This window comes from Halogeometricum sp. S3BR5-2, assembly GCF_031624635.1.
GTDB classification, from domain to species: Archaea; Halobacteriota; Halobacteria; order Halobacteriales; family Haloferacaceae; genus Halogeometricum; species Halogeometricum luteum.
Genome location: NZ_JAMQOQ010000009.1, coordinates 1 through 101,586, shown reverse-complemented (window position 1 = coordinate 101,586; position 101,586 = coordinate 1). Strand labels below are relative to the sequence as shown.

Annotated in this window: 87 protein-coding genes, 1 tRNA gene and 5 pseudogenes; 35 read left to right on the top strand and 58 right to left on the bottom strand. The window is 55.4% G+C overall.

Features of this window, described 5'->3' with window-relative positions; translation table 11 throughout:
* Positions 1-227 precede the first annotated feature (227 nt).
* Positions 228-1,124, top strand: coding sequence for a PrsW family intramembrane metalloprotease (locus NDI79_RS22625; RefSeq protein WP_310930872.1), 897 nt, complete (start codon positions 228-230; stop codon positions 1,122-1,124).
* A 125-nt stretch (positions 1,125-1,249) separates the two neighbouring features.
* Here the strand turns inward: NDI79_RS22625 and NDI79_RS22620 are convergent, their stop codons facing one another.
* From NDI79_RS22620 to NDI79_RS22610, 3 genes are all read right to left on the bottom strand, one after another.
* Positions 1,250-1,903 (bottom strand): S24/S26 family peptidase, encoded by a 654-nt coding sequence (locus NDI79_RS22620; RefSeq protein ID WP_310930871.1) that lies wholly within the window; start codon positions 1,901-1,903, stop codon positions 1,250-1,252.
* A gap of 20 nt (positions 1,904-1,923) precedes the next feature.
* The gene (locus NDI79_RS22615) at positions 1,924-3,708 is read right to left on the bottom strand and encodes a flippase activity-associated protein Agl23 (protein WP_310930876.1); all 1,785 of its coding nucleotides are present in this window, start codon (positions 3,706-3,708) and stop codon (positions 1,924-1,926) included.
* Positions 3,709-4,281: 573 nt separating this feature from the next.
* Positions 4,282-4,923: a DUF420 domain-containing protein gene (locus tag NDI79_RS22610; protein ID WP_310930870.1), complete on the bottom strand. Its 642-nt coding sequence runs from the start codon at positions 4,921-4,923 to the stop codon at positions 4,282-4,284.
* Positions 4,924-5,139: 216 nt separating this feature from the next.
* On the opposite strand from NDI79_RS22610, the gene NDI79_RS22605 reads away from it, so the two are divergent.
* On the top strand, positions 5,140-5,862 hold the full coding sequence (locus NDI79_RS22605) for a CPBP family intramembrane glutamic endopeptidase (protein ID WP_310930869.1): 723 nt from the start codon (positions 5,140-5,142) through the stop codon (positions 5,860-5,862).
* Between the two features lie 270 nt (positions 5,863-6,132).
* On the opposite strand, the gene NDI79_RS22600 is transcribed toward NDI79_RS22605, so the two are convergent.
* Complete coding sequence (locus NDI79_RS22600; RefSeq protein ID WP_310930868.1) at positions 6,133-6,801, bottom strand: DUF7546 family protein; 669 nt, start codon at positions 6,799-6,801, stop codon at positions 6,133-6,135.
* 128 nt (positions 6,802-6,929) lie between these two features.
* Between NDI79_RS22600 and NDI79_RS23725 the strand changes: the two are divergent.
* Positions 6,930-7,457: pseudogene (locus NDI79_RS23725) on the top strand (hypothetical protein); the annotation flags it as partial.
* Positions 7,458-7,816: 359 nt separating this feature from the next.
* Here the strand turns inward: NDI79_RS23725 and NDI79_RS22590 are convergent.
* Both NDI79_RS22590 and NDI79_RS22585 read right to left on the bottom strand, forming a co-directional pair.
* Entirely contained in the window at positions 7,817-8,641 is an 825-nt protein-coding gene (locus tag NDI79_RS22590; protein ID WP_049984680.1) for a M48 family metalloprotease, read from the bottom strand.
* A 167-nt stretch (positions 8,642-8,808) separates the two neighbouring features.
* Entirely contained in the window at positions 8,809-9,723 is a 915-nt protein-coding gene (locus NDI79_RS22585) for a cation diffusion facilitator family transporter (RefSeq protein ID WP_425499658.1), read from the bottom strand.
* Between the two features lie 276 nt (positions 9,724-9,999).
* Here NDI79_RS22585 and NDI79_RS22575 point away from each other — a divergent pair, with 276 nt between their 5' ends.
* The 4 genes from NDI79_RS22575 (at position 10,000) to NDI79_RS22560 (ending at position 13,041) form a co-directional block, all read left to right on the top strand.
* On the top strand, positions 10,000-11,004 hold the full coding sequence (locus tag NDI79_RS22575) for a DUF63 family protein (RefSeq protein ID WP_310930866.1): 1,005 nt from the start codon (positions 10,000-10,002) through the stop codon (positions 11,002-11,004).
* A gap of 2 nt (positions 11,005-11,006) precedes the next feature.
* Positions 11,007-11,477: a hypothetical protein gene (locus NDI79_RS22570; RefSeq protein ID WP_310930865.1), complete on the top strand. Its 471-nt coding sequence runs from the start codon at positions 11,007-11,009 to the stop codon at positions 11,475-11,477.
* A gap of 12 nt (positions 11,478-11,489) precedes the next feature.
* Positions 11,490-12,188 (top strand): DUF1405 domain-containing protein, encoded by a 699-nt coding sequence (locus tag NDI79_RS22565; protein WP_310930864.1) that lies wholly within the window; start codon positions 11,490-11,492, stop codon positions 12,186-12,188.
* A gap of 292 nt (positions 12,189-12,480) precedes the next feature.
* Positions 12,481-13,041 carry a DUF420 domain-containing protein gene (locus NDI79_RS22560; RefSeq protein ID WP_310930863.1) on the top strand — a complete coding sequence of 187 codons (561 nt, stop codon included), beginning with the start codon at positions 12,481-12,483 and terminating at the stop codon, positions 13,039-13,041.
* 393 nt (positions 13,042-13,434) lie between these two features.
* On the opposite strand, the gene NDI79_RS22555 is transcribed toward NDI79_RS22560, so the two are convergent.
* Positions 13,435-13,833: a type IV pilin N-terminal domain-containing protein gene (locus NDI79_RS22555; protein WP_081926968.1), complete on the bottom strand. Its 399-nt coding sequence runs from the start codon at positions 13,831-13,833 to the stop codon at positions 13,435-13,437.
* Positions 13,834-13,916: 83 nt separating this feature from the next.
* Here NDI79_RS22555 and NDI79_RS22550 point away from each other — a divergent pair, with 83 nt between their 5' ends.
* Positions 13,917-14,111, top strand: coding sequence for a hypothetical protein (locus NDI79_RS22550; RefSeq protein WP_049984673.1), 195 nt, complete (start codon positions 13,917-13,919; stop codon positions 14,109-14,111).
* 65 nt (positions 14,112-14,176) lie between these two features.
* Here NDI79_RS22550 and NDI79_RS22545 read toward each other — a convergent pair whose 3' ends face one another.
* The 6 genes from NDI79_RS22545 to NDI79_RS22520 form a co-directional block, all read right to left on the bottom strand.
* Positions 14,177-15,100 carry a rhomboid family intramembrane serine protease gene (locus tag NDI79_RS22545; RefSeq protein WP_310930862.1) on the bottom strand — a complete coding sequence of 308 codons (924 nt, stop codon included), beginning with the start codon at positions 15,098-15,100 and terminating at the stop codon, positions 14,177-14,179.
* A 186-nt stretch (positions 15,101-15,286) separates the two neighbouring features.
* Entirely contained in the window at positions 15,287-15,877 is a 591-nt protein-coding gene (locus NDI79_RS22540) for a plastocyanin/azurin family copper-binding protein (protein WP_081926966.1), read from the bottom strand.
* 202 nt (positions 15,878-16,079) lie between these two features.
* Positions 16,080-18,734: a heavy metal translocating P-type ATPase gene (locus tag NDI79_RS22535; RefSeq protein WP_310930861.1), complete on the bottom strand. Its 2,655-nt coding sequence runs from the start codon at positions 18,732-18,734 to the stop codon at positions 16,080-16,082.
* A gap of 710 nt (positions 18,735-19,444) precedes the next feature.
* Positions 19,445-19,711: a DUF7996 family protein gene (locus NDI79_RS22530; RefSeq protein ID WP_310930860.1), complete on the bottom strand. Its 267-nt coding sequence runs from the start codon at positions 19,709-19,711 to the stop codon at positions 19,445-19,447.
* The gene (locus tag NDI79_RS22525) at positions 19,711-19,902 is read right to left on the bottom strand and encodes a DUF7333 family protein (RefSeq protein ID WP_310930859.1); all 192 of its coding nucleotides are present in this window, start codon (positions 19,900-19,902) and stop codon (positions 19,711-19,713) included. Before NDI79_RS22525 ends, NDI79_RS22530 begins: the two co-directional genes overlap by 1 nt.
* A gap of 16 nt (positions 19,903-19,918) precedes the next feature.
* Entirely contained in the window at positions 19,919-20,323 is a 405-nt protein-coding gene (locus NDI79_RS22520) for a DUF7541 family protein (protein WP_310930858.1), read from the bottom strand.
* A gap of 375 nt (positions 20,324-20,698) precedes the next feature.
* Here NDI79_RS22520 and NDI79_RS22515 point away from each other — a divergent pair, with 375 nt between their 5' ends.
* The 3 genes from NDI79_RS22515 to NDI79_RS22510 all read left to right on the top strand — a co-directional run bounded on the left by NDI79_RS22515 (position 20,699) and on the right by NDI79_RS22510 (position 24,429).
* Complete coding sequence (locus tag NDI79_RS22515) at positions 20,699-21,982, top strand: RNA-guided endonuclease InsQ/TnpB family protein (protein ID WP_310930857.1); 1,284 nt, start codon at positions 20,699-20,701, stop codon at positions 21,980-21,982.
* On the top strand, positions 21,967-22,329 hold the full coding sequence (locus NDI79_RS23720; RefSeq protein WP_425499657.1) for a DUF7520 family protein: 363 nt from the start codon (positions 21,967-21,969) through the stop codon (positions 22,327-22,329). Before NDI79_RS22515 ends, NDI79_RS23720 begins: the two co-directional genes overlap by 16 nt.
* Before the next feature lie 669 nt (positions 22,330-22,998).
* A complete protein-coding gene (locus tag NDI79_RS22510) occupies positions 22,999-24,429 on the top strand; it encodes a hypothetical protein (protein WP_425499660.1) in 1,431 nt (476 codons plus the stop codon).
* A gap of 86 nt (positions 24,430-24,515) precedes the next feature.
* On the opposite strand, the gene NDI79_RS22505 is transcribed toward NDI79_RS22510, so the two are convergent.
* From NDI79_RS22505 to NDI79_RS22490, 4 genes are all read right to left on the bottom strand, one after another.
* Positions 24,516-25,583: an iron transporter gene (locus NDI79_RS22505; protein WP_425499656.1), complete on the bottom strand. Its 1,068-nt coding sequence runs from the start codon at positions 25,581-25,583 to the stop codon at positions 24,516-24,518.
* Between the two features lie 462 nt (positions 25,584-26,045).
* Complete coding sequence (locus tag NDI79_RS22500) at positions 26,046-26,327, bottom strand: DUF7410 domain-containing protein (RefSeq protein WP_310930854.1); 282 nt, start codon at positions 26,325-26,327, stop codon at positions 26,046-26,048.
* Entirely contained in the window at positions 26,324-26,494 is a 171-nt protein-coding gene (locus NDI79_RS22495) for a hypothetical protein (RefSeq protein ID WP_310930853.1), read from the bottom strand. The genes NDI79_RS22500 and NDI79_RS22495 overlap by 4 nt, the downstream gene beginning before the upstream one ends.
* A protein-coding gene (locus tag NDI79_RS22490; protein ID WP_310930852.1) for an IS630 family transposase occupies positions 26,494-27,494 on the bottom strand; the annotation gives its coding sequence in 2 pieces (ribosomal slippage) (positions 26,494-27,002 and positions 27,002-27,494; 1,002 coding nt in all). Before NDI79_RS22490 ends, NDI79_RS22495 begins: the two co-directional genes overlap by 1 nt.
* Positions 27,495-27,654: 160 nt before the next feature.
* On the opposite strand from NDI79_RS22490, the gene NDI79_RS22485 reads away from it, so the two are divergent.
* The 4 genes and pseudogenes from NDI79_RS22485 (at position 27,655) to NDI79_RS22475 (ending at position 29,545) form a co-directional block, all read left to right on the top strand.
* Positions 27,655-27,945 (top strand): hypothetical protein, encoded by a 291-nt coding sequence (locus NDI79_RS22485; RefSeq protein ID WP_310930851.1) that lies wholly within the window; start codon positions 27,655-27,657, stop codon positions 27,943-27,945.
* A 42-nt stretch (positions 27,946-27,987) separates the two neighbouring features.
* On the top strand, positions 27,988-28,212 hold the full coding sequence (locus NDI79_RS23715; RefSeq protein ID WP_425499659.1) for a DUF8139 family protein: 225 nt from the start codon (positions 27,988-27,990) through the stop codon (positions 28,210-28,212).
* 125 nt (positions 28,213-28,337) lie between these two features.
* Positions 28,338-28,439: pseudogene (locus tag NDI79_RS23710) on the top strand (DNA polymerase domain-containing protein); the annotation flags it as partial.
* Positions 28,440-28,669: 230 nt separating this feature from the next.
* Positions 28,670-29,545 (top strand): DUF8172 family protein, encoded by an 876-nt coding sequence (locus NDI79_RS22475; RefSeq protein WP_310930849.1) that lies wholly within the window; start codon positions 28,670-28,672, stop codon positions 29,543-29,545.
* 685 nt (positions 29,546-30,230) lie between these two features.
* Here NDI79_RS22475 and NDI79_RS22470 read toward each other — a convergent pair.
* The 5 genes from NDI79_RS22470 to NDI79_RS22450 all read right to left on the bottom strand — a co-directional run bounded on the left by NDI79_RS22470 (position 30,231) and on the right by NDI79_RS22450 (position 35,303).
* Positions 30,231-31,514, bottom strand: coding sequence for a Cdc6/Cdc18 family protein (locus NDI79_RS22470; protein ID WP_310930848.1), 1,284 nt, complete (start codon positions 31,512-31,514; stop codon positions 30,231-30,233).
* Between the two features lie 467 nt (positions 31,515-31,981).
* Complete coding sequence (locus NDI79_RS22465; protein ID WP_049917019.1) at positions 31,982-32,296, bottom strand: hypothetical protein; 315 nt, start codon at positions 32,294-32,296, stop codon at positions 31,982-31,984.
* Between the two features lie 24 nt (positions 32,297-32,320).
* A complete protein-coding gene (locus NDI79_RS22460; RefSeq protein ID WP_310930847.1) occupies positions 32,321-33,250 on the bottom strand; it encodes a hypothetical protein in 930 nt (309 codons plus the stop codon).
* Between the two features lie 228 nt (positions 33,251-33,478).
* Positions 33,479-33,802 carry a DUF6788 family protein gene (locus NDI79_RS22455; protein ID WP_310930846.1) on the bottom strand — a complete coding sequence of 108 codons (324 nt, stop codon included), beginning with the start codon at positions 33,800-33,802 and terminating at the stop codon, positions 33,479-33,481.
* Between the two features lie 232 nt (positions 33,803-34,034).
* A complete protein-coding gene (locus tag NDI79_RS22450) occupies positions 34,035-35,303 on the bottom strand; it encodes an RNA-guided endonuclease InsQ/TnpB family protein (protein WP_310930844.1) in 1,269 nt (422 codons plus the stop codon).
* Positions 35,304-35,486: 183 nt separating this feature from the next.
* Here NDI79_RS22450 and NDI79_RS22445 point away from each other — a divergent pair, with 183 nt between their 5' ends.
* From NDI79_RS22445 to NDI79_RS22435, 3 genes are all read left to right on the top strand, one after another.
* Positions 35,487-38,072, top strand: coding sequence for a PD-(D/E)XK nuclease family protein (locus NDI79_RS22445; RefSeq protein WP_310930843.1), 2,586 nt, complete (start codon positions 35,487-35,489; stop codon positions 38,070-38,072).
* 248 nt (positions 38,073-38,320) lie between these two features.
* Positions 38,321-39,583: an RNA-guided endonuclease InsQ/TnpB family protein gene (locus NDI79_RS22440; RefSeq protein WP_310930842.1), complete on the top strand. Its 1,263-nt coding sequence runs from the start codon at positions 38,321-38,323 to the stop codon at positions 39,581-39,583.
* 31 nt (positions 39,584-39,614) lie between these two features.
* Complete coding sequence (locus NDI79_RS22435) at positions 39,615-42,545, top strand: UvrD-helicase domain-containing protein (protein ID WP_310930841.1); 2,931 nt, start codon at positions 39,615-39,617, stop codon at positions 42,543-42,545.
* A gap of 872 nt (positions 42,546-43,417) precedes the next feature.
* Here the strand turns inward: NDI79_RS22435 and NDI79_RS22430 are convergent.
* The 6 genes from NDI79_RS22430 to NDI79_RS22405 all read right to left on the bottom strand — a co-directional run bounded on the left by NDI79_RS22430 (position 43,418) and on the right by NDI79_RS22405 (position 49,143).
* The gene (locus tag NDI79_RS22430; RefSeq protein ID WP_310930840.1) at positions 43,418-43,912 is read right to left on the bottom strand and encodes a DUF8154 family protein; all 495 of its coding nucleotides are present in this window, start codon (positions 43,910-43,912) and stop codon (positions 43,418-43,420) included.
* Positions 43,902-44,582, bottom strand: a complete 681-nt coding sequence (locus NDI79_RS22425) for a nucleotidyltransferase domain-containing protein (protein WP_089872569.1) — start codon at positions 44,580-44,582, stop codon at positions 43,902-43,904. The genes NDI79_RS22430 and NDI79_RS22425 overlap by 11 nt, the downstream gene beginning before the upstream one ends.
* A gap of 340 nt (positions 44,583-44,922) precedes the next feature.
* Positions 44,923-45,309: a hypothetical protein gene (locus tag NDI79_RS22420; RefSeq protein WP_089872570.1), complete on the bottom strand. Its 387-nt coding sequence runs from the start codon at positions 45,307-45,309 to the stop codon at positions 44,923-44,925.
* Positions 45,310-45,556: 247 nt separating this feature from the next.
* Positions 45,557-46,681, bottom strand: coding sequence for a tyrosine-type recombinase/integrase (locus NDI79_RS22415; RefSeq protein ID WP_089872572.1), 1,125 nt, complete (start codon positions 46,679-46,681; stop codon positions 45,557-45,559).
* Between the two features lie 363 nt (positions 46,682-47,044).
* Positions 47,045-48,634: a transposase gene (locus tag NDI79_RS22410; protein WP_310930839.1), complete on the bottom strand. Its 1,590-nt coding sequence runs from the start codon at positions 48,632-48,634 to the stop codon at positions 47,045-47,047.
* 188 nt (positions 48,635-48,822) lie between these two features.
* Entirely contained in the window at positions 48,823-49,143 is a 321-nt protein-coding gene (locus NDI79_RS22405; protein WP_126661072.1) for an antibiotic biosynthesis monooxygenase family protein, read from the bottom strand.
* A gap of 209 nt (positions 49,144-49,352) precedes the next feature.
* Between NDI79_RS22405 and NDI79_RS22400 the strand changes: the two genes are divergently transcribed.
* The 3 genes from NDI79_RS22400 to NDI79_RS22390 all read left to right on the top strand — a co-directional run bounded on the left by NDI79_RS22400 (position 49,353) and on the right by NDI79_RS22390 (position 52,686).
* On the top strand, positions 49,353-50,537 hold the full coding sequence (locus tag NDI79_RS22400) for a trans-sulfuration enzyme family protein (RefSeq protein WP_310930838.1): 1,185 nt from the start codon (positions 49,353-49,355) through the stop codon (positions 50,535-50,537).
* A gap of 211 nt (positions 50,538-50,748) precedes the next feature.
* Positions 50,749-51,888 carry an acyl-CoA dehydrogenase family protein gene (locus NDI79_RS22395; protein ID WP_310930837.1) on the top strand — a complete coding sequence of 380 codons (1,140 nt, stop codon included), beginning with the start codon at positions 50,749-50,751 and terminating at the stop codon, positions 51,886-51,888.
* Between the two features lie 81 nt (positions 51,889-51,969).
* Positions 51,970-52,686, top strand: coding sequence for a helix-turn-helix domain-containing protein (locus NDI79_RS22390; protein WP_310930836.1), 717 nt, complete (start codon positions 51,970-51,972; stop codon positions 52,684-52,686).
* A gap of 116 nt (positions 52,687-52,802) precedes the next feature.
* Here the strand turns inward: NDI79_RS22390 and NDI79_RS22385 are convergent, their stop codons facing one another.
* The 3 genes from NDI79_RS22385 to NDI79_RS22375 form a co-directional block, all read right to left on the bottom strand.
* Positions 52,803-53,294 carry an MOSC domain-containing protein gene (locus tag NDI79_RS22385; protein ID WP_310930835.1) on the bottom strand — a complete coding sequence of 164 codons (492 nt, stop codon included), beginning with the start codon at positions 53,292-53,294 and terminating at the stop codon, positions 52,803-52,805.
* Between the two features lie 991 nt (positions 53,295-54,285).
* On the bottom strand, positions 54,286-55,713 hold the full coding sequence (locus tag NDI79_RS22380; RefSeq protein ID WP_310930834.1) for an argonaute/piwi family protein: 1,428 nt from the start codon (positions 55,711-55,713) through the stop codon (positions 54,286-54,288).
* Positions 55,713-57,167 carry a hypothetical protein gene (locus tag NDI79_RS22375; protein ID WP_310930833.1) on the bottom strand — a complete coding sequence of 485 codons (1,455 nt, stop codon included), beginning with the start codon at positions 57,165-57,167 and terminating at the stop codon, positions 55,713-55,715. Before NDI79_RS22375 ends, NDI79_RS22380 begins: the two co-directional genes overlap by 1 nt.
* A gap of 114 nt (positions 57,168-57,281) precedes the next feature.
* Here NDI79_RS22375 and NDI79_RS22370 point away from each other — a divergent pair, with 114 nt between their 5' ends.
* Both NDI79_RS22370 and NDI79_RS22365 read left to right on the top strand, forming a co-directional pair.
* Entirely contained in the window at positions 57,282-58,124 is an 843-nt protein-coding gene (locus tag NDI79_RS22370) for a hypothetical protein (protein ID WP_310930832.1), read from the top strand.
* A 44-nt stretch (positions 58,125-58,168) separates the two neighbouring features.
* On the top strand, positions 58,169-58,894 hold the full coding sequence (locus tag NDI79_RS22365) for a hypothetical protein (protein ID WP_310930831.1): 726 nt from the start codon (positions 58,169-58,171) through the stop codon (positions 58,892-58,894).
* 39 nt (positions 58,895-58,933) lie between these two features.
* On the opposite strand, the gene NDI79_RS22360 is transcribed toward NDI79_RS22365, so the two are convergent.
* From NDI79_RS22360 to NDI79_RS22345, 4 genes and pseudogenes are all read right to left on the bottom strand, one after another.
* The gene (locus tag NDI79_RS22360; protein WP_310930830.1) at positions 58,934-59,974 is read right to left on the bottom strand and encodes a sister chromatid cohesion protein PDS5; all 1,041 of its coding nucleotides are present in this window, start codon (positions 59,972-59,974) and stop codon (positions 58,934-58,936) included.
* 145 nt (positions 59,975-60,119) lie between these two features.
* A complete protein-coding gene (locus tag NDI79_RS22355; protein ID WP_310930875.1) occupies positions 60,120-60,800 on the bottom strand; it encodes a metallophosphoesterase family protein in 681 nt (226 codons plus the stop codon).
* On the bottom strand, positions 60,755-61,723 hold the full coding sequence (locus NDI79_RS22350) for a hypothetical protein (protein ID WP_310930829.1): 969 nt from the start codon (positions 61,721-61,723) through the stop codon (positions 60,755-60,757). Before NDI79_RS22350 ends, NDI79_RS22355 begins: the two co-directional genes overlap by 46 nt.
* A gap of 473 nt (positions 61,724-62,196) precedes the next feature.
* Positions 62,197-62,377: pseudogene (locus NDI79_RS22345) on the bottom strand (IS1595 family transposase); the annotation flags it as partial.
* On the opposite strand from NDI79_RS22345, the pseudogene NDI79_RS22340 reads away from it, so the two are divergent.
* Positions 62,368-62,676: pseudogene (locus NDI79_RS22340) on the top strand (transposase); the annotation flags it as partial. The pseudogenes NDI79_RS22345 and NDI79_RS22340 overlap by 10 nt on opposite strands.
* A gap of 230 nt (positions 62,677-62,906) precedes the next feature.
* Here NDI79_RS22340 and NDI79_RS22335 read toward each other — a convergent pair.
* From NDI79_RS22335 to NDI79_RS22290, 10 genes and pseudogenes are all read right to left on the bottom strand, one after another.
* Positions 62,907-63,215: a hypothetical protein gene (locus NDI79_RS22335; RefSeq protein WP_310930828.1), complete on the bottom strand. Its 309-nt coding sequence runs from the start codon at positions 63,213-63,215 to the stop codon at positions 62,907-62,909.
* Between the two features lie 709 nt (positions 63,216-63,924).
* Complete coding sequence (locus NDI79_RS22330) at positions 63,925-64,299, bottom strand: hypothetical protein (RefSeq protein ID WP_310930827.1); 375 nt, start codon at positions 64,297-64,299, stop codon at positions 63,925-63,927.
* Between the two features lie 13 nt (positions 64,300-64,312).
* A complete protein-coding gene (locus NDI79_RS22325) occupies positions 64,313-66,196 on the bottom strand; it encodes an archaea-specific SMC-related protein (RefSeq protein ID WP_310930826.1) in 1,884 nt (627 codons plus the stop codon).
* A 149-nt stretch (positions 66,197-66,345) separates the two neighbouring features.
* Positions 66,346-66,945 carry a rod-determining factor RdfA gene (rdfA, locus tag NDI79_RS22320; RefSeq protein WP_310930825.1) on the bottom strand — a complete coding sequence of 200 codons (600 nt, stop codon included), beginning with the start codon at positions 66,943-66,945 and terminating at the stop codon, positions 66,346-66,348.
* Positions 66,946-67,621: 676 nt separating this feature from the next.
* A pseudogene (locus tag NDI79_RS22315) lies at positions 67,622-68,740 on the bottom strand (ISH3 family transposase).
* 196 nt (positions 68,741-68,936) lie between these two features.
* Entirely contained in the window at positions 68,937-69,164 is a 228-nt protein-coding gene (locus NDI79_RS22310) for a hypothetical protein (RefSeq protein WP_310930824.1), read from the bottom strand.
* Between the two features lie 383 nt (positions 69,165-69,547).
* Positions 69,548-69,622, bottom strand: a tRNA-Glu gene (locus tag NDI79_RS22305).
* A gap of 120 nt (positions 69,623-69,742) precedes the next feature.
* On the bottom strand, positions 69,743-71,500 hold the full coding sequence (locus NDI79_RS22300; RefSeq protein WP_310930823.1) for a Na(+)/H(+) antiporter subunit D: 1,758 nt from the start codon (positions 71,498-71,500) through the stop codon (positions 69,743-69,745).
* A 425-nt stretch (positions 71,501-71,925) separates the two neighbouring features.
* Positions 71,926-72,930: a cytochrome d ubiquinol oxidase subunit II gene (cydB, locus tag NDI79_RS22295; RefSeq protein ID WP_310930822.1), complete on the bottom strand. Its 1,005-nt coding sequence runs from the start codon at positions 72,928-72,930 to the stop codon at positions 71,926-71,928.
* Positions 72,923-74,347: a cytochrome ubiquinol oxidase subunit I gene (locus NDI79_RS22290; protein ID WP_310930821.1), complete on the bottom strand. Its 1,425-nt coding sequence runs from the start codon at positions 74,345-74,347 to the stop codon at positions 72,923-72,925. Before NDI79_RS22290 ends, cydB begins: the two co-directional genes overlap by 8 nt.
* A 187-nt stretch (positions 74,348-74,534) precedes the next feature.
* Here NDI79_RS22290 and NDI79_RS22285 point away from each other — a divergent pair, with 187 nt between their 5' ends.
* Positions 74,535-75,125: a plastocyanin/azurin family copper-binding protein gene (locus NDI79_RS22285; RefSeq protein ID WP_310930820.1), complete on the top strand. Its 591-nt coding sequence runs from the start codon at positions 74,535-74,537 to the stop codon at positions 75,123-75,125.
* Between the two features lie 103 nt (positions 75,126-75,228).
* Positions 75,229-76,005 carry a DUF7260 family protein gene (locus tag NDI79_RS22280; protein WP_310930819.1) on the top strand — a complete coding sequence of 259 codons (777 nt, stop codon included), beginning with the start codon at positions 75,229-75,231 and terminating at the stop codon, positions 76,003-76,005.
* Here NDI79_RS22280 and NDI79_RS22275 read toward each other — a convergent pair.
* From NDI79_RS22275 to NDI79_RS22255, 5 genes are all read right to left on the bottom strand, one after another.
* A complete protein-coding gene (locus NDI79_RS22275; protein ID WP_310930818.1) occupies positions 76,002-78,299 on the bottom strand; it encodes a nitric-oxide reductase large subunit in 2,298 nt (765 codons plus the stop codon). The genes NDI79_RS22280 and NDI79_RS22275 overlap by 4 nt on opposite strands.
* Positions 78,300-78,346: 47 nt before the next feature.
* Entirely contained in the window at positions 78,347-79,501 is a 1,155-nt protein-coding gene (locus tag NDI79_RS22270; protein ID WP_310930817.1) for a multicopper oxidase domain-containing protein, read from the bottom strand.
* Between the two features lie 168 nt (positions 79,502-79,669).
* A complete protein-coding gene (locus NDI79_RS22265; RefSeq protein WP_310930816.1) occupies positions 79,670-80,317 on the bottom strand; it encodes a CPBP family intramembrane glutamic endopeptidase in 648 nt (215 codons plus the stop codon).
* A gap of 176 nt (positions 80,318-80,493) precedes the next feature.
* On the bottom strand, positions 80,494-80,937 hold the full coding sequence (locus tag NDI79_RS22260) for a disulfide bond formation protein B (protein WP_310930815.1): 444 nt from the start codon (positions 80,935-80,937) through the stop codon (positions 80,494-80,496).
* Positions 80,918-81,904, bottom strand: coding sequence for a DsbA family protein (locus NDI79_RS22255; RefSeq protein WP_310930814.1), 987 nt, complete (start codon positions 81,902-81,904; stop codon positions 80,918-80,920). Before NDI79_RS22255 ends, NDI79_RS22260 begins: the two co-directional genes overlap by 20 nt.
* Before the next feature lie 818 nt (positions 81,905-82,722).
* On the opposite strand from NDI79_RS22255, the gene NDI79_RS23705 reads away from it, so the two are divergent.
* Entirely contained in the window at positions 82,723-82,947 is a 225-nt protein-coding gene (locus NDI79_RS23705; protein ID WP_425499655.1) for a DUF8142 family protein, read from the top strand.
* A 336-nt stretch (positions 82,948-83,283) separates the two neighbouring features.
* Here the strand turns inward: NDI79_RS23705 and NDI79_RS22250 are convergent, their stop codons facing one another.
* The 5 genes from NDI79_RS22250 to NDI79_RS22230 all read right to left on the bottom strand — a co-directional run bounded on the left by NDI79_RS22250 (position 83,284) and on the right by NDI79_RS22230 (position 87,610).
* Positions 83,284-83,502, bottom strand: coding sequence for a DUF6684 family protein (locus tag NDI79_RS22250; protein ID WP_310930813.1), 219 nt, complete (start codon positions 83,500-83,502; stop codon positions 83,284-83,286).
* Positions 83,503-83,607: 105 nt separating this feature from the next.
* Positions 83,608-84,168, bottom strand: coding sequence for a TATA-box-binding protein (locus tag NDI79_RS22245; RefSeq protein ID WP_310930874.1), 561 nt, complete (start codon positions 84,166-84,168; stop codon positions 83,608-83,610).
* A gap of 63 nt (positions 84,169-84,231) precedes the next feature.
* The gene (locus tag NDI79_RS22240) at positions 84,232-85,089 is read right to left on the bottom strand and encodes a cytochrome c oxidase subunit 3 (protein WP_310930812.1); all 858 of its coding nucleotides are present in this window, start codon (positions 85,087-85,089) and stop codon (positions 84,232-84,234) included.
* A gap of 5 nt (positions 85,090-85,094) precedes the next feature.
* Complete coding sequence (gene coxB / locus NDI79_RS22235) at positions 85,095-85,814, bottom strand: cytochrome c oxidase subunit II (RefSeq protein ID WP_310930811.1); 720 nt, start codon at positions 85,812-85,814, stop codon at positions 85,095-85,097.
* Positions 85,811-87,610 (bottom strand): cbb3-type cytochrome c oxidase subunit I, encoded by a 1,800-nt coding sequence (locus tag NDI79_RS22230; RefSeq protein WP_425499654.1) that lies wholly within the window; start codon positions 87,608-87,610, stop codon positions 85,811-85,813. Before NDI79_RS22230 ends, coxB begins: the two co-directional genes overlap by 4 nt.
* Positions 87,611-87,811: 201 nt before the next feature.
* Between NDI79_RS22230 and NDI79_RS22225 the strand changes: the two genes are divergently transcribed.
* The 6 genes from NDI79_RS22225 (at position 87,812) to NDI79_RS22200 (ending at position 95,480) form a co-directional block, all read left to right on the top strand.
* The gene (locus tag NDI79_RS22225) at positions 87,812-88,786 is read left to right on the top strand and encodes a transcription initiation factor IIB (protein WP_310930810.1); all 975 of its coding nucleotides are present in this window, start codon (positions 87,812-87,814) and stop codon (positions 88,784-88,786) included.
* Positions 88,787-89,194: 408 nt separating this feature from the next.
* Complete coding sequence (locus NDI79_RS22220; protein ID WP_310930809.1) at positions 89,195-89,572, top strand: helix-turn-helix domain-containing protein; 378 nt, start codon at positions 89,195-89,197, stop codon at positions 89,570-89,572.
* An 8-nt stretch (positions 89,573-89,580) separates the two neighbouring features.
* A complete protein-coding gene (locus NDI79_RS22215) occupies positions 89,581-89,847 on the top strand; it encodes a DUF7521 family protein (RefSeq protein WP_310930808.1) in 267 nt (88 codons plus the stop codon).
* 196 nt (positions 89,848-90,043) lie between these two features.
* The gene (locus NDI79_RS22210) at positions 90,044-91,456 is read left to right on the top strand and encodes an aryl-sulfate sulfotransferase (RefSeq protein WP_310930807.1); all 1,413 of its coding nucleotides are present in this window, start codon (positions 90,044-90,046) and stop codon (positions 91,454-91,456) included.
* A gap of 55 nt (positions 91,457-91,511) precedes the next feature.
* Positions 91,512-92,852 (top strand): aryl-sulfate sulfotransferase, encoded by a 1,341-nt coding sequence (locus NDI79_RS22205; RefSeq protein WP_310930806.1) that lies wholly within the window; start codon positions 91,512-91,514, stop codon positions 92,850-92,852.
* A 369-nt stretch (positions 92,853-93,221) separates the two neighbouring features.
* Positions 93,222-95,480: a DUF2298 domain-containing protein gene (locus NDI79_RS22200; protein ID WP_310930805.1), complete on the top strand. Its 2,259-nt coding sequence runs from the start codon at positions 93,222-93,224 to the stop codon at positions 95,478-95,480.
* Between the two features lie 264 nt (positions 95,481-95,744).
* Here NDI79_RS22200 and NDI79_RS22195 read toward each other — a convergent pair whose 3' ends face one another.
* Together NDI79_RS22195 and NDI79_RS22190 are read right to left on the bottom strand one after the other, a co-directional pair.
* A complete protein-coding gene (locus NDI79_RS22195) occupies positions 95,745-95,966 on the bottom strand; it encodes a hypothetical protein (RefSeq protein WP_310930804.1) in 222 nt (73 codons plus the stop codon).
* Positions 95,967-96,203: 237 nt separating this feature from the next.
* A complete protein-coding gene (locus NDI79_RS22190; protein WP_310930803.1) occupies positions 96,204-96,776 on the bottom strand; it encodes a DUF7961 domain-containing protein in 573 nt (190 codons plus the stop codon).
* A 192-nt stretch (positions 96,777-96,968) separates the two neighbouring features.
* On the opposite strand from NDI79_RS22190, the gene NDI79_RS22185 reads away from it, so the two are divergent.
* Together NDI79_RS22185 and NDI79_RS22180 are read left to right on the top strand one after the other, a co-directional pair.
* Complete coding sequence (locus NDI79_RS22185; protein ID WP_310930802.1) at positions 96,969-97,658, top strand: metal-dependent transcriptional regulator; 690 nt, start codon at positions 96,969-96,971, stop codon at positions 97,656-97,658.
* A 92-nt stretch (positions 97,659-97,750) separates the two neighbouring features.
* On the top strand, positions 97,751-99,034 hold the full coding sequence (locus tag NDI79_RS22180) for an Nramp family divalent metal transporter (RefSeq protein ID WP_310930801.1): 1,284 nt from the start codon (positions 97,751-97,753) through the stop codon (positions 99,032-99,034).
* A gap of 612 nt (positions 99,035-99,646) precedes the next feature.
* On the opposite strand, the gene NDI79_RS22175 is transcribed toward NDI79_RS22180, so the two are convergent.
* Entirely contained in the window at positions 99,647-100,696 is a 1,050-nt protein-coding gene (locus NDI79_RS22175; RefSeq protein WP_310930800.1) for a sodium:calcium antiporter, read from the bottom strand.
* Positions 100,697-101,586 lie beyond the last annotated feature (890 nt).

Below are 101,586 nucleotides of genomic sequence, written 5' to 3'. Positions count from 1 at the left end.
CCTCGTCAAGGGCGTTGACGAGGAAATTAAGGAGCTGGTCTTCGTGGAGTCTACCGTCTGCTTGCCGGGTATTAGACACACCTTCTGCAAGCAGACCTCTCAACTAACCGGCTTCGTGAAGTACTGAGGATAGGGAGCCAATATCTGAGGCTGCTGACAACGATCGCGAGTTATACGAGATCGCGAACTGGTACGAACGGACGCTTCTCGATCGCGTCGCTGTCAGCGTGTACAACGGCCTCCGTTTCGTGAGTCGCGCGGTAGTCATTCTTCTCAGCATACTTCTGTTACTAACGCTGGTCGCTCTCGGTGGCCTCGGACTTCTACTGGACCGACCGATCGTTACCGTTCTCGTGTTCTTCTCTGTCGCCCCCGCGTTCGGACTCGCAGCATATGTTTGGTACGCGGATCCCACGACTAGCGAGCCACTCTGGCTGTTACTCGCGACGTTTTTGCTCGGATTGCTGTTCGCGAACTTTGCTGCCGTCATCAACAGTCTCATGCAACCGCTCTTTGTCTGGATTCCGGTCGCGGGACTGTCCCTGTACTTCTACCTCGTCGTCGCGCCGATCGAAGAGTTTGTCAAACTGCTCGCCGTTCGACTGTATGCATTTAATAGCAACTCGTTCGATTCGGTTATCGACGGGGCTGTCTACGGTGCGTTCGCTGGCCTCGGGTTTGCCACTATCGAGAATGCGCTCTACGTCAGCCGTGGATTCCAGACAGCACTTCAGGGAAGCGCTGGGGGCGAAATGCCAGTCCTCGGCATCGTTGCGGGGACGGCCGCTGTCCGTGCGTTAGCGGGGCCCGGGCACGTTATTTATTCCGCCATTGCAGGGTATTACTTGGGTCTGGCAAAGTTCAATCCCGAAGATGCAGGGCCAATAATCGTCAAGGGGTTACTTATCGCTGCGCTCATCCACGGGACGTACAATTCACTCTCGACGGTCGTCCCGAACGCGCTCGTGGCGGGCCTGAGCCTTCCCCCTGCTCTTGCGACACTCTCGTTCATAATCGGGTACGTGTCCCTCTTTAGCTATCTGCTTTACAGGAAAATTGTTCGGTATCGGGCGGTGTATGAGACGGTAGGTGCTACTACACAAACGGCAGATCGACAACTATAGAGACAGAAATCGGCGTGGAGCAGAGCGATTCCCGCCAGTCCTGTGATTGCTGCCTGCCCCCTCCAATCTCCCGGTCCCTCAATCCAATCGTACCACCGTAGCTCGGTGGTACAAAGCGGCGCGTTCTATACTATGAGCACACCGAATAGTAACCGAATGTACCCGATCCACGGAATCCGGAGTTCCGCTTTCCCTTCTATCCATACGGGCCGAACAGGACCACTGAGTCCAATCACTTGATCGTACTTGTCGTTTGCATCCCCTTTAGTAATGAATCCCGCCTGAGGTGCTGGGCAGTTTGGTATCTCACGACAGTTCTCACCATCGAGATATGCGGGATTGGCTTTGTCGTACCAGTTCTCGCTCTCGTTCACCCAGAAGCGAGCACGATGAATGATAGGTGTCTCTCCAGTGTTATTTGGTCGATACACGATGACATCTCCATAGCTGCCGAATTTTCGATAGCCAACTCGCTTGCCCATCCGATAGGTCACGACACCCGTGGGATCTCGAGCCGCTGTGGGTGCGAACCGTGATTCCTCGACGACGAACACGAGATCTCCACGAGACATATGCGGTTCCATACTACCACTTTCGACAGCAACCATCGGCGGCCAGACGCCGCTAATCGCAAACAGGACGACGCCGATAAGGAGCACGACGAGCGCGCTACTCACCAAATCACGAATAATCTGGACGGTCGGGTGGTTTGTTTGCCTGAGCCAGCGCGCCCACTCTCGAATATCGTATTCATCTGGCGGGGAATCTTTTCTGGACATCGCTTTTAAGTGACGTATCGTCAGGTGGCCGCCCAGCCATCGAGTGCCCAATTCGATGGTGAACGTCGGGGTTCCCAGCGGTGCGATTCTCGAGAGCTGATCGTTCGGCTGCGCTGTTCGGATTGACGAGTGTCGATGAACATAACGACCTCTGCATTCGAGGTGCGAAGACGGTACGTCCGTGCCACGTAGCCGTCGAGGTCGTCCGCAAGTGTGCCTTGGTGTTTCGCTCGGGCGATGACCACTACCGGACGAGCGTCTGATACCACGCGATCAAACTCCGTCTCGTTTGCGGCGCAGGTGGCAGTCGCGTTGGCCCGCGTTAGATACCATTGGAGTGGGAGCGTCGACGAGATATCAGCACAGAGCGGGCGGATACCCCGCTGTGGCGGATTCTCTACAAGTAATTCCTCGCCGTAGAACACGACATCGACCCCGCGATCTGACGCTGAACGGCCATCCAGGGTTTGGAGTCCCGGTCGGAAATCGTCAACTGGCTGGGCGTACTGGACGAGTCCATTGTGGTCCGCTGTTGGATGGCGGTACACACTGTTCACGGTTGTCACGGCGACCTGGCCTCCGACGAGTAGCAAAAGGATCACGATCACACTTGCACTCAGCCGATCGTCACGATCCCAGGCATCCGTGGCTTGGCGGTAGAGCCACGCGAGGCCGACAGCCGCCGGGATGGCCAGTGGGACGAGGGCATTAACGGTAAGCCATGCCCCGAAGATGTCGGTCCCGAGCGGATAGCCAAGGATGCTGACAAATCCCCAGTAGGACGCGAACATCACCAGGTATCGCACAGATCGAGTGCCATACCGTTCGAGGACGAACCCTCCGACTGCAAATAGGACGAGCGGTCCAGCGTACGTAAAAAGGACCTCGACGAATCGCCCGAAGAAGCCAAGGAAGACCGTGACGAGGTTCTCTTCTCGCGAGACACCGCCGAACCAGTACGAATACCCCGCCTCGATATCCGTCACTGTTGCATCAACAAGCGAAAGGAAGCGGTCCGGATTCGTAAGTGCCTGCCACAGTCCCACCCCGCTGGGATCAGCCGTCCGCGGCGCATAGAAAAACAGGATGATGCCGAGAAATAGTCCAGTGACCAGGACTGAATGGCCAATATATCTGGGGAGAGCTCTCCGATAGGAGGGCCACTGTTGAACCAACTGGTGCCAGATTGACTGGAGACGTGTAAATCCAGTTCTATCAGTCCCCGGTCGAAAGAGCGAATGGTCCACAACTAGGGCCGTCGCCCCGAGCCACGTGAGAAGATAGACCGCAGCATTCTCCTTTGCAGTGAAGCTCAGCGCTATCAAGACGACCGCCGCATAGACATACTGTATCCGTCGTGTATCATAGACACGGACGAGACAGCCGAACGCGGCGAACATGAACCCGGCAACTAAGATGGTACTGCGCAAGAAGCGGGAGTAATACAGGAGTACAGGATTGAAGGCGAGAAAGAGTGCCAACGCCACTAGTTCATCCTTTTTGAGATGGTTTCGGAACAGGAGGGAAGTCCCAGGAAGTAATCCACCGACGACAGCCACGACGAGCCGAGACGTCAGGTCAGTTGCTCCAAGTAGGGTAAAGACGTAGGTGTTCATCAACTGGATGAATGGCCCGTGAGTAATGTAATGGTAGTGAAATGACCCAGTCTGCATATACCGGAGGGTCCAGTAGCCGACGCGTCCTTCGTCAAAGTGGGCAACCCGCTGACCGAGGAAGAGGAGCCGAGCAACGAGTGCGACGGCGGTGATGACGATGATCGCACGCTGCAGACGAATGGTGCGCATCCATTGGAGATTTAGAATGGGAGTTCTCTCAGAGGACACATAGAATAGCGAGTCGTATCCGCGCATAAAAACACTGATTTCTATTGCGGGCCGTGATTCAACCAAGCTAGCGGAATTGATCCCGTTTGGTCTCGCTCGGCCTCCAGGTTTGGTCTGGTGAGTTTCACCTTGTCGTGACGATTTCTCCTTTACTCCTGCTCTCGGTTTGAATTCTACTACTTATTCATCATCGTCGTGCTGCGTGGTGGTTGACTAATGTGTGCCGAAATCAGCGTCTCTCATCACTACCCCAACGAGAGCAATGGTGAGGATAATAATGGCCCCTAGAGACCCGTTGATGATCAAACTCACCGTCGGTGATCCCGCTGGATCTGGGGTCATTACATACAAGATATACATTATAAACAGTAAGAGTAGCATTGCCACCACTATTGCGTTGCCAAGTCCCTTATTCATACTCTGAGGATTCATCTCGTTCGGTATAATTCAACCGAATTATGTCAGACGGATCGATTACGATTTAACATTTTCCAAGCGGTTGATAGATATGGGAACTATCTATTGATACTGACACTATAGAACTCGTCGGCGCCAAATGGCCGGTCCGAACACCAGAATGGCAGCAGTACTGAGCCGAACCCGTTCCCAGTCGTAGATGTGGTTGAGCAGTATATACGTCACGACGCCGAGGAACAGGCTCAGCGTCCAAGTAGCGACTGCAACTCGACCAACACGAGGGTGAACGGTATCACGAAGCTCCGCGGGTGAGTGCGTAAGCCCGAGTATAACCGCATGGAGGACGACCGGTACCGAGACGACTGACAGGAGAATATGGACGGCGAGCAGTGCCCAGTACACGTACGTGACGAGTGTCGGGCCGACGAACGCTTTTTCGAACCCGCCACCTACTTTCCAGACGTACAGAACGAGAAAGAGCATAATGAGGCCGAAGGCTGTGAGCATCGCCGCTCGGTGTTTCCGAATCTCGCCGCGTTTGATGAACCGCCAGCCAGCAACTAACAAGAGCAGGGCGGTGGTATTGATGACCGCGATCAGATCCGAGAACAGTTGGACAGTTGCTGCCTCGATCTCAGGTACCGGCACCATCCCCGCGAATGCTCCAATGACGACAGCATACCCGATCACGCTCACGACTGCGGTGACGTGGCGTGGATGAGCGCGTGTGTAGCGGCGGACATCCTCCGAGATTGCCATGTCATCCCCTTTCAGGTCCAGGTCAAACGGTATTTCGATTCGGGGGAGAACCGTACTGCCGTCCAGATCGATGGTAGTCCCCCTCCGACAACACGGTCAGTCCGAATATGTATCGTGTTCCACGACTTTACCGTACGCCTGCGTACACCAGCAACAATCGGGACTCGGATCAGCAGACAGGAAGGTACAAGCGACACTAATCCAGAAACTAGAAGTATGGAGACGGGACTACGGCAGCGAGGCCGCAGCTTGCTTACGGCCGTTGCATTGGCCGTCAGCGGGTTCGTTGTTGGAGCACTCGTCGTTTTTCTCACGGCGCGGGTGCTCATTTTCGCAGGTGTTGATGTGATGAATGCGCCAGCGGTTCAGCTCGTCATTTCGACGGTGATGTTACAGGGTGTCACGTTTGGTCTCTTGGCCATTGGCTATCTCAAACTGAGTGGGCTCGGCCTCGACTTCCTCGCACTCCGCCGTCCGACCATCCGAGACGCTGGCTGGACTGTCGGTGGACTCCTCGTCTTTTTTGTCCTCTATGGTGCAATGAACCTCGTTATCTCGGCACTCGGCGTTCCCGTTGCGGAGAATCAAGTAGCACAAATTGGTGGCCAAAACCCAGACGTGCTCCTATTGCTGGTGCCCTTCTCTCTGCTGCTCATTGGTCCTGGCGAAGAGCTCCTATTCCGGGGGCTCATCCAGGGAACGCTCCGACGTACCTTTCGACCGGTGAGTGCAATCGTCATTGCGAGTGCGATCTTCGCCGTGAGTCACGCGACAGCTCTCAGCGGCGACGGCCAGCTCACCTACATGGCCGTCGTGTTTGTTCTCGCGCTCATTCTCGGTGCCACCTACGAATACGCAGAAAATCTTGCGATTCCGGCGGTGATACACGGTGTCTATAACGCCGTATTGTTCTCCGTCCTCTATGTCCAAGTCACGTGACCTAACTCACCCATCGGTGTTGCGTGAGCATTACTCTTATCGGCGGTGGGGACGGATCATTATTCCGACTCTTGAACTCCAAGGTCGAACGGTCACACGCCATCTCGCAGGTCGTCGCTTCGGTGCTGGTACTGACGTTCGCTATCAATCTGCTGGTCGGCACTGTCCCCCTGACTCCGTACCCAGTGCCATTCACCAGTAATGGGTTGATCGAACCGTAATTATGGAAATTCCGATGCGCATACACCCCGCTTCAAGGGACGGAAGAAGTCACTGAAATGGTCGCCAGTAGAGGAGGGTGATTGCAGAGAGGAACGCGAGTGTCGAAAGTCCGTACATCTGGTCAAGTGCAAAGGCAGCGACAGCTGAGGAACTCCCAAATAGACTAGTCGCAGCCGTTGCAAGGATGGGCCACGAACAACTCACGCACGAGAAGAGGCCGACAACACCTGAAACTGCACTCCCGGCGGTATCAAGAACGGTTATGTAGACGAGGTAGGAGAGAGTGATGAATCCGATAAGTTTGTACGGTTGAAGGACGAGTCTGATAAGCGAGTCCTGATAAAGCAGGACGGGACTGTATCCCGGCGGGAGCGTCCAATCGACGTGGAGCGGAATCACCCTTGCGCCAGTACCGAACCCGAAGAGTCCACCAAAATAGGCCAGGATGAAGAAGTACCCGATCCCAACTGCTGTGGCGAGGTGGTGGTACCGACGTGATGACGAGTCGGTCGTTGTCGTGAGGACTGTCCACAGGCTGACATTGATCCAGAGAAACGGATAGACAAAGATGAGTGGCTCTGTGATGCGTACATCACGGATCATGACGTAACCGAGAACCAGCAGTATCTCTAGTTGGAGGACAGCAATCGCACTAAGAACCGTCAGTCGGTTCGGCCTGAGACGTCGAACGTAGGTATCGAGTGCGACTCTGCCCATTCTGGGTTGAATTCTGCGGTCTGGTTCAATAAATACACGCGTCTCTGCTTCAGTCTGCTGGAGCCGGTAGAAGATAACTCCGGTATGCGTGAATCATCGTAGCGATCTAACTCGCGGGCACCACGTTTGGGTTCTGGTACTATCGCTTCCGATTCGCACAGACACCACTCGTCATGTGGCCGGTCATCCCCGATAGTCTGGACTACCACCTTGTTCATGGCGCTCCGTCTCGCCACTATAGTAGTCCTCGAAAATATCTACTCACCCGGTGGGCAGTACGCCCCGTCATCCGGCGGGAGCCGGCCAAACGCATGAACCCACGTGCAAAGAGTTTCGAGGACTACGATAGGAAGCTCGGGGACGAACAGGAATGTCTCCACGCGTTCGCCTTCTACGGCAATATCAAACTCGGCCTCTGGACGCCGTACGTCCAACTCGTGCTCAACGGCCTCAGACGGAATCGACATGTCGTTGTACGTCGTTCTGGTCAACAGTCATCTGGCGATTATTTTTCGGGCGTTCGTGGTCTATCGTTATGTAGCCTTTCCGGCCGGTGTCGTCGTGGTCAGCTGGCGCTGTTCGTCTGGTCTCGGTCTTTTCATGAGAAAACCATAAGTTCCCCTGCTCCAAGACGCTATTGTGGGGTGATACCCTGATAGGCATAGCCGCTGTCAGAGGCCACCTGTCCCGTAGCCCACCCCCCACTCACTCCCGACCCCCTCTCACCCCACGTCGTCGTCAACTCTGCCTCATCCGTTTCTTGAGACGTTTTCTCCCGTCACATAACTGCGATTGCGCCAAAGTAGAGTCCGAGGCCAAGTGAGGCGCCCCCGACGAGCTGTGCCACCCGCCGCCAGCGATCCGAGACCGGGGCATCGGTACCGTACTCACCACTTCGATCTGAGGGAATGCGACCTGCGGTCTGAACGCGGATTACGGTCTCTGGATATGCGAGCAACAGGATTCCTATGCCGATTCCGAGGACGGCTGCTAGGAGCGTCCGTAAGACGGCCATCTACCTGCGAAGGCGCTCGATGCGTTTTTCGACTGGTGGATGCGTCGCGAACAGGCGGGCGAGGCCGCGTTCCTCGCCGAAGATACACAAGGCGTTCACCTGAGCATCAACCTCCGACTCACGCGCCCGTTCGGTGCCCCGGCTGATCTTTTCAAGTGCCGTCGCAAGCGGTTCGCCGCTCCCAATTTCTGATGCGGCGTCGCTGTCGGCGACGTACTCGCGGTACCTCGAGATGGCGAACACGAACAGCATCACGAGCATCTGCGTGATCTGCCCAACAACGATTGCAAGGAAGAAGTCCGCGAGGTCGTTGTCTCCCGACAGGAGGACGGCCCACTGAGCAACGATCGCGACGATAGAGGCGACACCTTGGCCGAGCACCATCATCACGACGTCGCGGTTTCGGATGTGGGCGAGTTCGTGTGCGAGGACGCCCTCAACCTCATCCGGTTCGAGGCGTTGCAGTAGTTCTTCGGAGACGACGACCGTCCCGGCTCCCTTCCGACCGATGGCGAAGGCGTTCGGCACACCCATCCGGGCGATCATGAGCCGAGGTTTCTCGATGCCCATATCATCGGCAAGCGATTCGACTCGTCGATGAATATCCGAATAGCGGTCTTCAGGGAGCTCCTCAGCACCGACACTCCGGAGCGCCATCCATTTGCCGAGTTTATACTGGACGCCGACAAAGCCAATACTCCCGAGGAGAACAAGCCAGAGCGGCCAGCCGAACACGCCCATCACCACGACCGCGGCGACGGCGTAGAAGGCGAACAGGACGGAACCGACGACGGCCATCCGAGCTTTCAAACCGAGGTGGCGCATGATCGACTATTGCCTCGGAGACATTAAGCTCCGGCGGTATTGTGGACTGATACGATACACTCGAGAGTCCTCGCTGTAGATGCCGAGCGTCACTGCAGTAGTACTTGATCGCTGTTTGACGGATGCTGCCTGAAACCTACTGAATACGTGCGTGATAGGTACTATTATCAGCTATGTTCTGGAACCTGGGATAACTCGCTCGTTTCAGCGGACATATCGACCGTCGCGTGGTCGACGCCGAATTCCTCGTGGAGTACGTCGACGACGCGCTTCTTGAGATTCTCTCGTTCTTCGAGCGATTGGACGTTATCTTGGAGATGCATGGACGCGACGCGAATCGTACTCGATAGCTGCCAGACGTGGACATCGGCGATCGAGACCACGCCGTCAACCTCCCGCAGTCGGTTTTCGATTTCGTCGACCGAGACCGGGCTTCGCTGGAAGAAAATCTCTCCACTCTCTCTGAGCAGTTTCACGGCCGACCAGATAATGATGACCGCGATCAACACCGCAGTGGTCGGATCAGCGAGTGTCGATCCCGTGAACTCAACGACGAGCATCGAAACGATGACGGCGACAGACGCGCCGGTATCCCCGATGAGATGATAGTACGCACCCTTCTCGTTGAGGTTCATTTCGCCGCCCTGTAAGTAGTACACAGATGCAAAATTCACGAGCAGTCCGCCTGTGGCGAGTCCCGCGGTCATCAACGGATCGATCTCGATTGGGTTGAGGAATCGCTGATAGGACTCCCAGACGAGGTAACCGACCATCGGGACGAGGAGGATGCCGTTCAGAAACGCAGTAAACGGCTCAACCCGGTCCAGTCCGTACGACCAGTATTCACCCGGTTCAGCACGTCGCGAGACGTAGGCGGCACCGAAGGCAAGAACGTACGCAAGCGCGTCGAACAGCATATGGAAGGCGTCGCCGATCAGTGCCACGGAACCAAAGAGGAGACCACCAGCGAGTTCGATCACGAAGCCGACAATATTGATCAGGGCGACGCCAGCCAGTTTCCGGATGCTCCGTTCGCCATTACCATGACCGTGTCCGCTATTGTGGCTCTGAGTAGTTCCCAAGCAAAATCACCCATCTACGTGTTCTGCATTAACTAGGTTAAGAGTACGGGCCGGAGATTCGATAGTACGAGGGCGTAGTCCCGTGTCCCACACATAGAGAAACGATGAAGCTCTGGGTGACAGACCAGAAAGACTGGATACCTGGGTTATACCAGACACATTGGACAACCCCTCGTCACAACAAGTGTTTTGTGAGCGAGCGGGAGTTAATACTCCAGCGGAATAGTACCCAGACACTTTAGTCGGTGAGGCAAAGATAGCGTATAGACGTTCGAAATGAGTTCTTATCTCTCAAAGCAGACAGTAGAAGCTCTCCCTGAGACAGGAAGCAAGGAATGGTGGTTGCTTTATCTTCTGGCTCCAATTGTCCTTGGTGCGATCTCCATGCTCGTGTTTCCGGCTCTCGTCTACGACCGCTTTATTTGGCAATATCTCTGGGGACCGGTCGTCGCAGATGCTGCTGGCCGTCCCGTAGTCCACGACGGCGTTCGCGCAGTTACCGGCTACAATGTTGTGAACACAGCGACGTATCTCGCCGCAGTCGGGTATAGTTTCCCGGGATTGCGTGCATATCTACGGTACCTGAACGTCACATTCGACGCTCGACTGGCCTACGGATTCGCACCGATAATTATCGCCGGTGGAGCGATGCGAGCGTTGGAGGACATCGGGCTGCTCGGCGACTATGCTGTCTTGTTCATCACGCCTACGATTTATCTCGTCGTCACCGCCATTACGATCCTTGCGCTCGGCGTCGGGGCATTGGCTCGTAACCGGGGATTCCTTTCGATTCCGGGGACCGTCGGTGTAGTCGGAGCAATCTGGGCGGTAGGCGCTGTCGGCTGGGCATTCCTGTACGGGGCGACAACAGCCGCTCCGCTTCGACTCTGGGTCCCGGTTGCGACGACGGGGATTGCGCTCGGTGTGACCGCTTTGTACTACTGGGGCGTGAGATTCGTTGATGTCGCCCACCTCCGTCACCCGATGCTCCTGCTCGCCGTCTTCGGCCAACTGTGGGACGCAGCACAAAACCTCATTGGCGTTACCTTCCTCGGGTATTCGCCGAAGATGTTTCTGACCAACCTCATCTATCAAGCGACCGGGTTTCCTGGATCGACGTTCGTTCTCAAATTCCTCGTCACCGGTGGTATCGTGTGGTACCTCGCGGACGCGAAGCCTGAAATGAACCGGACCTGGTGGTGGCTCATGACGTTCTTCATCGGGGCAATCGGGCTGCCGATGGGCGTTCGCGGGTCACTCCGAATGATGCTTGGAGTCTGATAATGGATACGATGAACACGACCGATGCGACACGACAGTACGGCGCGGCAATCGCCCTCGTCTCGGGAGTGTATTCGCTGTTCTCTGCGACCACCGGCAGCGGGATGATGAATTCGAACAGCGGGCTTCTTATGGCGGTCCTCGGCGTTGTCGTAGTCGTTCACGGCGTCGTCCTGCTGACGCCCTACGCCAGCCGACTCGGAAACGCGAGTGGGGCGCTGATGATCGGCTACTCGCTGGTGATGTTGCTCAACCAGGCCATCGTCGGCGTTACTGGGAGCATGAACTGGGGGATGGGAGGCGGTATGGGAACGGGGATGGACAGCAGTATGAGTGGAAGTATGAGCGGTGGTATGGGCTCGTCGATGACTGCCGGGATGGGCTGGGACCTCGGGATGGTCGCGCTCGCGGTCCTGATGTTGATCAGCGGAATCATCATGATGAACCGCTCCGATAGCGAATCGGAAATGTAAGCCGGAGTGCCAATGGCAACCACCGTCTCTCGGGACGATCTCCCCGCGTACCTCGCGCCGCTCCCCCGGCGTCTCGAGGACTTCGCACTTCGGTATGCGTGGCTCATCGTCGCGATCAACCTCGCCGGCACCGCGTTCGGGTTCTGGTACTACCGCTTCCAGTTCGCCCAAACCCCACTGATGATGTGGCCGTTCGTCCCCGATAGTCCCAGCGCGACGCTGTTGATCGCGCTTAGTCTCGCCGCGTGGAAACTGGACTACGACGTCGAGTGGCTCCATATGCTCGCCTTCTTCGGCAACATCAAACTCGGTCTCTGGACGCCGTTCGTCCAGCTGGTTCTCAACGGACCGGGCGGTATCGAACCCTGGCTCTACTGGTTCCTCATCGTAAGCCATCTCGCGATGAGCCTCCAGTCGTTCCTGATCTATCGCTACGCCACGTTCTCGGTCGGTGCGGTCGCCGTCACCACCGTCTGGTACGGCCTCAACGACATCGTGGACTACTTCGCGCCGCTCGTCGGGGAGTTCCACCACACGTTCCTGCGGGCCGAACTCGTCAACGGCGCGCTCGACCACTCGGTGCGAGCGCACGACCTCGCGGCGGCCGCGGCAGTGACGCTGACGCTCGCCGCGACGTTTCTCGCGCTGGCGACGCGGGTGAAAAAGCTCGAACCAACGGATGATTCCCATACACATGGAATACAACAATAAAGGGGTACTCACAACGAACGGTACTTCGCTGGAGAGGAAGTGTGCTGGCGACCGGGGCATCCGCAATTGCTGGCTGCCTCAATGGGTGGAGGCCCGTCGGGGCCGACAGTCAATACAATATGTAAAGCTGATATGAGTCACACGGTGGGACGCCACCACAGGAGGGCGATTGACGAGACGAACACGACTGTCCCGAGTAAATGCCGTGGACGCGGGCTCTTCCCAGTCGTACCTTAATCCATCTGCAACATCACTCGCCGATTTCAAGTGCTTGAACTGAGACAGTCCAAATATGGAGTATCGTGTGAAAGACCGCGTCCCGGAAGTCGCTGGACTCCTGTCCATCATTTCACTGGCGCTCGTATTTGGCGCCGCCCTTGGAGCGATCCCGAAGAGCCTTCTTCCACGAGCCCCAGCGTGGGTGCTCAGCGTAATTCCGTTCGTCAACGCGATCATCAGTGGACTCGCTATACTCACTATTGGAGCCGGATGGTATTGGATTCGTGGCGGTCGGATCGCCCGTCATCGAGCGGCGATGCTCACGAGTGTGGTCTTATTTGCGGTGTTTCTCACGCTCTATTTGTACAAGGTGGCACTGCAAGGGCCGACTCCGTTCACGGGTCCGGCAGCCATCCGCCAGTTCGCCTACTTACCGCTCCTCGCAATTCACATCACGCTCGCCATCATCTGCGTTCCATTGCTTTACTACGTGCTCCTTCTTGCGATGACGCGGCCAATCCAAGAGATTCCACAGACGCGTCATCCGACGATAGGACGAATCGCCGCGTCGCTGTGGCTCGTCTCGTTCACACTCGGTATCGTCGTCTATCTGCTGCTCTACGTCGTCTACTGAGTTTCCCCGACTTGATCTTCCACCGTTCCATCTGCCGACCGCCGTTCGCGTTATACTGAACAGGACGACGTTGTCAGCTGCCCCGACCACAATGGACGGGGCTTGTCGGTGGACTCCCCCTCTGACGGGCGGAACCACTCTGTTCCCACTCGGACTCGCCGTCCCCGACTTCGGGGCCAGTTGACTGGTAGCCCAATCATCCAGACACGTGTGGCCTTGGAGGACGTGCCCCTGATACGGAACCGAAGTCAACTAAGCCTATCGGCATCCTCCTTGGGGTCAAGCCCAAGCTATCCGCCTATCACAGCCTATGAACGAATCTACAACTTACCCTAGAAGAACGGACCTAAAATCTATTCGATAGGTGGAAATGCCGATCAGGTGCGTGGGAAATCACTGAGTTGTCGTTCTGGAGAGCTGCCACCGTTGCAATACGTCCCGCTCTGATTCTGAGTGTTGCCACAAGAGCGTTACCGTGACACCGTCCCCCACTCGGACGACTCCGTATGCGCCTTCTGTAAGAGTGATCGAGGTCCACTGGGGATGACGAGGGGTTCCATCAACGGTCACGCTGAGTTTCCCTGTCTGAACAGGTTCGCCACCAGCATGTATGATCCTGACATAGCTCTCATTAATTTGTTGCAGGTCCCAGTCTGTCTCTGGTTGCTCAGCGGATCGTTCCTGAGCGGACATAGCTGCGAGGATGAGAACCGCCACGGAGAGAATGATGAATACTAGAAGGATAACTCCGATGATGTTCAATAATTGGTCTCCATCATCGAAGTCAATCATCAGATATCATCCCTGTAGGTAACCTGTATCTTCATAATGCTGCCGCAGACTTTTGATCAGTGGCTCGTAAGTTCGGAAACGGGATGGACCTTGACGTGCATGGTTCAGGGCTTGCGATGGTGATGCTTACGCTCGGCCTCCTCATTGTTCTGTACGCTGATGCTATCTGGACCGTCGCAAATGACGTCTTCGAAGTGATCGGTCCACTCGAAAGCGCTATTTTCGCGATCGTATTCATTGGTGCTGCACTTCTTGTGGGTGCTCGTCTTTCAAGCTGAACAAACGTGGCGGGATTTCTCTAGGCAGATGATGATATTGGATGGTGACTCGTATGTACGTTCTCTCAGAAGCGGCGCCGGCCTGAGCGGCCCGGACCGCGGCCAATGTGAATCGATTCGGGGATGTTTTGACCTTTCTTGACAACCGCTCCGTACGCGAGGCCGAGACCGATCCCCACGAGGTGGGCCCAGTTCGCTACACCCCCCGGACCCATCGAGGAAGGGCCGGCGACGGTCGAAAAGACGGCGAACCCGATGGTAAGCATCCAAAGCGGGATTGGGAGTATGAAGTACAGATACACCTTGAGCTTGGGTCGGAGAACGGTGAGGACCCCCATGACAGCCATGATGGCGCCCGACGCGCCGACAACTCCCGACTGTACTCCAGGATTCAGGAGCAGTGTCGCCCCAACCTGTGCGAGCCCAGCGAGCACGCCCGTAGCGAGAAACAGCACTGTAAAGCGCACCGTGCCGAGGCGACGCTCGACAACTGGCCCGAAGAAGTACAGCGCGATACTATTCACCGCGATATGCGTGAAGCCACCGTGGGCGAAGATAGCTGTGAGCCACGTCCAGACGTACAGTGGATGCTGTGTCGAGAGGACGAACACTGACCGCCACAGAGATGATCCGGGAGAGATTCCGAAGAGAACGGGAAAAATGACGAACTGCATCGCAAACGTCACCCACATCAGCACAAGGAAGACATTGGTCAGACCTCCCGGGAAGAAATTGACCACACTATGGGTGGACGTTTGTCGTCCAACAGTAGACTTTACCCGCTTGAGCACACCCTCCTCGGCACGACCTCGATTCTGGATCGAGTCATCAAACCCAGAATCGAAAACGCCATCGGGGTTAGCCCAGTCATTCAGTCCGGGGCAATTGTGACTCTCCGGGAGGCGATGGGCGGCACAGAACGTGTTGCCACACCGACGACACTGGTACGGTAGGTTCTCGTCCGCGCCACACTCGTCACACTCAGCCATCGTTACGTCGAAGCGGGGTTGAGTGTGGAGACGATTGCGTCCGGAGGCTTGGCCAACTGCAGGGAGTGGAGTCGGGTCCTTTCAGCCTGTTGGAACCACCTGTCTCTGTTGAGGAGATTATCCAGGAAGTTGAACGGCACGTGGTAGTTGTCTCCAACTGGCCAGTCATAATGATCGAGCAAAGTGCTATTCTTCGAATTCGCCATAATCACCACCGTATTTCATGAAAAAGTAGGCGAGACCAAGGGTCAGTACCATCGCGCCAGTCGTGGCAACGCCGAGTGTCTTTGCACTATTAGGAACTTGAGGAACTGATTCTCCGCCACCACCTCCTTCAGCTCCACCGCCTTGCTGAACAGAAACTGTACCCGTCATTCCGGCGGACTCGTGTGGGATGCAGAAGTAATCGAACGTCCCTTCGGTGTCGAATGTATACTCGTAGGTTCCGCCCCCCTCGATGCTGCCATCAGGATACGCAGACCGAGCAGCTTGCTCCGCGTCGAACCCACCCGACGCGAAGTACGATGCTCCCTCCGGGATGTTGTCTTCATACGCAGTGACCGAGTGAGCAATAGATCCAACGTTCTCCCAGACCACAGTCGTTCCGGGGGCAATCGTCAGATCCGCAGGGACGAATTTGAGATCGTCGTTCATCTCGACCGTTTTGGACTGTCCCTCTTGAGCAGCTGCGATTCCGGTAGCGCCCGTTGCCGTTGTCACTGCCGTAGCTGACCGAAGAAATGCCCGTCGGGAGACAGAGCTATCGCCTACGGTCATACTGGAAAATCACCATACGAATAGGTTGAGTGTTCTGGTACGGTTATCGAATGACGACGGCTTACACCTAGATCAAGTCGAATGCCCCGGGGTTTGCCCCCGAGGCAATTCACTACCTTGCAACACCTCCACTGGATTGCCGCATGGCCACTTGAGGGGAAGTCAGTAGGTGTACTATGTCTAAACCCAGTCATTAGTGGTATTACTCGGTCAGTAACGAATCCGGCGTGATGCGAGAGAGGCGCATTGCATTTCCAGTGACGCCGAGCGTCATCCCGGCGTCACCGATGAGGACAGCTGCCCAAATTGGAACGAGGCCAAATGGAACGCCCAGTGCAAGCAGGCCCTTGGCGCCGAGGCTCGTCCAGATATTCTGCCGAATCACGCTGTTTGCGTCGTGCGAGAGTTCGTAGAGGTACGGCAGCTTCGACAGGTCGTCACTCATGAGCGCGATATCCGCCGTTTCAAGAGCGGTATCCGTTCCGGCCGCGCCCATCGCGACGCCCACGGTCGCCGTCGCGAGTGCTGGCGCGTCGTTGACGCCGTCGCCAATCATCGCAACCCCGTCGTACTGTTCGTCGAGTTCCTTGATTGCCTCGACCTTCTCATCAGGCAGGAGTTCCGCCCGGAACTCGTCGACGCCGACCTCGGTAGCGATCGCCCGTGCGGTCCGTTCGTTGTCTCCGGTGAGCATGATGATGTGCTCGACACCGAGGTCGTGAAGTCGCTGGATCGCCTGCTTCGCTGCGGGTCGGATCTCATCGGCCACAGCGATGACGCCCTCAATCTCGTCCTCGGTCCCCACAAGGACGACGGTCTTCCCCTCTGACTGGAGCTCGGGGACCGTCTCCTCGAGGAGGTCGAGACAGTCATTGCGCTCGCACATCTGACGGCTCTTCGTGGTGACGACACCGCCGTCAGTCGTCGCATGGACGTGCGCGAGGTCGAAGCCCAGTTCCTCGAAGAACCCGGGCTTGCCCGCGTAGTGCTTCTCGCCGTCGAGGTCGGCCTCGACGCCTTTTCCAGTAATACTCTCGAAGTCGTCGACTGTTGGGGTCCCGATGTCGCTCTCCTCGGCAAATTCGACGATCGCCTCGCCGATGGGATGTTCCGACCGCGATTCCAGCCCGCGGGCACACCGGAGGACATCCTCCTCGCTGTTGCCATTGAGCGGGACGACATCCGTGACCGTAAGTTCGCCCTTCGTGATTGTCCCGGTCTTGTCCATCGCGATCGCTTCGACCGCGCCCATCGCTTCGAGGTGGTTCCCACCCTTGATGAGAACGCCGTTTTTCGCGGCACTGGTGATCCCCGACACTACGGAGACGGGCGTCGAGATGACGAACGCACACGGACACGCAAGCACGAGCAGCGTGAGGCCGTAGACAATGAACGTCGGCCACGACGCCCCGAATAGGAGGGGCGGGATAACCGCCACCAAGATCGCGAAACCGACGACGACCGGCGTGTAGTATGAGGAGAACCGCTCGACGAACTGCTCGCGTTCGGTCTTGTTCGATTGAGCATCCTCAACCATCTGGACGATGCGCGAGAGCGTGTTGTCGCCCGCTTCAGAGGTGACCTCGACCTCGAGATACCCCTGTTCGTTGATCGTGCCGGCGTACACCTCGTCCCCCGGTGTCTTGTCGACGGGCACGCTCTCGCCGGTAATGGGGGCCTGGTTGACGGCACTTTCACCATCGAGCACGTCTCCGTCCATCGGGATTTTTTCGCCCGGACGCACGACGACGACGTCACCGACAGCCACGTCGTCGACAGGAACCGTCACCTCTTCACCGTCGCGCTTGACCGTCGCCTCGTCGGGTGAGAGGTCCATCAGTTCGCGCAGCGAGTTCCGGGCGCGATCCATCGAGTAGCGCTCGAGCAGTTCGGCGACGCTGAACAGGAAGGCGAGCGTGGCGGCCTCGAAGTACAGTGACTCCCCGAAGACGAGCCCGGCGATGACGGCACCGCTGATGGCGATGCTCATCAACAGGTCGATATCGAGATTCAGGTTCCGTGCAGAGTAGTAGCCGTTCCGGAAGATGACCTGGCCAGCGACCCCGATGGCGACGAGGAAGAGGATGTCGGCGATGAATAATTCCCGGCCGACGATCTCAGCCACAAGCACGTTCTGGCTCGTAAGGAGGAACTCGAAAAGGAGCCCGAGGGTGACGAATCCACCGCTGATCCACGTTTTGATCGCCCGCGAACTGGTCCAGACGCTCTCGCGGTCGTCGATGGGGCCGCTCTCGGTGTCCGCGTCAGTCGCCGTCGAGTCGGTCACCTCGTACCCAGCGCTCTCGATGGCATCGACGATCTTCGGTGGTGAGAGGGATTCCGCATCGTACGTGACGACTACCTTCCCGGTGGTTGGCTGGGTATCGTAGCTCGATAGGCCAGAGAGGGTATCGAGGGCGTTCTCTATTTTGCCTGCACAGGATGGGCAGTCCATCTCGGGGACGGTGAATGTCGCGGTCGTCTTGCCCTGACTTTCGACTGTGTAGCCAGCTTTTTCGACGCGCTCGGCAATCGCGTCTGACGTGGTTCGACCTCCTTCGTAGGAGACAGAGAGAGTACCTGTCGTCACTTGTGGATCAACGCCGGTGATACCGTCGAGTTTCCGGACGCTATTTTCCACTTTCCCCGCACAGGATGGGCAGTCCATCTCGGGGACAGAGAACTGGGCGACTTCGCCCTCGCTCGACGATGTCGCGGTTACGTCGTCGGCTCCGTGTCCATCGTGGTCGTGGTCGTGGTCGTGGTCGTGGTCGTGGTCGTGGTCGTGGTCGTGGTCGTGGTCGTGGTCGTGGGATTCATCATCTGACTCGTGTGAATCCCGGCCGGACGATGTCATTACCAGAAGCTAGGCAATGGCGCATTATTAAACTGGCTGCTGTAAAACCGCTTCTAAATAAGCATCTTTAGCAATTATCTGGAGTTGAGTTATTAACAATCTCACTCCGACAACATCAAGATCCCGTTGTGCTTGTTCGGGAACTGCACCAGAGGGTCCATGTCTCGCGTTGAGAGATACCCATGTATGCTCCGCTGGAAAGCGCTTGCTCTTGGGAGTGCGGTTGGACTCGTGACGCTCGGAGCAGGACCATTTATTTCCTTTCCCCCAGATGTTCTGTGGGCGGAGTAGTACTGCTGTTGAGTATAGGATTCGTTGGCGGGTTTATCGCCGGTCGGTTCCCGAGTGACGGGTGGCGAACAACTGCCGTGCATGGCGGGGTTGGTGGTGCTATCGGCGGTCTCGTCTTTGCACTCACGCCCTGGCTGAGCATGAATTACGTCATCCCGCGCCCCGTACAGCGCATTCTGGGGAATCAATTACTTCACCCCCACCAGCTCGTCGAGGCGTATGGGAAACTCCTCACGGTAGGCCTCGCCAGCTTCGGTGGAGTCCTTCTCGCTGTTGAAGGAACAGGAACCATCGCCGGGAGCGCTGCCGCAGACTCCTCGGCAGAGCCGTCCTATACAGCACCATAATCCACGTTGCCATCCCTGCCTCGGCTGTCGGAATGGTGGGTGGTGAGGTACTGGATTCATCGTTTGTATGGGCTACGACGAAGGGGTATCTCCCTCCGGTGGGTTGCTATCTTGGTCTGGGTCCCCGTCCTCAGTGAGTTGAATTCCTGTGGGACCGGTGAGGTCAAGCGGTCGAATCCAGAGATACCAGATGGCGATGACGCCGAACCCGTATCCACCCGTCCAGACGAGCCCAGCGAGAGTTGTGTAGCCTGCAGATGCCAAGGCGTAATCAGCGAGTCCCGGGATGAGAATCGCCGCGACGACTGTGAGCCCGAACTGTGCTTTCTTGGGGAGCATTATCGGTGGTGACTTGCCCGGTATTCGCCATGTTTGACGCCTAGGGCGAGCGACAGGGCCCCGAAGACGAGGAGGCCGACGCTCACCATCGCAACGGTACTCGTGCTCATCGGACTCATCGCCGTGCCGCCAACGAGAACGGCCAGCAGGATGATGAACGCGATCGCGGTTGTGGTCGTGTTGAATTCCATGTGTGTTGTAGTGATCTCAATCAGATGTTGTTTCTGTCGACTCGGTCGCCGCCTTCGAATCTCGGGCACGTGTCCGGATGAACCCCACCCAGAGGAGTGCACCGAGGAGACTGAGGACGCCGGCGATGGCGATCGACTGTCCGCGAACCGTCGTCCCGGTCTGATTCTGTAGTACCAACGTAATCCCAATGCCGACTAGTGCGACTCCTTGCACCCCAGCCGCCCGCGCAGGTCGAGAAACGTACCCTGCTTCAGTCAGGATGCCGGCAACCGACCCGACGAACAGCAGCAGTCCCGCGACGGATACTGGACGAAGTCCGAGAACGACGCCAACCTCAGAGAGCGCTAAGCCGAGGGCAACGAACAGCGGCCACGGGCTCGCTCCAGTGTAGGTTGAATTGGTGTCGGACTCGTCACTCATTGTCGGGTAGTAACGGGAGTTCACTTGTTTCCCTGAGTCCTATCTCCTGATTACGGCCATTCCGATACGCCACCGGTCGTCTCCAGGGGACACCCGCTGCAGACAACCGTTGGCACACTCCTGACGATCGACTGTGGGTGTGGTGACTCTCAAATTGAGTGGCCATTACTGGAGTTACGGCCACGAACATAATAAACCGACTGTTATCGTGTCACCCTATTTTGCCTGATGAAATCATAGATTCCTCAAGGTGGATACCTGCGCCTTTAGGTGCAGGAGGAACCCGACATGATTCTGTGACTGTTCTCCGTCGATGGCTGGCCAGTTCCCCAGCCCTGTATTAGTCTTTACGTACATATTCCATCTTGTGATGGTATGGAGGTCCGCCGGACCGTCCCCGTCAAGCTCGACGTGGATAGTGCCGACGCGGACCTCCTCCGCGAAACGATACAGCAGTTCCTCGATGCCGCGAACTACGTCGTAGACGTAGCGCAAGACGGCGAGTGGGTCGAGACGCGGAAGTCCACGCTCCACGAGGAAACGTACTCTGTGATCCGTGACCGAACCGACCTCCACAGCAACCATGTCCAGTCGGCTCGGGACCGCGCTGTGGACGCGCTCAAGAGCGTCGTGGCGAAGTGGAAGCAGGGCGAGTACGCCTCGCTCCCGACGTTCACGTCTCGGTTCTGCGAGTACAACCAGCGCAACGCGACGTTCTACGACGACCACGCCACGCTGTCGACCGTCGGTGGGCGCGTCACCGTCGGGTACGACTTCCCCGACGAGAACCGCGACACGCCCCACTCCCAATACCTCCTGAACGACGACTACGAGACGACTGGTGCCACCCTCCACGAACGCGAGGGCGAATTCTACCTCCACATCCGAACAACGGCGGATGTGGACGCCCCCGACCGTCCCGAGAACGGAACGGTTCTCGGTGTCGACCTCGGGGTCGGGAACATCGCTGTCACATCGACGGGGGTGTTCTGGTCCGCCGATGAACTCAACCACTGGCACCGCGAGTACGAGAAGCGGCGCGGGTCGCTCGCGCAGTGCGGGACGCGGTGGGCGCACGAGAACATCCAGTCGGTCGGACGGACGGAGACGGGTTGGTTCGAGCAGATGCTCCACCGTGTCGCCAACGGAATCGTTACAAAAGCCGTCGAGACGGGGTGTTCGTATATCGCTTTCGAGCGGCTGACGAACATCCGTAAGCGGTTGCCACACGCGAAGTGGCACCACCTCTGGCCGTTCCAGCGGCTCACGGGCTACGTCAAGTACAAGGCTGAGGCTCGTGGGATCACCGTCCAGGTCGTGAATCCACAGTATACGAGCCAGCGGTGTTCGACGTGCGGATTCACCCACGAGGACAACCGCCCGTCGAGAGAGTCACTCCGCTGTCAGGACTGTGGGTACGAGAATCACGCGGACTACAATGCGGTCGCCAGAACCTGCAGTTCTGGCGGGCAGCCAGACGCCGGGCGTCTGGCGACGGCGAAGAACATCGGTCTGAAGCTCCTTCGGAACCAAACCGAGGCCGAAGGAGGCGCACCCGTAGGCGTGCGCTTGAACAGCGGGATGCTGAACACGAACGGGGTTGTTCCCGTACCGGATTCGGTTAGAGTGGGAGTCCATGCTGAATGCCATGGCCTTTAGGCCGTGGTAGCTTACTTCGAACGCTACCAATTAATAACCCAAGCCGAACAAGAGCGTTCTTACACTATCGGCTACAACTAACCTGTATGGGCGATACGGTACGTACTCAGAGTGGAAAGCGAATCTTCGGACTCGTCATACTCGTCGGGATCGCCGTCGGCGCTGGACTCGGATTAATTATTGGAACGAGCTCAGAGATTCAGCACATTTCTGTTCTTGGTTCCGTTCTCTTTCATCCGACACCCCCGAGTATGGCACTCTATGGAGCAACAGCAGCGACACTCGGGCTCGGTGTGATTCTTGGTATCGTACTAGTTCTCTCTCAGTTTGACCAATCTGCAGTATAACCCTCTGTCATATGTTAATTTGCCGTCAAGTGATTTTATACAGTTGCTCCACTTGCTCTTTCCTGTGTGCATCTACTGCGACGCCTACGAAGAAGACCACGAGGGGGAGAGCCAGCCATCGGTCGAGCACAACCACTCCGAAAGAAAGGCCACATCCCCGCCGTCAAAGGGAGTGCTTGGGCAACTTCGTTCCTCGATAGCAAATCTGTTGTAACCGACGATCTCCGTCTAGTGGTGGCGCCACGTAGCTCGATATCCAAGGGGGTGATGCTCGAACGTCGAACCAGAACGGTTTCAAAGCCGAGTTCGTTAGTTCTTCGTAACAGCGATCGATCGTGATGTCGCAAATACGGACTACTATACCGAGGAATAAAACACCTGCTGGCACTTGTGAGTACTGCGGGCATCCGTTTCCAACCAACGAGCGTCTCGTGCTCCACAAAGGGCTAGAACATCATAGCCGACTTGACGACTCGGAGCAAGATGCGTTTGAGTCCGCGTTGACTGCCGAGGAGGAGGACTTACGAACACTCCGTTTGAAAGCACTCGCAGTATTGGTTCTGTTATACTTCGGGTTATTATTCCTCTATGCCATCTTCGCGTGACCCAGATACGGACGTAACAGTCTGCGCTGAGAGGCAGCCGAAGCGATGGTCTCTCTCGAATGTACTGAAACCTGTGCTATCAGTACCTCGATGGAGAGTTGGCGTGCAGTTTTTAGCGTGGGTCGCGCTGTTGCTGTTCTTCGTGGATACCGTCGCGGCAGGGAACGGTCTTACGCTCTCGAAGCAATCACGAGACACGCTGGCAGTCCCGCAGTGGCTCTATCTTGCGACGGGAGGTGCCACAATTGGGGCATCCGCACTCCTCGCGAGTTTCGTTACCGATCGAGCGTTCATCCAGGATCTACACAGCTGGTCACAGACACTTCCGACGGTTGAACGGGGGTGGGATTCACTTGCTTGGATCGGCCGTAGTCTTGGAGTCGCTGCCCTCGTGCTGTCGATATTCCTCGGGTTTACTGGACCCCAGCTCCCAACGGCAAGCCTCACAATCTTGCTCACGTTTGCTGGGGTTCGCGCTGGCCTCCCAATCGCGACCTATTTCGTTGGGAACGTATGGCCGGCTCTCAATCCGTGGCAAACGATCGCCTCCATTCTTCCCTCCGGATTCCGCGAGTATCCGCACGCGTTGCAGCGCTGGCCAGCCGTTGGTGGGCTCTTGGTGCTCGTCTTGGTCGAGGTTATTTTTCCCGTCAGTGCTGTCCCATCCATTCTCGCGATGGCCATCCTAATCTATTCGACGATAACGATTGCCGGTGCTCTCCTGTTCGGCCCAGAATCGTGGTTTGATAACGCAGATCCACTCTCAGTCCTCTTCCGGCTGTACGGTGCTGTCGCACCCATCCAACGAGAGAACGGGACGCTCCAAGTGAAGCTTCCAGGGAGTGACCTTCGAAATGCAGACTTAGTTACAGATGTCTCCGACGTCGCGTTCATCATCGCGCTGATCTGGGAACTAACGTACAGCGGCTTCATCACCACCAGTGCCGGTGCAACGACCATCGAGACACTTGTCGGCATCACTTCCCTCGGAATCGTGAACGTAGAGACTCGCGCAATCCTCGTGTACACGTTACTATTCGTCTGCGGGTATGCCGTCTTCTTGGGGGCATACTGGTATGCGGGCCGCCTCTCACGACGTAGGTCTGGTACCTATATCACCGCTCGGACGATCGCATTTCAGTTCTCCCCACCACTCCTGGCAATCGCAGCAGGGTATCACTTCGCTCACTACGCCGGGCTGTTTGTGTCCCTCAGCCCGGCACTGATGATGGCTCTCACCTCACCATTGTCTCCACCAGCGAATCCGTTGATTCTGTCTCCCCCGTCATGGTTTGAGGGATTAGGTATCGCGTCCGTGCTCATCGGGCATCTTTTCGCAATCTGGGCGGCCCATGCGGTTGCGTACGATCTCTTCTCAAGCCGACTCGTCGCGGTACGGAGTCAGTATCCGTTCATCGCGGTAATGATCGGATACACAGTAATCAGCCTCTGGATTATCTCCCTCCCCGGCGCGATTCCACCGTACCTGTCCTAACTGCAGCTGAAATTTGCTATCGAGTGTGACCGCTTGTACCACACCAGCGGTGGGCGAGCTTGAATTCGTGGATGGCTCCAATCTCTTCACACAGTAAACTCGATTGGAGCCATATCGAGAAAGGCGGTCTCGTATCCGTCGTGTCGTGCGAGCTGGGGCGGCGTCTGTACGGTGATCGTGACCGAGTCGCCAGACTCAATCCCGGGGATGGATGTCCCGTAATAACAGCTAATCTCCGGATCGAGGGATGCCCGAAGCGGCCCCTGAAAAACCGTCTTCTGTCCGCGTTCCACGGTCGCCGAGAGCGCCATCCGTGGGAGAACGACACGATTGTACGGCGTTCTCGGAGAGACGATCATGTACGGGCGATCATCCTCACCAAAGCGAGTCCCTTTCTCAACGACGGTGACGAAGAAGGTCGCGTCACCAGAGGACCCGTCACCGATCAGCCGACCGGGAAGATTGTCTTTCCGGGGGGCCAGGGGTTCAGGCATCATCTGCATCTCCATCAGGTCGACAGTTCCTCGGGTCCCCGCTTTCTCTCCCAGCCGCCGATATTCGAGATTGTACGTTTCACTCGTATCGAACGTGAAGCTCATCGTCGCCGATTGTGCCTCCGTGAATCGGCCTTCGAGGGGTTCCGTCCGATTGGTCTGAAGCGGACCGACGCGGAGGGTGATGTCGTATTGTCCCTCACCGGGCAGTCCGACGTTGTCTCCGTAGTGAAATCCCATGTTCGGCGAGATCATCGGCCACAAATTGGTGCTGGTCACCTGGCCGTCAGTATTGCTGATCTCCACGGAGATATCGAGGGGCAGGATCGTCTTCGTCTCCACGTCCCAGACGCTCGCCATGAGATGGAGGGAATCACTGGATCGGACGACGACCTTCGTCTTGTTCGTCCCCGTTAGGTTCCAGAACCGATGCGGGAACGAGTGCATCAGTGCAAATCCGACGTCGCCAGCTTTCGTCGTCCCGTACATTCCCATCCCTTCGACGATTGCCGGATAATAGACTGCATCAGGCCGATCCTGAACGAGAGGGGGGTCCCGCCATGCGGATTGCGTCTCGAAGCCGAGACGACTCAGACACCCAGTGAGAGCAACCCCACCAGCAAGTCCTGCCCCTCGCGTAATGAGGGCGCGTCGCTTCATATGGTGTTCTTCTCTCCATCGGAGGTAGGAATTCTGGTTCAGTGCTCGAATCACCCCGTCACTACTCCCTCCGGGTGATTGACTGAACAGCGGTTCTTCGACCCCTCAACACAAGATAGGCCCTACGTTAATCGGATAACAAAGCCGGTCAGAACCAATAACGAAACGATTCCGAGCAGTGCTACCAGCATGAGATTCTTATCCTCCATATCCAGAGCTTAGATGGGAGCGCCAAATGAGTGTTCCTTTCGAAAGCCGCGTCTCAAGTCGCGTTTTGTGGACTCTCAGAATTGTCGTTCTGACTTCTATAGTTGCTTTGAAACACACGGGCTACGGCGACCCCGGCCACGTCATCGAGTCGTTCTGACTTCTATAGTTGCTTTGAAACTGTGTGCGCGTCGAATCGCACAACGATGCGCGATCGAGTGTAGCATGACTTTCAGAGCCGACGGTAGTAGATCGCTATCCGAGGACAATCATATAAATGAGCACAATTATCGCATACGTCACGCCAAGACCAACGACGATTTTCATGTGGTACATCCAGAGTTCGTCATCCTCAGCCGCCACTGCGTCTTCGTACGCGAGGTGCTCGTCTTCGGTCCACTCATTCGAGTGAACCTCACCGATGTGGAGCGCACACGAACGGGCGGTATCGAACGGGCGATGACAGTACTGACACCGGGCTTCTGGCGGTTCATCATCGAGTACTGCAGTCTCTGGGGTGAGGACACCGGAAGTCATACGTATGGTGGGGGGGTGAACGGTTGGGTGACAACCCACATGCTCGTCATCGTGTAGAAGATCATTACGATGATGAACGGATACTGGCTCCGGATGGGTTTGAGTTTACCGGGGAACAGTGCGAAGGCCAGCGCGTGGGCGACCCAGACAGCGACTATAGTAGTCATTAGAAATAGTTGCTCACTTCTGGAATGGAAAGTTGGTCGAGAGCGGTGTCGATTGCTGTTGTAAGATCGTCGAGCGAGTCAAAGAACCGGTTGCTGAGAGCCGATTGTAACTGTCTCCAGCACTCCTCGACTGGATTGAGCTCCGGTGAATACGCCGGCAGCGTCACGAAGGCGAGGTCGTCACGGGCCGCCAGGTCCGTGACGGCTGACGCCTGAAAATACGGCGCTCCATCCAACACGACGAGCAAATCATCCTCGAATTCTTCACATAACGCGAGAATGAAATGCTTCGCGTGGTCGGCGGTTACGTACTCGGTGAACCGGGAGAAAAAGCGATCACCGTTCTCGGTGATCGCGCCCAGCAAACACGTCCAGTCGCGTTGCCCAGAGAGTTCGACAGAGGGCCGCGTGCCACGCGGAAACCACGCGGCACGCGGCTCAACTTGCACGGATTTCTTGGTTTGATCGATACAGACTACGGTGGCGTCCATCTCCCGCCGCTTTTTTTGAGCTCATCGTAGAACTCCTCTTGCTCGGTTTCGTCAGCTTCGGCGGCTTTCCGGCGTGGTTTCTGATAGCTCAATCCCGCTTCTTTCAGCAACCGCCGACAGCTCGGGATTGAATACTCGACGCCGTAGGTTTCTTCGAGAAAATCTTGGGCAAGCGCCGGCGTCCACGCCGGCGCGTCGATCCCGACTTCTTCAGGAGGTTCGTGGACGGTTTCTTGAAATTTGTTTAGCTGTGTTTCTGAGAGTTTTCGCTTCCTCCCAGTTCGTTTATCATCAGAAACGGCTTGCTCAAGCGACTCGTCGGTGTCGAGTCGCTTGAGCCAGCTGTAGATCGTCCGCCGCTGAACATCGTACCACTCGGCTAGTTCGGTCTGCGTGACACCGTTCTTGTATGCGATAGCCGCTAAGAGCCGTTGTGTCGGCTTCTTTCCGTCAACGTTGTCGAGAGCGTCTTGCAATTCCTCGACGGAAATCTCGTCGAGATGGTTCATTATCTCTTGCAAGACCCTCTGAGTAAAAAGTTCTAACGGTTACTATAGTGCCGAATTAGCCTCGCAGAAGTTCAAATAGCATCGGGAACGAACTGGAATTGTGACCGAATTAGATCGATTACCCCTGACCGACTCCGGACACGTTGTAAAGCGACATTCGATGCAGTGGCTCGATGGATTGGATAAACGAAGCGATTCTGAACTCAAAGACGCAGTTGTTCCAAAGCCAGCGGACTTCTCTGGGAGCAAGTATCCAACTGCGATATCCACAGTCCGAATTACGGGAGCACCTGAGTTTGTCGAGGCAGCCGGTAGTTTTCTCAAGCCATTACTTGACTTCGAAGATGACACAACTCGTGTGGAGATCAATCTTCAGCAAACCGAAGACCGGGACACCGGGGAACTGACCGATAATTACGCGCTCTATGTGTCAATCGCTCAGCGAGGGTAGTTAGTCATAATACATCAAGTGGAGCCGAACGATAGAGATATAATGAGAAAATTAGCCGAGGGAGATCGTGTTCGAATCGATATTCCAAATGAGACGGATATGGATCATAGACATCACGGAAAGCACGGACAAGTAGTTCTAGTACTTGAAGACGATGCAGCACAAGAAACAGGGGAAATCCGGGATTCGTGGCTATACCGAATTCGCTTAGAATCTGGAGAAACGCTTGACGTTCGATGGCGTGATCTACGGCCACCAGTTCGATAGCAGGATGGCGTTTTGAGGACGAACCATAGACGCGTTCGGTGAAATTTAACTAACAGAGCCTTGCTGTCTGGTTGGTTAATCAGCGAGCCCACCGCCATCCTGACCAGATCGTGCGGAGCTGGGAAGACCTGCACCTCTCAGTTCATCCTGTCCAAGATATCAGCTACGTAGTCGTCAACGAGAAATCCTCACGAGAGCGTGTCGCCCTCGCCCACGAAGAGTTCGATGCCGAATCACTGGTTCAGGGAGAGCCCTTCGAGGAAGTCGTTAATGGCGGCTACATGAATATGAACATAGATTAGTGACTCAACCCATTATTCTGTGTCTACGAGTAGATTGAGGACAGTGTACCTCCGGATTAACGCAGAACGCAATAGCCAGCACAACACTTCACACATAAATCCCCTGCTCAACAAACTGGGTTAATAAGTACTGATGAAGGAGTACAAGACACCAGATGGGCCACGTCTACTACCACCATCCCGGTGACAAGCAGTTCTCTCTCGATTTCGTGCATCCGGACCCTGCCGAAGTCGTCTCACAGATCGTCAGCTACGACGACGACGTCGCCGTGAAGGTCCAGAGGTACGACATCGACGAAGCGTTCTACGTCGTCTACACGTCCCGCGTCGGTGGTGGCCCCGTTCGTGAGATCGACTTCGATCTCAAAGCGTCACTCGCGAAGATGAGCGAGGACAACAGCACCATCGTCGTTCGACTGCTCGAGATCTACCGCGCCCTCATCGCTCAGAACGAGGAAGAAGAAGGCGTTCCTGTCGAGGCATACAAGCAAATCGACGTCAACGCGCTGCCGGACGTGCTTGATCGGACGTCGTGGGAGGGCTCAGCAACAGCCGTTGCAGGTCGACTCGCCTCGAACCTGATTCTGAAACACGCACTTCCGAACGCCAACCACCGAACGGCTGTCGCACTGGTCCAGTTCTACCTCCGACGTCTGAACCCGAACTTCTCGATGCCGGAAACGTCCGTCGAAGTCGACCCAGAATCGTACGACTGGCGGGAGTGGGTGAACGAGTACATCAACGAATCGAAGCGGCTGTTGACCGTTCGGCGGAAGAACGTCCTCTTCAAGCACCTGTACCGCTTCGGCGCGAGAACGCTTGAGCGGAAACACGCGGTCGAAATCGACCTGACTGCATACGAGCTGGATATGTACCCGAGTGAGGCGAAGGTCCTCTACGCAGAGCAGCACGAAGAACTCTGGATCGAGTTCGTCGAGGAGGCCGTCGAACGCGCAGGCTATCCGAAGCTGAAGGAAACGCCGGGGCTATCGAAAGCAGAGTTCGCTGAAAAGATTCGGAACCTCGACTAAGCGGCTCTGTTAGTCCTGGAGCGTGGCGACTGTTCGGCCCGTTTCCTCGGCCTCTTCGCTGCGCGACATATTGTATGTCGCGAGCGCTTCGTCAACCGCCTCATCAAGACTCATTGGTCAACCTAATCTTGACTCTTCCAGCGTATAAACGCTTGCATGACCGAGAAGAGACGCTAAAGAATCAAAAACAAGCGTCATGGGCTTTGAAGTGCAAATTTCACGCACTGTTTGCTCCGAGAATCACTTCGTGAGATGGGGGGGCTGTACGATGCAATCCGTAAGGCTTCGCGTGAACGTCGATATAGAGGAACACCCCACCGTGTCCGCATAATTTGGAGACATGAGCGCCAGACACTTGCTTATGCCAAGTTTTCATTAGGCGCCGGTCATCCAGAATCTCGGATCAGGGAGAGACACCTCTATCGATTTGTTGTGGGAGGGCCAACCAAACACAGAGGCGCACCCCTATCGACTTGTTCTCGATGTCGAGTGAGCTAGGCCGTCGGCGCACCCTCGCCCCTATCGATTTGTTCTGTATCGATTCTATCCCTCTCCACTAAGTTAACCAACAAAAGCTGCCTTTCACCAGTTTCGTTGGTTAAGGAAGATCGTACTGATGTCGACCTCTAGAGTACGATACTCGGAATGATCCTCTATTTGGTCCCCCCACAGCGGTTTTCCTGAGTTACTTTTCGATTCCGCGGACATCGATATTCAGCCATTCGAGGTTGCGATCCTCAAACGCATCCCTCACCTTCTGTGGGTCAACATCATCGCTGAACTCGTGTTCATTCCACTGTCCACCGCCCACGCCTTTGTTGTGATCGATGGTGTTCACAAACCCGAACATCACCAGTTTCGAGAGATGATTGAACATCCCGCGTTGAGTAAGCGGATCTTTCCCGGTCGTCGTATTATAGGAACGAACCACACGGGAGTAGGCAGCGTGAATCGTACGTGTCCGAGCTGGCGTGAGGCCTGCCTTATCGAGATGAGCGAGTGCTTTTAGAATGTAGAGCTTCTCGTCGTCCTGGTCGACGATTGATTCGACGATGTTGCCATACTCCAAGTCCTTGTCGGCTTGTCGAATATGGCTCTCTTCAATCAGGTCTGAGCCGTTTTCTTCAGCGATCTCTGCCGATCGGCGAAGGAGTCGGATCGCCCGACGAGCACTTCCTGACGCCTCTTGATAGGCGAGCGCTGAACAGAGAGAAATCGTTTCCTCCGTATAGGCATCATCGTAGAGAGCGAGTTTTGCACGTGCGCTGAGGATGTCTGAGAGCTCCGTCGCGTTGTATGCGGGGAATTTGATCTCGGTCTCACACAGGCTGTCTTTCACCTTCGGAGAGAGGTTCTTTCGAAAAGTGTAGTCGTTACTGATGCCGATGACGCCAACGCGGACGTTTTCGACATAGCCGATATCGCGAGAGCGTGGGAGTTCGTAGAGGAGTGTATCGTCGTTCCCGATTTTGTCGACCTCGTCTAATATCACCAGGACAGTTCCCTCGAGGCTGTCGAGTTCCTCGTACATGATGTCATAGACGTCCTGTGGGGCGTAACCGGTCCCAGTAATTCGGTTCCCTTTATCGCGAAGTCGATTCACGATTCCTACGGCAACTTGGTACGACGAAGTCTTGTGGTCTCCCGTGGTGAAATTCTCGCAGTTAATCCACACGACGTTGAGAGTGATCTGCTCGTCCTCGGGAAGCTGCTCATTCTTCCGCTCAATATCGCGTTCGAGGTTTTCTCGAAGGTACTTCGTCGCCGCGGTCTTCCCGACGCCAGTATCGCCGTAGAGAAACGCGTTCTGCGGTGGTCGACCCTTGTATATTGGCTTGAAAACACTCGTATACTGCTTGAGGACGTCGTCCCGACAGAGGATTTCATCGGGAGTGTAATCTTCTTCGAGTACGTCGGCGTTCCTGATCAGCTCGACATCGTCGGCGAAGATTGAATCGACGTCGTCCATGATAGGAAAGACTGACGTATCCAACGACATTAATCTTTCCCGAGTTTCATGAGTTTCCCGAGTTGCTTGTAGACCCTATCTCTCACACAGCGGTTTTCCTGAGTCAACGCCATTTGTCCGTATGGCGGTGAATGTCTCCAACTGCACTACACATATAAATGAGCGGTGGATCAGCAACAGCTAACTCAGGAAAACTGCTGTCAGACGATTCCACGTCTAGCAGTTTCTCTCTAATCATCTAGCGGCAACTACTACTACTACCGTTACAGTTATGATAGATAGTAGTAGTACCGCAGGTTCGAGTTGAAGTGAACGCTACCTACTCTAGTGAGTAACTCGGGAAAACCGCTGTGTGAGAGGTAGAACCGTCTCTGGTACCCCCACCTTCGTGTGGATAACTCAGGAAAACTGCTGTGTGAGAGGGGCGGAATCGTGACCTCGGTCAGGCTTCCGTCGTTCCGTCTGTTCTACATCTCCCGATCGATTTCGAGCTTCCGCATGGCTCGTTCGAATACGTCCGGGTGACGATGGGCAAGATTCTCGAGGTGATTCCGAATGGACTGGGCCGGATTGACGTCGACGTCATCCGTGTCCTGGAGTTCACGCCAGAACTGATGCATTTCTTCGCTTACGGAGACGCCTATTGTGTGGTCCTTCACGCCAGTGTTGAGTGCGTCGTAGTAGGGTTCTGTATCGAAGTCCGACGAACCTTGCTGGTCCACTCGGTCTTTTTCCTCCGCTGCGTCATCCATCGCTTCGCCGAATGGATTGTCGTTGCTCATACGCTCTTATTCTTAAGCTTAATATTAAAGATATTCGTCTAACGTCTCGTCCGTGATCTGGACGTCTTGTTCGGCTGCGAATTGCTGCGCACCAGCCCGGAATGCATGATAGCACTTCTGTCGAGTATTACGCGGAGTCCCATCGCTGACTTCGACGACGGTCTCGATGGCACTCGCTGTGTAGGGGTCGGACGGATATCCAGAATCGTACTCTTCCTCACGGGCCCAGGCAAGCCACCTGGCGATGAGTTCTTCTGTTTCTGCGAACCCGAACCGTTCCAGCGTCCGATCCTTCGCGACGAGTCGCGAACTGAGTGTCTCGCGCAGTTCGTCGATACGATTACCAGCACGCTCCGTTCCGAACAGGAAGAGAATGAATACGGGTTCACTTTCTCCGAGGTCACCAACGCTCTGCAACGCGGCTAGTAGCTGCTCGAAGGTTCGTGTATTCCGAGCTGCATCCTCGAGTTGGTCAACCTGAATAATACACGCGATGTCGAGGGCTTCGAGCTGGTCGGCAACCTCCTCGACGATCTGTCGAACTTCGTCTGTGGCGTGCGGGTACGACTCTGGAATATCGAGGTCATCGTACTCACTGAGCTCGTCGAGAAGGCGTGTATAGAAGCGACGTGTCGTGATGGACTCCACTTCGCGTATTCGAGCGACTCGGAACTCTTCGCTCCGAGGGCCATCTGAAAGAGCGTCGTACACGAGATCACGGAAGTGAGATTTTCCAGCACCCCGTTCATCGATGATCGAGATGTGGCCTGCTCGATTCAGGATGTGGCTCGCGACTTCGTTGAGTAGATCTTGATTCGCACGCACCGCAATACTCGCATCAGGAAGTGTTTCAGCCGTGAACGGAATCCGCTCCGGCTTGATCCCGAGTTGATTGGCATAGGTCTCCTGTGCCTCCTCTGTTTTATCCAGGGCCTCGGTGAATTGGTCGCTCATACTGGCTCCACATACTGAACCGACTTAAATCTAATCTGAATATTAATCTTAAGATTAACTACGGTCGTTTCAGCCACTCTCAAAATCGAGTCACTATCAAAATCTGATTCTCTCGAATACGCGGAAGACATTCATCTTACGGCAAGATATTGATACTGGAATCAGCAGCAACAAGTCCACAAGGTTAACCAACAGACACGCCAGCATTCTGCACCTGTTGGTTAATCTTTATTCGCTCGGATTCACTGGCCCCTTGTATTGAGATTTGATTTTGTCACCCTCTCTCCACTGCCAGTAGTAATACCGATTCCCGTTGATCTCCTTCTCAGTCAGTGTGGCTTTGGTAGGGACGTCTTCAGGCAAATCCTCAGGGCGTTCTTGAGGATCGTCTTCATCATCAGCTTCGTTCAACCGCGCCTCTCGCTCTCGATACTCCGCGAGTGCATCAGCATACTTGGCGATAGACCGGAGCGTTTCCGCATTACACTCCTCGAGCGAGGACGCTACTTCTCTGGGAACCTCGGGTGGGGTCGCTGGTTCTGAGTACGACATAGGAGCACTTTAACCAACAAATGGGGCTCGAAGGCTTAATTTTGTTGGTTAAACGGGGGACCTTCGATTACGACTGTCCTGCGCTTCCCGACCCACTTCTCCGCATATGAAGGGGATTGATGTCTTAGCCGGCGACCTGTCCATACTCGGCACTATGCGATCGCGATCTAATACACACTTGGCGTTGACATCCTCCTCGCGCGAAAGCGTGAGGTTCCCGAGCGTTGAGATATTATGGTTCGCAACTCACCTGTTCGCTCGGTGCGAAACGCCCCGAGGTCTGATTGAACAAGTGAACTGCTGGCCGTGCCAAACGACCGTTACTCATATCCCCAGTTGGAGGATTCTGAGTTATCTTTCTCCGGATGTTAACCGCACCGTTCACGTCCGCATTCATCGTCGCTCCGCACGACTCACAGGCGTACAAGCCACGCTCCACACGATTCGCGTCACGCTTTTGACCACAGCACGAACAAGTCTTCGACGTATCTCGCTCTGAAACACGATCAACGAGGATACCGTGTTCTTCAGCCTTGTATTCGAGGAGACGAGTGAAGCGTTCGAACTCCCACCCGTGGAGTTTCTTGTTTCCACTTCGACCCCAGTTTCGGGAATCGCCGTTTTTGTCCTCTCGAATCTCGCTCAGGTCGCCAATAGCGATTCGACCAATCCCGCGGTCTATACACTGCTCAACGATCTGCTTGGCGAGGGCATGTAGAAAGTGGTCTTTCCGCCGAGACAGTTTTTGCCGAGCGCGGAGTGCCCGTCGTGACGACCCGTTTTTGCCCTCGGTATCGTACTCGTTTCGCGTAAAGTAGTGTTTGTCTTGCTTGAGAACGTTTCCCGGATACAACTCAGCATCACCATCGTCGTATGCAATGACGAGGTAGTTACTGATACCGAGGTCAATACCCGCCGTCCTGTCACCGGGAGAATCCTCTACGGGTATTTCGACCTTGCAGACGAGATGGAGTTCCCAGCGGTCGCCGTTCCACACGGCTCGAACCTGTTGGATGTTTTCCACAGCTACGTCCGGTCGCGTCTCGTACTCACAGAGGATGAAGTCCGAACGATGGTTCTTGAGGTTGAAGCCTTTGCTCAAACGGAGTTGATTGTGCTTGGAATCGTGCTTGATGCCGTTCTGCTTCCATGTCACGGTGGAACGTGGATGGTTGTCGCCTCGCTTTCTGTAACCGGGTGGATTTGCGTTAGTATCGCCGTTCTTGCGCTTTTTGAACCAACCGTTGAACGCCTCAGCGAGTTCTTCGAGAACGCGCTGACTTGATTGAGAATGCAGATCACTGTAGCGTTCGTGGTCTTTTAGTTCGCGCTTGAGGTCGGCTTCAGACGGAATTTCCCCGGTCTCATCCCATTCTTGTTGAGTATGATAGCGAGCGACGTTCCACAGTTTCGATGCCGAGAACCCGCACTGGTTGAGGTCGTCACTCACCTGTTTGTGGTTGACAACCTTCGCTCGATAGGTGCGGGTTGTTTCCAGCATCAGACTGTGTTCATAAGCACTTATGGAAATTAAGTATTAAAACCGTTGGTTGAGATTGAAAACTCAGGCTCTGTCATCAGTAGTTAGTACAGGAATTGTCGGCTGTATCCTCGTTCTGAAGGGCAGGAGTTTAGCCTCCAAATTCCCATAATTATATGAATTATTGGCTGAGTTGTTGTTGCCGTGCCAGTTACGCGGGCGAAACCACTTGACTCTCTCTACGACGAAGTCCGTGACTATGACCTCGTCATCGTTCCTGATGCGCCGCTTGCCAGTGGGCTGAACCGACGTCTTGATCGCGCTCATCTCGGTATATTTGCCATCACGCCGCGCCGACTCGCAGCAGGTCGTCGCGAACGCGCCGAGGACCGGAGCGCCTTTCTCGAACTCGTTACGACCACCGACCTCGAGTGGAAGCAGGCTGCATACGCGATCGGCAACACGCTCCAATGCTGGGAGCACCAGGGACGCGTCGATGCCGTTCTCGACTACGACGCATACGCCGACACCGCGACGGAGACCACCGTCGAACAGCTCTCAACGCTCGATACGACTTCCCGGCGACTCGGCGAGTACCAAATCGACGACAGCAAAGACGTCGCCGTCGTCGGCCACGACCAACTCACGACCCTCGAACGATCGATTCTCCCCACGCAGTACGATACGTTCGATCCATTCACCGATGCCGCATTCGACCGACCGCCGTTCCACATCTTCGACTCAAGTACAGCAATCGTCGACGCTGTGCTCGGCATCGTCTCCGCCGACAATGCGGAGGACGTCGCGGTCGTCGCGGATCGTGGTAGTGAGTATGCGACGCTGGTCCCGAGCGCGCTCGAGGCCGCCGATATTCCGTTTATCGGTGGCCCCGGGTTCGCTGATGAACAGCACCATCGTGGATTCGTCCAGTTCCTTCGCGCCGCTACTCGCGGGACAGAGACGCGTGTGAAGACAATTCGTTCAATCCTCTCCAGCCTCGAGATCGCCGTCGACGTTAAGCACGACGACAAGCGGCTACAGGATGTCGACGCCGACAGTCTCACCTGGTTCCAGGAGTTCAGTTCGCAAATCGGCGAGACAACGTTCGCTGGAGCGCTTACTGCATACGAACGACAGGCCGGGATCAGCCTCGATGCGTTCCGAGATGAACTCGAGGCGCTCGGTATCGCTACCGACTACGTCATCAGACAGGGAATTGATCGGCTCGAATACTATCTCCAGAGCTACGAAGTCCCCGTCGACCGCGAACACGAAGGGGTTCTCCTGGCCGACGCGAAGTCAGCAGCCTACGTGGACCGCCCCGTCGTATTCTACCTCGGCCTCGACGAAGCGTGGACTCACTCCCCACCACGTCGTCCGTGGGTTGACCGTGACGCCGAATTCACTCGGAACCTGACGCAGTTTCAGCTCCTCCTCCAGAACGGCGTCGAACAGTACTACCTCGTTCAGGACACGATCGGCGGCTCACCCGCAACGCCGTGTCTCTACTTCGAGGACCTCCTTGATGATGACTTCGAACGGTTCAGCGATCTCGACACGGTGACTCACGGACGGACCTTCAGTGCGACCCAGGATGGGTTCGAGAAGGAATCGCTCGACGTCTCACCGAAGCAAATCGACACCGTCAGCCAGTCCAGTCTGAGTACGTACGTCAACAGCCCCCGTGACTACCTCTTCAGTCGGCTCGTCGACGGCCCCGATAAGGACTACTTCAAGGAGGGGAATCTCTTCCATGACTTCGCCGAGTTCTACGTCAACCATCCCGACCTGATCGACGAGAAGACCATCGAAGACCTCGTCGACGTAATGCTTGAGGAGGCGGAATCGTTCGTTCGCCGCGTCGACCGTCCAACGCGCCGTACCAAGTACCGGATCGGGCTCGAAACCATCGTCGAGCTGCTCGACGAACGCACCCCGGAAGGCGACGACTTGCTCACTCCGAACAGCGGGTGGGGGCAGAATTTCTTCGCGGCCCATTTTGACAGAGACGTCGACTCGCCGTTCACGGAGCGCTGGTTCGAGAACGAGGATCTCGGACTGAAGGGTAAGATCGACCTCGTTCATGGTCCGACTCACCTCCTCGACTACAAGAGTGGGAGTCGGAAACGAGCGTCTCGCGTCGTCAAGAACTCCGCGCTCGATCCACCAAGCGATACGCCGAACTTCCAGGCACTTCTCTATCTCGCCCACCGCCGAAGTGAGCGCCCGGGCGAGCGCCTACAGTTCACGTTCTTCCACTTTCTCGAGACGCTCGACGACGTCGTCGCCGGCGAGGCGGACTTAGATGAGACGCTGACGACCGTTGAGTATAATCCGACCCAGTTCGAGGAGCACGCCCGATCGCGAGCGACGTTCGAGAAGCTCCGCGATGACGGGGCGAAGAACTGCCAGAAGACGCTCTCGAAGATTGCGTACGCTGATTACCAAGCCGCGTTCGAGACGGCCCCGCTACCGGCGACGCGTGACAGTGATGAGCTCATTGACTCCGAGTTCGGGCAGGCGATGCAAACCCGATTGGAGGAGTGCGTCGGTGAGTACAAATACGTCTCGTCGGGCTGTAAACAGCTGCTTCGCCAGCTGGCACGAGTTCGGAGTCAGAACTACTTCGAAGAGGATCTCGACGCCTTCGAGACGTTCGTCACCGAGCGTATGACGGAACTGAACCACCGACGTGCTGGCGAAGAACGCTTCCCTGTGAACGGGCTCGCTGGTGAACCGAACTACCGTCGCGTGGACAACCGCGACCTCCTTCTTGACCATGACACATAACAAAGGGCACACTCCCACATCCAGGTGGGAATCAATCAACCAGAGAATAACACAGACCACTAGCAACGCTTTATCTGGGATCTCTCCCGTGTCGAGTCCTGCATTCGGCAGCTGTTCATTCACCTCTGAAAGCACGATCTCGAATTCTGCAACGGAATCCCCTTCGCCCCCATGTGCTGTATGGAACAAGCCTACGGAAGGACGCACTAGACTTAACAGACGAACGGATGAAGTAGACATCGCGAGATATGAGGCGGACCAATACGTTCGTCGTCCGACCCCGCTCCGAACAGGATGCGGAGTTGCTACACGATCTGTTGGACGCCTCTGCCAGTCTCTGGAACGAACTCACATACGAACGCCGCCAGAACTACTTCGAGGGCAAAAGCGTCTGGGACACCGACGACTATCGCAAACAGTACGTCGGCGTACTCGGGTCTGCCACCGCCCAACAGCTTATCCGCAAGAGCAAGAGCGCGTGGAAATCGTTCTTCTCGCTCAAAGAGAAGGGCAAGCAGTGTTCCCCACCCGGCTACTGGGGCAACGAAGACGACGGTCGCACCTTGCAAACATGCATCCGAAACGACCAGTACACGCTGGAAACCGGCGACCGCTCGCGCCTCGAAATCCCGGTCGGGGAGGAACTCAAGGAGGAGTACGGCCTCGGGTACACCGAGCGCCTTCGACTCGAGGTGGCGGGCGATCCGAAGTGGGATGGCGAACAAGGTCGGTTGGAACTGTTCTACGACGAGACTTCGGACCAATTCAGGGCCTTTCAACCAGTCACCGCGGAAGATTCTCGACTGGATTCACCACTGGCTTCAGAAGAAGCCGCCCTGGATATTGGTGCGAACAACCTCGTCGCCTGCACGACCACAACTGGCCAGCAGTATCTGTACGAAGGGCGCGACCTGTTCGAGCGATTTCGCGACACCACTCGGGAAATCGCTCGCTTGCAATCGAAGCTGCGCGACGGTCGATACTCTTCGAATCGAATTCGGCAGCTGTTCCGGCAACGGACGAGACGTCGCGACCATGCACAGAACGCACTAGTGCGCGACTTGGTAGAACGTCTGTACAACGACGGTGTATCGACGGTGTTCGTCGGCGATCTCACGGACGTGCTGGAAACGCACTGGTCGGTACGGACGAACGCAAAGACGCACAACTTCTGGGCGTTCCGCGCGTTCATCGATCGACTGGCCTGTACCGCCGAGGAGTACGGTATCTCAGTCAAAGTTCGGTCGGAAGCGTGGACAACTCAGACGTGCCCGAATTGTGGTTCGATTACGGATACGATTCGGCATCAGGACACACTCACGTGTTCATGTGGGTTCGAAGGCCACGCCGATCTCGTAGCCTCAGAATCGTTCCTGAGACGGCAAACAAACGTAACGAGGCCGATGGCACGGCCCGTGCGATTCGAGTGGGACGACCACGAATGGTCGGGGAAATCATACCCTCACGAAAGTCCCAAAGAAGTGCGCACAGACCAGAGTATCCACGGATAGGAGAAAGTCGCTCGCGTCGGAGGTGGCGCTAATGCCAAATTCCGAGCGCGAGGATTCCCCCGCTTCTAGGCGGGTGGAGGATGTCAATGATCCCAACCCTCAACAGCAGGACCTCATCGACAGCACCGACGGCTTATACCTCGTTGACGCCGGCGCAGGCACGGGGAAGACGTTCACCATCACGCGCCGCTATGCGAACATCGTCGACGAGGACGATGTCGCCCCTGAGGACGTGCTGCTGGTGACGTTCACGAACAACGCTGCAACCGAGATGAAGGACCGGATCGTCGGCCACTGCGAGTACGGAATGCGCGATCTCGCGGACGCGCCGATTCAGACGTTCCACTCGCTCTGCCACGATCTCCTCCAGGAGCACGGCTATGCCGCGCCGACGCACCTCGGGATCGACGACCGCATCACGGGCTCGACGCGCATCGTCGAAGACGACCTCGTCGAGGAAGCCCTGTTCGGAGAGTTCATCGACCGGTTCAGCGACGACCACCCCGAGTACGATGACTACTTCCGCATCGTCTCGAACCCGACGGAACTCCTCGGACTCGTCTCACAACTCGCCTCGAAGGGTGTGTTCCCGACAGCCGACGGCTGGTATCGGAACGGCGAACGGTATCTCGACGGCAACTTTGAGGCGTTCAAATCGCTGTTCGATGAGGTAAATGAGCCACAGAATGGCGGGAGCAAGCAGTCACAGCTTCGATCGAAGCTCAATCGCTATGGGAAGAACAAGTGCTACCTGCCAAACGCCCCTGAGAAGGCCGATATTCGCGGGCAGGGCACGAAGCGCGTCCCCGATGCCGTCGCTCGGATGGTATTCGACGCTGACCGCGAGGGACTCAAGGCATTCGTCCACGACGTCTTCTACGAGTACCTCGAATTCGCGCTCGGCCGGAACTACCTCAACTTCGGGTTCCTCCAATTGTTCGCGTTCATCCTGCTCTGTGAGGACCACGCGCTTCGTGAATCCATTGCGTTCGACTACGCGATGGTTGACGAGTTCCAGGACTCCAGCGAGATTCAGTTCAAGCTGACGCTGCTGCTCGCGGGGACAAACAACCTCTGTGTCGTCGGTGACTGGAAGCAGAGCATCTACGGCTTCCAGTACGCCGAAGTCGAGAACATCACTGCCTTCGAGGACCGACTCAATCGGTTCGTCGACGAACTGAACGCCGACCACGAACGGGTCACCTTCGACACCCGTCCCATTCACACCATCGAGCTTATCGAGAACTACCGCTCCACCCAGGAGATCCTCGACTTCTCGGAGCACGGGCTACTCGTTCCGGCGGCGAACCGGGACAACGTCGATGTCGAGGCCATCCAGGATCGAATCGTCTCACTCTCGACCAACACCGAACACGAGAACACCCAGATCGAAGCGATCGCGAGCCCAGAGGAACACGAGTCGGTGGTCGCGAAGATTCAGGATATCGTCGGCAACGATGCCTACCAGGTTGAGGCCGATGACGGGTCGCTTCGGACGCCCGAGTATCGAGACGTCGCAGTTCTCACGCGAACACGAGAGTTCGGCCGCGACCTGCTGCAGACCGCCGAGGAGTACGGACTGCCGATGGCGTACGAGGGCGGGATCGAGCTGTTCCGCACGCCTCAGGCGAAGTTACTGCTAGCGTGGCTCCGCATCCTCGAATCCGACACCGACCGCGGCTGGGCGGTCGTCCTCGAGCAAGCAGGCTACGCACTCGATGAGATCAAGCACGTCCTGGAGACTGAGGCGTATCCCGAGAACATGAGCTCGTTCCGCGAGAAGCTGGCAGAACTGGAGACGCTCGGCGGGGTGGCCGAACGCGTCTTCTCGCGTTACGGGTACGACGGTGCTACGGCCGACGTCGTTCTCCACACGATTCAGTCAGTGCACACCGCGACGACACTGACTCGGGGAGACCTTATCCGGTTCATCCAGCGCGGCATCGAAGCGGGCAGTACCCACGATGTTCATGCGAACGCCGGTGCAAACTCAGTGACGGTCCAGACGATTCACGCAGCGAAGGGGCTCGAACATCCTATCGTCGTGCTCGCCAACATGAACAGTGGGCGATTCCCGCCGTCGGGCGGCGGGAGTGGAACGATTACGTTTCAGGATCCGGTCGGACTCCGACAGCGGAAACGCTACGCCGAGGCTGACGGCCTTCCTCACGTATACGATGACTGGCGGACTGACGTCCTCCGCCGGTGTTTACCCAGGGAGTACGACGAGGAGCGCCGACTGCTCTACGTGGCAATTACGCGCGCCGAGAGCCACGTGATCTTCTCGGCCGGGGAGGACCCAAACACGTTCCTCGAAGAACTCCCGGTTGAAATCGAAGCGTGGGACACTGAACCCGATGCAGACACCGTCGACGACACCGAGCAGACAGAGTTGCTGATTACGGTACCGACACCGGAGGGACCGGTCGGACACTCACCGCATTCACTGATGCGTGAGGACGTTTTCGAGGACGTCGACGATGGTATGGGGAAGGCGTTCGGCACCGACGTCCACGATTTTGCGGAAGCGTACGCGCGCGGCGATGATGTAGAACTGAATCGGGATGACCCCGGATGGGACGACAAACAGCACGTGATGTCGTTTCTCGATGGCCTGTCGGGCGACCTGCTCGTCGAGGAGGACGCCTACCTTCCGCTGGACGTCGACGGGACTCGCGTGATGATCTCCGGGATTATCGATCTCGTTCACGTTCGAGCCGACCGCATCGAAGTGGTCGACTACAAGACCGACCGTGGTCGGCACGCGGAAGCCGAGTACCGAAAACAACTCAGTGTCTACTATCACGTACTTCGGGAGCTGTATCCTGAGCGTGAGATTTCGGCATCGATTCTCTATACAGTCGACGGCGTTCGCGAAGAGATCGACCCCCTCTCACGGGACGCCCTGACTGATATCGTGAAGGCTGTTTCTGGCTTGGAATCCGCTCCGACCGTTCAGTAGCAGCTTCCCTTCGACGCTCTTTCGACGCCTGTTGATAGCTAAGTGTTCAACAGCGGTTCAGATTGGGGAACTAATATCGCCATTCTTGGACGCTCGGAGTGTTAATGCCTGACGCCTCGTTGTGGGGGGTGCTACATGACCTACCCACGAACCCATGTTGACCATCGCGATCCCGATCACCACGAGGCAATCCACCCAACCCGGAATATCGGCAACGCCCATGTCGTCGCTGGCGAATTTCTAACGTCGCGGTACCACGATGCACTCCAAACTGTCCTCCATCCGCTCGGTGAGTCTCTTGACACCCACGACCAACACGCCCTCAACGATCTCGGCATTGTCCACGCAAATGGCACCCTCAATGACCTTTCTCCGATTGTCCGCACCTACGTCAGGCTCGACGATTATTGGACACGCACCCATCGTACTGCACTCAATGAGTTATTCGCTGTCCGGCGTGCCCACGTGCTAGGCTGCTGTACCCGCAGTTTTCTTTCCCAATTTCCACGTCATACACTCGAAGTCGAGTCTGGGCGTACCGGTGCTGCGCTAGATGCTACGCTAGCTCCGCTTCTCGACAGCGACTTCCTCTCTCGGACAGAGGATGAGGAGTCCACTTACACCGTTGATGAACATCATGCGTTATATCGGCCTACTGAACGCCTCTTCGACTCGCTCCTCGAACAAGCACCCATCCTCTGTGACCTCCTTCCGCCAACCGACCTCTAATAGACCTGTTCCGTTGGTTCTCTCACTCATATGCAATCCCCAAGACATCGTGCGACCGACACTCGCCTCGACCTATTTTATCCTCAGAATCGACTCAAGAGGGCGAAGTTGACTGATTAATCTTAATATTAGACTTAAGCTTATCAACCTCGATTGCAGATGCACTCGTGGCCGATGGAAAGATAGTCGAGAATATACTGATGAACCGCGGTCGCGAGCTCGAGCATGGCGTCGGCCTGTGTTTCTCCACCGACGGCTTGTCGATAGTAGGTTTTCGAGCGGTTCTCCCGCCAGAGTTGGAGGAACTGGTTTCCCAACGACTCGCTGTACAAGTTCGCCTCGGCGCCACGTTCATAGACATCAGAGTGAGTGACGAACTCGGTGCTGCCCATCCCTGTCGCGTGGAGTAGATAGAAGTGAATACTGCGCTCGATGGCGATGAACGAACTTTCGATGACGACGGTATAGTATCCGTTCTGTGTCCGCAGGAAACGGGCAGCATCGAGGAGACGACATGCCTTCCGGAGCTGCAGGAGTGCGTCGTCGTCGGTGTCGAGTCCAGATTCTTTGTGGGCTGGCTCACGCTCGAACGATCGCTGGGCGTCCGTGAGTGCGTCTTCGACGTAACTACTGTCCATTCGTCAGGACCTCTTGCTTGGCCGTTTGGAGTTCCTCAGTTTCGTAGAGAACGATACCCTCAGTGAAGATCTCGCGGAGTCGATCGCCGATGTTGGTAACACTCTCCATTGATTCGGCGAGGACCTGGAACTGGTAGCGGTCGCCAGCGAACCGTTGTTCCTCCAAGTCGCGTGCGACTTCGTGAGCGATTCGCTGGGCGGTCGCCTTCTCATCGGTGACGAGTACAAAGCAGTCAATGTCGCTCGAACGGTCAGCCTCGCCACGGGCGACGCTGCCGAAGATGAGGATGCCGGCGATATTGTCGACCCGACTGCGCAAACTCTCCTCGAGGGTTCGAACCGGATCGTGGAACTCGGACTGCGGGATCTGGAGAACCGGGTCGTCTGGCTTTGTGAGGCGCTCGCGATTGATCTGGACGAGCTTCCTGTTCCCTTCTCGTGTAATTTGGACGAGGTCGGTTTCAGCTAACAGGTCGACTGTATCGGTCACACTGCTCGGGCTGTGATCAGTCGCCCGTCGGATGTCCCTGATGCTGAACCGTGTATGTGGGTTGTTGGCGAGCAGTGTGAGGATGTCGCCTGTTGCTGCGTATCGGAATAGCCGGCTGTTCGGCACCGGCAATGGGACTGTAAGCTCCATCCCCAATGTTTGTTCGCTGAGGGCTACCATGGTCGCTCTTAGCTACCGATACTCTTGTAGATTTTGGTGGGTCTCGAGTGGGACTGCGAGAAGAGACGACTCAAACCACGAAACCTAATCTTAAGAATAAGATTAAAACAGGTCGTCTACTACTTAGTGCTGCTGTAGACCAATACTGGTTTGTCGTTCACTGGGACGGCTAGTATTGAATTACTGATGGTCCAGTCCACTTCACCCGATTACTATTCTCAAAGGTTTAACCTTATTCTTAAGATTAATCATGCTCCCTCAATTGGAGTTCCTCTGTCCGAAAGGCTACGTGTGAACAGGAAGCAGGTAGGGCTCGACAGTGATGGACGCCGTGGCAGGCTCAATCCTCGATTTCAGTCGCGGCACGAGTCAGTATTTCGTTAAAATCGTGACGGAGGCGGGCCGGTTTGGTTTCATACTCGCCAGCATCCTCGTATATGTTGAGAACACAGGCTCGAATGTCACCTTCACTTCGATCCATAGCCTCGGCAACATCGTTCCAGGCCCTGTCCATCCGTGTTTCATCAATCGAGCGGAGATGTCCGTTGTCATCTCGCCTCGGTGGATTCCCATCGCGCTTCCGATAGCTCTCCAGCAGGTGCTCTCTGTACTTCGGAGCAACTTGGCCTTCGATGAAGAATCCCGGAATGACGTCTGCCGCTGCGTCTCCCACTTCTTCGGGGAGAACTCTACTCCGCCGCTGTTTGATCAGGTCTCTGAGACCCATATGATTGATATAAACCCGGGAGGACATATAGGGTCTAACCTGTGTTATCGATTTCTAGGAGGAGTAGAGCCAGATTCAGATAATACGGGCACCATGCTTTATATGGGACTTCCTCAGGTACGTCTCTGGATTCTCTCGGGCCCCTCCAAAGGCAACTAATAACCATAATCTTAATATTAGGATTAACATTAGGGTTCCGATGCCTCCTAAACCAACGCCCTACTGCTGCATCCACGCGTTGGTTGATTCACTCCCCGAGGAGATCGTCGACTTGCTTCGCCGTCTCTGCTGCCTGGATGTCGGAGTACGACTCGTGGGTTGTCTCGATGCTCGCGTGTCGGAGCGCTGATTGGGCCAGTTCAGCGTGGCCACTCGCGTAAAGTTCGTGGCCGAGCCCTCGACGAGCACCGTGTGGCTTCAGGTAGTCACCGTCGACGTCAAGGTCAGCGTCCTCACACAGCCGCTTCATCAGGTTGCGAGCACCGTTCGTCGAGAGCGCTGGTGGGACGACCTCATGTTCTCGGAGCACTGTGTCGATATCACTGTCGTCGAGGATGGTCTCGATCTCGTCGTCCGAAATTCCCTCGTGGGCCAGCTGCTCGCGAACGGCGCGATATTTCGACGGAGCGTGCCCGCTGGGAAAGACCGGCCACTCGTTGGTTGGGGGATCAAGGACAGTCCTGTACCGCTCTAATGCCGTGGCGGCCCGCTCGGGCAGCTGTGCATACTCGTACTCTCGTGACTTCCCGAGGACGCGGACTGCACCGGCGTCGAGTTGGATGTCTCCCCAGGTGATGCCGTTGCGCTTGTCGTCCGAGGGTTCAGCGAACACCTCCGCGCCGCGAACGCCTGAGAGTCCTAGGAGATAGACGATTGCTCGGTCGCGAAAGGCCCGATTACGACTCACGTCCGCTTCCTCGTCAAGGGCGTGGTCGACACGTTCGTCGACGTAGCGCATGATCGCCCGCCGCTCCTTTTCCCGCCAGAACTGCCGGTCGGCGTCACCGAGATCCTCGGGGAGCTCGTCGGTAGCACGCTTCGCTTTGGCCGGATTCGTATCGAGGAGCTCGTCGGCGACACAGAACGTGAGGAACGCGCGGACGTACGCGTAGTAGGTGGTCGCGGTACTCGCTTTCAAATCGCCGTCGCGGGCCTGCTTTTTGAGATGGCGAGCGTACCGTCGACAGTCGAGGACGTCCAGGTCCTCGAGGCTCGTCACACTGCGCTCCTCGCGCAGCCAGGTGCGCCACGTCGCGAGGGTCGACGCGAAGTTCTTCCTGGAGTTGCCAGCCTCGACGCTGTCGAGGTACTGCTGGATGGCAGTCTCGACTGGTGTTCCCCCGGGTGTAGCGTCGCCCTCGTCGGGTTCCATGGTTCGTGCTCGACCGACGGCGGCGACCCACGTAAATCTACTGTGTACAACTTCGATAATACACAGTGAATCAGAATTCCCGGATTCTTCCTATATCGAAGGATACACAGGCCATAACGGCAATATTCTTATTTATAAATTATATGTAGCTATACAGAGTTTGAATGGTGGAAGTTCAGAGTTTCGGAGGATGAGCTATTTTGGTGCATTTCTGGGGCGTTTCGTGGTTCGGACAGGCCACAGCGGTGTTGAACCAGCTACCGTTCTCGGAGGGACGCCATTGAATGCGCGAAAACAGCCTAAAAATCGACCACACGCAGAGTGTCGCCACTCACAACAGGCAGTCCGAACTGGTATAGAGCGTTAGTCAGGTGGGATTAGTGCCGAGCAGACCAATTCGACGCACTCACCAGCGGTCAGAATCGGCGCATAATCCATTTCACCACCGATACCAGCCTTCAACAGGAAATCAGTGAGCCGCCAGATATTGTGCAATAGCACCGCGAACACGAAGTAGAACAACCGCACTCGGTAATCTTTCGAGGAGGTCTTCGCCAAGAAGTCGTTCTTGATGCTCTTGTACTCGTTCTCGATTTGCCAGCGACGACTGTAGCGGCGGCAGAACGTCTCAGCTTCCTTGGAGCCGACTGAGAGGTTCGTCGCAAAGACCGTTGTCCCCCCTCCTTTCTTCGAGGGCACGTAGAGAAACTGCATCGCGTGCGAACCGTGATCAACGTGGACAGAGGCCGATTCAACTGCGACTTCTTGCCCATCTTCATTCATCGTCTCTATGTTCTCGCGTTCGGTGCTGTGAATCCGCTTCGGAATGAGGTAGTTCACATTGAGGTTCGAGAGCGTCTGGTACACCGCTTTCGAGTCAAACTCTCGGTCGCACAGTACCATCTCGATCGGCACGTGCTCCTGTGCGCGTCGAACGAGTCGTCGGACGACACGATGAACCCGATTCAGTGGGTTCTCGTCCCACGAGGAACTCTCACGAACAGGTTCGACAGCAAGGGTAAGCGGGATGTTCCACCCGACAATCGAGAGCGTGGCGAACTTGAATGCTCGACCTTCGCCGTCCTTCGTCCCGCTCACCATCGGCATTCCCTCTACGTTCCCAAAGTAGCGAATGGTCGTGATGTCAATCGCTACGGTGACAGGACGGCGAAACGAAGACTCCGACTGAATCGCCGAAAGCAACCGTTCTGTCGCCTGTTGAAATCCATCAAGTAGGCTCTCAGGAACAAATTGCTTGACGGCTCGGAGGTGGGTGTCTCCGTGGGGACCGTACTCTTTGCCTCGTCGGAACTTGAACCGGGCCGCACCCTGTGGAGTACCACAGCCGACCATCCCAATAAACGTCTGAAGCTCAAAGAATTGCGTGTCTTCATACGTCGCGTTGTGAGCTCTCTCAGAGTCGAACGGACCGAAGCCGTGCTCACGAGCGAGACGGGTTGTACGGTAGATCTCGTCATCAGAGAATTCGGTAGTATTCTCAGCCGAGTCAGTAGTCTCCTCTGATGACTGCTTGACTTCCTCCAGTGGCCGGACTTCGGGGACTGAGAGATTCTCGTTGTGGACTTCCTTGACTAAGCAGTGTGCACTGGCAGTGACATACCCACGAACATCGTCGTCAAAGCGATTGCGCCACGTTCGAGAGATGACTGACTCATTAGGAATTTGATCGAGACCGAATACGTCGGCAAGTTCTGGATAGCGTGTGAGAGACCGATAGCTGTCTCCAGTGACTTCCAGATAAATAAAGAGCTTGAGCATCCCGTAGAATGGGTACGACGCGGGATGCCACTCTGGGTAGGCGTCTTCGAGCGTCTCGATCTGGAGGTCGAGGTCGGTGAGCGCATCGCAGAAGGCTGTCCCTTCACGGAGGTATTTGCGGAGTTCGAGAGCAGCAACGAATGCATCGGTTAATCGGCGGCCACGCTGTTCCATCAGATAGTCTTACCAGCAGATGTGGAACAATGGTGATGGCTCTTTTTGATTGGTGACGATCCGCTACATACAGGGCACGTATCTTGCAGGAGCAGAGCATTTCGATCAGGGCAACTGAATTGGTCGATGCAGGGAGGTACTCGTTATCTGCTTGTAGACTCCATTAATCAAACCAGTCGGTAATCCCCCTACACGAGTGGGCTCGCATCGTCACCGAATCCACTCCCATATGTCTCAACAACTTCTGTAACAGTGACCTCATACGCATCGTACCACTCTGTCCACCGCTGTTTCGCGTGTTTGTGGTCCGCATCCGCTCCAAACGATTCGATCGCGTCCAACGACTCCCAGTAGTAAACAACAAGAACCTCCTCATTATCCGGTGCATGCCACGTCTGCTTACCTAGATATCCCTCTGTGTCCTCGGCAGCCGCTTGTATCGCGTCGTTCAACTCGTGAAACTCAGCATCGTACTCACCGGGAGCGAGGCGGAACGTTACCAAATACATCTGGGCTATTCACTTGTCTCGGCGAACAAGATGCTTCCCCTTGAGCGTACCACAGTTAGCAACCAACGACTCGCCGACTCACGCCTAAATCGGGGTTGAGTTTCTGGCCACCCTCGCCGGGAACTTCACGCCTATCCCTCACGACGGAGAACATTCCTATGAACATCCCTCTATCTCAGAACCGAGTGGAGCATCATGGTGAGTACTCAATGACACGACACAATAACCAATCTGACCGGAATCGGTTCGCAACCATCGCAGTCGGCGCAGCTGAAATTGAAACGCATCCTCACAGAGATGGAACGAACGACGTCGTCCCGCCGATCCACCTCTCGACTACGTTCGAGTGGGCAAGCGGAGAGGATGCCAATGAACACGACTATTCGCGCGAGAGCAATCCGACACGGGCAGCTCTTGAAGAGCAGTTGGCTCGCCTTGAAAACGGCGAGCATGGGTTGGCGTTCGCCTCTGGAATGGTCGCCACATCAACGACAATGCTATCGCTAGTCCCCCCGGGAGGCCACGTTGTCTCCTCGGATTCCATCTATAGCGGAACCGAAAAGCTGCTCACGGAACACATGGCCGGACATCTCGGCGTTGACATCGACTTTGTTGACGCCCGTGACCCCGACAACGTCGCCGATGCAGTCAACGCGGACACTGACCTAATCTGGGCTGAAACCCCGTCGAATCCCTTGATTAGGTTGTGCGATGTCCAAACGATAGCCGACATCGCCGATGACCACGATGCTCTGTTCGGCGTGGACAGTACCTTTGCGAGTCCATACTACCAAGCCCCACTTGATCTGGGTGCCGACATCGTCGTTCACAGCACCACCAAGTACCTCAACGGACACTCTGACTCGATAGGCGGTGCCGTTATTACTGACGACAATGGAATTTTCGAGCAATTATCGTTCGCACAGCGGGTTGGGCTTGGAAATATGCTGTCACCGTTCGACTGCTACCTCGTTTCGCGAGGTATCAAGACATTGCCCGCCCGGATGGAACATCACGAGAGGAATGCGATGGCAGTTGCCCAGTTCCTCGAAAGCCATAATCGGGTCGCTCGTGTCCACTATCCGGGTCTCGAAAGCCACCCGCAACACGATCTTGCGAGTGAGCAGATGTCGGGACACAGCGGGATGCTGTCCTTCGAGTTCGATGGAACACTCATCGAACTTGAGGCGTTCGTCGAGGGACTTGAGATATTCACGCCGGGAGCCAGTCTCGGCGGGGTTGAGAGCCTTGTTGAGGTACCGTCACTAATGCTCCCCGACGAGTTCAGTCGTAGTGAGGATTCAGCGGAGATTCCCGAGACGTTGGTCCGGGTATCTGTTGGCCTCGAAGACCCCGATGACCTCTGCGAGGACCTCCGGAAGGCGCTACCGTAGGCGCACGTTCCCCTTATCCTCCCGGTCGGCCCGATCCGCAAGCGGGTCGATTGTCCACCAGATGTGACAGCCGAAAATAGAAATACGGCGCATGCGTCCGCTCGCGGCACTAGTGGCTGCAATTCCGAAAGTTCGCTGTTTGCTTTCTCACTCGCAATCACCTGCTATAGCAGGTTCCATGTTTACTCGATCGGGGGCGAACCCATGACACATGAGGTTCGACCTGACCAAGGATCAACGGGCGCTGCGAGATGAGGTTCGAAAATTCACAAAAGAGGAGATTGAACCGGAGGCCAAATATCTTGACCGAGAGGAAGAGTATCCGAGCGCGATTTTCGACGAACTCAGCGAACGTCGTTTGACAGGTGTGACGCTTCCAGAAGAGTACGGGGGCCGAGGTGAAGGCCCCGTGGAACTCGCGTTGATGACTGAAGAGCTATCGGCTGGACTCATGTCTGTGGCGAGCACCATCGGACTTCATCTGGGGGTTGCGGAAGTTGTCGAACGCTTTGGAACTGAACTTCAGCGCGAGGAACTCCTCCCTGAAATGGCATCGTTCGACACTGTCGGCGCACTCGGGTTGAGTGAGGCGAACGCAGGGAGTAACAAGCTGGAGATGGAGACCACCGCCGAACGTGATGGAGACGAGTGGATACTCAACGGTCACAAGCAATGGGTGACGAATTTCCTCGACGCGGATTACGTTCTCACGTACGCGAAGACCGGCCCTAAGGAGGACGCGCCACACAACATCAGCGCGTTTCTCGTGCCGACCGACGACTTCAACGTCGAGACAGTGTGGGAGACGCTGGGCGCGAACAGCGTGAAGTCCCCGCGCGTCACCCTCTCGAACGTTCACGTTTCCGATGATCGACTCATCGGCGAAGAGGGTGAAGGCTACGTCCAGCGTGGAGGTCTACAGACTGGCGTGAATGTTCCCGCTCGGGGCGTCGGTATCGCCCGCGCTGCCCTCGAAGACACGGTGGCCTACACGAGCAGTCGTGAACAGTACGGTCAGCACATCAGCGACTTCCAAGGAATCGGCTGGGAAGTCGGCAAGATGGCCGAACGAGTCGATACCGCCCGGTTACTTACCCTTCGTGCAGCCGACCGTGCAGATCGCGGACACGACGTCACACGCGAGTTCAGTATGGCGAAAATCAATGCCACACAGGCCGCCGTGGACAACGCTAGCGAGGCGATGCAACTCCACGGCGGTATCGGCTACACGACGGAACACGACATCGAACGGTATCTGCGTGACGCGAAACTCCTCACGATTGCCGGTGGCCCGAACGAAGGCCACAAGAACACGCTCGCTGAGGCCGTCTTCGAGCAACACGACGACTAATTCGGTCGAACATTGACTGTTCTTCCGTTCACAAAACCGTTATCTGGGTGTGGAAAATATTCGATACTACGATCAGATACGATGGCGTCTCCTGAGCAGTCTGACGAAGCGCTCCAGGTATTTATTGACCTCTGGTACCCTGATTGCTGGGAAATCGAGATTACGGAGCGTCTCGATGTCGGGATTCTCGGCTATGGAATCTATATGACTGGCGGCAAGGTTGCGACACTTTTCACAATCTACGCGGACGATCATGAATTCGTTACAAAGGGAATCGAAACCATTCGTGCGTCTGAGCATGTTCATTCAGTTTCCCAAATGGCGTCTGGCTTCCAGCAGGCCTCGATACCGAAGCCGGGAAATGCAACGCGCGAACTCCTTGTTGTTCATGATGGACGAAAGCAGATCAGTCAGCCACTCACCTCTCGTGGATTCGTATGTACAGGACCGATCGATATTCGAGGTGGGCGGGAGTATTGGAGTCTCGTAACGAACCACGACCGGAGGACGGTTCGAGTCAAACTTGATGAAGTCCGTGAGCAGATGAACGCGGAGATTAATGTGCGGAGCATGAAGCGGCAGAGCCGTGGAACTGTGCCGACCACACTTCCAGTGGATCAGTTCACGAAGCGTCAGTTAGAGGTTTTCCAACTTGCTCGTGAGCAGGGATACTACGAGTACCCGAAGGAAACGACGGCTGGCGAATTGGCGGACGAATTGGAGATCACCACATCAACGCTCCATGAGCACCTTCACAAAGTGGAGGCGGTCTTATTAGGGAGAGACGGACTGACGTGACTCGGATAGGTGTCCTTCGAAAGTTCACACACCGATCTACCACCTGTTTCGGCAGGAAAGGTGTCTATCTAATAGAATTGCGACAGAGCCACTATTTCTAAACGAGAGAGTGCGGATTATTCGAGCGGTTCGATTACGTCTCCGGGGCGAATCATTCCATCTTCGAGAATATCTGCCCGGAGCCCACCTCGGTGAGTGAGTGCCTGCAATACGCCGTCTTGAGTGATGCGCTGAAGATGATCACACGGTTCACACAGTCGATCCCCTCGACAGATAGCGTCACCGACTTGGAATCGTTGTCCGACGAGATGATTGAGTGCGACATCACTGGTTTCGATGTTTCGTCGGTGTTCTCCCGGTGCGAGTTCGATTCCTGCTTCACGTTCGATTGCTGTTACAGCCTCTTGTTCGATTAATGTGAGGTCGTACCCATCGTGGCGTTCCTCATCTGGCTTCCAGCTAACGAAGGTTCCCGTCTCAATTTCGCTAAAGTAGCGATCATCCCGGAGTCCCTTTCCAGCAACTGCTTCAACATCTGTTTGTTCTTCCATCTCCGCTTCAGCTTCAGGTGCGATAAAAATCCGTTCGACAGTGCCACTCCCGGTCATATGTGTGATGCGGGTTTAGCACAGTATAAACACTCGGATGTGCGTAATGGTGACAAAGTAACTCAGCGATATACCCGCAAGCGTACTGAGTGGCTGCTTCACGCCGAACTATGCCGTAAATAAGTCACGCATCATTTCCATCCTCCGAGGTTGTGCGAGTCTCCAGAGTTTCGGAGTTAGGGGCATGACACGTGCCTTATTTTCACGATGTCTGAAGATGGGCATGCTTTCGTCTGGCGGTTAGTAGACCGTCACAGGGGATGTCTCCCAGAAAAGTTTTCTGAGTGGTAGAAATCAGAACCGCAAGATAGCTCCTCTTTCACAGCAAAGTTGGACGAACAGAAGGCACGCATCATTTCCATCCTCCGAGGTTGTGTCTCGCAAAATTCTGAAGCCACCTGGTTCTCGGTAAACTACTGGCGTATGGCTGTTTCGGTGCGAACCTCTGATTTGAACTGCAAAATCTATCTTAAGACGAGAAGTTAACCAACAAGTAATGGTAGGTGGGCTTGATGTTGGTTAATCATACTATCTAGTATGGAAGCCAGCTGGTCGATTGCAGCTTTCGATTGAACTCGTTACAGGAACACAGTCCCGATGAGTTGCACTGTGAATCCTATACAGAGGAGCACCAGCCCAATAGCTGGTAAGAGCCATTCACGCTCAAACTCCCGAAGTTGCTGTTCCGACGATTTGAGCGATTCATGTTCGATTGGCTCATCGTTTAGATAAAATGATGTCATGACATCATTCGGATCATAGCCTTCATATTGTAGCTGTTTGCGCACCTGTGCGGCTTTGTACGCTTGCCGAACAATGTTCGGACCAAGTAGAATTGCCCCAGCTAAATCACACAGGAGACCCAAAGCCGTGACGTTAGAGGCAGTGATAAGAGAACTCGTCATAACGGTAGGGCGGGTTGCCAACGAACTTACGTGTTCCTTTGTCAGTTGCCCTTATTCTGTTCCAACGAAACTTCTAGCGAGCGAGGTCACATGTAATAGTAGTAGTGGTACGGGAACGCCCCGTCGGGTAGGTTCTGTGCCATGGGTTCTGCGAGAATGTCGCTGACAGCGTCAGCGATCCCGACTGTCACGGGGAGCTTCTTGCAGAAGTCAGAGCTGTTCCAATCGAGCTTCGAGAACGAGAGTATCTCCTCACAGATTTCCCGGTACGAGGTAGCATTCACGTCCTCATGAGGACGGACGACGATTGGGTTTGGAGTGCCGGACTCAGCGTACGCAGAAATCTCTGGAATGAATCCCTTCGTGTAGAGGTAGTACTCTTCTCTCCCCGGTGGCAGGGCGACTGTACCCCTCAGAGGCGGGTACTGCGTGTTGCTGAAGAGGCGAATTGGGTGATGCTCTCGAATGGTAATGAAGTCTCGCTGTCTCACGTCTTCGGAGCCAGATTTGAAGCCTTCTGTCTCCTGCTCCCAGAAATTGGAGGACTTGTGAATCACCAACCGGTCAGGGCGATCCTGCCTTCGGTCGCCGTACCGCTCCAAGATGGTTTGGATTAGCTGCTCGGCATCTCCAGCCGACAGATGTGTCCGTCCCGTATCGGCATCACTGGCGATGTCGGTGACCGGGTCGCCACGGATGACGAAATTCTCTCCGGTCTCCATGAACACCTGCGCGATTGACGCTCTAGTGTCCGGATCCGTCCCGCGCTCATCGTAGAAGGATATGCCGGCGTAGCAGGTGTTCGATTTTAGCTCAGTGAGCTTCCATGGTCGTCCTCTTCGAGCCTTGTAGAGTAGACCCACTGCGAGATTCCACGCTACCTCTCGACGTGGTTGGACATCTTCTCCGCGGAGGGTCTTGGGGCCGATGAGCTGTGTCGGAGTCTGATTAAGCATCCCCAGGAGCTTGATGCGGCTTCTGAAGTCGGTGTCGGCCGTCCGAATGGTATCTGCTTTCTTGCCCTCTGTGAACAGCTCAGCGAGGGTTTCCGGGATGCTTACAATGACGACGTCCGGGCTCGGGGTTGTCGAGCAGACGCCCTCTATCTGGTACTTGATGTAATCCAATGCCATCTCAACACGGTCGGCATCATCGCGGACGTCGCTCAGTGAGTCGATGTCATCATGTTCGATTTCGCCCCGCCACATCGGACGCTGATCGAACGACATCTTGAGCTCAGAGTTAGGGCCGAGTCCCGGGAACGGTTGATTCCACCGCTGTCGGTCGTCTCCCTCGGGAAGGATCCCATAACGCATGTCCTCAAGCAGATCTCGCATCGCCGAGATAGACCAGCTATCACCAATCAGTCCAACCCGTACCACCTCATGAATAGAGCCGTCACGCGGTGGACAGGGCCCGTACTTCAGCAGTCCGCTCCGCGGGTCCTTCGCCGTATTGCCACCGGCGAAGACGAGTTCCGGCTCCGAGAGGTAATCCACTCTGAACCCAGACATCAGTACGCGTCCACACCTCGTTGCATGAGAAGTTCCCGTTCGGAGCCGTCTTTCGGAGGCCGCACGCGAAGCTCTAACCCCTCTTCGTGCTCGAACTCCAGTCGTTGGGGGTCATCCTCTATACCTGCCTCCTCAAGCGGTGGTGATTCGTCCATTCCGAGGTATGCGCGCCACTGTCGGAATTGTGCCTTCAGATTATTTGGACGGTAATGGCCGCTACTTTGGAGTTTGTCATGGAGTTTGCTGGCGGTGTCGCCTTTTACAATGCTGGTGCCGCGACCGGAATGTGAGAACATCCACCCAGTGTCGATGAAGACGTAGAACTGCTCCTTATATTGCTTGACAACCGGTGACGCATAGCGATGGGCGGTATATGCGCCCCAATCCATCGCAACGTCCCATCCCTCGACCCTCGTCTTTGCCGGAGAATCGTCCTCTTCGCCAGATCCCCCGCCTTCGTGTTTGAAGAGCAGGCGATTCTCGTACTGGTGGCGAACCATTCTACAATCTTCGTACCCGTCGACTGCGCGTCGTCGTATCTCGCGGTTGAACAGTCGCTTCGCAACGTTGGGAGCAGTATCTTCACTCTCTAGCCAGCTGACGAACGGTCGGCTCTGAACAGACTCCCCATCGACGAACGGACGGAGCGAGTCAGGCATCTCTTCCATTGGAATCAGGCTGTAGAACAGGCCTGACTCGACCCAGATGGGCAGGTGCCGAGGATTGTCGGCGTAGATGTCCTCAGGATGGTCTGCGAGGTTTTCACCGATGTAGATCGATTCTGGTAGCCCACTAATACGGAGGAAGTTGGCGACGAGAGTCTCGGCTTCTCGCGAGGGTGAGTTCTCTCGGGTGTAGAAGTCCCATTTGGAGCGATTCACAGACCGCTCATCCTCTGCCATCTGTCCGAGGCGGTTCCAGCTGGCGCGGTGGACGAAGACATCGGCGAGAAACCACTCGAAGTCTTCTACTCCAAGGTCTTGGAGGGCTGCTTCCTCGGCGTCATTCAGTTTCTGCCTCTCCCTCAGGGTATCGAAGTAGTCACTGATGTACTCCGGGGTGTTCGTCCTGGGATCGAATATTCGCTCCCACTTGTCAAAGGCTTGGAGGTACGATGCATAAATGTGGTATTCGAATCCTCCGTCCTGCTCACAATAGTCGATGAAAACGCGAGCTAGCTCAGTGAGAAAGTCGTCATCTAGTCGCGACAGCTTGGTTCCCTTGGCCTCTACCCGTACGAACTTCTTGACGTCGTCACCTACCTTCTCGCCGCTGAGATAGTGGAAACTCTCGTCGACGGTGACCGCGGCCAGATCTTCGGTCGTGCTGTGATGATTCGACCGTCGTTCGATGCTGTACCCCCGAGCGCGGAGGTACTCTTCTATCGCCTGCTTGTACTTTTCACCCTTGTCCCCGCTAGCCTCGCTCGTTCCTTCGTGATTGTATATCGGCATTTAGTTACTGGACATCCGTACTCTTTGATAGATAGTGTTTCTCCTCTACCCACAGCATAGATAAATGCCCAATTCTTATGCTACGTTGACGAATCGATGCATGGGAAACTGAGCGTGAGTGAGGTGGTTGCACTTCTCTTCGACGAACACAGGTACGACAGTCCCCTCTCCCGAAAGGCCGTTCACAAGCTGCTCTATTTCGTGAAAGAGGAATTAGACAGTGAGCGGGTTACGACCGACATCCCGACCTTCTGGTATATGTATGGTACAATGACGGCGACTGCTAATACCGGCGTTCACACCGGGGGCGAGCCAAACGACGATCCAGTAATTTGTGACGTCGCTGCTGCTGACATCGACAGACCAGAAGGGACAATTCGGCGGGGACGTCAAGCGGCAAGTCGCGCGCTTGAACGTTACTACGACCTCGGACTCGAGGGACTCACCGACCGGATGTACGACGATGCGCCATACGAAATACAGCGACACTACCGGCGACTGGATAAGCAGTTGGGGACTGCAGACTCGGCACAGATGACGCTCTCATTCGATCGGAATGCTGGACCGACGAGAGAGACGCTGTACGACTTTATTGAGGACTTCCCAACTGACTCCTTCCCCGGCTACGAGGACGATCTTCACATCTGGTACCGATTGATGAGCGCTGAGCTGGATTCTTCGGGGTATGATCCCAAAGAAGCCAAGAAGTATTCCAAGACGTTCTGGCGGCTCTTCTGTATGGAGCTCGCGGTTCGTGAGAACGACGGTCTGACGCGGGAGCAGATTGAACGTGAGTTGAGCCTCGACAGCTTGGACGATGCGAAGAGACAGCTCCGTTCTCTACTTCGTAGCTGGGAGCGCGAGAAGGCAGAAGCAAACGCACGTGACGACAGGACCTCGAGAAGAGCTGCAGACGCACTCGTCTTGCCTTACATCGATTTCGAGGTGACAGGATAAGTTCTATGTCACGCTATTTCCTTGACACCGGCCCACTCGTCGGGGTGACGTTCCTTCACGACCTATGGCGCGACGAGGCCGAACGACTCTTCGAGACCGACAACTCACTCTCGACGAGTCGGGCGGTGATTTACGAATACTGCAACAGCACCTCAGAGAACTACCTCGATTCGGCAGAGGTGAGCTGGGAGACCGATGAGGGGAGGTTCGGCGATAAGTTTTCGAAAATTCGGGCTGCACAGACCAACTTAGGGATTAAACTTCGAAGTTGCGCCGATGAGGAACTGGATCTGGAAACGCTCGTTGACGAGTTTATCGCTGTCACTCGCATCGAGGAGAACGTTTTTCCTCAGCGTCTGATCCGAGAGATTATTCGTCCCAATATTCGGAGCTTTCTTCGCGACGAAATCGGCGACCAGCAGGTGACCAGTAAGGTGGCACGTGAGGCGATGGACGCGCTCTGCGATACCATCATTACCGATGCACTGGAGACACGGGCCCAACTTCAGAGTCGTCTCACGTGGGGCCCGACAAGTGAGTGGACCGAGGAAGAGCGGAATCGACGTCTTTGGTTCGTTGATGGGTATGTTGACAAGGTGATTCTGTGCGATGCAAATCACCAGCGCAACCGAAACCTCATTGGAAAAATAGTGACCTCGGACAAGTCGCACATGTACGGAAACCGCGACCGCATCAGGGCCGTGTTGGGGCTTCCGGTCGTATATATCAAAGACGAGTTCGCCGACCCCGACCTGCCTGCCGGCGACTGAAACCGTCGTAAAGCGGTGATTTGAACCGACCTCTTCAAGCTACGATATCCCGTCGATGGCCCACGATGCCAATTTCCGGACTTTCTCGTCAGGGTCGGATTCTGCAACGGAGCGAAGCTGGACGAGCGCGACCGTCGCGTCTAGCTGTCCGAGTGCTTTGCAGGCGTTTCGACGGACGACTGGCGAGGGATCGTCCAAGAGTTCAATGAGAGCTGGAATCGCCTCCTCGACGGCTGATCGATTATGAACGCCGACGTGAAGAACCGCGGAGGCAGCGTTCCCACAGAGAAATTCGTCATCACTGTGGAAGCATTCAATCAGGGCCGGCACATGGTCCTCGACGGCGTCAGGATGTTCCTTGGCGATATCGGCAAGTAAAGCGGCTGCATTAGCACGCACCTTCAGCGCCGATGCAGACGTTAGCTCAGCCAAGATTTCAGTGGTTGATTTCGCAGTGGCTGGATACGCGGAGGTTATTGCCCCGAGCGCCGACAACGCGTTCGTCTGGTACGACTGATCGCGTTCAGTAATCCCCGCAACCAGTTGCGGGACTATCGGCTTCACCTCTTCTGGATACTCGTGGGCGATTTGCGAGAGGATATAGATCGCGTTCGTTCGAATCGTCTCGTCCTCGATGTCGAGCAGGGCACTGAGCATCGGAACTTGATCGACGAATGTCTGTGGATCTGTACTTGCAAGCTCGACGCAGCATCCCGTTGCAGCCTGAGTAGTCTCGGAATCGTCGAGCGTGATTCGATTAGTGATTCCGTCTTGAATCCTGAGGACGGCGGTTGGATCATTCACCGCTAGCTGACGGAGACAGCGAAGAACGAGCGCGTCGTTGAGGGATGGTCGATTGAGTAAGCGGTCTAAGTCATCGACAAATGCTGACCCGATGTCATCACGGGCACGGGCGACGTTGAGTAGAGCGACGATGGCACCCCCATGTGTGTTGGGTGAGACGGTCGGTGTCGAAATGATCTCGTGCAATTCGTCGAGAGGAACCTCTGAAGGATTAGTGATAGCGAGTTGCTGTAGGTCGGTTGCTCGCTCAGCGATGTCTTCGCTGAAATCGGCCATTATTCGTTTGATTGTAACTGAATTGATAAAACATTGGATGGTGGACGTTCTAATGATAGAACTCAGACTACCTCGAGGGTTCCGTGGGAACCCCAGTGCTGCACAATATTAATCTTATTCTTAAGATTAAGCCTCACACTGGGGGTCATAAGACATGACGTTGACGGCGGATCTCTCCCTGCTCGACAGTGATGGTTTCTACACTTGGCTCAAGGTCGCTGGTCATTCGTTCTGTTGCCCCACCACAAAATGCAGAGCAGCCATTCAGGGTTTTCTCAGCGTTCGTATGAAGATGTCCAAGAGCAAGCCCGTCTATCGAAATCGTGCTCTCTTCGAGAATCTCCTGAAGGTGACAATCGGGGTTCGGGCTCCGGGTAAGCGGTGCGACCGACTGATGCATACAGAGGAGAGTCGCGACCCCGCTTGGTGGACGCTCGAAGCCTAGCTGACCGTGGTCCCACGATTTCTGATAGTCGACTCCATAGAGTGCGACGGCATCACCGATCACAATGGGGCGGGAGCGAAGATGCGTAGCCAATCCTGCATCACAGAACTGTTCGAGACAGACTTTCCCCTTCTTCCGCGCATGGTTGCCGTAGATGAAGTAGAACGGAACCTCGGCGTTCGCCAGCTCAGTGAGACCATCATGGCATGCTTCTTCGATTGAATCCGGAATACCGTTCGTGGTATCGTTATGGAAGACGTCGCCAGTATGAACAACGGCATCGACACGATGCTCGATCGCGAGGTCAATCGCAGCGTTGAATCCAGCGACGGTGTCTAATTTCCAAGAATTGTTCTTGTGACCGCCTGTTTGCTTTCCCAGATGGGTATCAGTAAGGTAGAGAAGCTTCGCACGGCGGTCGGTCGGGCGAACGCCTTTGTGTTCGATCTCGAGTTTGCCCGTCCCATGCAGCTCTCGGCCAGCGGGCCACAGCACCCGCAGGTACACGTGCCGACGATTGCAGCGCTCCCGGCCGTGCCTTCTGTGAGGCCGGCCCGTTCTTCGACGCGCCAATGGCGGGCGATGAGCGCAGCGTTCAATCCGATGAGAGCACTCAGCATCCCGACGATGATGACTTGTCCGGGTGACACGGCGAGGAAGAAGGGGATGTGTGGGATGGCGATTTCGAGCGTCGGCCATGTGACCAGCTGATAGATGGCCGGAAGGACGACGACCGTCACCTCGTGTGGGAACCCTTCTTCCGGGAAGAACGAGAGATAGCCCGTGACAGAGAGGAAGAACAATGCCATCACGATGCCGATACCGATTCCGAAGCGACGGGCGACCGAATCACGCAAAACCGCTCGGAGGACGCCTCCCGCATCTTTCCAGATGATGTACCCGACAAGGACTGGGGTGCCCAGGACGATCGCGTAGCCGAGTGGATGTGTATCGCTCGCTGGCCCAGGAATGAGGTAGGGATACGAGATCCACAATCCCATCAGGAGGCCGAGGAACGTATACCGTGGGCGAGTTGGCCAGCGAAGCCAGCCAACGATGAAGCTTACCACCGCAATCAGGAGGCCGACTGACAGCGCGAGTGGTTGATACCACGATCGCGGGAACGGCATTGAGCTCGCCATGTACGTGGGGTCTGGTGACAGCCCTTCGAAGACGACTGCTCCGAACGCAGTCACAGCGATCCCGACGAACACTCCATAGAGTGCGACTGTTGGCGAGATACGGTTCCTTCGCTTGAATATGATGGTTCCACCAATGACTACGACACCGACGAAACTGAGCAAGAGTCCATGTCCCTGAGTGAGTCCTCCGGTTGCAGTTGCGCCGTGTGCGGATGCGACCGGGATCTGCGTAAGTGAGAGAAGGAACAGCAAACAGAGCATCACGGGGCGTATAGAGCTGAGTTGTCCCACATCCAACCCCATATGCTCATTTTCTGTTTGCCGCCGATCCCGTGTCATTGGTGAGGCTTGACTGGCGAGTTACTTCTACCTGACGAGTTCTGTCAGGTCGATCTGACACTGCGAAGAGCAGCAGTGCCAAAAATGGAATCTCTTTGATGCAAATCTCGAAAGAAATCAAGTGAAGATGGACTAGCCGTTGTGCCGAATCACACGATACTCCAGATTAATGCAGCGCCAAATCTCGATCGATTAGCTGGGATTCACACACATCAACCGGCTTGGACTCGTCATTCAACGCTTGCGAGCGCACCAATAGTATCTTGTGAACGCTCTTGCGTAGCACACTGTTGATTTTAGAGCGTCGCTCGGACAGCGTGTTTGAGTGCGACTCGTCCCGGTTTTCGGCATAGCTCTCGCCGCAGTTGAAACGCTCTAAGATACTGCGTCAACTTGTCCTTGGAAATGCCTCTCGCAGGTATTGACGTGTACCTCGTCGTCTGCGTATTCGCCGTCACCGTGGACGACGCATTCGCGCGAGCGATCTGCGATCTCTTGCCGCGAATAAAGGCTATGATAAGCAGTTACTCCGTGGAGCGCTGCGTGAACTCGGCATCAGACCGCTCATCAAGCACCGTATCTTCGCGCCCTATGATCACGCACACAACGCCAGAATCGACGAACAGTGCTACAATCAGCGCTCTATGACTGAGACCGTCAACTCGGCTGTCAAGCGCTTGCTCGGCTTCGCCGTGCGAGCGCGTTCTTGGTTCCGTGAGTTCCGAGAGATCGCCCTGATATGTATCTTTTATAATATTAAGCGAGTTGTAAAACAGAGAATTCGACTTCAGTATGGCGATTCAATACAGCCTATTCAAACTAAATATTCTTATACTACTCTTGTCTCGGAAAACAATCTGCCCAGAACTGGATAGATCATGGATCTTGACCACTAGAGCTTGACGGGACCTACGAATCTACGACCAACCTGACTATTTCATTCTTAATTCACGGGACGTGCAACCTGCCTAGGTCGGCGACAAATAGCTCATAGCGCGGATTTTTCTCAGCCCTCCTTCAGTTCTGTCGTGTCATCCAACTCCATTGCTTCTAACCTCGCGAGAATTTCGTCAATAACATCTGCATGGGCGTTGACGAATTTATGTGTTTTATCGGTCGTCACTGCGCCCTCCTGAGACGGTTCGATGATTGACTCCTCCTCGAGTACACGAAGGGAATATCGAACTTTGTGATGGGGATATCCAGTATGCTGAGATAACTTCACAATCCCAATCGGCTCGTGTTGGATGACCAGCTGGAGAATCTGAAAATGACGGGTGAGCATATCGATCTCCTTTTCCACTCGGTCAATCACACGTACCACCCGTTATCTCACCTAGAGCCCGGAAATACGGAGATGAACCAATCGCTACAGCTTCGGCGGACATGTCTATCACCGCTTCAATAGCAAGCCTACTGTGGCAGTCTTTTGTTTGTTCATGAGTATCACCGACCATGGGCCAATCAGTATCGGTATTCAATTCTTCATGACGAACGTGTTTGGGGGATTCCTACATTCTGGGAATCCACTATAGGGTTTTACACGCAATCAAGTCGAATGCAACAAGAGTAGACCTTAGGGCGGTCCAGAAGTGCTTTTCAGTCCTCATGAGACTTTGAGCAGTGGGCTATCACTGTTATTGCCCGGCTTGACGTACCGACAGAACGGATTTACGTACGGTTGCTTGGAGTAAATAGCGGAAATTATCGATAGAAAAGCCTCCCACGTCGTTCTTCATTTTGCACCGGATAGTCGGTAACAAGCGAATAGAGTCCGGCCACTATGAAGAGTATGAACACGACGTGAGCAAATAGGATGGCTGTTGACCAATGGCTACCTTTCGGCCAATAAACTATAAACAGTAGTCTGCTGACAATAGTGGTGCCTGTTCCGATAGCAACGAGCCCTAAGAAGCGGCGGTGAATTACGACGAAATCATTCGAGTAGAGTAGGAAGGCGATTCCTGCAATCACTCCAACCCCGAGTATGCCTTTATAAAGTTCTATAAGTCCTAGAATCATCGTCACTCACCACCCACAGCATTCTTCATCCGCGGATGGAGCTGAATGAGACGAACCACCCCAACAGCGAGACCTGTAACAGTAAGCGATTCAAGAACGTCTACGACGAGCGGATGGGTCGGCAATAGAAACACGAGACCGTGTGCAACCGTAAAAACAATTGTGACGACAATAAGGGGGTGTAGCATCCGGCGGTAACTCGTATGTCGAAGTCGGATATACGCCATTAGAGATAATCCTACTGCCACTACTCCTACGACCCCGGAGACCACCAAGGCGATCGTGGTTAACTGGGTTGGACTCATAAGTAGAGGGTTGATCTGTCGGTACATATCTGTGGTGGAGATAGGCGGCCGAAATTCCTCGTGCTGTTCCACTCGCTATACTCCGTTACGAGCCGATGGTATCCGACGATAGTCGGGTATACGTGTCGTTGAGATCTTGGGCGTCCTCTTCAAGCAATGCAACGATGAGATAGGATGCGAACTCAGCGATGTACTCGATGAGTCGGGCGATGCGACCGGCGTCGATAGCTTCTAAGGAGTCCAGCAGCATCACGGGGACCGTTTCATACACTTCGTGGACGAGATAGCCCGCTAGTGCGACCACCAGCCCGATCACTTCGCGTTCGCTTTCGCTTAAATGGTCGACCGTATCTTCGTACATCGTCCCGTTCTCAGTCGACCGCACCACGTGGAGCTCGAATACTCCCTCAGGTCCATCATTCGGTACTTTCCGCTCAATCCAAACCCGCTCAATGTTTTGATACTCCAACAAGGACAGCACCTCGGCCATATGTTCATTAAACGCCTCGACCGCGTCACGTTCGAGGTCCTCGATGCGCGTCCGTAGCGATTCGAGTTCCTCTTGGAGCTGCGCTTTCTGCGCTTCGAGCTGTTCTTGCTCATCTGCCAGTGACTCCAGGTCCCGGAGTTCGTCTTCGACGTCGTTTAGTTCCTGTTCGATTTGCCCCCGTTCGTATTCAAGCTCGGAGAGCCGCTCATACTGCTCTACCAGCTCACTCTCGCGGAACTCCTCGGTCTCTTTGACCTCCTCTTCTAGCTCACGAATCGTCTCTCGGAGCTCAGTAACTTTCTTTTCGAGGTCGTTGACTCGCTGTTCTCGGCGCTGTCTCTGCCGGTCGTTTTCGTCAAGTCGCTCTTCGCATTCACGTCGTCGGCGTTCAGCTGACTGGAGCTGGTCGAGTTGCTCACGAAGCTCAGCGATTTCATCCTGTACTTCCTGTCGCTCGGACCGTTTTTCCCCAATGACGGTTCGAAGTTCCTCCAGTTGGCTATCGATAGCTCGACGTTCTACGTGATTCCCGCAGGTCCAGCATTTGATCGTGGCCGACATCGGGTTGAGCTCGTCGGTGACGGTCTGTTCGTCTGGATTCGTATCGACAAGTTCATCGGATGAGTTGAGAAGCTCGTCGTTGAACTCGACGATCGCAGAGAGGTCGTTGATTGAGTCTTGAAGTTCGCGCTCGCGGTCTTGGAGTTGGTCGAGTTCTCGCTCAAGGTCCTCCCAGTCCGTATCCTGGTCTTTCAAGTTGTCGAGTTCGTCAGAGATCTCCTCGCGTTCATCAGATAGCGCCTCGAGGGTCGATTGCTGTGTTTCGATTTCGTCACGCGTCTGTCTGAGTGTCTGACGACACGACTCCAGGTCGCTCAGGAGATCCTCAGCGGCTCCAGCTGCGTCCGCGTCAATGTCGTGGTCGGCTACCTGTTCGCGCAGGGCACCCAGTTTCTCTGTGGTGGCTTCAAGTTCGTCTTCGAGAGTCGTCCGTCGTGTTTCCAACTCAGGTAAGTGGTTGCGTTTGCGCTCGATTTCTTCGAGTCGGGCAGTAATTTGCGTCCGCTCACGTTCAAACTCCCGAATACGTTCCTGAATGGCCTCGGTATCGACTGGACGCATGAGGATATCACGGAGATCGTCTCCTCGCTCAACAGCTCGTCGTGCTGGATTATCCTCGAGAAGACATGCGAACAGATCAACGAGTTCTGGATCATCGGTATATGGCTCACCATCAGTGATAACCGAGCCGTCCGATCCGCGATGATAGTGGCGCGTGTAGGTTTCGCCGTCGAACTCGAGTTGGACGTGTCCCTTGTCGGCATCGCTTTTCAACGTGGCAGCTGAACCGCCAAGCGCACCGGCAATCGCCGTCAATAGCGAGGTACGATTCGTTGCGTTTTGCCCGGTACATACCGTAACGCCGGGATTGAATTCGATTTCACACGTGTCGATCCCACCGATATTTTGGACGACCATCGTTGCAGGCTTCGGGTTCGTGTGTTGCGGCATAGGTTTTGAGCAAGTCAATTATCCAGGGTTGGTTACTTAGTCGCAACGGGGTACTAGTCGTGAATCGAGATCAGAATACGAATGCCCGCCTCAGTTAGTAGCTTCAATTATATGTGTCAGCTACTGTTTGCGTTGGTGTCATTCGTTGATCCGTCGCGATCACAACCTCCCTGCTTGAGAAATTCTCTGAGATGGAACGTTTTCCCGGTCTTTTCGCACGTGACCCTAATCGACTGGGTGACGTCGACGTTACTGGCATCGATAAGTCCCGCATTATGAAGCCTGTTGAGTGTGTTTTCGATCATCGAAAGATTGCGTGACTGCGCCCACGCGACAGTATCCTCGGCGTCGTCAAGCGTGATCTGAGCCTGTCGTTTTGTGTCCACATCCAAGCAATTCTGCAGGTGGCGCTTTACGGTCTGATGAGATACGAAGTCATCTTCAACGTTACTTACGGGAGGACCTGCCTGATTGAGCTGTGAACGAATCTCTGCCCGACGTCCGGGCCCGACGTCGTCTCCCTGGAGAATTTGATAGATACTTTCGGTATCTCCGATAAGAGCCACTTCCGATTCGAGCAAGGATCGTTCGAGAACCCGTTTATTGATGAATTTCTCAAGGTCACGAAGGCTGGCACCACCGCGATGCCGGCGGCGAAGCTCCTCGTTTAAATCAGGGAGATCGTGTTTCTCGATGATCCGCTCAACCTTGCACATACCCGCGTAACGGATTTGACGAGCGGAAGGTGGATATTTTCATCGGTTTTCGTGACTTGCCCGAGGTGATTCTAACGTTCGCCTCCACCTATAGACGCACAACCCGCCGGTTGAGGTGTCGTGGCAGAATGAGGAGGAGACGTTCATCAATTTCCAAGAGGCGTTCAGCTTTGTCACCGGCTTACTCATCGATCTACCAGACGGCGGTGGTGAGTGACGAACCAATAGAAATATCCTGGACATTTCCAGAATCACAGCACTCCACGTGTTCACATCGAATGCAATTTTAACAGTGGCCGCTAACGTCGATACACGCTGTTACCAATCACGAATTCCTAAACGGGGGTCGGTCTTGGCAAGGAGCTATTGTTCAGGGGTTTGATTCAGGGAACCTTTCGAGTGTCGTTCCATCCGATGGAGATGATGTGCTCGCCAATGGCTTTTCGCTATGTTCTTCTCTATTCGCTCTCCGGCGAGGGCAAACTGGTCTCAGTACCTCACAAGGCTTCGTAGTTGATTCGTGTTGAGGCTTGATTGAGTGGTGAACGGAAGATGAGAGTCGCTTCTGGACGTTCCGATTCGTAGATGAACACGAGGGGTCAGTCGCGGTCGGCGGCGATTAGCCGCCGACGCGACGGTGTCGCCACTCACGACGGCTGTCCGGATCGGTGGACAGCTACCGGAAGAGCCGGTCGTCAAGTGGCTGGTTCGCTGAAACAGCCCTGCGCACACCGAGCGCTGTCCAGGCTGCCCGCAGCACCATCTCACAGAACTCCGTGAACGACCACTGCCAGAGGCGGCGCCCCCGCGGCGGGGCGCCGCCACGTACCTCCAGTGAAGATACCGCCAGCTGTTCTGGAGCAGCAGGCTCACGACAAACATCACCAGCCGCAGGCCAGCGTCCTGAGAACTGGTGAACGCGAGGCTCTGGTTGGCTAATCGGTAGCTCGACTCGATGCCGAAGCGCTTGCTGTAGTGCTCTCGGGCATCCCGTGGCGTGTCGATGAACGGCGCGTCAGCGGCGTAGCCGTGACGCGCCACCCCGTGTTCGTCGTATCGTCCCTGCTGGTAGACGTAATCGATGAACACAGGAAACGTCACCTCGCCGGCGAGATCGTGTTCGATCTCACGGCTCCAGCTGTTGCTGAGTTCCTCTTGAATCGCCTCTCCCCACTTGACAATCGGCATGACGTAGGCGTAGTTGTGTGCGTACAGCAGTCCAAGACAGGTGCTGTTGTAGAATCCGCGGTCGAGGTAGACGGCCTTGACCTCGGCGTCAAGGCCGTCAAGGAGTTCGAGAAACGCAGCGAGGACATCGCTGGTAGCGTCGCCAGCAACGAGCTGGCGAACCGCCAGCGTATACCGTTTGTTACGTACCCGCGCGTACAGCGTCGCATACGCGTGAAACGTCGTTGTTCCGCGTTTCGCCTGCGACGAGTACAGCGCTTCTGTCTCATCTCCGTCGCCGTAGTAGGGATCGAGGTGGAGGTCGGCGACGACCTCCACCGGTCGATCCGGCAGTGTCTCAAGAGCATCCCGTTGGAGGAGCGTGTCTCCAACTGCCTCGACGGCGTCAAGTTCGAACTGGTCGGTGAGATGTCCCCGGGCGGTGTTGGCGTCCGGTGAGTCGTCGGTTGTTTCGCAGACGTGGTTGATTGAGGTCCTCGTACAACTCATCGGAGGTGACCTTCACATTCTCAGCGAGGTCAATCGGAAGTTCGTCTCCGAGGCTGTTGACAACAAAATTAAGCAGGTGCTCTTCCTCTAACTCACTGTCTGCTTGGGTAGGCTTCACACCGCATCCAAGCAGACACTCACTCTAACCCGATGTGATTGACTGGGTCTTCATTGGAATCGTCGACGTTCTCGCGTTGTCCTCGGAGCAACCTCTGATTCTCGGACAGTCTGGCCATCCTGTCTCTTATCCACGGGCGTAAACGCTATGCAGTTCGGCGGCGCGTATCTCTCGGTAACGGGATGCTCAGAGAGCGTCACTCCTCGCCCAAAAACACGAGAAGGTGAATATGTTTGAGAAACCAAGACGGCAGTATTGCCCCGATTGCAACGCCGAGCAGTATATTATCCGAGGCAATCCACCCCACCTGAGCGAGACCGATTCCAAGTACTAGCACACTATTGTATGCGATTCCATTGACCGCTACGTCGCCTGTTGTCGCAGGGCGAGGCCAGTCGACGAGGCCGTAGTTGATGTTCGACATTCGACCCGAGACTACTGCAGCAAGGAGTCCGAGCAGACCACACGAGAGCCAACCGAGCAGTCTCAGTGGGAATGAGAACAATACAACCCCCAGTACAAGGATGACAGTGGTTGGGCTAGTGATAGTAGCGAGTTCCGTGATGGTACTTCGTTCTAATCTGGATTTCCAGCGAGTAAGCGGATTACTGGCCTTGCTCATGTGTCTGGTGATGTGTGGAGGGGAGACCGTCAAGGGATATGCCGATGATAGTACGACCACCGGACTACCCGTCTGGAGTTTCGCCTGAGACGTGCCTCAGGTTGTGAATGACGACTGGTATTCGGAGACACCGGTATCGTGTTGGTGGTCTGTCTGATCAGAGGCGATTGTAGGCAGAACGTGGATGCTCCGTCGAGGATTTGAACCTCGGTCCTCGGCGTGAGATGCCGAGATGATTGGCCGAGCTACACCAACGGAGCACTTGGAAGCTCATCCGTGGAATTGATAATACTGTCGACTGTAACTCCAGAAGCTGTTCGCCGCTATGGGTGCCAAGCTCATCTATGCACGCATTGAGAATCGTAATACCTTATCCAACGTTAACTGAATAGCAATACAAACAACATAAGTGCAAGGACTAATACAATAATGGCAATTGATTGGCCAATACCTGCTCTAAAAGTACCTGGTGTTACATCTTTGTCCAGAGGCTTAGCAGTGTCTGATTGTTTCACAAAGGCTGTGATACGTCTGACTCCTAACTCGGGATTAGTAAGGAGCCATCGAGTCCCTGTGGTGAGACGCACCATAAATTGACCGATGCGAGCAAATGAGTTGGTGACTCCGTGTACTATTGCTTTGGTCCCAAAGAAAACGGCGGGATTGTAAATATCGTCGAAATCTGGAATGCGGCCAATTCGCTTGAGTGGCCGACGTAAGATAACAAATCCAAGAATACCTGCTATCGCAAGCTCAAGACCCTCACTGATATGACCCAAGGTGAATGTTTCATAATGAATCTCTGACCCAAAGGGGATGATACTGAACAATCCACTGGGGTACACTCCGAAGATCACACACAGGCCTGCTACTATCGCCATCGCAACTTTCTGTCCTCGGGTTGCGTCGTAGATCTCCCCGTCGTAGTCGCCGTGGAAAAACACATAATAGCCCAGTTTGATAAACGATAGGAACGTTCCTACGCCGCCCAGTATCAATAACCACCAGAGAGTCTCCATCTCCTCGTACTCGGCGGCTGATAGAACCATCCCTTTGCTGACGAACCCATTAAAGCCTGGGAATCCTGCGATTGAAAGTGCCGCGATAGAAAAGGCTACCGTCGTTACTGGTAACTTTCTCGCGAGCCCGCCGACGCGTTTCAGACTTTCTTCGCCTGTTCGATAAATTACGACGCCGACGGTCATAAACAAGAGACTCTTGTAGAGGATGTGATTGAAGACGTGACCGAATGCACCAGCGGTGGCGAGTGTTGTTCCAATTCCAACCCCTGCTATCATGTACCCGACCTGTGATTGAATATGATAGGAGAGAAGCCGTCGCATATCACTCTGCATCAGAGCCATGAATGCCCCGAAGACGGCCATTCCGCCACCCATATAAGCAACTGCGAGCTGTCCCTCCGGAAATATTCGATACATCACATAGACTCCTGTTTTCGTCGTATAAACACAGAGAAAAACGCTCGCAGCGATGTGGGGCTTAGGATATGTGTCAGGAAGCCACGTGTGGAGGCCAATGAATCCGACCATAGTGCCGACACCCACGACAGCCAGTACTTGAGGGACAGTACCGACGATGCCATCAGCCGCAGTAAACAAAAACGAATTGACAGTTGCGTATTGCCAAGCGATTGCTGCCAGTAACAGGCTCCCACCGATTCCATGCCAGAGTGCATACCGGAAACCCGCTCGAACCGCCCGGCCGCCGTAATGCCAGACAAGTAGCGTACTTCCGACTGACATTAACTCCACAAAGAAAATAAGCGTCAACCAATCACCTGCGAACACGGCCCCAATGCTAGTTCCAACGTAACTGAGGGCAAATGCTGTCTGAACGGTATCGGCATCACTCGCATATGAATAAATAATGCCGATTGAACCAATGAATGCGAAGATACCGCCCATCAATCGAGTGAATGAGTCAACGTACAGAAAAATGGTCGAAAAGCCGAATAAACTTCCAGATATAAGTGCACCCTCTGGGAGGAGCCATACGTACGGTACAACGACAGCAGTCGCGACCAGGCCGAGAGCATGACTAGTCCGGCGGGAGAACAACGGCGAAAGAATCGCAACGAGCAAGACAGGCACGAACGGTGGTATCAGTGATAATGTCATTAGTTAGAACAGTCTCGATTAGCTGGTAGCGACTCGTTTACTCCACTGAAGGCGATGGTGTGCATCTTCGCGGAACAGGAATTGGCCAAGCTCAACATTGTCTTATTTTTCACTCGTATATAACGTGGCGTTCAATCAATTCATTTACGTTGTAAAAAAGAACCCCGACCGAGACAAGTGTCGTGACGAGGTAGGCGATTAGACTGAGCGGCCCACCAACTGCTGTCCCAAGGATTCCACCTGTGAGGCCGACGATTGTGAGTTCAATCCATGTTACGATGATCCGAGACAATAGTTGCGGTTCGGGAGAGGAACGCGTTGCAGTCATCGCACTTGGTCTCGGTTGAACGCAGTCCAAGTGTTGTAGCCCCTGGACACTATGTTGTTCTTCCATACGCTGGTCGTTCGTTGGATCTGAAGTCGTTTCATTGGTATGTTTCCTCCATATCGATCGGTCCGCTGAACGCGGAATAGAGCACGACAAAGTACACGAGCACGATTGGGAGCAGCACGCTCGCCATTATCGACATAAGATTGAGCGGAAGCGTGGAGATGATCGCCTCTCGGATAGTGAGTCCTGCGGTCCGATCGACGAAGGGGAATAGAAGGGTTGCGACGAGCCCTACGAGTCCGAAGACGAGTGCGGCTGTCGCCGCGAACGCGGCGTAATACCGACGTCTACGGAGCGCGACGACGTAGATTCCCGTCAGGGTAGCAGTGAGCATCACAAGTGCGACGATGAGGGGTGATCGAAACGAGGAGCGCAGCCCTGGTTCGGTCACATATATCGCCCCCAGAGTGATGACCGCTCCACCAAGATAACCCACGGCGGCTCGGACACCGTACTTCCGCATCTCATCTCGCAGCCTGCCGCGGGTTTTCAGTCCGAGGAACGCCGCCCCGTCGACGATCGTGAGGACAAGGACTGTGACACCACCGAGGACCCCCACGGGGGTGATGAGCCCAGTCGCTCCGACCAGCCAGTTCATCACGAACAGCCCCAGCAGAAACGGCGTACCGGTACTCCCGATGACGAACGCGTAGCCCCAGAGTGTCTTCCAGTGGTCGTCTTCACGCTCCTCATACATTTCTGGGGCGAGCCCTCGGAGACCGAGTGCGGCGAGAATCGCGAACATCAACAGATAGTATCGGCTGAAGAGATTCGCGTAGGCGGACGGAAACGCCGCAAACAGCGCCCCACCGAAGACGACGAGCCAGACCTCGTTCCCGTCCCAGAACGGCCCGACAGCCGCCAACAGCTGTTCTTTCTCGTGATCATCGGTACGGGTCGCAAACAGGACGCCCACGCCGAAGTCGAAGCCGTCGAGAAAGAGGAACATCCCAAAGATGAAAAACAGCAGCGCGAACCAGAGCTCGGCGAGCGGTAATCCGAATAGCGGCTTCGTAGCCAGCGTTCCGACGTTAGTCACTGGACATCACCTCTGACTCTGGAACGTGGGCAGCATTACTCTGCGTGAGTTCGTCTCTCGATGGCGGCCCCGCTCGGATGATACGACCGATAACGTATGTGTAGAGGCCCAGCAACAGGATGTACCCGGTAACGAATCCGAGGAGGGTGAACGTTGCTTCGGCGCCTGTGAGACTCGGAGAGACGCCGGCACTCGTCTTCATTACCCCCTGAATGACCCACGGCTGTCGTCCGACCTCGGTGACGATCCAGCCGACCTCTACGGCGAGGAACCCCAGAAGAGACGACGCCATCAACGCCTTATGCAGCAGGTCGTCCTCGAAGAGTTCGCCGCGCCACCAGCGATAGGCACCCCAGACGGCCAGCAGAATGAACCAGAAGCCGAGTGCGACCATGATTCGGAACGCCCAGAAGACGATCGCCACTGGTGGAGCTTTCGTCGAGAAGGAGTCGAGGCCGCGTATCGTTGCCTGCGGGTTTCCACCGCTCGCGAGCCAGGATGCGCCACCCGGGATGCCGATGCCAAAGAGATCTTTTGTACGGGGGTTCAGCAGATCGTTGACGTCCGTGGGGAACGCGACGATATACTCGGGGACGTAGGAGTCGGTCTCCCAGACGGCTTCCATCGCGGCGAATTTCTGCGGTTGGGTTTCAGAGACGTGGCGGGCATATTCGTCGCCCTGAATCACCTGTAGTGGGGCCGTGATGAGCAGGACGACGAGCGCGATTTTGAGCGTCTTCTCCCAGACGTCGATGTGTTCAATCGGGTAGCCCCAGACGTGGTGCCGGAATACGTAATAGGCGGCAACGCCGGCCATGAAGAGCGCGACCGACTCGACGGCCGCGTTCTGCATGTGGATGAACATATAGGGGAATCGTGGGTTGAGATAGGCCGCGAGCGGGTCGGTGAGCTTCACGATACGCTGGCCGTTCTCCACGACGATTTCGAACCCACGCGGCGTCTGCATCCACGAGTTCGCGATAAGGATCCAGACGGCCGAAAGCCAGGTACCGAGTCCGACGGCAATACTCGACAGGAAGTACAGTCGGTCAGACACCCGGTCCCGTCCAAAGACGAAGATACCGAGGAATGTGGCTTCAAGCATGAATGCCATCATTCCCTCCAGGGCGAGCGGGCCGCCAAACAGCTCCCCCGCGGTCGTTGAGAACGCGGCGAAGTTCGTTCCGAATTCGAACTCAAGGACGAGTCCGGTCACCGTTCCAACGACGAAGCTGACCGCAAAGATGCGGGTCCAGAACCGACGGAGCTGTTCGTATACTGGTTGTTTGGTGCGGATCTCCTTCCATGTGAAATAGATGAGAAACGGGGCGAGACCCATACTCATCACTGGGAAGATGATGTGGACGATCGTAGTGAGTGCAAACTGGAGACGGCTCGCAAGAACGGGATCAATCACCGGTCTCACCTCGACAGATGTCTCTATTGGTCTGAACGATGATTCGCAGATTGGATGAAAAATGGACCGCCCTCGGATAGAATGCCATCACTCCGACTTTGCGACTGCGCTACGTCAAACGAAGGCGTTGTCCTACGTATTGGGAATCCGCCCTCGACCCTTATACCGGGGGGTTTGATAAGTGGGTATGGAGCGTCGACAAGTCCTCAAGTCAGCCGGAATTCTCGCAACAGGTGGCGTGACCAGTCTCGCGGGATGTAGTAGTTCAGGAAACGGAGATAGTGGTGGCGGTGAACCGAACACAACCGACACAGAGGAGACGACTGGCGGTTCGGGAGAGGAAACAACCGAGGGCTCAGGGGGCTCGAATACGGTTATGATGGTCACTGAAGGGAGCGAGTATTATTTCGATCCGATCGGTCTGTTCATTGAATCCGGGGAAACTGTGACATTCGAAATTCAGAGTGGGAGCCACTCGGCAACCGCATATAAAGAAGGAACGAGTTCAGCCTCGGTAAATCGGATTCCCGAGGGAGCAGAAACGTTCAATAGCGAAATTCTTAGCGAACAGGGCGCGACCTACGAACACACGTTTGAGACCACGGGCACGTACGATTACTTCTGTATTCCACACAAGACCCTGGGGATGGTTGGTCGGATCGTCGTCGGCGAACCCGGCGGTCCCGCGGAGGGGAGTATGCCGCCGGACGGAGACGTTCCCGAAAGCCAGACCATCGTCGATCAAGGTAGCGTCTCCTACAGCTCGTTCTCGGGGTAGACGAGTCGTCGCGGGCGCAGTCAACGTCACACGCCCCGTCCACGAAGCTTATGGCCGAAATTGACTGTACTGCAGACACAATATATGTGCCGCTATACTGGCCATGACCACCGAAGAACCCTCTTGGCCGACGTATCTGGACGCTGCCCTTGAAAGCGTTCGGCGAGAGCGACGCGAGGTTGAACGTGAGTGCCAGGCCTTTCGGCGGTTTCGCAAGCGTACTCAAAGTCTCAAAACAGACCCGCCACAGATCGAACAGATATCTGGTGGGGCGCATCAGAGGTTCTCATCCGCGCAGCCGTCTGTCCGTGACGTGATCGAGCCGTATTATCGGGAGACCGTGATGGCAGTCGATCACTACGACGATGTTTACGGTGATTCGTTCGAGACGAGCATTAGTGCCGAATTTGGGGCTGATGTCCTGCTCCTGATTTCGGAAGCGATGTCGTTTTCACAAGTCATCAAACAGCGACTCCTTGGTGCCGCTCAGCAGTGTATTGACCGCCGCCGGGTGTTTATAGAAACACTTGAAACGGAATCTGTGATGTTCAAAGATGCCCAATCCACAATCCAGACGATCCGAAATACGGTTGTCGAAATCGACGACGAAGACTTACGGGACCTTTCGGTCACCCAATTAACCAGCCGCCAAGAAACACTCCAATCGCTGACACGGAAATGTGAGGAGTGGCTTCAACGACGACAAGAGCAGATCCATGTCCGGCGGTCCGAGCGGTCGTCAGGTGAGCGTGACTACACTACACTCTGCTCATATCTATACGAACCCTTGGACGTTGACCATCCAATATTAGCTACCTTTGTCGAAGTGATGGAAATCATTCGTGGGCGTGAGGGACACATCCTTCGTATGTTGGGTTAGTCATCGTCTTCCGCGAGGACGCGTTCCGAGATGCTCTGTGATGCGGGCGCCTCATCCGGTGTCATGACGTCGCGGAGCGCGAACCGCTTCCGGATCATATCGTATGCGAACACGAGCGTCCCGAGAATGAGAAGCGTATCGCCGGGGAACCGCGCCCAGAACAGCAGTTGGATGACTTCGCGATTGTAGAACGCGAGGCTCCGGGCGGCGTCATATCCCTGGGTGAAGGCGACTTCGAGTTGGAGGAAGCCGACCGGGAGAACGGAGACAAATACCATCACCGCCAGGCCAGCGTTCCAGAGCCAGAATGCCCACCGGAGCCGTCGCTCGACCCACTGGCCAGGAGCGGTGGCGATTCGCAACATATAGGTCGCCATCCCGAGTGCGAGAAAGCCGAACGCCCCGAACATCGCCGCATGTGCATGGCCGACCGTCAGGTAGGTACCGTGCTCGTAGTAGTTGATGAGCGGCAGATTGATGAAGAACCCGAGAACGCCTCCACCGACGAAGTTCCACGCTCCTGACGCGATAATGAACATGAACGGGAGCGTATAGGGGAACGTCTCGTCACTCGTTGCGAGGACGCGATATTCGTTGAGGGCTTCAAAGAGGATGAGTACGAGGGGGATGAGTTCAAGCGTTGAGAAGATCGTACCGACCGGCAGCCAGACGTCAGGTTGGCCAACCCACCAGTAGTGGTGGGCAACGCCGATGACACCCGTACCCATCACGAACAGCGCCTCGAAAATGACTGCCTTTTCTGCCGACCGCTTGCGCAACAAGCCCATCGAGACAAGCGTGAGTCCGACGATGGCGACGATGAAGAACTCGAAGGCACCCTCCACCCACATGTGGACAACCCACCATCGCCAGAACTCCGTCATCACGATATTCGTCTTCGGCGTATACAGCATTCCCGCCAGAAAGAGAACGCCGATCGAGCCGCCCGCGTACAGTATCATATGGGCCAGACCATACTGTGGTTCACGGTCGAGCAGTGGTTTGAACCCCCGAGCGACGAGGACGGCCCACAGCCCGAAGCCGACGAGGAGGCCCGCCTGCCAGAGTCGTCCGACTTCGAGATATTCGAGTCCTTCGTTGCCGAGAATCCACCACAAGTCGCCGTCGATATATCCGTTGGCACCAAGCCAGATACCGGCGAAACCCCCGAGAATGACGATTACCAACGTCCCGAGCAGGAGGTGGGTATACTTGGCCTGATTCGATGGCTCGTAGCCGGTGAGAAGTGGAGGCAGAAACAGCCCCGAACCGATCCACAACGTCGCGATCCAGAGAATCCCGAGGTCGATGTGATAGGTGCGGGCGAGGTAGAACGGGAGGATCTGGAGAATGTTCATGCCGAGACTCTCGAAGAGCCCGAAGAAACCAGCCCGTTCAACGTAGTAATGAGCCAAGAGCGCACCCAGAAGTACCTGAGCAGTGAAGAGAGCGGCCGCGATGGGGATGAATCTCGTCGCGGCACGTTGACTAGGCAACAGTGCGATCTCGTCTGGATCGGGAATCGTGACGCTGTCGATATCCGGCTCCGGGAGTTCAACGGACTTGTAGGCCCAAACGCCGATTCCTGCGGCACCGACTAGTAATACCATACTGATGACGCTCCAGATCATCGTCCCTCCGGTCGGGACGTTTCCGGTCCCCGGAGCGTACGGCCAGTTATTCGTATAACTCGTCTCTGTACCCGGACGGTCCGTACTGGCGATCCAGGCTGTCCAGAGTGCAAAGTCAGCGAAGCGGCGTGCCTGATCGTCGGTGGCGATCATTCCCTGCGGAACGCCACGCTCGGCCTCGCCCTCGTGGTAGCGCTCCACGTACGTCTCTCGGACCTGTCGGTGTGCGTATGCCTCGGCGGCCGAGTGGCGGATCGTGCTCCGGTCAGTCGTGTCTTGGAGATCTGTCTTTACTCGTTGATCGACGACCGCTTGCTGGCTCGCAGAGAGGGCGTCATACTCGGCGTCGAAGCGCTCTCGGGCGTAGTACGTCGCCATATACTGTCGCTTTAGATCCAACGTATCGGCGGTGTAGTCGACTCCAAAGTAGGCGCCGTTGCCGAGGATGGTTCCCTGATTCATTAAGCCGTCAGACTGGAAGACTGCTTTTCCAGTCTGTATCTGTTCGTTCGAAACGATCGTTGACCCGTCTGGACCCACCCCTCGATCCGGAATCGGTGGCGTGTTTTGATACGAGTACCAGGCACCACCTCCCATAACCACGAGGTTGAACACGAACACCCCGACGAGGATCTTCGCGAGGGTCTTGCGTTCGACTTGCATAGTCTCTCTCGTTTGTTTTCGACCTAATGATTGTAGAAGCCGTTCACCTACTGGCTGTAGCCGGCGTACTCCATGAGTTGGTTGAAGATTTCCGTATCCATGACGGACCGATAGACCACGCCGGTGAGCATCCCGCCGGGATAGAACGTGCCGTTCATCACGTGATTGACCTTATGGCAGTGCATCAGGTAGATGCCGGGGTCTGCATCGGCAGTAAATTCGATCGTGTGTCGTTCAGCAGGGGCAACGTTCGTGACGTCCATGTCGTGGCGGGCAGCCTCCGGAATCGTCCCGCCATCCTTTTCAACACGCTGGAAGCGGTGGTTATGGATATGCATCGGGTGCGACATGTACCCACCGTTGACGAGGTGGATACGAACTGAGTCGCCCTCGTCGACGATGATCGGGGATCCTTCTTCGGGGTGCAGCGTTCGGGGTGCGCTCTTCCCGTTGACGGTAAACACGTCTGGATTGCGACTGGCCGAATTGTAGGTGAAGTCCGCCTCTCCGGCCCACTTCCGTGGAACCCGCGAATCCCAGTCCTTGATCGTCATGAAGTATTCGCGGTCCGCCGGTTCGTAGCCTTCGGGATCGACTCGGTAGATCCCGTACATGCCCATATCGATATGTCGGTGGGTCTGGAAGTGACAATGATAGAAATGCGTTCCAGGGACGTTCGCGGGAATCTCGTAGGTGTGTGTCTCTCCTGGCGGGACCTGAATGCCGGTCGTCGTCGGAACGCCATCGTTCTTCCACGTCTTGCGAACCCCGTGGAAGTGAATCGTGTGGGGACGTCGGCCGTCAGTGTTGTCGAGTGTCACTTCCATCGCGTTACCCTCGGTCGTTCTGAGAATTGGACCTGGGACGCTGGGGTCGTTGTCGTCGGCCTGGAACGCCCAGACCCGTGGGAATTCGACAGGGCCACCCATTGTATCGAGCGGGTGGACGGCGTGGCGGGCCTGCTGAGTCCGCATCGTCACTTCGCCGCCCTGCTCGTCGACGTTGACGACTGTTGGAGGGCTGGTGTAGGGGAGATCAGGCGAGTCAGTTTGTGCCTGCGTGGGCGTATCGCTCGTTGCTGCTGGCTCGTTGGCTCCGCCCGCAGAACAGCCTGCTAACGAAGCGATACCGGTCGCGCCAGTTGCCGCGAGAAACTCACGCCGGGACAGTCCGGTTCCGGGTGCGCCGAAACGTGTAGTCATGATACACTCGGCATTTTGGTCGGCCTAAACATAGGGCGATTGTAGATTCCCAGTTCACGGGACAGCGCCTGGATATGTTCGGCACAAGCTGGATAGGCATAGCGGGAGCTTCTCTAAGTTTGAGTGTCCAATGCTAGTCTGAAGTCACGCGCCGAATCTGGAGAAATGTCAAATCCCGCCCGTCGAGGTCAGGTACGCGCTCGCAAATTGGACCGCATTATATGTTGCATGCATAACTGCAGGAACTGCGAGATTCTCCGTATATTCGTACGCAGTCCCGAGCACGAGTGCCAGAACAAATGCCGTTCCAATATATACCAATTTTCCCTCACCGGTCAACGAGAAGAGGTGGATCGAAGCGAATAATGCACTGGCGAGAACGATGGCGCGGGCTGGATGGAGTGTTTCGCGGAGTCTCCCCTGGATGAGCCCCCGGTACAACAGCTCTTCTCCGGGTCCAACCAACAGAAACTGAAGCGGAATGAGAAGCAGGAACACGCCCGGGTTCTCTTGCCCGACCTCGACGATCTGATTCTGTGCTGAGCTTAGACCGAGGGCTGAAATCACCGACGAAGCCACAAAGAGCAGACCTAGGAGCGCAATACTTCCGCCGATAATCACTGCACTATCACGTTTATCAGGAATATTGATGGGGATGAATCCGAATCCGAGGTGATAGCGTTTGAGATAGAGGAGGGTAATTCCCCCGAACGTCACTCCCTGCAAGAAGACCGTGACTAGGAACAGCCGGAGGCCAGGACGCGACGAAAGGTCGACGCCAAGCAGTCCGACACCTGTCACGACAGCGAGGATCACGACCGATCCAACAAGGTACGATCCATATGTGAGGCCAATTGCCGTGGCGACAGATCCGACCCGAGATGTCGAAGACATTGATTATATTGGAATGTTGGAACTCACACTACAAGCGGGCTTCGATAGGTCGATTCCAGCGCTATTCATTCCGAGACATCCCGCGATAGTCACTTCGTTCATAGCTGACGTTCTGGTTGGATCACGTCTGATCCCGCAAGTGCTGTAATCGTCACGAGTACGAACGCGATGAGTGAGAGATTCGGGATCGTGAGTCCAAGCACGGGAAGTCGCCACTGGACGACTGCACAGGGGCCTGCGAAGGTACACGAGGTCGTCGTCGCTTGGAGGAGGGAGTGATAAGCAGCGATCACCCCGCCAACCACGGATAGTGGCGTGACTGTCCGCCAAATCGTGTCGTGATTCTCGACTACGGCAACGCCTAAGACGATGACGAGCGGGTACATGAGAATCCGTTGGTACCAACAGAGGGTACAGGGAACGAGCCCGAGGCCGAGACTGAACCAGAGGCTCCCAGTGGTCGCGACCGTCGCAACTACTGCCCCGCTTGCTAGCCAGAACCGACTATCGGTGGTCGTCAACTCAACTCTGTCCGGCAGCATCTTCGATCAGCCGTCTGGTCCGGTCTTCGTTCCCGAGCGGGTTGATTGTCGTTCCGTCGATGAGGAGTGTCGGTGTGGAATTGACGCCACTGTCGCTCGCAGCCCTGCCTGTCACCCGAAGCGCGTCCTCGTACTGGTTTTTCTGAATTGCCGTCCGGACCGCTTCTGTCTTTGACACTCCTGCCGACCGGGCAAATTCTACTAACTGATCCGCAGTTGCCCATTGCTCACGTTCGGGAGGCTGATTCTGGAACACGTATTCGTGAAACGACCAATACGAGGCTGGCTCAGCGTTCCAGACGGCTAACCCGGCCTGCCCGGCTGCCGGTGCATCTGGGCCCAAAAACGGCTCGCCGCCAATGTAGGCGAGATCGCGGAATTCGAGCGTGATTGTGCCCGGGTCGACGTAATCTGTCACCAGTTGCGAGAGCATACCGGTGCTGAACTGGGCGCAATACGGACATTTCCAACTCCCGACGTAGGTGACTGTGACCTCGGCGTCAGCGGATCCCATTACTGCATAGCGGAATCCGTTTGGCGAATCGGGAATCGGTGCGGTTGCGACGGCGCTCGTTTCACCAGTAGAATTGGTGCTCCCGTTGGATTCGGTATCCTTGTTGTCGGTAAGAACGGTTCCGCCAACTACGAGGGCGGCAGTGGCAGTCCCACCGCCAGCGAGGAGGAGCTGTCGGCGAGTGAGTCCTCCAACAGCAGCACTAACTCCGCCCTCCGAGAGACGCTCTGTGAATGTGAGTGAATCGACGGCTGCGTCCGCTCGCTTGTAGTCGACACGTGAGAGAGTATCGGGATGCGCGGCGAGCCAATGTCTATACAACCGCTCGTCAGTTTCTCCCTCCAGTTGCTCACCACAGTAGTGGCACGCGTTGTGGGTGTTCCACGCATGATCGCGAGTGGCTCCGGCTGTCTCGAACTGATCGGCACAGACGGGGCAGGTGTGTGTAGTCATTCTCAGTCGATAGTTGGGGTTGAGGGGCTCATACGTTTATTGTCCTGTGCTCGATAGTCGGCTGGATTGTCGTCATCTGTGGTGCCTTTCTGTGAATATGGATTGGGTTAGCAACGAAGATCTGAGACGAAAGCGGTCGGTCGGTGGGAGAGCATAATCGAGGCTGGTCGAGGTCCAAAACAATAGGGGACGGTGTTGCCGACCAGTTGCATCCTTGTCCACTGTAGGCGTGTTCGCCGGTGTTCGTTTTGTGCCGATGATCTCGACTTCGTGATCTGTTCTATCACTGAGGAATGAATTGGGCTTAGTGGTTACTGATCGCGGCGCTCCCCGCTCGAAAGATTCTCTGTCTCCGTCATCCCTTCACTGTCTCATCTCGTCTAACAACAGGTCTACTGCCTGTGGGTACATTTCTCGAAATCAAAACCCGTTGAATGTGCCCGTCATCCGGGGAATCTCTGCCCACTATGCTGGTTCAGTTGACCCTTGATAGTAGATCAAGAGAACGATTAACGGTCCCATCGTACCTACCGTGGCGATAACTGCCCCGACCCCTCCATCGGTGAATGTAATGCCGAGAAGCCACGCTCCTACGAGTGTGAGACTCACGAGCAGATACGTGATATAGTTCATTGTGAAACTATTGCGCAACACAGGCCCTTAATCTAGCGAAAATCTCCGTCCGTCAAATGTGAACTCTACGCTGATCGAGTTATTACCGGTCTCCATACAGATGCTAAGGCTGGGTGTCTGTGGGTACTCGCCCTGCTCTGTACGTGAATCGGGCGCTTTTTACCGAAGTCCAGCCAACAGTAGGTATGGGCTCTTCCGAAACTGCGTCCCGACAAATAAGCCGCCGTCGGGCGACTCTTGCGGTGTCACCATTTCTCGCGCTCGGAATTGCAGACATCATCCTCCTTCTCGGGTGGGGTGTCGATCCACTCTGGGGATTCATGATTCTCCCCCCCATTCTATTTATTACCGTGCTTGGATGGATCGCGTTTCGAACGGGATTAGCACGAGATCGGACGGGTGAGTCGTAAGTAATGTCTGAGAAAGAGCTTTTGATGCTTGTTCTCGGCATAATTGCTGCTCTGATGTTTGTGGCTGGTCTTGTTCTTGTTATGACATGATCCACACTCTTGGCCTACTACTGGTAAACGAGTAACCGAATCGTTCAGCCCGGTTCGAGAAGAACTGCGAAAACCGCTAGTGGCGGGATTAGCACGAACACGAACACCAATCCTGCAATCGGTCTTGTTCCTGGTTTCCATAGAGAGACTGCCACGAGAAGCAAGAGAAAATCGACTCCAAACAAGGCGGGTAACCAGTGTCGTTCAAACTATTCTTAGATCCGTACCAAAATTAGCGGATCTACGTTATCTCTCAATGTGAATGGCAGCCTCATAGGTCAATATCACGAGCGCGATGAATGGGACGACGATCAGTAAAATCTGCATCGCAGAAACTAATGAGAGGGTAACCCCCCACGGAGCGACGAGTATGAAGAACAGGAGGAAAAAGCCTAAAATCATGAGTGGGACGACGTTAACTGTGATATCGAGCAGGGTGTCTTTCGACCAGATGGTGTCGGTCATTTGTGGACTGTAACACGCAGGTTGTAATGTGGTTTTTCATAGCTCGGTGTTCCCCGTCCGGGTGGCCGAGCCGAATTGATACTTGCGTATACCGTGGCCGAATTCTTAGTCCAGGAGGTCAAGGTTCTGTAGGTGATCGTGAATGGTTTCAATAGCCTTCGTTGCGTCCTCAAACGACTTACATCCGGTAATGACCAACTTGCCACTTCCGAACAACAACCCTACGACAGTCGCATTTGGGAGCCGATACACGAGTCCTGGAAACTGCTCGGGTTCGTATTCGACGTCTTCGAGACCGAGGCCAACCGCAATAGCGATGAGATTCAGGCGCTGGCCAAGCTCACCACTCGCTACCATATTCTGAATGACGATGTCTGTCTCGGTTGTGACAGGAATCCCTAGCGATCGAAGTTCGTCGAAGAGAGTGTGAATGGCTTGATGGGCCTCGTCAACACTCGCAGCACCAGTACAAACCATCTTCCCGGAACGGAAGATGAGAACCGCTGCTTTGGGGCTCTGAATACGGTAGATCAACCCTGGAAACTTGTCTGGATCATAATCTGTGCCGGCAAGATCGTCGCCGAGCTGATCCAGGTCAAGTTCCTGCTCGATCTCAGTTGATGCGACCACGTTCTCGATTTCGAGGGTTTCTTTTGGAGATGGCATAGGGTTAGTCAGGTAGTTTCGACCGACCACTCGAATGAAGTTCTTGAACACACATCTCGATCATCATAGGGTGAATGCGGCACCAACGTAGAGCGTGACGACGAGGAAGATCCAGACGGCGTCCACGAAGTGCCAGTACATGCTGACTGTACTCACGGAGGTATGCCGCTCTGGTGAGTAGTGCCCGTAGAGTGTCCGGACGGAGAGAAGCGCTAGGAGAATTACGCCGAGTGTGACGTGTAACCCGTGGAGACCAGTTAATCCGAAAAAGGCACTGAAGTAGATGCCACTTGAGAGGGTAAATCCCTCACCGACGATGAACTCGTAGTACTCCAACACCTGCCCAGCGAGGAACACCACACCGAGGAGGACCGTCGTCCCGAGCAGGCCGGCAAATCGACGCCGATTCCCATTGCGGAGCGCACTGTGGGCAAAATGGAGCGTGACACTACTGAGAATGAGTATCGCTGTATTGGCGAGTACGAGCGACGAGAGGAGGTCCGGTAGCTCACCGGGCGGCCATGGGCCGACTCTGATGAAGAAATAATAGACGAAGCCAGCTCCGAAGGTGGCGACCTCCGTCCCCAGGAAGAGGAGCATTCCCCACCGGAGCTTCCCTGTCGAGTCCTCTGCGTCCCGTGACCAGTAGTGCTTGACGAAGCCGTGATAGACCCAGCCGTACAGTCCGACGAGGAAAAGAACCACCCCCGCGATAATGGTGGCGGGTCCCACGCTCGCACCGACGAGCGCGTCGTCGCCCTGTCCAAGTAGGAAGAGACCAGCGCCCACGTAGAGTCCGGCCGCGCCGAGCGCGGTGACGAAGGGCCACCAGCTGGCTTCACCGAATCCCTGCGGCCAGTCTTCGACTGCTGGAAGGTGGTGGCTGTGTCCGTCCGTGGAGTCGTCTTCTGTGGTAGACATTGTTACTATTGAGATTGCTTTTGGTCTTCGAGCCACTGCTGATATTCGTCGTAACTCACGACTTTCACTGTGGCAGTCATCTGGGAGTGCCCGACTCCGCAGTATTCTGCACAGTAGAGCTGATACGTTCCCTGAGAGGTTGGTGTCGTCCGGAGGAGATTATACTGCCCAGGGACTGCGTCCTGTTTGAGCCCGAGTTCTGGAATGTGAACCGAGTGTATGACGTCTCTTGAGGTGATATTAAGGTAGACCGTCCGATTCGCGGGGAGAACGAGGGTGCCTCGCGAGGTCACATTTTCTTCGGGATACTTGAACGTCCACAGGAACTGCTGGCCGACAACGGTCACTTCGGTCGCATTCGCCTGCTCGCTGTCTGTGACTTGCGGCGTTGCAGTGACGGCGGGTAGAGCGAGTACCTGATATGAGGCAACCCCGACGAAAAGCAGGATGATCGCGGTTGCGACGGTCCAGGTGATCTCGAGTCGCCGGTTTTCTTTGGTCGGTTTCGGATCGTCGTTGTTCCGGAACCGCCAGACAGTGTAAATCAGTATCCCTTCGACGAGGATCGTGATCGGGACTGCAACGTAGAGCAGTTTGAGGTTCAGTGATTGAATGAGTGCTTCCGTCGTCGAGTCGTAGCCCGCTGCTGCGACCGGTAATGCAACGATGCTCATGCCGATTACTGCGAAGCCAAGACCAAGCAACAGCTGTTTGACTCGATTCATGCTGTCTCCTCCGAATTGTCGTCAGTATCGGTGTCGGTTTCCTCTGATTCTGCCCCTCCGTCGGTGATGGCGGTCTCACGTTGGTGATCGAACCATTGCCACTCGTTCGTCAGCAGGCCGTCCTCAGCGAGTTCCCACGGATCGCTGCTTTGGACGGGTGGTCCCTCGAGCCACGATTGTACGATGTTCCAGAGGAAGATGATCCCGCTCAATCCGATCAGATATGCACCAAGCGTCGCGACTTGATGGAGATCTGTGAACTGGGCCACCGGTCCGATATCGACGTTATACGTTGCATAGCGCCGTGGCATTCCCGCATAGCCTAGGAGGATCATCGCGAAGAACGTGAGATTCGATCCGATCATAAACAGCCAGAAGTGCCACTTCGCGAGACCTCGCTGATACCACTTCCCTGTATAGAGCGGGAACCAGTAGTAGACCCCAGCGAACACGGCGGTGAGAATAGCCATGAGGATGAAATGGAAGTGGCCGACGACGTAGTAGGTATCGGTGAGAACGAGGTCGACCGGGATCGACGCGAGGAACACGCCCGTCACGCCGCCAATGATGAAGAGACTAACAAATCCGATACAAAAGAGCATTGGCGCTGTCAGCCGTAAGCGGCCGTTCCACATGGTTGTCATCCAGTTGAAAGTCTTGACTGCGCTCGGGACGGCGATGGCGAGCGTGACCGCCATGAAGCTCGCACGCAGGCGGGGATCCATCCCGGTTGCGAACATGTGGTGGGCCCAGACGCCGAACGACAGGACGCCGATGGCGAGCGTCGAGTAGACGACGAACTTGAAGCCAAACAGCTTTCGCCCAGAGAATTTTGGGAGAATGATGCTGATAAGCCCCATCGGCGGGAGCACAATGATGTATACCTCAGGATGGCCGAAGAACCAGAATAAATTCTGCCAGAGGAGGGGTCCACCGCCACCGACAGTAAAGAACGTCGTTCCGAAGTTCCTGTCTAGGAGAAGCATGACAAGTGCACTTCCGAGTAGTGGGAACGAGAACAGGATGAGTCCCGACTGAGTCAGCACCGTCCAGGAGAAGATGTCGAGATTCGCCCAGTCAACCTCCTCTGCACGTTCGGTGAAGATAGTCGCGATGAAGTTGATCGCGCCCATCGTCGCTGAAACTCCCGTGAGGTGGAGTCCTAAGAGCATCAGGTCAACAGCAGGGCTTGGCTGCTGGATCGAGAGCGGCGTATACATCGTCCAGCTGGTTTGCGACGGGGCAATCCCAGGGATGAAGAAGCCGGCCCAGATGAGTAAGGCTCCTGGCGGGAGCAACCAGAATGCGATGGAGTTGATGCGGGGGAACGCCATGTCATCCGCTCCGATAAGTAGGGGGACGAAATAATTTGCAAATGCGGCGAGGATGGGTGTTCCGAACAGGAACAGCAGGGTGATGCCGTGACTGGTCAACAACGCGTTGTACGTGGTCGACTGGATCAACGTCGCTGGCGGATCGAGCAGTTCAGTTCGCATTATCAGCACCGAGAGACCTCCCCAAGCGAGCGTGATGACGGAGTAGACCCCATACAGCACGCCGATATCCTTGTGATCTACGGTGGTCAGCCATCGAGTGATTCCACCTGGTTTTTCCTCATGGCCGTACTCCGTTTGCCCGGCACCGCCTCCAATATCACTCGCTGGTACGTATGACCGGATGTCTTCCACACGAGCTAACCACACGATCATTGCGACGAGGACGAGCCCCATCGAGACGGTCAGTGCAACTGAAGTCGTGACAGAGGTAACCGCAAGTGGCGTGAGTCCGGATATCATGGGTGTTCGAGAGAGTGTTGATTCGCAGGTCTGATTGGATCCCGTCGACTCCGACTTAGTTGCCGTTCAAAGCGGTGTAGTGAACCTGTTTGGTGGATTCCCATCGTCTGGGAATCCGCCCTTCATTTACATTGACTCCGAACCGGAGTTTGCTAGAGAGAACCACTCGGCCGGGGATGTGAAGCCCGGCACACAGGACCCATGAACGAGATATCTATCAGACCGGACGAACGAGATGCTCGCGAGTCAGCACAGCGAGGATCGGGTGAATCGTTTCGCGAGACCTGTCCAGAATGTAGTGGTCGGATCGTCCCCGATGAAGAACACGGAGAGGTGTCCTGTGAGGACTGCGGCATCGTTCTCGACGAAGACGCTCTCGACCGTGGACCCGAATGGCGCGCATACGATGACGATGAAACAACCGATAGGAGTCGAGTCGGGGCCCCGACCACCCACCTCATGCACGATAGAGGGCTCAGTACGACGATCGGGTGGCAAGACAAAGACGCCCGCGGAAACCCAGTCCCGTCCAATCAGCGAGCACAGATCCAGCGGCTCCGGACGTGGGACGAACGCTTTCGGACGAAAAACGCCCAGGAACGGAATCTCAAACAGGCACTCGGCGAGATCGATCGCATGGCTAGCGCGCTCGGCCTTCCGCAGTCATGTCGTGAGATAGCCGGTGTGCTCTACCGCCGAGCAGTTGAGGAAGAACTCCTCCTTGGCCGGTCCATCGAAGGTATGGCAACCGCCTGTCTGTACGCTGCCGCTCGACAGTATGGGACACCACGGACGCTGGTCGAATTCACGACAGTAAGCCGTGTCGAGAAACTCCCGATTCAGCGCGCCTACCGGTACTTGTCGCGGGAACTCGGGCTGGAAATCGAACCGACCGATCCGGTAGCATACGTTCCCCAATTTGCGTCGACGCTCGAGGTGAGCGACGAAGCTGAGCGGGTCGCGCGTGACCTTCTTGAGACTGCGAAATCTCACGGTGTTCACAGCGGGAAGAGTCCTGCGGGCCTCGCAGCGTCAGCCCTGTATGCCGCCACACATCTCACGAACGAAGGCCTCACCCAAGCAACGGTAAGCGACGCAGCCCACGTCAGTAAAGTCACTATCAGGAACCGGTATCAGGAACTTCTTGACGTCCAGGATGGACAGTCGGGTGACTAAGTTATGGACCGAGCCGTTCTCCGAGCGCTGGAAACAGATGGCCCACTTCACGTCATGGAAATTGCCACTCGAATTGAAGGTCACCCAATCACTGTCGATCAGGCCTGTGCTCGGCTTCACGACGACGGATTCATCTCTCCGATTGGCGGAGGGCGCTATCGCCTGACAGAGGAGGGTAGCGCACAGCTCACCGACGAGAGCGAGCTTTCACGGGAGCGGCCGTGGAGGAAACTGTTTGATGAAACATGAGCGGCAGTTCAATGGTCGTACTCCACCGCGATTTGAACCCACGAACCTTCATGTACTGTATGATCCCACAGAATTTCGAGCAGGATAGCGGATGGCGGACTCACCTCCGACCGACTCCGAATCAGTCGACCTATTCCACAGCCGTTTCAAGACCTGACCATGGGCGACGATCCAGCAACTAATGAGGACCCCTCGACACTACAGGCTGTCCTCGATGCGCTGGATGACCCCGAGTGTCAGACCATCCTCAGAGAAACCGCTGAACCAATGACCGCCAAGGAACTCATCGAACGGTGTGATATCCCGAAATCGACGGTGTATCGGAAACTAGATCTCCTCAGTACGGCTTCCCTCGTCCGGGAACGTATCGAAATCCACCCAGAGGGAGGACGAATCACGCGGTACCAACGTGATTTTACTGACGTGACCATCTCGATGGACGACGACGATCAGATCGATGTCGAGATTAGCCGACCCAAGCGGAGTGCTGATGAACGCCTTGCGAACATCTGGTCAAAGATGGGTGACGAGCTGTGAGTCAAACGATGCTTGCGATCCTCGTCATCAAGACTCTAATTCTCGTCCTTGGGAGCGGAATTACATTTATTGCCTATAAGGCTCATCGACGGACGGGAGCTCCCGCCCTCCGAGCTCTTTCGGTTGGGTTCGGCATTATCACGCTTGGCGCTCTCCTTGCTGGTGTCGCCCACCAGCTACTCGGAGTCGAACTTCAAACAGGTGTTCTCATTAATAGTCTCCTTGTTGCGGTCGGGCTAGCGATCATAATGTACTCGCTCTATATTCAGAAATGAAACGGGTATTCAGAATGAATTTTATATCGGAAATCCACCATAGGGAACTTGTGGGACCGAAGTATATTCTGTGCCCCCATTTCGCGAACACGAAATGGATAGATTCTAGTAGAATCAAACACCACTGCAGATTATCGAAGGTTAGAAGCATTCTGGTTGCTACAAACTGCGCGTTTCAAGAAATTCACTCGAGAAAATGAAACCAGCGCTCAATGAGGTCTCCAGATCTCAGATCCTCCGTGGAATCGTACTGCTCATCATCATCGTCCTCCTCGCTCCAACAGCGGTATCAGCGTTCACTTATGAACCAACTTCCTTGCAACGAGGGACAATTGAAAGCCCAGCGAACGGGACCACAGTGATTTCGGTACAAGGGTTCAAAATCGCTGGGCAACAGAGTGAGAAGAAGCCTGCCCGCCTCGTCGGGGTCGGACCACGAGGGAACGTCGAGTGGGTGTATAATGGGGGCGAAGAGGGTATCGTTTGGTTCTATGATATAGACCCACTCGAAAACGGGTCGCTCCTTATTACCGGTACGAAGCCCGGAGAGACTGTCGTCACTGTTTGGAATCCACAGACAAAACAAACGGCGTGGTCACGGACGTTCGACTGGGAAGATACCCACGATATCGACCTCATCAACGGCGATCAGTTACTCGTTGCCAATATGCGGAACTACAACGAGTCGACGGGCAAAAACGACGATAGACTACTCATCTACGATCTCTCGAAGGACAAGATCGTCTGGGAGTGGAAATTCCGGAATCACGGGTACAACCGGAGTGGAGGTGGAAAGTACACCGACGACTGGTCGCACGTTAACGATGTCGACAAGTTCGGCCCGGGGCAATACCTCGCCTCACCGAGAAATTTCGACCAGGTGATCGTCGTCAATCGATCAACGAAGAACGTAACACAACAGCTCGGCTCGGATGGAGACTGGGATACGCTGTACGAGCAACACAATCCACAGTATCTCGAAAGCGAAAACGGAACGCCGACACTGCTCGTCGCTGACAGCGAGAACGATCGCATCGTCGAGTATGCAAAGACGGATGGTAACTGGACCCGAACCTGGCTGCTCAGAGGAAGCTTCAATTGGCCCCGTGACGCCGATCGGCTCCCGAACGGAAACACGCTCGTCACCGACACGCTCAACCACCGTGTTATGGAAGTGACCCCGAGTGGCGAGATCGTTTGGGAGTTTTACGCTCCGTGGGGCACGTACGAGGCTGAGCGAATGCAGCTTGGGGACGAACCCGGTGGCCCGACCATCCGGGACCAAAACGCGACTGGGACAGCCAACCTTACAGGGAGTGCTGCGTTGACGCCCGGGACTGGCGATCGCCTCACGTTCGCGGAGTGGGTAACGAACACGTTCGCCGGGACGCCGATAGAATCAGAGATGGCTTGGCTCGCCGAGCGGTGGGCACACATTACGCCGTGGATCCGCCCAGTATGGATGGGGCCGTGGGATTTCGCCCGGACGATTCTCGCCGGGGGATTGCTCATCGGGTGGATTACCATCGACGGAGTATATCATCGAACCCGAATTATTGGGTCTCTGAGGGATGTTGGCAACAAGGTCAAATCACAATTGAGACCATAATTATGATACTACTCATAAAAAATGACGATGCAGCCGAAACGAGAACATCCAACTGATGGCTGAGGACTCGATTAGTTCGATGGTAAGGGGAGTGGTCTCGTTTCCCTCCCGTGGTACACTGTTTATCCTCGCCGGAGTCTTGCTCCTCGTTGGGACGCTCAGCGTAAGCGCCATGCTCGCGCCATCGATCGGACGAACGGCCGCGGCCGATCACCAACCCCGCACACTCGTCGGGTCGCAAGGAGGTGGTCCAGGTTGGCACGAGTACGGGAGCGTCTATCTTCTCAACGGGACGAACGTCACATGGCGTGAGTCGAGTGCTGATAGCTATTTTGACGTGACAAAAACCGAGAATGGGACGGTCATGGCCGGGTTTATGAATAGCGGATACGCTTCATGTAGCCCGTACGAATCACCATGTACGCGTACTGGATTTCGGGTTATCGATCCGCAGCCCGAACCTCGCGTGCTTTCCGAGTATAGCTTCCCCGTGAGGACGAAAAAGAACAGCGAGGTTCACGATGTCGAACGACTCGAATCGGGAGAATACTTGATCACCGATATGGAGTACGAGCGTATCTTCACCGTCAAAGACGGCGAAGTTACGTGGCAGTGGAACGCGAGTTCATTCTACGATGCCCCTCAAGACCCGACGACAACTGACTGGCTGCACATCAATGACGTCGATGTCATCGACGAGGGTCGGTATCTCGTCTCAGTCCGCAACGCCAACCAGCTCGTGATCGTTGAGCGTGGCGAAGGCGTTGTTGACGTCATCAACAAGGACACGACTGATTCGAACGACGCTAACTGCCGAAAATCGGGCCAGCTAGCGGATTACGACGGAGACGGAGAAATACGCTGCGGTGATCCCACAGTTCTCAATCATCAACACAACCCCCAGTGGCTCGGAGAGGACGCTGTCCTTGTCGCCGACAGCGAGAACGACCGCGTGGTCGAACTCCACCAGACTGCGAACGGTAGTTGGACACCGGCGTGGACTCTCGAAAGGGCGGGTGGTATTCCGTTCAACTGGCCTCGAGACGCCGATCGTCTCCCGAACGGGAATACGTTGATCACGGACACGCTGAATAGGCGCATCGTCGAAGTGAACGAATCGGGGGCTGTCGTCTGGAGTGTCGAAACAGAGCGAATTCCGTATGAAGCAGATCGACTCCCAGCCGGAGAGTCAGTGGGGGCACCTCAGTATGCTACAGAGTCGGGATCGATCAACACCCCATCTGATGACGTACCAGTGCTTTCGCTGATGCTTGTCGGCCTTCGAGCAGTAATTCCGTCGACACCCTTCTGGTTTCGCGAGCCACAGCTTGGACTGACAATCGTGTCGATGTTTTTCGTTCTTACAGGTGTCGTGGACCGGTTCTGGAGACGGTAACTGTACTGAGAACATAGCTCTCACCCTCAAATCGATGTGTATCTCAAACAGTAACGAAGTTATCAGGATGATGACCACGAGGACATCTGTAATATCTAACGGGTACCCGAGGACAGCCGAAGCTAGCGGACACGTGAGATTAAGTGTGGACCACCGTCTGGATGGGCCGATCGCGAATCATGGGTACATGGTACAGGCCGGTGGTCCATCTAATTGGTTGGACTCTGTGAGCAATAAATATTTTCCGAATAGACTTGGCCAGATTGAGACGATCATCGTTCTTCGAAAAGACACTCACCCTGATCGTATCCTGATTGCGACGGGTAGTTGTTCTAGAAGCGTCAGCCCGGGGAGTGTTTCTTGTTAGCCATGGAATACGGTACGATCTTCATTTGGTGGCTGATCATGCTTGCTCTCGCCACTGCAGGCGTTCCCATCGCAGCAACTCTCTTCACCTCGATACCTGATCGAGGTATGGGTCTCGCGCTCCCTACTGCGCTCATCACGTTCGTTCTCCCGGCGTATTGGGTCGGACAGCTGTGGTTTGGCCCGCCAGCCCTCGTGGTTGGCCTCATCTCTCTCGGGACCCTCTCTTTGTGGACGGCTTGGCGTGGTCCTCGGGTACCACTACGTCGGTTCGTTGAGGCGTCTGCCGTGTTCTCGCTTGGGTTCATCTTGGTAGTCGGGATTCGCGTTGTCGATCCATCGATCCTCCCGGCTGGCGGTGAGAAATTTCTCGATTACGGCCTGCTTAAGACGGTTCTCCGCGCCGACCAACTCCCGCCCGAGGACTTCTGGTTCGCAGGCAATTCAGTCCAATACTATTACGGAGGCCAGCTAATTTCGGCGATTCTCGCTATTCTCTCCGGAACGCCAGCAAAGTATGCATACAACCTCGCATTCGCCAGTTTCTATGGGATGCTGGTGACGACTGTATATGACCTTGCGGGGTCGATCGCGCAGTCACGTGGTGGGTCGTATCGCGTAGCTGGTGTACTGGCCGCGTTTTTCGTTGCCTTCGCTTCCAATCTCGTGACACCCATGGCGGCCATCTTGTGGTCCCTTCCGAACGGAATTGCGACTTCAATCGCTGAGACGGTCGCCGCTACGACCGCACTCGACGCATCTCCCATTCTCTCCCGCGATGCGTTCTCGTACTGGACGGCGAGTCGAGTCATCGACGGCACAATCAATGAATTTCCGCTGTTTGCCTGGCTGAACGGTGATCTACATGCGCATATGCTCAGCACGCCGTTCCTCCTTCTCGCTACGGCTATCGCCTATGCCTATTACCAGACCCCCACCGATGCCGTGGGTCGACGTCGTCTTCTTGTTGTTGGGGCAATTCCACCTGTAGCCGGTTTCATCGCGGTTATCAACACGTGGAGTTTTCCAACCGCGATCGGAGTAACTTGGCTTTCGATAGCCTTCGCTCCTGCGTCTCCCCGGTCTCTTCTCCCGAGTACAATCCGCCCATCTATCCCAGCCAAGGCGGACGAACAGGGAACGGTCCTCCGACTGGGGGTCAGCGCGGGTCTCGCAATCCTGGTAGCGTGCTTGGGGATTCTCTGGACTGGCCCGTTCTTTCTCGGTCCAGCGACTGGCGGAAGTGCCCGGACGATCGGCGTTTTCCCGGATCAGAGCAGTCTCATAGGACTCATTCTCATCCACGGGTGGGTGTTGCTCGTCTTCGGACTCTTCTTCGGCTCTCGAATACGGAATACGCATACCGATCGACTGTTGCTCGGTGGTGCTCTCATTGGTGCCATCGTTGTCGGTGTCATCAGCCAGACTCCGGCTGTTATCCTCGTGCTGCCGTTGGTGGTTTTTGCGTGGTTCCTCCTCCGCCACGAACGGGTCAGCAGCTTCGAGACGGTTCTGTTCCTCGCGGGGGCAGGATTAGTGCTGCTCGTCGAGTTCGTGTATCTGGATGCGCAAGCGGGGCCTGGGCGGATGAACACAGTGTTCAAGACCTACATGCAAGTCTGGATTCTCTGGGGAACGGGAGCGGCTGTTGCCTTCGAACAGTTGCTTCCAGTACGCCTATCACAATGGCAGAGATGGGATGTGCGACGAGTCACAATTACGGTGGTGGGTGTTGTTCTTCTGATTGCCGTCTCGTTGTACGGAGTAATCGCGCTGGGAGCTCATTTCGAACAGATCGATGAGCCAACCCTCGATGCGACGACGTGGGCACAAGAACAGCATCCGGAGGAATGGGCCGCAATCCAGTTTCTCGCTACTAGGTCGGGACAGCCGAATATCGTCACGGCACCGGCTTGTTGGTGTAATTCTATCGATAGCGTCCAACCGTATCGATGGGCGAACGCCCCATCGAGTTTTACTGGCGTCCCAACAGTTGCCGGTTGGAGTCACGAAGTCGGCTATCGCGGCCGGCAGACGTATCGCCGTCGTGTCGACGATGTACGCACGATCTATACGGGGTCGTGGGAAAAACGACACTCGCTTCTCGCCCGGTATGATGTCCGCTATATTTACGTCGGACCGAACGAACGCGCACTGTACGAATTGGATGATTTTGCGAGTCACTCCGAGTTATCAGTTGTGTTCCAGAATAATGCTGTGACTATCTACCGGGTGCCACAACGCATCTCAAAACGGGGCTAGTGACCGGTGGTTTCTAGCGAGACCATCATCCAGTTACTGTCGGTCGCCACCACAGAAAAGCTACTGAAGAAACGAACACGACCGATTCCGAGCCAAATACATTGAGCGGAATCATTCGTGTCGGACACCGCTGACGCGGTGCTCTTGTCCTCTTTGACTTCGTAGTGACCACTCAGCAGTATCAACAATCTCCTACCGAAGAGCGTTTCGAAAATGTGGCACCGACTCCACGCTAGGATGAGTTACGAAATCTCTTTCAGTTTTCTATGATGTCTTTCCCCCGCGTAATGAATTCCATCCAGCGCCAATCCCGATCGCTAGGAGAAAGACTGCCGCAGCAAATCGAGGTATGATAATCTCCCACCCACCAACATACTCCCATGCCCTTGGAAGCCCGGCAAGCGTCGCTATACCCATAAAAACGAAGAAAATACTCAGTGAAAGTGTAAGTAGCTCTTCGCGGTTAATAGATTCCCGGAGCGTCATATTATTACTTGGTGGCTGATGGTAATATTGTTGCCGACTCACATCCGTTCGAGGGGTCCGATTCGAAGAGCAAACACCTATTGATAGCGATTTGCGGAGATCTCCTTACTGATTGTCTTTCTACGATCATTATCTTTCCGAAATTACGAAATGTTGAAATGCCCCCAAGTAGGTTTCGTCCGAGTCATTCCCAATGAGGATTCGAAAATGTTCGCTGACGGCTATCTCCCTACTCGATTATGGATCCAACGCTTTCCCGCTTCCACGTACCGACTTGATGGGCCATGTCTGGTACTTGTATGTTGGTTCCTCGCTCGGATTTGCGACCACCTCTTCGAGATAATCGGCGTAGATCCCGTTGCCGGAAACACTTCCATCCGGTCTGATTGCATACGTTTCATTCATCTTCTCGATATGGAGATACTGTTCGGAAAATCGCCATTCTAATACATCAACATTTCCTTGAATCTGTTCTATCGCCTCTTCCAGCGTTGCCGGCGGCTTGACGTACCCCAACCGCCCTTCAGGAAATCCATATACAGGTATGCTGCGGTCGCATACCCCATCCCAGAACTCAGCCGGTGCAACGTCCTTCCATTCTGGCCACTCATTCTCTAGATCCCTAACAAAGGTGACATTCACTAGTTGGGCATCCGCCGAGTAGTCAGGGTTCTCGTCCGTTGTCGAGATCTCCTTCCCATTCCTTTCATACGTCCAGTCTGCGATGGTCTCCTCCTCAGGGACGCGTACAACGATGGCAACATCCGGGTCATCGTCCTGAGTATCAAATACGTAGTCACCAAGCTCCATAAATGTCATTCAGCGCCGCTGCATTACCGGTTTTTTGGTGCGACGACTGGGAGCACACCCAGTATTACCCTCTACACGCGAACAGGTCAAGCGATTCGGGATTTGACTCAGAGTGGTCCATATGAGTATCGTAGTGGGGATGGGTTCTCGGTAGACAAATATAAGAATTAGGCAGTTCTAATTCATCTATCGATGATGTTGAGTGCCGTCATGGAAGACTATCTCAAAGCGATCTATGTCCTCCACGCGGAAGCCGATGAGAACGTCAAAACATCGGACATCGCTACGCAGCTGGATGTCAAGCCGCCGACCGTGACAAGTATGCTGAAGAAGCTGGCCGAGAAAAACTTGGCCAACCATGAGCCTTACCAGGGCGTCGAACTCACCCCAACAGGCGAATCCGTCGCACTGGAAGTGATTCGTCATCACCGCTTACTTGAGGCCTATCTCACTGAAGAGCTCGGCTACGACTGGACCGAAGTTCACGATGAGGCCGACCGACTGGAACATCACGTCAGCGAGACGTTTATCGATCGTCTCGCCACTCGGCTTGACGAGCCGCAAGTCGATCCCCATGGCGACCCGATTCCAAGTGCCGACTTGGATCCTGTTGAAGACCCTTCCGGGACAGCGCTTATCAACTTCAGCGTGGACGAAACAGTCATTATCCAGCGAGTTCGGAATCAGGATCCCGAGATTCTCCGGTATCTCGGAGCACATGGAATCAAACCCGGAACGCGCGTTACCATCGAAGAGGTCACCCCCATCGGAATGATCAGTGTTCAACCTCACTCCTGCGAGACGACTGTCTCCCTGCCGACTGGCGTTGCTCGTTCTATTCGGGCCCATCAAACCGACGAAGTTTCAACGCCGGTTCCGTGACCCAGATCCCAGCGGAGTTAGATTAGACTAATTCTAAAATTCGATTCGATAGTTATTTTATTAGCCGATTCTAACTGTCTTTCAGAGAACGTGTGACCCTGGACTCAGACGGTGAGACGGGCCCAACAGGTCGCCCGTCACTGCGAGAACTCCTGTACTATCTCGGGCCGGGATTCCTCATTAGTGTCGCGTATATGGATCCCGGGAACTGGGCCACGAACATCTCCGGCGGTGCGAAGTTTGGGACAGCCCTGCTCTGGGTGATCGTCCTTGCGAGCCTGATGGCCATTGGGATTCAAATCATTGCTGCGAAACTTGGGATCGCAACGGGGAAAGGCGTCGCACAGCTCTGCCGTGAACGGTTGCCCAAACCGCTCGTCTGGCCGCTCTGGGCTGCAGCCGAACTCGCGATGATCGCCACCGATATGGCAGAGATCATCGGTGCTGCGATTGGGTTTAGCTTAGTTTTCCAACTCCCGCTAGCAGCCGGGGCGGTCCTCGCCGGGATAAGTTCGTTCGCCTTGCTCGGTATTCGTACGGCCTATCGACGTGGCTTTCGGTGGATCGAGTTCACGATCATGGCGCTCGTCGGGGTGATCTCGCTTGCATTCGTCTTCCAGATGGTACTTGCGAAACCAACCGCCGGGGAAATTGCTGCCGGGCTAGCACCGTCGATCCCGAGCTCGAGTGCGCTGTTTATTGCGATCGGGATTCTCGGTGCGACGGTCATGCCTCACAGCGTATATCTGCATCCGACACTTGTCCAGGATCGTCGACAACAGCAAGTCGAGGCTAACGGGGATACGGAAGCTGTTCATCGGCGCCACTTCCGACTGGAAAGCATCGACACGACGCTTGCACTGTTCGGCGCGATGTTCGTGAATGCTGCTATGCTTATTGTCGCCGCTGCATCGCTTCAAGGGACAGGTATTGAAACACTCACCGAGGCGTATGTCACACTCCAAGGAGTCTTTGGCACGAATGCGAGTTTCGCCTTCGGCATCGCGCTCATCGCGGCCGGACTGTCATCATCACTGGTCGCAACTATGGCCGGGCAGACCGTCATGGATGGATTTCTGGACCTCAACGTGAATGTCTGGATTCGTCGCTCCGTGACGCTCGTCCCGAGCCTCGCCATCGTGCTGGCGGGCTTCGATCCGACGAGTGTCCTTGTGGCCTCCCAAGTTGCGCTGAGCTTCGAACTCCCGTTCGTCCTCATCCCCTTGCTCTGGTTCACCTACCAAGAGGACATTATGGGGAGTTTCACGAATAAGACGAGGACGACCTACGGGCTCGCGGTTATTATCGGCCTCATCGTCGTTTTGAACGTGTGGCTCCTGTACTCGACACTATCCGGTATTGGGACACCTGGATGACTCGATTGTGTTCCTGACCTGAGATAGCATTACACAGTAGCTGATTCAAATTGAAGTGTACATAGAGAATATGATATTGATCTTATGAAATTCACAGTTGGATATTCTATATAGGCGCCCTCTGGGTTAAGAAGAGCAAGATAACTCTGAACCTGATTGGATGCGATTAACGTGGTATCGTCAGTGCTTAGGTCAAAGATTCTGGGACGACGCCAATGAGGCAGTTGACCGCAAGCGCCAGCACAACTTTCCTGTACGTTGAAATTGGATGTTTTCTGAGACAGATGTTACAGCAGCACTGTTGTAACAGCACGGCAAAGATTGGCGCTCATCAGGAGCTGAAGCCATATTACATTAGAGCTATTGTAACAACCCTTTTGGGAACCGGTGTTTCATATTAACTACCTTAGCATATACGCATGTGTATATCAATAAGCGGCATTATTGGAGACCTGCGAACGGACACGACTCTAAGGATTCTCAGTCACAATGAATGCTCTCTTGAAATTATACCTTCTTTATTTGTGGTGCGGGATGTCACGTTGGCTTACCGAGCCAAATTTCGGGTTCTCAATGCAATACTCGCAGAAGTGCCCCACACTCACGGGGTACTCAGAGGAGTTGGAGGACGCCGAACGCCATAACGATGAGGTATAGCAGATAGAGAGAGTCGAGGACCCCCACCTGCCAGCGCTTGAGTCCGTGGTCGTCAGAGCCGAAGTGTATGAGCAGCGCTAGCGCCGCTGGCATAAGTGCGACGAACGCCAGGTTGACCGAGAACAGCAACATATTTTGAATCGGCAGGGTCACGAGCGCCAGCGGGAGGAAGCCGATCGTCACTGTCACAGCGTTGTCTGCGACAACACTCGTCGTGCCAGCCGTGACCTGGCCGCTCTTCACGACTCGCCACGTCTTGAAGACTTCCGGTGCCGTGCTCATCGTCGCTGTGATGAACAGGCCCCCGATCACTTCGGAGATGCCGAACGCCGCAATCAGGCTCTCCGTCGCGCGAACCGTGAAATACGCCCCGACTGCCAACGCACCGACGCCAGCGACCGCGAGACCCAGCTCTTTCGTCGACCACTCTACCGATTCTCCCTCCTCACGACCTCGATACACTGCCTGCGTGAGATACAGACCATACGCAACGAGCATGATGACGCCATCGATCGGCTGCAGTCCCTGCCACTGTTCCGGAATCGTCAACAGTGCGAGAAGGCCGAGGATTCCGAGATACGGGAGCACCAACACCGTCACACTTCGTCGATCTAAACGGAGTAAGCGTTGCTGTATATGCGCTGAGTGTGTCTCTGCCCCGTCGATCGGTGACTCCCCGTCGCTCTCCCGTTGTGTCGTCCCGCCATTGCCCGTCAGTTCTCGCCGCGACGCCAGATACGCAATGGTAAAGATCAGTGGGAAGGAGACAATGTTCGAGCCGAGCATGTTCCCGAGACCGATCCCACCAACGCCGCGAAGGGCACTCGTCGTGTTGATTGCGACTTCTGGACTCGCTGTGACGATGGCGAGGAGGGCCGCCCCACCAGTTCCGGTAACCCCCCACTGTCGACGGATCTTCCGGAGTGGATCAGCGAGGTGATCTGCCCCCCAATCTGCCAGCCACACTGCTCCAATAAGTACCACGACCCAAAGCCAGACAGCCATATGTTTCCTTTTTCGCCACCTCCTGTATCAGGGTTTTCGGTGATTAGCACTATGTCAACGTCAAGTCTCGCGTCAAAGTGTATGAAGACGTCGAGTGGACTACGCTCACTGGCACTGTTCCGAACACGGGGAACCGGACGTCTACGTACGCGGTCGTCGAGTTACAGACGCACGCCAGGAGGAACTTCATGTACGCTAAGCGGACGACGGTGGGATCGAATGGCTCCTTCTGCCGGTCCGGTGTACAACGACCGATGTGGTCGCTCCGGAACAGGGCGGGTCGAACTCCAGTGTCTTGGCTGTAGGAATGTATCATATTTGCGTTGGTGAGTCACCAGCTCGAGATACCGTCACCCGTGTTTCGGCCCCGAGTCGTCGATTTATGGTGGTGAGACCATCGAAATCCAGGTTACTACCACCGCACTCACGAACGAGTCGAGTGCGTAATTCCGTGTCTCCGGTAGGACTAGAGAGATATTTCATATATTTGCTCAATTGCATTTACAAGGCGGAACGAAGCTGGCAAATGTGATAACAGGGACACGAAGAAGCGTAGCAGACATGGCCCGTCACTCCGATGACGGCGGTCACGTACTCGTTCCGGGTTTACAGGCGGTCAAGGCGAATGCCCCGGGGCTTGACCCCGAGGCGATTCACGAATAGAAGCGGGTGATCAAAATACCCATTCTGCTTGATTAGATCGACTGGCCCTCTGCGTGAGGATTTTTGGTGGAACCAATACAAGAGGTCGTATGGGTAAGGATCAGTACCTCACGAAACATCCTCAGCTAACCGCCTCTGAAGCTTGAGTTCTGTGTCGAATCGGTTCCGTTCCCGGACTTGATGAGGGAGTCACGGAGAGGATCAAGAGAAAGATGTCGCTGTCGGCG

Excerpts from the sequence above, each read along its gene's own strand:
- NDI79_RS22620 (WP_310930871.1), bottom strand. The coding sequence starts at position 1,903 with ATGTCCAGAAAAGATTCCCCGCCAGATGAATACGATATTCGAGAGTGG.
- NDI79_RS22615 (WP_310930876.1), bottom strand. The coding sequence starts at position 3,708 with ATGCGCACCATTCGTCTGCAGCGTGCGATCATCGTCATCACCGCCGTC.
- NDI79_RS22610 (WP_310930870.1), bottom strand. The coding sequence starts at position 4,923 with ATGGCAATCTCGGAGGATGTCCGCCGCTACACACGCGCTCATCCACGC.
- NDI79_RS22605 (WP_310930869.1), top strand. The coding sequence starts at position 5,140 with ATGGAGACGGGACTACGGCAGCGAGGCCGCAGCTTGCTTACGGCCGTT.
- NDI79_RS22600 (WP_310930868.1), bottom strand. The coding sequence starts at position 6,801 with ATGGGCAGAGTCGCACTCGATACCTACGTTCGACGTCTCAGGCCGAAC.
- NDI79_RS22590 (WP_049984680.1), bottom strand. The coding sequence starts at position 8,641 with ATGCGCCACCTCGGTTTGAAAGCTCGGATGGCCGTCGTCGGTTCCGTC.
- NDI79_RS22575 (WP_310930866.1), top strand. The coding sequence starts at position 10,000 with ATGAGTTCTTATCTCTCAAAGCAGACAGTAGAAGCTCTCCCTGAGACA.
- NDI79_RS22570 (WP_310930865.1), top strand. The coding sequence starts at position 11,007 with ATGGATACGATGAACACGACCGATGCGACACGACAGTACGGCGCGGCA.
- NDI79_RS22565 (WP_310930864.1), top strand. The coding sequence starts at position 11,490 with ATGGCAACCACCGTCTCTCGGGACGATCTCCCCGCGTACCTCGCGCCG.
- NDI79_RS22560 (WP_310930863.1), top strand. The coding sequence starts at position 12,481 with ATGGAGTATCGTGTGAAAGACCGCGTCCCGGAAGTCGCTGGACTCCTG.
- NDI79_RS22555 (WP_081926968.1), bottom strand. The coding sequence starts at position 13,833 with ATGATTGACTTCGATGATGGAGACCAATTATTGAACATCATCGGAGTT.
- NDI79_RS22550 (WP_049984673.1), top strand. The coding sequence starts at position 13,917 with ATGGACCTTGACGTGCATGGTTCAGGGCTTGCGATGGTGATGCTTACG.
- NDI79_RS22545 (WP_310930862.1), bottom strand. The coding sequence starts at position 15,100 with ATGGCTGAGTGTGACGAGTGTGGCGCGGACGAGAACCTACCGTACCAG.
- NDI79_RS22540 (WP_081926966.1), bottom strand. The coding sequence starts at position 15,877 with ATGACCGTAGGCGATAGCTCTGTCTCCCGACGGGCATTTCTTCGGTCA.
- NDI79_RS22535 (WP_310930861.1), bottom strand. The coding sequence starts at position 18,734 with ATGACATCGTCCGGCCGGGATTCACACGAGTCAGATGATGAATCCCAC.
- NDI79_RS22530 (WP_310930860.1), bottom strand. The coding sequence starts at position 19,711 with ATGCTCCCCAAGAAAGCACAGTTCGGGCTCACAGTCGTCGCGGCGATT.
- NDI79_RS22525 (WP_310930859.1), bottom strand. The coding sequence starts at position 19,902 with ATGGAATTCAACACGACCACAACCGCGATCGCGTTCATCATCCTGCTG.
- NDI79_RS22520 (WP_310930858.1), bottom strand. The coding sequence starts at position 20,323 with ATGAGTGACGAGTCCGACACCAATTCAACCTACACTGGAGCGAGCCCG.
- NDI79_RS22515 (WP_310930857.1), top strand. The coding sequence starts at position 20,699 with ATGGAGGTCCGCCGGACCGTCCCCGTCAAGCTCGACGTGGATAGTGCC.
- NDI79_RS23720 (WP_425499657.1), top strand. The coding sequence starts at position 21,967 with ATGCCATGGCCTTTAGGCCGTGGTAGCTTACTTCGAACGCTACCAATT.
- NDI79_RS22505 (WP_425499656.1), bottom strand. The coding sequence starts at position 25,583 with ATGAAGCGACGCGCCCTCATTACGCGAGGGGCAGGACTTGCTGGTGGG.
- NDI79_RS22500 (WP_310930854.1), bottom strand. The coding sequence starts at position 26,327 with ATGACTTCCGGTGTCCTCACCCCAGAGACTGCAGTACTCGATGATGAA.
- NDI79_RS22495 (WP_310930853.1), bottom strand. The coding sequence starts at position 26,494 with ATGACTACTATAGTCGCTGTCTGGGTCGCCCACGCGCTGGCCTTCGCA.
- NDI79_RS22485 (WP_310930851.1), top strand. The coding sequence starts at position 27,655 with ATGCAGTGGCTCGATGGATTGGATAAACGAAGCGATTCTGAACTCAAA.
- NDI79_RS23715 (WP_425499659.1), top strand. The coding sequence starts at position 27,988 with ATGAGAAAATTAGCCGAGGGAGATCGTGTTCGAATCGATATTCCAAAT.
- NDI79_RS22475 (WP_310930849.1), top strand. The coding sequence starts at position 28,670 with ATGGGCCACGTCTACTACCACCATCCCGGTGACAAGCAGTTCTCTCTC.
- NDI79_RS22470 (WP_310930848.1), bottom strand. The coding sequence starts at position 31,514 with ATGGACGACGTCGATTCAATCTTCGCCGACGATGTCGAGCTGATCAGG.
- NDI79_RS22465 (WP_049917019.1), bottom strand. The coding sequence starts at position 32,296 with ATGAGCAACGACAATCCATTCGGCGAAGCGATGGATGACGCAGCGGAG.
- NDI79_RS22460 (WP_310930847.1), bottom strand. The coding sequence starts at position 33,250 with ATGAGCGACCAATTCACCGAGGCCCTGGATAAAACAGAGGAGGCACAG.
- NDI79_RS22455 (WP_310930846.1), bottom strand. The coding sequence starts at position 33,802 with ATGTCGTACTCAGAACCAGCGACCCCACCCGAGGTTCCCAGAGAAGTA.
- NDI79_RS22450 (WP_310930844.1), bottom strand. The coding sequence starts at position 35,303 with ATGCTGGAAACAACCCGCACCTATCGAGCGAAGGTTGTCAACCACAAA.
- NDI79_RS22440 (WP_310930842.1), top strand. The coding sequence starts at position 38,321 with ATGAGGCGGACCAATACGTTCGTCGTCCGACCCCGCTCCGAACAGGAT.
- NDI79_RS22435 (WP_310930841.1), top strand. The coding sequence starts at position 39,615 with ATGCCAAATTCCGAGCGCGAGGATTCCCCCGCTTCTAGGCGGGTGGAG.
- NDI79_RS22430 (WP_310930840.1), bottom strand. The coding sequence starts at position 43,912 with ATGGACAGTAGTTACGTCGAAGACGCACTCACGGACGCCCAGCGATCG.
- NDI79_RS22425 (WP_089872569.1), bottom strand. The coding sequence starts at position 44,582 with ATGGTAGCCCTCAGCGAACAAACATTGGGGATGGAGCTTACAGTCCCA.
- NDI79_RS22420 (WP_089872570.1), bottom strand. The coding sequence starts at position 45,309 with ATGGGTCTCAGAGACCTGATCAAACAGCGGCGGAGTAGAGTTCTCCCC.
- NDI79_RS22415 (WP_089872572.1), bottom strand. The coding sequence starts at position 46,681 with ATGGAACCCGACGAGGGCGACGCTACACCCGGGGGAACACCAGTCGAG.
- NDI79_RS22410 (WP_310930839.1), bottom strand. The coding sequence starts at position 48,634 with ATGGAACAGCGTGGCCGCCGATTAACCGATGCATTCGTTGCTGCTCTC.
- NDI79_RS22405 (WP_126661072.1), bottom strand. The coding sequence starts at position 49,143 with ATGTATTTGGTAACGTTCCGCCTCGCTCCCGGTGAGTACGATGCTGAG.
- NDI79_RS22400 (WP_310930838.1), top strand. The coding sequence starts at position 49,353 with ATGACACGACACAATAACCAATCTGACCGGAATCGGTTCGCAACCATC.
- NDI79_RS22395 (WP_310930837.1), top strand. The coding sequence starts at position 50,749 with ATGAGGTTCGACCTGACCAAGGATCAACGGGCGCTGCGAGATGAGGTT.
- NDI79_RS22390 (WP_310930836.1), top strand. The coding sequence starts at position 51,970 with ATGGCGTCTCCTGAGCAGTCTGACGAAGCGCTCCAGGTATTTATTGAC.
- NDI79_RS22385 (WP_310930835.1), bottom strand. The coding sequence starts at position 53,294 with ATGACCGGGAGTGGCACTGTCGAACGGATTTTTATCGCACCTGAAGCT.
- NDI79_RS22380 (WP_310930834.1), bottom strand. The coding sequence starts at position 55,713 with ATGTCTGGGTTCAGAGTGGATTACCTCTCGGAGCCGGAACTCGTCTTC.
- NDI79_RS22375 (WP_310930833.1), bottom strand. The coding sequence starts at position 57,167 with ATGCCGATATACAATCACGAAGGAACGAGCGAGGCTAGCGGGGACAAG.
- NDI79_RS22360 (WP_310930830.1), bottom strand. The coding sequence starts at position 59,974 with ATGGCCGATTTCAGCGAAGACATCGCTGAGCGAGCAACCGACCTACAG.
- NDI79_RS22325 (WP_310930826.1), bottom strand. The coding sequence starts at position 66,196 with ATGGTCGTCCAAAATATCGGTGGGATCGACACGTGTGAAATCGAATTC.
- rdfA (WP_310930825.1), bottom strand. The coding sequence starts at position 66,945 with ATGTGCAAGGTTGAGCGGATCATCGAGAAACACGATCTCCCTGATTTA.
- NDI79_RS22310 (WP_310930824.1), bottom strand. The coding sequence starts at position 69,164 with ATGTCGAACATCAACTACGGCCTCGTCGACTGGCCTCGCCCTGCGACA.
- NDI79_RS22300 (WP_310930823.1), bottom strand. The coding sequence starts at position 71,500 with ATGACATTATCACTGATACCACCGTTCGTGCCTGTCTTGCTCGTTGCG.
- NDI79_RS22285 (WP_310930820.1), top strand. The coding sequence starts at position 74,535 with ATGGAGCGTCGACAAGTCCTCAAGTCAGCCGGAATTCTCGCAACAGGT.
- NDI79_RS22280 (WP_310930819.1), top strand. The coding sequence starts at position 75,229 with ATGACCACCGAAGAACCCTCTTGGCCGACGTATCTGGACGCTGCCCTT.
- NDI79_RS22275 (WP_310930818.1), bottom strand. The coding sequence starts at position 78,299 with ATGCAAGTCGAACGCAAGACCCTCGCGAAGATCCTCGTCGGGGTGTTC.
- NDI79_RS22270 (WP_310930817.1), bottom strand. The coding sequence starts at position 79,501 with ATGACTACACGTTTCGGCGCACCCGGAACCGGACTGTCCCGGCGTGAG.
- NDI79_RS22260 (WP_310930815.1), bottom strand. The coding sequence starts at position 80,937 with ATGCTGCCGGACAGAGTTGAGTTGACGACCACCGATAGTCGGTTCTGG.
- NDI79_RS22255 (WP_310930814.1), bottom strand. The coding sequence starts at position 81,904 with ATGACTACACACACCTGCCCCGTCTGTGCCGATCAGTTCGAGACAGCC.
- NDI79_RS23705 (WP_425499655.1), top strand. The coding sequence starts at position 82,723 with ATGGGCTCTTCCGAAACTGCGTCCCGACAAATAAGCCGCCGTCGGGCG.
- NDI79_RS22250 (WP_310930813.1), bottom strand. The coding sequence starts at position 83,502 with ATGACCGACACCATCTGGTCGAAAGACACCCTGCTCGATATCACAGTT.
- NDI79_RS22245 (WP_310930874.1), bottom strand. The coding sequence starts at position 84,168 with ATGCCATCTCCAAAAGAAACCCTCGAAATCGAGAACGTGGTCGCATCA.
- NDI79_RS22240 (WP_310930812.1), bottom strand. The coding sequence starts at position 85,089 with ATGTCTACCACAGAAGACGACTCCACGGACGGACACAGCCACCACCTT.
- coxB (WP_310930811.1), bottom strand. The coding sequence starts at position 85,814 with ATGAATCGAGTCAAACAGCTGTTGCTTGGTCTTGGCTTCGCAGTAATC.
- NDI79_RS22230 (WP_425499654.1), bottom strand. The coding sequence starts at position 87,610 with ATGATATCCGGACTCACGCCACTTGCGGTTACCTCTGTCACGACTTCA.
- NDI79_RS22225 (WP_310930810.1), top strand. The coding sequence starts at position 87,812 with ATGAACGAGATATCTATCAGACCGGACGAACGAGATGCTCGCGAGTCA.
- NDI79_RS22220 (WP_310930809.1), top strand. The coding sequence starts at position 89,195 with ATGGGCGACGATCCAGCAACTAATGAGGACCCCTCGACACTACAGGCT.
- NDI79_RS22215 (WP_310930808.1), top strand. The coding sequence starts at position 89,581 with ATGCTTGCGATCCTCGTCATCAAGACTCTAATTCTCGTCCTTGGGAGC.
- NDI79_RS22210 (WP_310930807.1), top strand. The coding sequence starts at position 90,044 with ATGAAACCAGCGCTCAATGAGGTCTCCAGATCTCAGATCCTCCGTGGA.
- NDI79_RS22205 (WP_310930806.1), top strand. The coding sequence starts at position 91,512 with ATGGCTGAGGACTCGATTAGTTCGATGGTAAGGGGAGTGGTCTCGTTT.
- NDI79_RS22200 (WP_310930805.1), top strand. The coding sequence starts at position 93,222 with ATGGAATACGGTACGATCTTCATTTGGTGGCTGATCATGCTTGCTCTC.
- NDI79_RS22195 (WP_310930804.1), bottom strand. The coding sequence starts at position 95,966 with ATGACGCTCCGGGAATCTATTAACCGCGAAGAGCTACTTACACTTTCA.
- NDI79_RS22190 (WP_310930803.1), bottom strand. The coding sequence starts at position 96,776 with ATGGAGCTTGGTGACTACGTATTTGATACTCAGGACGATGACCCGGAT.
- NDI79_RS22185 (WP_310930802.1), top strand. The coding sequence starts at position 96,969 with ATGATGTTGAGTGCCGTCATGGAAGACTATCTCAAAGCGATCTATGTC.
- NDI79_RS22175 (WP_310930800.1), bottom strand. The coding sequence starts at position 100,696 with ATGGCTGTCTGGCTTTGGGTCGTGGTACTTATTGGAGCAGTGTGGCTG.